Below are 115,343 nucleotides of genomic sequence, written 5' to 3'. Positions count from 1 at the left end.
GCACCACGGTAAACCCCTTCTCGGTGCAGGCCGTGGCCGATGCGCTGCGGGGCGTAGATATTCCGGTGTTCATTAAGAACCCCGTGCACCCCGACCTGGAGCTGTGGATGGGCGCCGTGGAGCGTCTGGCCAAGGTAGGCAACCAGAAAATCGGGCTGATTCACCGGGGCTTCGCCAGCTACGGCAACACCGAGTACCGCAACGCTCCCATGTGGCACCTGCCCATTGAGATGAAGCGCCGCCTGCCCGACCTCCCCATCATCTGCGACCCGAGCCACATCTGCGGCAACCGCACCGGCCTGGCCAGCGTGGCCCAGAAAAGCATCGACCTGGATTTCGACGGGCTGATGCTGGAGTCGCACATTGACCCCGACAATGCCTGGAGCGACGCCAAGCAGCAGGTAACGCCCCAGCGTCTCGCCGAGCTACTCGATGGCCTGATCTGGCGCCACGAAACCACCGACCAGCAAGAATTCCTCAACAAGCTCAGCCAGTTGCGCGCTCAAATCAACCAGCTTGATGATGAGATTCTGCATCTATTGGGCCGCCGCATGCAGGTAGCCGAGAGCATCGGGCAGTACAAGAAGGACAACGACATCACCATTCTGCAAACCAACCGCTGGAACGAGATTCTGGAGCGTGGCATTCAGCAGGGCAACCAGCTTGGCCTCACCCGCGACTTCATCCTGAAGTATTTCGACGCCGTGCACCTGGAGTCCATCAACCGCCAGAACCGCGTGATGAACCGCGAGAACCTGGAATAGTAGGGCGCGGGGTAACGGAGCTGATGAGGTAAAGCCAGAACGTCATGTCGAGCTAGTCGAGACATCTCGCGTGCTGACGTCACGATACTAACTCAACGATTCGAGTGAGATGTCTCGACTAGCTCGACATGACGTTCCGGTTTTGCTGCTTTCCAGACCTTACAGCACTTCATCCTGACAAACCCTTGACCCCATACGTCAAGGGTTTGTCGCGTTAGCGGGGGTAACACATTGACCGGGACGGATGGCTTGCTCAACTCGTTTAGCAGGCTTTCGGTCAGTTATTTCTACTATTAAGAAACGAACTGACCTCTGCTATGCCTACCCCCCTCCCCGCCCGCAAAGCTGGCCTGATGCTGGCTGCTACCCTTGCACTGGCAACTGGCTGCCAGCAGAAGCCTGATGCGGCATCCGCACCGGGTAATGCAGCTCCAGCCGCTACCCCTTCGGCGTATCTGAAACCGTTTGAATCGGGTATTCGCAGTGGCGGCGTGAAGATGATTCCCATCAAGACGCCCAAGGGAACCTTCAAGGTTTGGACAAAGCGGTTCGGGACGGGTAAAATCAAGGTCCTGCTGTTGCACGGCGGCCCGGCCATGACCCACGAGTACTTTGAGTGCTTCGAGAGCTTCTTCCCGCAGGAAGGCATCGAGTTCTATGAGTACGACCAACTCGGCTCCTACTACTCCGACCAGCCCACGGACGACGACCTGTGGTGCACCGAGCGGTTCGTGGACGAGGTGGAGCAGGTACGGCAGTCCTTGGGTATCGACAAGTTTTACGTGTTAGGCCACTCCTGGGGCGGCATTCTGGCTCTGGAGTACGCCCTCAAGCACCAGGACCATCTGGCCGGTCTCGTCATCTCGAACATGGTGGCCAGCATTCCGCGCTACGATGCCTACAACAAAACCCTACGGGCCCAGCTGCGCCCTACCCTGCTAGACTCCTTGGAGAAGTTCGAGGCCAAGAAAGACTACCATAACCCCACCTACGAAGGGCTGGTATTCAAGAACTACTATTCTAAGCACCTGCTGCGCCTGCCCGAGCTGCCCGACCCGGTGGCTCGCTCCTTTAAGCACGTCAACCAGCACGTGTACGAGCTGATGCAGGGCCCCAACGAGTTCAAAACCGCCGGCCGCCTGCTTACCTGGGACCGGTGGAACGACCTAGGCCAGATAACCGTGCCGACCCTCATGATTGGCGGGCAGTTTGATACCATGAACCCCAAGGACATGGAGGAAATGAGCTGCCGCGTACAGAAGGGTAACTACCTGCTCTGCCCCCAAGGTAGCCACATGAGCATGTGGGACGACCAGCAGACCTATTTCCGGGGCCTCATCCGCTTCCTAAAATCCGTGGACGATGGCTCGTTTAAAGCAGGCACCACGCTGTAGCTCACTCCTCTTCCCAGCCCGGAGGGTTTGAGCCGCTACATGGGGTAGACGAGTGACGTTCTTTTTAGTCAGGTGACGCGGACGTGTTCCAGCCGGGTACCTTTGGCGGCGGGCCGGAACACAGAACGAGGCTACTCGGGCTTGGTGGCGGCGGTAGCTTTCATACGGTCCTCAATTTGCCCCAGCAGGTAGGCTGCGTCCTGCTTGTGGGCGTCGTCGGGGAAGAGCTCCACGGCGCGGCGGGCGTGAAGCTGGGCTTTCTCAAACTGCTTGAGCTCCAGGTACACAAAGGCCAGGTTGAGGTGGGTAGTGGGCGCATCTTTTCGCAACTGAACAGAGCGCTCGAAGGGCGCAAGGCTTTCCTGAAACTGTCCTAGGCGCTGGTAAGAGTAGCCCAGGGCAAAGTACGAGAGGTAGTCGCCCTGGCCGTGGTCGTGGGCCAGCTGATAGTGCTTGATAGTGCGCTGAAACACCTCATCTTCTCCTAGTTCCTCCTCGGCGCAGTCGCACTGTTGCACCGCGAAATAGTAGTCGCCCAGGGCGCGGTCAAGCTTGTAGTTGTCGGGGTATTTTTCTTGAAGTTTCTCTAGCACCCGCCGCACCGGAAAGGAATAGTGCGGAGTATCTACGCCCAGTTGGCGCAGGCTGTCGGGCGAGAGGTCAAGCAGCTTCAGGTCGCGGAAGGCAAAGCGTTTCAACTCGTCGGTGGCCGTGTAATAGTTCAGGGCCAGCTCCGTTTTCTTCAGCGCCACAGCGGGGTCCTGATTCATCTGGTCCAGAAACTTAAGCAGCTTCCAGGCCGACTCATACTTGCGCTCCAGCACTAACTTATTGGCTCGGCGCAGGGCCGTAGCCTGGGCGGCAGCTTCGGTGGCGGCTGTAGTTTGGGCCCTCCCTACCTCAGGAGCCAGAAAGAACAGCAACAACAACAGGCAGGACAGACGCATAGGAGAGCAACGGTAAAATCGGCCCCAAAGATGCTGGAATTTGCGCAGTCGCAACCTCACGGCGCTGCCGGGGCATTTCTTTCTACAACGCTGATACCAATGGCCGTAGTACGAAGGACTAGTTATAGCGCTATGCAAAGCTTTCCCTACCCCCTTCCGGCTATGCGAAGCCTTTGTAGCCGCCCTGAAAAGTCTGATGTGGGCAAATTGTGGAGCGGCAGCCTGAAGGAAAAATGCGCAGGTTGCCGCCTGGCTCAGCAGAAGCAACCTCGGGGCTACGGCTGAGTATACTCCCCATTACTTTCTTCCTTTCTTGCGGCCATGCTCTTTTATACTGTGATGAAGCCCCTCGTGCAGGTGGCCCTGCGCGTGTTTTTCCGTCGCCTGGAGGTGCGCCACCCCGAGCGCCTGCGCATGCGCGGCCCTTTGCTCATCACCAGCAACCACCCCAATACCCTCATGGACCCGCTGGTGGCGGCCGTAAACCGCCGTCAGCCCATTGCTTTCCTGGCCAAGAGCACCTTTTTCAAGAACCCCATCTCGCGAGCTATTATGGAATCGGGCAACTCCATCCCGATTTATCGCCGCCAGGACCTGGATACCGGGGCCGAAACCCTGACGCCCGCTCAGCTGGAAGCTCAAAACGAAAAAGCCTTCGGGCGCTGCTACGACTACTTTGACAAGGGCGGCACCATCATGATTTTCCCCGAGGGCACCAGCGTATCGGAGCGGCGGCTGCGCCCCCTGAAAACCGGGGCGGCCCGTATTGCGCTGGGCGCCGAAGCCCGGCATGATTTCAAGCTGGGCCTGCACATTCTGCCCCTGGGCATCAATTACTTTGATCCGCAACGGTTCCGCTCCGATGTGTTCATGGACCTGGCAGAGCCCATTCGGGTAGCCGATTACGCCGCTCAGTACCAGCAAGACCCCGAAGCCGCCGCTGATGTGCTGACCGAGGAAATCCGCCGCCGCATGGAGTCGTGCCTGATTATTACTCGCACCGATGAGGAAGATGAGCTCATTACCCAGGTGGAGCGCACTTTCGGCCAGCACCTCATCCAGGACGACGAAGAAACCCTCTACGACAACTTCCAGCTCAGCCGCGTGCTGCTGAAGGCCGTGCGTTTTTTCGAGGAGCACGATGCCGGCCGCCTGCATGAACTGCAAACCAAGGTGCACGCCTACCACTTGGAGCTACAGCGCCTTCGCCTCACCGATGAGGCTCTGGAAACCCGACCCGGCGGCTCCAGCCGGGCCACGCGGGCCCTGGTGGCCGGGCTGCGGCTGGTGCTGGGTGCTCCGTTTTACCTCTACGGTGTCATCAATAATTACGTGCCCTACATCATTCCGTCCATGATTGCCCGCCGGGCTACCAAGGATGTGGAGTTTGTAGCGCCCATTATGCTGGTAACGGGCATGCTCACGTTCACGCTGGCGTATGCAGGACAAACCGCGCTGGTGTATCATTTCACCCAAAGCTGGATTTGGGCGCTGCTGTACTTGCTTAGCCTACCCCTTTCCGGCTTCTATGCCCTCAGCTACTGGGGCAACCTGGCAAGCCGCATACGCCGGTTGCGGGCTCTGCACTTATTCCGGCGACAGCGGCCCGTTGTGGAAGGCCTGCTCCGCCAGCGCACCGAACTGATTCGCTTGCTGCGCGAAGCCCGGGAAACCTATCTGGCCGCGCGGTAAGTAAAGTAGCAGGCTTAGTGCCCCAGTTACCCACAAGCGGGTTTTCCTACCCCCTAAAACGCAACAAGCCCCTACCTCCGCGCCGGAAGCAAGGGCTTGTCTGGTATGCAAAGGGGGGGTAAGGCTGAAGCAGGGGGTAGTACTGGCTTACTCGGCTAGATATCCAGCTTCAGTCCTAGGCTCAGAGTCAGAATATCGACGGGGGATAAGCCCTTCAGGTTCTGAACATAGCTAATGACATACAAATCATTGGAGCCCAACTCATAATAAGCCGACAGATTGCGCGAGCGGCCTTTGGCCGTGGCCGGCAGAGCATAACTCAGGCGGCTTCCCAGCAAGGGCCCTACCCGTGTATCCGTCGAGAACCAGTAGTAGCCGCGGTAATATTGGTTGGGTTCTTCGTCGTTGAGGGTGCCGTGGGTGTAGCTGAAGTAGCCCCCAACCATCAGAGGTTTCAGAGCCCACTTTTGGCTTTTGCCCAGGGGTAGGGTCCAGGGTGAGTACAGCAGCTTGGCCGAGTAAATAGACAGCCGGGAGCCTGCGTACTTGCGGGGCACATAGCCAATAAGAATATCCAGATCAAGGCGGTCTTTGAGGGAGTACCCAAAGCCCGCCGATACCATGCCCAAGCCGCCGCCCGTTTGGGCTACTACGTGGCGAGGCCGGTACCAGGGCAGGGGCTCGGCAGGCGCAGCCTGCACAGGAGCCGGGCTCAGGCCCGATGAGGGGGTAGCGCCCGTGGTGTCGGGTAGGGTAGTGAGGCCGTTGGGGCCCGCGAAGGCGGCCAGCGGAGCAGCCGCCAGGGCGGCCAGGAGTAGTCGCTGTACCATTAGAACTGTACTTTTTTCAACCGAAACTGTTTGTCGCCCCACACGGTCACAATCACGTACTGGCGCTTCTCGAAGCCGTAGGAATTGATGTAGGTGACGCCGTCATTAAAGGGCTCCCCGATGCTGAAATCGTGGCGGTGGCCGTTCATCTCGAAGGCCAGGCGCGGGTCGTTGCGCAGGGCCGTTACGTACGCGTCGCGTACGGCGGGGTCAAAGTCCTCATCCTGGGGCGGTACGTGCGAGATGATGACGTGCCGGCGCGTGGAGGTATCCTTCAGCTCCTGGTTTACCCAGGGCATGTTCGGAATCTTGCCATCGAAGTTGTACTCCCGCCCGTTGGTATCGGTCATGATAAACTTCGTGTCGCCGTAGGCAAACGAGTAGTTCAGGGGCCCGAAAATGGCCTCGTAGGCTTTGCGCCCGTTGCCCACCGAGTCGTGGTTGCCGATAACGGTGACGTAGGGGATTTTCAGCTTGCGCAGATGGTCATCCACCCAGCGCATCTCGCGGCCAAAACCGAAGTCGGAAATGTCGCCGGCAATAATCAGAAACTGCACGCCAGCCTGCTGGTTTACGCTTTTCACCAGGTCCTCGGCTTCATCGTAGAAGCGCTGAGAATCACCGGTAAATACAAAGCGCAGGGTATCGCCAGCAGGCAGCGGGTTCTGATTTAGGCGGGCCAGGTTTTTAGCCGTCAGGTCCTGCTGACGATCGGGCGCGCGGTGGTCGTTGGGGCTAAACTCCAGCATCTCGCAGCCACCAAACAAGAGAGCAGCCGCAACAGGAAGAAGAGTACGTGAGGGGAGGGTTCGGAAAAATGAGCGCATATGCCTCGGCACAAGAACAACAATAGGTAAACTACCCGGCGGGATAGTTCCGGCGCTATATACCAGTGAAGCCTACGGTTTGTTGAGCTTGAGGGGTCATTCTCAGACACACTGAGGAGGCTTTTATCAGAAGCGTTTCCTGGGCAAAGCGGCCTTTTTAGCCTTTTGCAGCCAAAAATCAGCTCCCTACCCGGCCCTCAGAAAGTCTCAGTTTCCATTAAAATTCTTCTTTCTAAGCTCCTACCCCGCTTCTTACTCATCGAGGTACTGGTGCACGAACTTGATGGCCATGCTGCCCTCGCCTACTGCCGAGGCAACCCGGGCCATGGCTCCCGCCCGACTATCACCGGCGGCAAACACGCCGGGTACACAGGTTTCGAGCAGGTAGGGCTCCCGGCGCGGGTGCTTCCAAGAGGTGGCGTAGCGCGGGTCCGTCACCAGGTCGCGGCCGGTCAGCACAAAGCCTTTCGCGTCGCACACAATGGTGTTGCACACCCATTCGGTACTGGGCTTGGCTCCAATGAACACAAAGAGGGCCCGGGCTGGCCGCCGCTCCAATTGCCCCTGGCGGTTAAGGATTACTTCCTCCAGGTGGTCATCACCGTACACTTCGGCTACCTCCGTGAAAGGCAGTAACTCAATGTTGGGCGTCTGGCCAATCTGCTCAATGAGGTAAGCCGACATGGACGCAGCCAGATTAGCGCCCCGAATGACGATGTACACCCGGTGGGCATAGGTAGCCAGGTACATAGCCGCCTGTCCGGCCGAGTTGCCCCCACCTACAATGTATACGTCCTGCTCCTGGCAGGTGCGGGCCTCGGTGCGCGCGGCCCCGTAGTATACCCCTGCCCCACTCAGGCGGTCCATACCCGGTGCGGCCAGCGTGCGGTAGCTAACGCCGGTAGTGAGCACCACGGCCCGCGTCTGCACTTTGCCACCATCGCTCAGGGTGAGCACTTTGTAGCCGTCCTGCACGCACATATCTACTACCTCCTGCGGAGCCAATAACTCGGCGCCTAGGCGCACGGCTTGGGTCCAGGCGCGGTGGGCCAGTTCACTACCGCTAAGCCCCGTCGGGAAGCCCAGGTAGTTTTCGATGCGGGAGCTAGTGCCGGCCTGCCCACCGGGGGCCTGGCGCTCTATCACCAGCGTTTTTAGTCCTTCCGAAGCGCCGTACACCGCAGCGGCCAGGCCGGCCGGGCCGGCGCCAATAACCACTACATCGTACAGCTCCTGAGAGGCTTGCACTACCAGACCAATGCGGGTGGCAACTTCCGTAGCCGTGGGGTTAGGCAAGGCCGTGCCGTTTTCCAATACTACCACTGGCAGGTCGCTGGCGGTTAAGCCTTTCTGAGCCAGCAAGGCCTGCGCCTCCGAATCAGTTTCGAAATCAAGCCACTGGTAGCCGATGAGGTAGCCTGCCAGAAAATCTTTGAGGTCGTGGGAGCGAGGCGACCATTGAAACCCGATCAGGCGCACCCCCCGGAAAGGCGGCTTGTACGTCATTTCCCAGGCCCGCAACAGATCATGCAGGGTAGGGTACAGCAGTTGCTGGGGCGGGTCCCAGGGCTTCATGAGGTAATGGTCGAGGCGGGCCGAGTTGATGGCCCGGATAGCGGCTTCCGTATCGGCGTAGGCCGTCAGGAGCACGCGCTTGGCATCGGGATAGAGTTGGCGGGCCTGCGTGAGGACCTCCACGCCTTCCAGATCGGGCATGCGCTGGTCGGCCAGAATTAAGGCCAGAGGCTCCTCCCGCTCCTTCAGCTCCTGAATGGTGGCCAGCGCCTCCCGGCCCGAGCTGGCCCGCAGTACCCGGTAGTCGCGCCGAAACTCCTGACGCAGGTCCCGGTCGATGGCGCTCAGTACCTGAGGATCATCATCAACGCAAAGTAAAACAGGCTTTTTCATAGGAAGGAGGGGAGGCTGGTCAATATATCTGCTGCCGGGTGGAGTAGCAGTACAAAGGAATACTGAAATGCGTTATCGGGCAGCAATGGGGGTTTCTCAATTTCGGCTTAGTTGCGCCCTATCACTGGCAGCCACACGCCAAATTCCGTGCGCCCGGGCACTGACTGAACCTCTAGCCGCCCCCCGTGCTGCTCGATAATCCGCAGGGCTATGTCGAGGCCCAGGCCGGTGCCTTCGCCCGCTGGTTTGGTGGTGTAAAAAGGCTCCATGATGTGGGGCAGCACCTCGGGCGGAATGCCAGGACCGTTATCAATGATGAATACGCGCACAAAGTCGCCTTCCTGCCGGGTGCGCACGGTTATTTCGCCACCGGGGGGTAGGGCGTCGATGGCATTGTCGAGCAGATTGGTCCAGACTTGGTTGAGGCTGCTGACCTGTCCGCTCACGGGCGGCAGGGCGGGCGCATAGTCCCGGACAACGGTAACCTTTTCCTCGCGCAGGCAATAGCTCATAATATTGAGCGTGCTCTCCAGGCCGTCATGCACATCCAGGGGCGCAAAGTTGCTCCCACGGTCCATGTGACTGTAGGTCTTTACGTTGGCAACGAGGGTAGTAATACGCGAGCCTGCTTCCTGCACATCCAGCACCAGCCGACGGGTAGTGAGCTGCCCTTCCAGCCAGCTGAGAGCCGCCGGGCGGGCCGGCTCCGGCAAGTCGGCTACTACGGGCTCTAGTTGGCTCAGGGTCAGGCCCGCATCAAGCAGGCCGCCGGCTAGTTGGTAGCCATCCGAAACGCCCTGGGTTTCCAGCCAATCCGCCAGCTCATCCTCTGCATCGGCCCGCGCCAGTGCCGACTGGGTGGGCGGGGTAGGAGCCACCGAGCCGGTTGCCAACTCTGCCAGCGCCTGCAGGGTTTCGGGGCTGGGGCAGTGGCGCACGAACTCCAGTAGCAGGGCGGGCTTGGCTTGTAGTAAAGTGGCCAGGTTTTCGGCAGCTCGCATGATGGCGGCGGCCGGGTTGTTTAGCTCATGTGCCAGGCCAGCCGAGAGCTTGCCCAGGGCCCGCAGTTTGTCGTCGCGCTCCTGGCTACGCGCTTCCAGCCGGGCCCGGTCGCTCATCAGCCCTACTAAGCGTTGCACCAGCTCCGGGCTTACCTGCTCCAGCTCCGGAAACAGGTTGCGGTGAAGCATAAAGGCCTCGGTTTCGCCCAGGGCTACCCCCTCACGCGAAATGATACGCAGCCGGGAGTAGGGCAGCACGCCCGTGACCTGCCCTACTTCTACCCGGAAGCCCGGCTCCCGCTGCCCGTTGCGCTGCCCATAGAACTGAATGCCCCCACGCAGCAGCGCCATCATGTACTCGGCTTCGTCGCCGGTTTGTACGACGGTTTCACCGGGGGCAAAAATGCGCCGTGCGCCGCGGTTGGCCAGCCATTGCAGGGTAGACGTGGGCAAATCGGCGAACATAGCTATCTGGGCTAGTTCATCGGGCAAAATGGGCGCAGTAGTTGTCATGGTTTCCTCAAAAAGGTGCTCCTACTAGCATCAGGAGGTTCGCGTTTTGATGAGCTAGATAGCACGACGCTCTGATACTATGATAAGGTAGGAGGTTATCTTTTCACTTTAAGGCCTAAACAGCGAAGCCACCTCAACCGCCTCCTGAATGGAGACGATAGGTGGCTTCGCTGTTTAGGCCTTAAAGTGCCGCGTACTTACTGGCGCACTACTTTCGTGGAGAAGCGCTGTTGCCCTTGCACTACTTGCACCCAGTACACACCGCGGGGCCAACGGACTGCCTGGGGCACCCGCAGAGTTGTAATGCCGGACGTCAAGACTACATCCTCAGCTAGTTGCGTTTGGCCGGCCGCATTCACAACCACTAGGTGCGCCGGGCCAGCTAGCGTGCCGCGCAGCTCCAGGGTAAGCACATCCGTCACGGGGTTGGGCTCGGCTACCAGGGTAGCACTTACGCTGCTTACCGCTACCGGCTGCACCGGCGAGTACTGCACTTTACCATTTTGGTCAACCTGACGCAGCCGGTAGTACACCGTAGCAGTAGCGTACCGCATCAGGTTTACATCGGTGTAGCGGTACTCGCGGCGCTGGCTGGACGTGCCCGCACCGGCTATCTCACTTACCGCCGTGAATGTGTGCGCATCGGGGCTGGCTTCTACCACGAAGTAGGCGTTGTTCAGTTCCGTAGCTGTAGCCCACGTAAGCACGGCCTGCAGACCAGCCTCCCGAGCGGTAAATGAGAGGAGTTGTACAGGCAGGGGCGTTACTATGAGGGCATCCCGGTAGTCTGTCAGGCCGTTCGCATTGTAATCCGGAATACCGGAAACGTCGGCGTAGGCTTTGCCTAAAGAGGAAGGGTCCAGCAAGTCAACCAACCCATCAAGATCTGTGTCGTGGAAGAAGGTGCTGGTAGGATCCAGGAAGTTCGGGATGCCATTGGCATTGCTGTCATTAAGCCACTCTGGAGCTCCACTGTTCTTGGGGTCGGTATTGGGGTAGAAACTAGTGTTGCCACCAGCAGCAACGAAGGCAGCGGCCCGAGCCCGGAAATCGTCTACTGACACGCCATTGCTGTTGTCATCGAAGGCTTCTTTCCAGTCAGCGGCCGCGTCCCCATCAGAGTTGGGGTCAAGGAAGTCAGGCGTTCCATCTTTGTCGGTGTCGGGTAGGGTAGTAAAGCCCGAGGTATTCTGTGGGCGGCCGCTGCCATCTACGCTGGAAGTGTAGTTGCCATTAGCGGCGCTGTAAATGGCCCGGAAGCCCGTACTCATCTGCCCATCAGTACCTTCTACTACGTCCGGGATTCCGTCGTTATCAGAGTCCAGATCAAACTGATTAATGATACCATCACCATCCGTATCGAGCCGGGCTACTACCCCTTTGGCATTGAGCGGACCGTAATCAGCATCCTCGTAGTTTAACACCCCATCATTGTCGTCGTCGTTGTTTGCCCGGGCATCACCCGATTCGATAGCATCCGCAATACCATCGTTATCATCGTCTGCATCCTGGTCATCCACTAAGCCATCGTTGTCGTGGTCGTACTGCAGGGAAATGCTGCACACCTCCTGCTGGGCCGTTGCACCACCAGTAGAAGCTGTGAAGCCCCAGTACACCAATGGGTTGTTCCCGAATACGGTACGCACCAAATTTTCCGTATAGGTAACTCGTAATGCATTGTCATAATACACCTGCATGGTTTGTGTACTAGCATTCCAGACAATACGAGCTTGGTGGTAGGCACCATCTTCAATATTGACAGGGCTGCCGACACTATTCACTTTAGCGGCAATAGCCTGGGCTGTACCACCCGCTGGGGTGGTAAAAATTAGGGGTTTACCAATTTCGCCATTCTTAGTTATAGCAATGTGGTCGGCTTCAATGTCGCCGATGTTACCTGCATTGTTGTAAATATCAAACTCCACTGCAATGGATGGCGCAATAGCCGCCATACCCATGTTCTGAGCACCTCCTCCTATTACACTGGTACCACTGGGGTTGCGTTGCAAGGCAAACATCATCCCGTCGCCACCACCGTCATTATTCCCATGATAGGTCTGGAACTGGATGGTAAATGACTTGGCCAAGCTCAGTTGCTGTAGTCGCCACACCGAGCCTGTCTTATTGCCCGCGTTAGGTACTACAATAAAGTTATCCTTGGCGGAGCAACCTGTACCCACCGTAGCATCTCCGTTGAGCTGGTAAAGGTTTGTTTGGGCTTGCGCCGTAGTGGCCTGAAACAAGCCCATCCCCGCTACAAGGGCACTACCCCATAAGAAGCGACGAACAGATAAGCTACCCGGAGTAGTAACTTCCGTAGCAGAGGCACAAGGGGTATTATGCCCAAAATAAGACAAAGGAAACATTGCAATGAGGTGTGAAGTAGCTAGAGCAGTACTGTTGCCAAGCACAACAGTAGTTACAAAGGTACCCACCTAACCTATGTAGCAACACGCAAATCAAAAAAGCACAATTAAGCGCTGCTACTTAATGCATTAAGACTGATGATGAACTACCATCATTTTTCATATCCCTATAACTTTTGTAAGCAGTTAATGAAAGCCTTTGGCTATATATGAAGGGGTAAATGCTTATAAGCACCTTTTTACCTGAGTAGGAGCCTAGTTATATATTCTTCATATGACATACTGCTCTATGCTATTATCCCAATATAATACAAACATGATATTTATTTCCACATTTGAGACTAATCATCTTATGCTTGTTGCTCAATAACTGGCTTAGGAGCATCCTCTTGGAACAGAAAACAGGTTCCAAAGCCAGCCAAAAAGGTGTTTCTTGCCAAACTTTTTGGCTTCACGCTGCATTATTTAGTTTTACCCTGGTCCTCACATATCCGGCATGGCCAAAGTTAAAACCCTGTTTTTCTGCCAGAACTGCGGCGCCCAATCGGCTAAATGGATTGGCCGCTGCCCTAGTTGCGGCGAGTGGAATACTTACGTTGAAGAAGTAATTGAGAAGGCTGACAACAACCCGGCGGCCAATGCCTGGAAAGCGTCAACCTCGGTGGGCTCCGCCACCAACAAAGCGGCCAAGCCTAAACCCCTGGGCGACATTATCTATGAGGAAGAGTCGCGCCTGAATACCCACGACGCAGAGCTGAACCGCGTGCTGGGCGGCGGACTGGTGCCAGGTTCCCTGGTGCTTATTGGGGGCGAACCGGGCATTGGCAAAAGCACCCTGATGCTCCAGATTGCCATGCAGTTGCGCAACCTGCGCATCCTTTACGTTTCGGGTGAGGAAAGCGAGCAGCAAATCAAGATGCGGGCCGAGCGCCTGGGACAGCAGCACCAAGGCCTTTACATCCTCACTGAAACCAATACCCAGAACATCTTCCGCCAGATTGACCAGCTGCAGCCCAATGTAGTAGTAGTCGATTCTATCCAGACTCTGCACAGCACCATCGTGGAGGCCGGGCCAGGCTCCGTCAGCCAAGTGCGCGAGTGCACCACGGAGTTGCTCAAGTACGCCAAAGATACCGGCGTGCCGGTGCTGCTCATTGGCCACATCACCAAAGACGGCTCTATTGCTGGTCCTAAAATCCTGGAGCACATGGTAGATACCGTGCTGCAGTTTGAGGGCGACCGGCACCTGACCTACCGCATTCTGCGCACCATTAAAAACCGCTTTGGCTCTACCTCGGAGCTAGGTATTTACGAGATGCAGGGCGCGGGCCTGCGGCAAGTAAGCAACCCCTCCGAAATTCTGCTGAGTCAGCGCACAGAGCAGCTTAGTGGCATTGCTATTGGGGCCACCCTTGAGGGCAACCGCCCTTTGCTGGTAGAAGTACAAGCCCTGGTAACGCCTGCTACCTACGGCACCCCCCAACGCTCCTCCACAGGTTTCGACAGCAAACGCCTGCAAATGCTGCTGGCCGTTTTGGAAAAGCGCAGCGGCCTGCGTTTAGGGCAACACGATGTGTTTCTGAACATTGCCGGAGGCCTGCGCCTCGAAGACCCGGCATTGGACTTAGCCGTGTGCGCGGCAGTAGTAAGTTCGCTAAATGACGTGCCGATTCGCAACGAAATTTGCTTGGCTGCGGAGGTAGGCTTGAGCGGCGAAATCAGGGCCGTAAGCCGCCTAGATCAGCGCTTGAGCGAATCAGAGAAATTGGGCTTCGCCGAAATGTACATTTCGCAGTTCAATGCTAAGGGGCTAGATCTGGCCCGGTACGGCATCCGGGTGCACCCCGCTGGCCGCTTGGATGAAGTTCTGACAGGCCTGTTTGGATAGATTAAGCTCTAGGCCTGAAAGCAATGTTGCTAACCCCCTCGAAATGAAGCCCAGCCAGGGAAGTTACAAAAAGGTATCAACCCTGGCTGGGCTCCTTTTTTAGTACAAAACTTTGGCGTCGAAGCCTGGGTTACGAAAAAAGTCACTTGGTGGATTGGACTTTCTCAACCTTTCCGCCGTATCTTCGGTACATAAATTGACTTTTACCGCGAAACATCTGACGCCGAACATTTCCGGACGGCTAAGTGTTGGTCGGTTTCAATTGCCTACCCCGACGTAGCCTCCTCCGATGGCCTATAGATCTACCTTCGCCACCACCCTGCTTTGGGCTGGGTTACTGGTTGCCCCGCTGCTAAGCCGGGCCCAAGGCACCGTGGTTCTGACCGGTAAGGTCAGCGGCCGCACGTCCGATACCGTGGCCGTATCGGTGCGAGAAAATCCGCTCGACGTCAAAGAGCAGATAACCTACGCCCGCCTCGACGATAAGGGAGAGTTTCGCTTGGCCCTGACGGTGAATGGCCCTACCCGTGCCGACCTTGTATATGGCGACGACGTAGCCGACTTGTTTCTGGAGCCGGGCAACCAACTCGACGTTCGTTTTAAGGGCTCGGACCTGGCCAGCTCGGTACGCTACAAAGGCAAGGGCGCGGAAGCCAACACGTTCATGTCGGAGATGGACGAGAAGTTTGTGGAGAACGATGGTTTTCAGGTTCTTCCCGATAACATCATGCTCTACGAGCCCGGCTTTATCTCTTTCCTGGACTACCGCCGCAAGGAAGAGCAGAAGTTCATGGACAACGGCATGGAGGGCATGAGCCAGGCGTTCAAGGAATACATCAAGGCCGAAATCGCCTACAGCTACGCCAACGACCGGCTCACCTTCCCGGATCTGCGCGAGCAGGTAGTAGCTACGGAAAGCCGCCTAAAGGTGTCGCCTACCTACTACGACTTCCTTAATGATAAAGAGCTGATCAACAACCCGGCAGCAGTCCGGAGCGAGATGTACCAGGAGTTTCTGCTCAACTACGTGCACTACCTGGCTACCAGTAGCGGCAAGCTCCGCACCGACCCCGATTTCTACCAGGTATGCTACGACCTGGCAAAAAAGCAGCTCAACGGCCCGGTAAAGCCCATTATCATGGGCCGGGTAATGAAAGAGTCGTTCCGCTTTGGCCACGTAAAGCAATCGGCCGCTATGCTGGAAGACTTCCGCTCCGTAGATGCTAAAAACCAGTATTACCCCCTACTACGCCAGGACTTCGATACCCATAAGGCTTTTGCCATTGGAGCGCCAGCACCCGATTTCAATCTGGTTTCAGCTAAGGGCGACACAGTGAATCTGAAGCAGTTTGCCGGCAAGCTGGTGTATCTGAACTTCTGGCGCACTACTAGCGGCCTGGCCCTGCGCGACCTGCCGTACGCGGCGGAACTGGCCAAGAAGTTTGAAGGCAAGAACATTGTGTTCCTGAACGTGGCTCTTGACGAAAACGAGGGAGCCTGGAAACAACTGGTTATCAGCAAGAAGTTACCAGGGGTTCACGTTCGTACGTCCGGCGGCCTGCGTTCAGCCATTGCCCGTGCTTACGCCGTGCAAGATGTGCCTAGCTATTTCCTATTAGCAGAGGATGGCACCTTCCTCAATACTAAGCCGAAGCGCTTAAGCAGTCGCGCCGCTGTAGATGAAATTAAGGAGTCATTCGGCAAGGCCAACACGTACAGCAGCACTCTGCCATCCGGTAAATAACTCCGGCTGATTCCGATTTCAGTAAAAGCGCCGCCCGAACAGCTTCGGGCGGCGCTTTTATTTGGCTATAATTATAATGGCGAGGTAGGTAATTATGCCGTACGGAAGCCTGAAGCCTGTTTGATGGAGCGTTCGTTGCCGGTGGCGGGGTCGGCGTAGCTATGCTCCCCGACCTCTATCGACACCCGCTTGCCTAACAGCTGCTTGGTGTCCAAGTCCTTGCCGGCCTCGGGCTGGATGCCCACTGCTGTGTAGAGTGAAAGAAGAATGGGCATGGCATTAGGTGAGGTGTAGAAGCGCTGGGTTATAAAGCCTTCCTCATTTTCCATGCGCGCCGCAAAGAAGGGCACATTTTGATGCTCACTGGTTCCCTCTTGGATATCGGTGATTTCAACCGTATGACGTCCGTCGGGCAAAAAGCCTTTTTCCTGGCCTGCTTCAACTGGTATTTTCATGGCGAGTAGCAAAGTGATGATATTCCTTTAACGTAGGCCAATATTTTTAGGTTATCAACTAATTATATTAGCCTAAGCAATTGTTCGGCCACAGCTGGCTGATGCTTAATCAAAGGCGCATACTCTATGTAGTCAGCGAGTTGCTGTATGATGTAGTCGACAAAAAGAAGCCAGAGAATATCCTGCTGGGTCAAAGGGTAGACCTAAAACGACAACGTAGTAAAGGCCCTAGCTTCCTACTTATTTTCTCTATCCGCAGCCAGTTTCAGGCGTTCGTTGTTCTGACTCTGCTTATGGCTCCACCGTAGCGCCGTACTTTTACTTCTGCATGGCCTCCTTACTCACTGACGGACTTAACTTTTTCTCGAAAGCTACCCCCGGCCGCCTCTGGAATGGGGCGCAGGTAGTGGGCGGGTATGTACTGAGCAAGCTGACGGGTAAGGCCCGGCACTGGGGGTTACCTGTGGCTCTGAGCTTCGAGCCCACGACCAGCTGCAACCTGCGCTGCCCCGAGTGTCCCAGTGGCCTGCGCTCCTTCACGCGCCCTACCGGGATGCTCCCCGATGAGCTGTTCCGCAAAACCATCGACGAGGTAGCTTCGCGGCTTTGGTACCTGATTTTCTATTTCCAGGGGGAGCCCTACCTCCATCCTAACTTCCTGGACCTAGTAAAATATGCGGCTGACAAGGGCATTTATACCGCCACCAGCACCAACGCCCACTATCTCAACGACAAGAACGCCCGCCGCACCGTGGAGAGCGGGCTGGACCGCCTGATTATTTCCTTGGACGGCACTACCCAGGATGTGTACCAGCAGTACCGAGTAGGCGGCAAGCTCGACAAGGTGTTAGAGGGCACGCGCAACCTGATTAAGTGGCGCCGGGAGTTGAAGTCGCAAACACCGCGGGTGGTGTTTCAGTTTCTGGTAGTGCGCCCCAACGAGCATCAGATTGAAGATGCCAAGCGCTTGGCCAAGGAATTGGGGGTAGATGACGTGTGGTTTAAAACCGCCCAGATCTACGACTACCACAACGGCTCCCCCCTCATCCCGACCATCGACTACTACTCGCGCTACGAGAACAACACGGATGGTACCTGGAGCATCAAGAATAAGTTGGTGAACCACTGCTGGAAGATGTGGCACTCCTGCGTCATCACCTGGGACGGGCTGGTAGTGCCCTGCTGCTTCGATAAAGACGCCGAATACCGCCTTGGCGACCTGAAAACCCAGACCTTCCGCCAGCTCTGGCACGGCACCAAGTATCAACGATTCCGCTCCTCCCTGCTCAAAGGACGCGACCAGATTGAGATGTGCCGCAACTGCACCGAAGGCACCAAGGTGTGGGGGTAAAAGGCGGGTATGAGGGTACGAGTGTAGATGGAATTACTGCCTGCGTCTATCAAGACCGTCATGTCGAGCTGGTCGAGACATCTCGCGAGCTGATGCTGTGGTAGTAATCAGACGTCAGCACGCGAGATGTCTCGGCCAGCTCAGAATGACGGTCCTTTCTTGCTACGCGCACTCCCAGGTTGGATGCAGAAGCCTATCTTGCTGACAGCTTTTGCTCTTCTACCCTATTGTTATGTTCTCGGCTGCTCGTATTGCTACTATTCGAAAAAGTAAAGGCCTTTCGCAGGAAGTGCTGGCGGAACAATCGGGGGTGAGCTTGCGCACGATTCAGCGGGTAGAGCAGGGCGAAACCATGCCCCGTGGCTACACCCTGCAGGCCTTGGCCACTGCCCTCAATGTGCCACTCGACTCCTTCCGAGCCGAAGAGGTAGCGGCGCCCGAGCCTGCCGCAGTGCCGGTGCCCGTAATCCCTCCAGACGTGCCGGCCCCTACCCCCTCCTTGCGCTCCGACCCCGACTTTCTGCAACTCCTCAACCTGAGTGCGCTGAGTTTTCTGGTGCTGCCCCTGCTGAATATTCTGGTGCCGTGGTGGCTGTGGAAAACCCGGCGGCACACAATTGCGCACGCCGCAGAGGTAGGGCGGCGAGTGCTGGGCTTTCAGGTGTTGTGGCAGGTAGGAAGCTCGCTCGCCTTCCTGGTGGTGGTGATGGTGCAGCTCCTACTGGCGGGCAACCACCGCGCCCTAATGCCCGGTATGTACCTCGTGGTGCTGGTGCTCACCTATGCTCTCAACGTGCTAGTAATTGGGTACAATGCCTGGCAGCTACGACAAGGCCGTCTGAACGTGTATCCTATTCATCTTTAACGCGCCATCCGACAAACATCTGGCTTTCAGCTAACTATAAAACATGGCGGCAAAATGACGCAGTAATGACGCACGAGGCAGAGGGGTGAGTGCCCCACTTTTGGTGACATCAACCACCACGCCTCGCGTCCCATGAAACCGCTCTTCAAAATTCTGCTCGGAGTACTGACTCTACTTGTTGTTAGTGGCATCGGCGGCTACTTCTACATGAAGCAGAAGTTTATGCCAGCCCCCAGTCAGCTTGCCGTTGCGGGTCTACCTGCTACCTGCCGCTTTACCTGGCTGGCCGACTCGACGACGAAGCCTACTACGCCGCACGCCGCCCTGCTGCTGCCCGTACGCCTGCCCGGCTGCCCCCGCACCTGCTTCTTCCAGTTTGATACCGGGGCGCCTACTTCCCTGATGTACGGCAAGTCGTTGGCTGCGCTGCGCGGTAGCTACCCCAGCCTGTCCCAGAGTCTGCCCGCCCAGACCGATACGTTGCGCAACTTTCAGTTTGGATTAGGAACCGGCCAGGTAACTGCCCGCAGCATACGGGTGCTCGACTATGGCAGAGCGATGCTGCCCGCCGACACTACCCAGCCCTTCATCATCGGGACGCTAGGGACGGATGTGTTGGAAGGCCGGGTGCTGGTGCTCGACTATGCCCAGCAGCGCTTTACCCTGGAGGCTACCGTACCGGACAACCTCAGCCGCCAGGCCGCCTTCGTGCCCTTGCAATTCACTGGCCGCCGGGTGATGCTCAACGCTACCGTGCAAGATGAGCCGCGCCAGCTGCTCTTCGACTCGGGCAGCAGCGCCTTTTCCCTGCTCACTAGCCAAGATACTTGGCAGACCATGATCCAGCCCAGCGCCACCGTCCAGCACGCTGCCGTCAACTCCATGGGCCGAACGCTACATGCTTACACGGCCCCTACCCCCACGGCCATGCAGCTTGGCAGCGTGGCAGTACCCTTCCGGACAGTGACCTACATTGAAGGTACCAGCCTAAAGGAGAGCTTGCTGATGCGCTTTTCGGGTATGGGCGGCATGCTCGGCAACGAGCCCTTCGCACAGCGCACTATCATCCTGGATACCAAAGACGGCCGCTTCGGGCTGGTAATGTAATAGGGGGTGAACCCTCCCGTATCGTAGCTGTCATTCCGAGCAGCGCGAGGAACCTGGGTCAGACCACAATGGTCAACTCAGATTTCTCGCGCTGCTCGGAATGACTGTTTTGCCCGCAATCTACTCGCCCCACGGATACAGGTCAGGTGGGGTGTGCTCGTCCTGGTGGGTAGGCAGCGGATGCAGGGCCTTGGTTTGGTCGATGAATAGGAACGCATCGTAGCGGTCGGGGATAATGGAGGGCACGTAGTTGCCGAACCGCTCGAACTCGGGCCGGTACACCACCCCAATGGCCCGGTGGCCGATGGGCTGGCGCAGGGCATCGTGGCCGCGCAGCTCCCCGGAGAACAGCAAAGCATTTTCGCCCTGGAGCTGCTCGTGCAACAGATTTTCCCAGGAGCCGCGGGTGCCTTCGGGCACCGTCATCTTCTCGGGGGTAGCGCCCCACTTCTTGCCCGCAATAACGGAGCCCTGGTAGGAGCCGAAGCCCACGGCAAACACGTTTTCGCGGCCATACACCTCGCGGGCCAGCTGGCCCACGTTCACCATGTCGTCACGGCGCATATCGGTGTAGCGGGCGTCGCCGATGTGGGTGTTGTGCTCCCAAATGATGGCCTTGCTATCGGAGCCGTGCAGGTCCAGAAGGCGAGTAAGGGTTTCCATCATGTGCGTGTCGCGCACGTTCCAGGAGGCCGAGCCGCCCTGTATCATGGCCCGGTAGTAGCGCTCCGCATTCACGGCTACCAGGGCGTTTTGCTCGGCATTGAATTTCTGCTCCCGGTCAAGCAAGCCGTCGGTTTGCTGGCTGGCTACCTGCTTGCGCAGGGCCCGCAGCATCTCGGTTACCTCATCCTCGCAATCTTCCGAGACGTAGGCCACGGCGTGGGCGTACTCCTGGGGGTCGTCGCCGTAGGGCTCAAAGCACTGGAAAGCCCGGTGGGCGGCCTGCACGGCCCCGTCGCCCTGCTTTTCCACGTAGTGCATAATCTCCTGCAACGACTCCCAGAGGCTGTACACGTCCAGCCCATAGAAGCCTACCCGTTGCTCGCGCGGCAACTGCCGGTTGTGCTGGTGCAGCCACTCCACCAGGGCCGCAATTTCCCAGTTGCCCCACATCCAGGTAGGCCAACGGTTGAAGGTGCTCAGCAGCTTGGCCGCAGTGCCGTAGGTCGGCTCATCCTGCTTGATGGCGGCGTTTACCTCAAAGCAATCGGGCCAGTCGCCTTCCACAGCAATGAAGTTGAAGCCTTTCTCCTGAATGAGCCGCTTGGAAAGAGCCGCGCGCCAGGTGTAGTACTCGGAGGTGCCGTGGGAGGCCTCGCCCAGCAGTACCACACGGGCGTCGCCGATGGCTTCGATGAGCGGGTCCAGGTCGCGGCTGGAGCGGAGGGGGTGGGTAGGCAGCGGGGTTTTCATAGCGTTGAGGTTGGGGAGGGCAGAAATGGCAGAGTGCGCCGCAACTCTCGCTGGGGCGCACTCTGGGAAAGGAACGGGTAGGGCGGATGAGCTTACTTAAACTTCTTGCTCAGGTTCTTGCCCAGGTCTTCTACCTGCTTCAGGAACTCAATCGAGTCCGATTCGCCGTAGGTACCGTAGGCCGAAGAAATGGTACCGCGCACGCCGTCGGCGGTTTCCAGAGCGTAGAGGATAGACATATCATCGGGGTTGCTATCGCCCTCGAAGCGGTAGAAGTCTACGATGGTTACATCCTCGGGGCCATAGGTTTTCTTCTCGTCGCTCATGGCATACAGGCGGCCATTCTGCACGCTGAAATCAGCCTTGAAGCCTTCTTCGTTGAGCTTTCTTTCTACGTTAATCAGCGAGCGTTCTTCTTCTTTGTCTTGCATGGTGAGGGGCAGTTTAGAGGGTTGGGAGAGATTCCGGGGGTAGGCAACGCCATCAACGGAAAGCCCCCGCACCGGCTATACGTAGCCAGTGCGGGGGCAGGTTATATCCCGTAGCAAGAATATTGCGCAGCTAGCGCCCGGTGCCTTCGCGGGTCGCGGCCAGTTCGATGGTGCGCTGCAGCCGGTCTACATCAATCACGGAGCAGGCACCGCCGCACCCCTTGGCGCAGCCCGACTGATCTTTGGAAAGGAAGGCCCGCCAGAAAATGCGCCCCACGTAGAAGGCAGCTCCGGCAAAGAGCAAGGCGATGATGAGGTACTGTATCCACATGATGGTCACAAAACTACGCCGCGCCGGGAAAAGTTTGCGGTTGGGTCATTCGTGCTGTTTTACGCTTGTCATCCTGAGCAGCGCGAAGGACCTCTACCGCTTTGTTAAGGTAGTAATCCAACAAAGCAGTAGAGGTCCTTCGCGCTGCTCAGGATGACAAATGGATCTTTACTTCCATGTTTCCCGAATGGTGGCCTGCATTTCCTCGTGCACGAGGCCATTGCTGGCTACTACCTGGCGGCCGAACAGCGGGTCGCCCTCTTCCAGGAAGGCGGTGACGCGGCCCCCGGCTTCGCGCACCAGCAGAATGCCGGCGGCAACGTCGTAGGAATTGAGGTTGAATTCGAAGAAGCCCTCGAAGCGGCCAGCAGCTACGTAGGCCAGATCAGCAGCAGCGGAGCCTACCCGGCGCACGCCGTGGGAGCGTTGGATGAAGGCACTCAGCAACTGCAGGTACTCCGTGAGCTGGGTGAAATCGGTGTAAGGGAAGCCGGTGGCAATCAGGGAGCTATTCAACTCAGGCACGTCGGAAACGTGGATGGGCACCTCGTTGCAGAAGGCCCCAGCGCCTTTGGCGGCCCGGAAGCATTCGTCGCGAACTACCTCGTACACTACCCCGGCTACCAGCTCCTGGTGGTGGATAAGGCCCACGCTCACGCAGTACACCGGCAGGCCGTGCACAAAGTTGGTGGTGCCATCTAAGGGGTCGATAATCCAGTTGTATTCTTCAGCGCGGTTGGCGCCCTCGGTTCCTTCTTCCGTGATGAAGCCGGCCTCGGGCAACAGCTCGCGCAGCCCGGCTACCAGCAGCTTCTCGGTTTCCTTATCCACGTACGATACCAGGTCGTGCACGCCCTTGGTTTCGATGTGGCTCCGGTCGAAGGTGGCCGCCTCCTGGCGAATAAACTGGCCCGCGTGGCGCGTTACGGCCGCGAGCTGAAAGCTGAGTTGGTTGTAATCCATAAGGTCAAATCGTCCCTGTTGGTAGGGAAGGTCGTGCTGCAAAGATGGACAGTTACATTAAGACAGCCGCCTGAACGGCAGCCACTGTCCATCAACTAATTTTTCGAGGCAACTCCACTGCGGATTGCCTTCGGAACGGCCTTGTACGCGAACCGGCGCAATCCAGTCATGCTGACAGCCCGGTAATGGATCAACAATAGGCTGCCAATCAGTTACCGGCACTCCGTATTCTTCCAGGGCAGCTTCTTCCGCATCCGCCACGGTTTGAAACCAATGGTCCCACGCGCAGCCAGCATCAGCTACTGTATTGTAGCCGAACAGGTAAACGCCCTGTTCCTCTTCGTAAATCATCAACCGCACTACTTCGGCTACTGGCTGCTGCAGAAGGGCGACCTTTCTCATCTTAAGCAGCGGCTACCCGGCGGCTCTGCAAGGCCCGCACTATAGTCAGCAAGAGCAGGAGCACGGCCAGCACCTGGCAGGCAGGGCCGATTAGCTCACCGTAGCGGACGTAAAAGGTTTGCTCCGTATTCAGGTGCACGGTAGCGCGGCTGGCCGCCTGCACCCACCAGCCGGTGCGCTGGGTGATTTCGCCTTTCTGGTTGATGAAGGCCGAAATACCAGTGTTGGCGGAGCGGGCAATGTCGCGGCGGGTTTCAATGGCGCGCAGGGTAGCGTACTGCAGGTGCTGGTTGTGGCCCGGCGAGTCGGACCACCAGCCGTCGTTGGTGATGATGCCGATGAGGGAAGCGCCGTTCTTCACGTAGTCGCCCACGAAGTCGCCATACACCGATTCGTAGCAGATAACCGGGGCCACGCTCAGGCCGGGGGTAGCGGTGCGGTACACCGTGCGCTCGGGCTGGGAGCCCAGGCCGCCGGCCGTGCCGCCCAGGTCAATTACGAAGGCCGACAGCCACGGCGGTACGCCCTCTACCCCCGGTACCAGCCTCGACTTATGATAGAACTCGGCGCGGCCGGTGGCGCTACCCAGGTGCAGAGCAGCGTTGAAGATATCGTAGTAGCCCAGGTCTTCGCGGAAGCGGGCGGTAGGGCTAGCATTGCTTTTATCGGAACCGTACTGCTCCACCGTCGTCAGGCCCGTAATCAGCTCTACCCCCGGGTGCTGGCCCAACCACTGGCGTAGGCGCTGGATTTTGGGGTAGGTGTCGATGTTCGACTCGAAGTAGGTTTCGTCGAGGGAGGTTTCGGGCCAGAGGACGAGCTTGGTCTGAGGGGTCAGGTTCTGCTCGGTGAGAGTGAGCATGCGCTGCAGCTGCAAGTCATGGGAAATGAAATTGGCGCCGCCCTCGAACTTCTCATTGAACGGGTCCACGTTGGGCTGAATCACCAGCACCTCGGCCGTAGGGCCTTTCTCCTGGTACCGGCTCCCGATGATTTTCGACAGCCCAATAGGTAGCAGCACGGCCAATAGCGGCAGCACCAGCAAGCGTTGCACCTGTACCCTTGACAATGGCTGGGCACCCGGCACCTTGGACGACCGATACTTCGTGATGGAGAAGAATACCAGCAGGTTCACCAGCCATATCCAGACGGAGCCGCCCAGGAAGCCGGTGTACTCGTACCATTGCACCCACTGGTTGGCCTGCGCGAAGCCATTGCCGAGGGTCAGCCAGGGCCAGGTCAGGAACCAGTGCAGGTGCACTTGCTCGAAGGCAATCCAGTAGATAGGGAGGGACAGGTAGCCCAGCTTTGGTCCGAAGCGCTTCTTGGTGTGGTAGAACGCCGTGAGGGGCAGGCTCATCAGCAGCGCATTGCAGACCACGGCCGTAATGCCGCCGCCCAAGGTGCTGTAGCTCACCCAGTAGGTAGTGAACAAGTTCCAGAGCACGAGCAGCAGGTAGCTGTAGCGCCACACCTTCCAGCCGCTGGCGCCATGCGTGGTAAGTTGTTGCTCCATCAGGAGGTAGGGAACCCAGCCTACCAGCAGTAGCAAGGCCAGTACAGCCGGGTGCACCGGCCAGCCTAGCCACAAGAGCACCGCGCTCAGCACGGCCAGCAAAGCCGGTTGCCAAGCCGCGAGCTTATCAGAAGCGGCCACCGGCGCGGCGGCAGCAGCAGAAGTAGTTTGTGTCAGCACTATTGTTCGTCGTCAGTATAACGGTCTTCCTTGGTGCGCTCTTCCTTGTGGCCCTGCACCACCAGCACAATTTCGCCCTTGATGGCCGAGCGGGCCGCGAAGTTGGCCGCCAGCTCCGCAAGGGGGGCCGTCACGGTTTCCTCGAACAGCTTAGTCAGCTCCCGGCTCACGGAGGCCATGCGCTCGGGGCCCAGCACTTCTGCGAGCTGCTCCAGGGTCTTCACAATCCGGTGCGGCGACTCGTAGAAAATTATGGTGCGGGTTTCCGCGGCTAGCTCCTTGAGGCGGGTTTGGCGGCCTTTCTTCACCGGCAGGAAGCCCTCGAAGGTAAACCGCTCCGCCCCAAACCCCGATTTCAGCAGGGCCGGCACGAAGGCGGTGGCGCCGGGCAGGCACTCCACCTTCAGCCCCCGGGCCAGGCACTCCCGCACCAACAAAAAGCCAGGGTCGGAAATTCCGGGCGTGCCGGCGTCTGATACCAGGGCCATTGTCTCGCCCTTCTCCAGGCGCTCCAGCAAGCGCTGCACTTGCTGGTGCTCATTATGGAGGTGGTAGCTGAGCATGGGCTTCTTGATATTCAGGTGCTGCAGCAGCCGGCCGCTGGTGCGGGTGTCTTCGGCCAGCACCGTATCTACCTCGCCCAGCACCCGAATGGCCCGCAGGGTAATATCCTCCAGGTTACCGATGGGCGTGGGTACCAGATACAAAAGCGTAGGGGCGGGGGTAGCAGTGGTCATAGAAAGCAAAGGTAGCTGGCTTTAGCCGGCTGGATTTTCGAAAGCATCATACTGCTTCACATTGATCGTACAGTTTGTCATGGTATTGTCATCCTGAGGGAAGCGAAGGACCTCTACCGAGGGTAACTAATTTGCTACCCCAACGAAGCGGGAGAGGTCCTTCGCGCTGCTCAGGATGACAAGAGGGGGTAGGCTTTTCAGCAACGGCTACCTGTCCCTACCCCTCCTGCGCCACGCCACCGTACTCGGCGGCCAGTTGGTCGATGGCGGCGGCTAGGCTCCGGTCTTTCTCGGTTACCGTGTTGCCGGCGTCGTGGGTGCGCAGCCGGAAGCTGACCACGTTGTACTCGTTGCTCCACCACGGATGGTGCTCTTGGTATTCAGCTTCCTCAGCTACGTCGCTCATGAAGCTGAAGGCCATCTTGAAATCTTTGAAGCGGAAGGTGCGGGTCAGGGCGTTGTCTTGTTCAGTCCACATAGGGTTGCGGGGTTGGAAGGGGGTAGCGCAAGGTAGGCTTCACTCGTCGGAAACTGACACAGGCCGCCCCTTAACTACCGCCCAACGAGTACCAAGCAGTCAACAGCTACCCCGGCTCTACCTTTGTGCTTTCGGTGGTGCCCGACGAAGCAGCCTGCAAAAACATTTTCCTGTCGAGCTAATCTTCTCGGGCCGTTCGTGGTTTAAAAGCCCAACTACTTCAAAATCCCAGTTTTTCTTTCTGTGATGACGCCGACCACCCCATGGTCGGATGGCATTTCCTACCCCTGCATGAGCAAGCAACGCTACTTTTTTCTGATTCTAATCCTAGGCACGCTGTCGGCACTGGGGCCTTTTTCCATTGACATGTACTTGCCGGGCTTTCCGGCCATTGCCCAGGACCTGCACACCACGCCTGCCAAAGTAGCCCTGTCCTTATCGAGCTTTTTTGTGGGCGTGTCGGCCGGGCAGTTGCTCTATGGGCCGTTGCTGGACCGCTTCGGGCGCAAGAAGCCGCTGTACGTGGGCTTGCTGCTCTACGTGGTGGCCTCCGTGGGCTGCTACCTCTGCCATTCTATTGATGCCCTTGTGGCCCTGCGCTTCCTGCAGGCCATCGGGAGCTGTGCGGCTACGGTGGCGGCCGTGGCGATGGTGCGCGACCTGTTTCCGGTGCAGGATGCGCCCAAAGTATTCTCCTTGCTCACGCTGGTTATTAGCGTTTCGCCCATGCTGGCACCTACCATTGGCAGCTACATGATATCGGCTTACGGCTGGCAGTCGGTGTTTCTGGTGCTGTTTCTGATGGGAGGCCTCATGCTGCTAGCCAGCATCTTCTGGCTGCCCGAAAGCTACCAGCCCGACCCTACCTACTCACTGCACCCCAAACCCATCCTCACCACCTTCTGGTCGGTGCTGCGGGAGCCGCAGTTCTTCACCTACGCCCTCACCGGCGCCATGACGTTCGGGGGGCTACTAGCCTACGTGTCGGGCTCGCCGCTGGTATTCATGGACATCTTCGGGGTCAGTGAGAAAACCTACGGCTGGATTTTCGCCCTACTCTCAGTAGGCTTTATTGGCTCCAGCCAGGTGAATAGCTGGGTGCTGCGCTACTACCGCAGCGAGCAAATTGTGCTGGTAGCCATGGCCTGCCAATCGGTTATTGGGCTGGTATTTCTGCTCGGTACCTGGTTGGGCTGGTTCGGGGTGGTAGGCACCGTAGTGATGCTGTTTCTGTTCCTGTGCTGCCTGGGTTACGCCAACCCCAACGCGTCGGCATTGTCCATTGCCCCTTTTTCGAAAAACGCGGGTAGCGCCGCAGCCCTCATGGGTGCCACCCAAATGGGTGTGGGCGCACTGGCTTCCTTCGGGGTCAGCATGTTCAATACCCGCACGGCCGTACCCATGGTGGCCATTATGGCCTCCACCGCCCTGCTGGCTCTGCTGATTCAGGTAATCGGCCGTCAGATCATTGGGCAGCCGGTAGCGGCATCTGAGGATGCTGGCGTGCTGGTGCACTAGTAGGTATTAAAGGTTACCTCAACAGGCCGTCATGTAGAGCGGAGTCGAAACATCTCGCCCGAATCGTTGCAGCACTAATCCAACGTCAGCACGCGAGATGTCTCGACAAGCTCGACAGGACGGTTTTCATAAAGTCTGGTATACTCTAACAACAAAAAGCCCCACCGTTGCGCAAAGCAATGGTGGGGCTTTTTCATTTACTGCGCTTCTACATTTTTCAACGCAGAAGCCTACCGGCACCTAGTACCGGTACTTGTGCTTTTTCTCGTTGTCGCGGGTCAGGATGAGGATGCTACCGATGGTAACAGCCGCAATGGTTGCCATTTTTGCGACGAAGGCCGTGCGGTTGTGCTTCCACTCGGCAGCGTAGCCTTTCTCAGCGAAGATGTTGGGTACTTTGCCCTGGCCTAGGTCTTCAATAATACCTTCTACCACATTCACGCGGTCGGCAAGTAGCAGGGGCAGCCAGTGGCCGTAGTGCGACTCGCTGTACTTGAAGGCAAAGCGCCGGATCATGCCGCTCAGCCCCACGGGCGGCGACGACTCACCAAACACGGCTGATACATTGGGCCGCTCAATGGACTTCAGCACTTCCACGTCCACGGGCTGCAGAGAAGCCGGGCGGTGCTTGCTATCAGGATCCTGCGACACGTTCAGGCGAGGCTCCCGCATGGGATAAGTTGGGTCATTGTCAGGGTTCGCATCAATTCCCCAACCGGGTAGCTTCTGCGGGTCTCTCAGAGTATTTTCCATGGTCAGGCGAGGTTAGATGTTGGCGGAAGGGAAAACCAGCAGCGGCTTGATGCAGTTGTCGAGCTTGGCCGAGAACAGGCGGTAGCCATCGGCTACTTCTTCCAGCGGAATCCGGTGCGTAATCAGCGCCTTCGGGTTAATCACGCCATTTTGCACGTGCTCAATCAGGCGCGGTAGCAGGCGCTTCACCGAAGCCTGATTGCCTCTGATGGTCAAGCCTTTGTTCAGCACATTGCCCATCGGAATCAGGTTGTCGGTGGGGCCATACACGCCCACTACCGATACTACCCCACCCTTCTTCACTGAGTTAATGGCCCAGTGCATGGCCGTAGCCGAGCCAGCTTGCAGCAGCAGCTTGCGGCCCGTAATGGTTTGCATGGCATTGCCGGCGGCTTCAGCCCCTACGGCGTCAATCACGCAGTCGGCCCCCATGAAGTCGGTTTGCTTCTTGATGAACACCACCGGGTCGTCCATGTCCTTCTCGAAGTTGTAAGCTTCGCAGTTGGCGTAGTTGCGGGCAAACTCCAGGCGGTAGTCTTCTTTATCGATGATGATAACGCGGCCGGCGCCGAACAGCCAGCAGCAGCGGGCAGCCATAATGCCTACGGGGCCAGCGCCAAACACCACTACTGTGTCACCCTTCTGAATACCAGCCATTTCGGCGGCCTGGTAGCCCGTGGGCACTACGTCGGTAAGCAGCACGGCATCGTCGGGGTCCATGCCTTCGGGGATGACCGTGGGACCCACGTTGGCGTAGGGCACGCGGGCGTACTCTGCCTGACCGCCGTTGTAGCCACCGGCCGTGTGCGAGTAGCCGAAAATACCACCCACAGCGCTAGCCTGGGTATTCGATTCGTGGCAATTGCCGAACATGCCCTGCTTACAGAAGTGGCATTCGCCACAGGCCACGTTGAAGGGCACCAGCACATGGTCGCCTACCTTAACTTTGGTTACCTCAGGTCCCACTTCCTCCACAATTCCGCAGAACTCGTGCCCGAAGGTCATGCCAACGCGGGTATCCGGAACGTTGCCATTGTACAAGTGAAGGTCGGAGCCGCAGATACACGAGCGGGTAACCCGGACAATGGCATCCTGAGGATGCTTGATTTCCGGCATGGGTTTCTGGGTGGCACGGACCCTTTTCGGGCCCCGATATTCCATTGCTAGCATAAGAATCCTGCGTTAAGGTTCTGGGTGGGACGGTTGCAGACACTACGGCGGTTCTGGCTGGTGGGCAGAGCGCCTGACCGCATAGCCGGAGTAGTGGCCCCCTGTTGTACTGCCCGCTAGGGGCAAGGTTGCGGTAGCCCGCTAGGAGCCCCCGAAACCCGTATTTATACGCTAAATCCCTCGGCACAAATACGTAGCAACCAATTGCCTGACATGCCAAAACTATATTTCACCCAACTCAAGTACAGTTATCGATGTCAGTAGGGGTAGGCAGCTAGCGGCTGTTCCGCAGTTGTTGCTTTCCGCACTTGCACGGACTTGCTGGGTAAACCCAAACCTGCAAACCGCAGTACAATACCCTGTACTCTCTGCCAACCTGATACCACTAATTCCCATGGCAATTGACCCTAAGAACCGACCGATTCGCGTCATCAACGACGATACTACCGACGAAGAACTAGCCGCAGGACACATCATCCCCGGTGCCGACCCACCCAAGAACGAAGAGGCCCGTGGCGGCTTCGGCGACCGAATGGGCGGGCCCCAGGGCTACGGCACCGACAGCAGCGGCGGTATTACGGCCGTTTCGGTGAATGAAAATGCCGACGACAACCAGCGCATCGGGCAGGAAACCTTCCTTAGCAACGAAGAAGGCCGCCAGGACCTCCCAAACCAGGATATGCCCGATGACCGGGACCCAGACCTGCAGCCGCGCCGCCCCGTGGATGAGCTAGACGCCGACGATGACCGCCCCGGCCGCGACGAAATGCGTAACCCCAACTCGCGCGTGGGCATGGGCCAAATGGAACAGCGCCAGCCAAACAACGACGAGCTGGCCCGCCAAGGCACCAACGCCGACCTCACCGACCCCAACGCCTCCGATTCTGCCATTGTGCAGTAACTCATAGGCCCGGGCCCCGCCCGGCTTTCGCTCTGACTACCCTATCTCTCTGAAAACAAGCTTGATTTCTGAACGCCATGCCGTACAAAAGCAATAACACCAACCAGCAGTCCAAGGAAAACCACGGGAGCCCTACCCAAACGGAGCAGCCCAAAGGCGCCGGCAACTTGCCGGTAAACGACCGGGACGACCAGACGGAAGACCGCCTGGAGCAGGAAGCGCAGGATGCGCCCCAGCGCCACCCCAACCGCAACCTCGAAAAGCAGGATATCGGCAAACCGCCGTATGCATAAGCCGGGCCCTGCCCTGCAAGGAAAGCACCTGCCCTGGGCAGGTGCTTTTTCTTTGCCTACCCCTTCTTTCCACTCTGACGCTTGCTGCCCATGGCCCGCTACGTTACCACCGATTTACACGGCTGCCTGCTTTCCTTCAGGCATTTAGTTGAAGAAAAGCTGAAGCTCAAGCCTCAGGATGAATTGTACGTACTGGGCGACTACGTGAACAAAGGTCCCGACAGCCGAGGCACTCTGGACTACCTTATGCAACTACCCCAGAGTGGTTACCAGGTAGTATGCCTGCGCGGCAACCACGACCAGGATTTACTAAACGCTGCTCAAGGCGAAGTAACCCTGACCTGGGGCTCCGTGGATGACTACAAACTTACGCTAGGCAGTTTCGGGATTGAGCGTCCCGAGGATATTCCGGAGCGCTACCTCCACTGGATTAATGATTTGCCCTACCAGTTTGACATTCCGGGCTTCATGCTGGTACACGCCGGTTACGATTTCCGTCAGCCACCCGAGCAGATGCGGCAGCAGTGGCACACTATGCTCAATATCAAAGAGTTTGTATTTGACGCTTCCCGTACGGGCGGCCGCCGGGTAGTGCACGGCCACGTCCCTACTCCTACTACCGAGGTAGAAGCCCAGGTAAAAGCACAGAAAGGCGCTATCGGGTTAGATACCGGCTGCGTGTACCGCCACAACCCGGAACTGCGCCACTTGGCTGCTTTGGACCTAGATACCAATAAGCTCTACCTCCAACCCAACATCGAACCCGATTACCCCATTGGCATGAGGCGGTAGGCCGTGAATAAGTAAGCAAGTGAATGAGCGGAGTAGCTGTTTAAGTGACCCTAGCAGCTGTTCCGCTCATTTTACGTTTTATTCCTGTGGCAGCACGTTGGCGCGCAATAATTGGCGGGCCTCATCCTGGTAAGGGTTGCGAGGGTCGTTGGCAACGGCGCGCAGGGTATTGCGGGCGGCTGTTATCTGCTGGTTGCGCCAGTAGGCCATACCCAAATGGTAGCGTGCCCGCCCAGCCAAGGGCGAAGCCGACTGCATGGCAACCCGCCGCAAAAAAGGCTGCGCCGCCCGAATTTGCTCGGGCTCCTCCTGGCTTAGCAGCATAATACCGCTGTAGTACAGCGAAGTATCTTGGCCCAGGTTGCTGGAGGGTACCCGGCGCAGGTTGTGCAGGGCCTGCACGTAGTGCCCGTCGCGGTACTGGCGCATGGCTTCGGCCAGCAAGGGACGGCGACTTTCGTTCACGACATCATCGGGCAGGCCAACCTCAGGCACGTAGTAGCGGGCCCAGGCAGCTTCCAGGGTAGGAGCTGTGGGGCGCATAATCAGCCACAATGCTAACAACGCGGCAGCCACTACAATAGCTACCACGCCCCACTGCTGCTGAGTTTTGCGCTGACGCCGCCGAATACGGGTAAGGGCCTCCTGGCGCTGATCGAGGCGACGGTCGAGGGCCAGCAGGCGCTGGTGCAGGGTTTCGTGGCCGGCTACCCAGCGCAGGTCGGCGGTGAGTTGCTCGTAAGCCTGGTAGGCCTGGTAAAGGGCAGCATCCTGCTCAAGGCGAACTTCAAAGGCCGTTTGCTCGGCGGTAGTCATCTGGCCATCGGCGAAGCGTTCCAGCTCTTCCAGGTAAGGTCGCAGGTCGAAAGCGGGCGGCGTCATGGCAGCAGAGAATAACCGGGGAGAAAATGCACGGCCGTAAAGCCGGTGCGCGAGCTAGAAAACTGAACAGGTAATTAGGGGCTAAGCTACGCAGAAGCCGGCGGCCGGTTGCTTACCGCGTGCCTGCCTCACTGCGCATTCGGAGCTCATAGAGCTTGCGCAGGCAGGTAGCCTTCTGCATACGAGCCACATTGGCGTTGGCAAAACCCATTTTGCCGGCTACTTTCTCGAAATTATATCCCCGAAAGTAGAAGTACATCAGCATTTTTTGACAATCGAGGCCGAGTTGCCGGAATAGCCGCAGCAGTTGCTGGCGGCGGCCGGCTTCGTCCTTGGGCAATATTTCGGTAGTGGAGGCGGAGCGCAGCTGCTCATCGGCAAGTCCGTACACGTAGGCGCGCACATCGGGCGGTAGCTTGGTCAAGCGCCCGTCAGCTACCTGGTCGTAGAAATCGACCAGCACGGTGCGCAGCAACTCATGCGCTACGGCAGGCACTAACTGGTGCTGCCGCCGGGCCCAACGGGCAAACAGGTCGCGGTTCTGCTCATAGAAGGCAATCAGGTACGACTGATTACCGATGCGCAGACTGGTCAGGACTTCGGCGAGCTGTTGGGGCGAGTTCATGGCAGCAAGTAACAAGGAAGTGGCCACATGGCGCAATCAATACGGCAAAAACGCACGGGCAGCCTAATTTCTACCCCGCATCCGCCGCCCCGCAGCTCGCTTCATTGAGCTGGGCCAAGTTGTTACCAGAACCTAACCTACTGACCTGCTCGCAGAAACGGGCCAGGCCTGCGCCTTTATACCTTCTTGCTATTCTTGCCGGGTCGCGTATCAAAACTACCGCCTACCCTCCACCACAACCGGAAGCCCGATGATGGGCTACCGGCAACCAGTCGTGGTATCTCGCAATAGGCAAACTTCTCCCCACGTCAGCTCGCCGGCCACGTAGCGGTCATACAGGGCACGCACCCTGGCACTAATGCGGGTGTATAAGCTGGGGTTTGCGGCCTGCAACTGCCGCAGAATATAGGCCCGCTGCTGAGGTGTTTGCGCACTAGGGCCGTATTTTGAATTGTATGCCATGACGAGCAGGGTTGAATTCAACACAAATTTCTACCTCTTGCCGCCACCTAGAAACACACAGAATACTGATTTGAGCAGGAGAGAATCCCTCATTTTTTAGCGCTAAAAACCCGTACTCCTGCTTTGGCTAAGAGTAGGAACTAGCCTGAAACGAAACAGAACTCCCCCACTGCGTGAGAGAGTTCTGTAGCGGGCAAAAGAGAAGCTCTTTTGCTGGCGCAGAAGAAGAAAGGCTAGCTGTTAGCCCCTACCTGCCCTGAACGGCCACGGCTGGCTTGGCCCCCCTTACGGCCAGCAGCGCGTGCTTCTTCTGAGGTAAACCGGTGGCCACGCCCGCTCTCGTGCGAGGCCTTTCCGCCTTCGCTGGCGATGCGGCGCTGGGTAGCAGGGTCCATAGCGGCAAAACCACGAGGACGTTTTACAACGGGTGCTTCCGACGATTTTGTTGAGCGAGTAGTAGCCATGGTGATGAAGTAAAAATGAGTAGTGAAAATCTGTTTAGCCCGCTTACGCTCAACAACCCCGATGGATGTAGCTTCATCCTACAAATAAGGGTTTTCAACGAGCAAATACTGAATTCTACCCGGCAACTCTTCCGTATTAATCTCATCAATAAGTATAAATAGTGATGCACTGTGCGGCTTACTAGCGCACCAGAATTCCCTACCCCGTCAAGCCGGCGCAAACCCTCTAGAAGCCCTCTGTTGTGCTTACCGCTCGGCCTTACCGAAAACAAGAAAGCAGGCCGCCGTATGGGCAGCCTGCTTTCTGTCTGGTTCCGCTAGCTTACTTCGCGAAGCGGTGAGTAATGGTCTGGTGGTCTTTGGTATTAACAATGAGCAGGTACATGCCCGCCGGCAGGCTGCCTACCTCCGCCGTGCCCCGGTCGAAGGCACCTTTCACGATGGTGCGACCTTGCAGATCCAGTACGCGGTAGCTGCTGCCAGCTAGGCTCAGGTTGCCGGCATTCACGTGCAGGCGGTCGGTTACGGGGTTGGGGTAGAGCTGCGTACCAAGGGTAGCTGCTTCGGGCGAGGTAGTGGCCAAAGCCGTACGCGCCGCAGTAGAGGCTTTGCTGATTCGTACCCAGTTGATGTTCCAGCCGCCCGTCTGGGCATAGATTCCGAAGTTGTAGGTGCCGGCGTTGATGGTTACGGTCCGGGAAACGGTGGTCCAGGTCTGCCAGCTGCCCGTGCCCGGAATCGTGCTGTTACCCAGCTGAACAGCGCCGGCATTTAGGTCCGAGGAAATAGTGCCGCCGCCAGCTCCGCTGGCTACCCGGTACTCAATGGTGTAGGTGCCCGAGGTGGGGAAGTTGATGCCATTCCACACGAGGTAGTCGCCAGCATCTACGAAGCCCATGTTCTGGCCGCCTTCCGAGCAGGTTTCCACCGTCATGCCGTTGTTCACGTTGGCAGCCTCGGCCTGCAACGTTACACTGAACGAAGGCGAGGTGGTCGTAACAGTGCGCACCCGCAGCGAGGTGGCCTTATCGTTCCAGTTGCCGGTGCCGAGCGGGTTGTTTACCAGGCAGGTATTGCCGGCGCTGCCCACCGTGAGGGCGGCGCCGCTGTAGTTGTCGTTTTCGTAGAGTACTACCTCGTAGCCGCTGTTCACTTTCAGCGAGGAGACGTCGTTGTCGAGGATACCCCGGGCCTGCAGTGCCGCTAGGGTGTAGTCGCCGGCGGGCAGGTTTACGGCCGTGCCCGTGTAGTTGCAGTCCTTATAGAAGGTTGCCACGCCCGTAGCGGGGGGCGGGGTAGTACCCAGGCCCGCAAAGCCGCCGAAGGTAGCTACCACTTTCGTGGGCTGGGGCGTGTGCAGCGACGAGGACTGGTCGTTTACATCGTCGTAAGCAAAACCATAGTTCAGGTTGTCCACGCTGATGCCACCCTGGTGCCAGAAGCGGGCGTAGTAGTTAGCCGGGGCAGTGAGATAGTACTGGCTGGCATTATACCAGTTCTGCTGACCGGGATTGGGGGTAGTGGTGTTCACAACGTGGCGGTTGATGGCCGCGCACAGCTGTGATTGTATCACTAGGTCCAGGTCACCGTCGACTACGCGCTGATCTAGCACGCCCTTGCCTTCCAGCACTTCCTGGGTGGTAGGCTTGCGCGAGATGATGCCCGTGCGGCCCACAAAGCCGCCCGACTGGCCCACTACCTTTAACTGCCCATTGGTGATGCGTCCCTTAAATACGCCCGCGTCGCCGGCGTTGAAGATCAGGTCCTCGTTCACATACTTGCTCCAGATGGCATCAATGTAGGAGCCAAAGTAGTTGGCCTGGGCCCCACCCGCCTGGAAAGCCGGCGACTTACCGGGGCAGGTAATGGTGCCGGCCGAGGTGTTCAGCAGGCTTTGGAAGGCCGTGGGCGCGAAGCTCTGGTAGGCGGCCAGAATGTCGGCATGGCTTTTCAGTTCGCCGGCGCGCTTGTAGTAGCCGTTGCCCCACAGCTCCAGGCCCATGGGGTAGTGGTAAGAATCAACGCGGGTATGGTTACCGAAGAAGCCGTACTGATTGTTCGTCAGCTCGATAAACTCGTACCGGATGCCTTTGTTCGGGTCGTTGGGGTTCTGAAAGTCCGGGGCGGCGTAGCCGGAGGGTGCCCCCGACGCGCCGAAGAAGTACAGGTACAGTTGCTGGCCCTGCGCGATAAACACCCGGCAGCCTGCAATGTAAGGCAGCGTGAAGGTTTTGTTCGGGATGTTGCTCAGCCGCGTAAAGCAAGCCGCGTACTTGGAGTTCTGGCCTGGCCCCGTGTTGCCGTTGTACGTTGGCCCCGTAACGGTATTGTAGACGGAAGACATGGGCAACACCTGGCTGTTGGCGGCGTTGATCCAGAGGTGGTTACCGGCCTCATCTTTACCCACAATAGCCACATACAGGTCCGAATCGGGGTAGGGCGAGTTGTTGGCAATGGTGAACGGGATGCTGCCCTGGGCCCACCCCGAGAGGGGTAGCAGCACGCTTAGCAGCAGAGTAAACAGTGAAAACAGCGTAAGCTTTTTCATAGATGAAATGGTTGTGGTGGGAATTGGACAGAGCACACCGCTTCGGCTTCCCTGGCAGGGGTAGGCGCGAAGTCGGTGTGTAAGAGCAGAACAGGAGCGGCAGAACAGCCTGGCCATCAAGCCAAGCTAAAGAGGCACAGCCCCGCCATCAGAGGCGGCGGGCAGCCATAGGACATAGCCAATGTAAATGACTTTTAACCAGTAGAAAAAGCCTGAATTTCTATTTGGTAAGCTTCATAAACGCCTGTGGCGCATGGCCCCTATCTGCTAGTGCACACTGCTGCCAAGGGCCCCGCAGGGTTTGCGCAGATTGAGGGGGTAGGCGCTGCCACTTAAGGCACACGCTTCTAACCGGCTACCGCACCACTACACACCCAAATTTTGTAAGTCAGCCCAGGACTTTTCTTCTCCTCCTCCTTCTTCCTTACCTCATCACTTCCTCCCCCTTCCCCTCATCCCCTTTTACCCTTACCTTTGACGGTATGGAAACGCAAGCCACCACCCTCGCCCAAGACACGGCCATCTTTGATCTGATTCAGAAAGAACAAGAGCGGCAAACTCACGGTATTGAACTCATTGCCTCCGAGAACTACGTTTCGGAGCAGGTGATGCGGGCCCAGGGCTCCATCCTCACCAACAAGTACGCCGAGGGCCTTCCCGGCAAGCGCTACTATGGTGGCTGCGAAATTGTGGATCAGATTGAGCAGCTGGCCATTGACCGCGCCAAAGCCCTATTCGGGGTAGAGTGGGTAAACGTGCAGCCGCACTCCGGTGCCCAGGCCAATGCCGCTGTTATGCTGGCCGTACTCAACCCCGGCGACAAAATCCTGGGGTTCGACCTGAGCCACGGTGGTCACCTGACGCACGGCTCGCCGGTGAACTTCTCGGGCAAGCTTTACAAGCCTTCATTCTACGGCGTGGAGCAGGAAACTGGCCTCATCGACTGGGAGAAAGTAAAAGAAACCGCCCGTCGTGAGCAGCCGAAGCTCATCATCTGCGGAGCCTCGGCCTACTCCCGCGACTGGAACTACCAGGCCCTGCGTGAAGCTGCCGACGAGGTAGGCGCCCTGCTGCTGGCCGATATTTCGCACCCTTCCGGCCTCATTGCCAAAGGCTTGCTAAATAACCCCTTCGACCACTGCCACATTGTAACGACCACTACCCACAAAACCCTGCGCGGCCCTCGCGGTGGCCTGATTATGCTGGGTAAAGATTTCGAAAACCCCTTCGGCCTGAAAACTCCAAAAGGCGAAATCCGGCTGATGAGCAGCCTGCTCGACAGCGCTGTGTTCCCTGGTACCCAAGGCGGCCCGCTGGAGCACGTTATCGGGGCCAAGGCTGTGGCTTTCGGCGAAGCTTTGAGCGACGCTTACACCGACTACACTCAACAGGTTGTCCGGAATGCTCAGGCACTGGCCAATGGCTTTGTGGAGCGCGGCTACCAGATTATTTCGGGCGGCACCGATAACCATCTGATGCTGATTGACCTGCGCAGCAAGGGCCTGACCGGTAAGCTGGCCGAAAACACCCTCATCAAGGCCGACATCACCATTAACAAGAACATGGTGCCCTTCGATGACAAGTCGCCTTTCATTACCAGCGGCATGCGTATCGGCTCGGCAGCCGTTACTACCCGCGGCCTAAAGGAAACCGACATGGCTCGTATCGTTGATTTCATTGACGAGGTGCTGACCCACAACGCCGATGATGCCCGCATTGCCCGGGTGCGCGGCGAAATCAATGAGTGGATGCAGCAGTATCCGCTCTTCGCTTAACGGTGAAATGGTGAAATAGTGAGTTGATGGGTTCGGTTTGATTTCCCGAGCCGAACCCATCTTCTTCCCCTGTTTTTTCGTTTGTTTCTTGCCGCTTCTTGCAGGCCGGTTGGTTTACTCACCATTTCGCCACTTCACTATTTCCCCATTTCACTCAGTGGATCCTACTCAACCTGCGCTGGGCGACCAGCAGGAAATGTCTTTTATCGACCACCTGGAAGCCTTGCGCTGGCATATTATCCGGGCGGCTATTGCGGTGGTGGTCTTTGCCTTGGTGGCCTTCTTCTCCAAGGATTTTCTGTTTCACGACCTGATTCTGGGCCCTTCGCGCGCTGACTTCTGGACCTACCGGATGTTTTGCCGGGCCGGAGAGTGGCTGCATGCGCCTAGCCTGTGCATCGATAAGATTGGCTTCGTGATTCAGAACCGCGAGATGAGCGGGCAGCTCACCATGCACATCAGCACCTCTTTTATTGTGGGGCTGGTACTGGGCTTTCCTTATCTGTTCTGGGAGCTGTGGCGCTTTATTAAGCCGGGCCTCTACCCCCACGAGCGGCAGAATTCCCAGGGAGCGGTATTTTTCGTGTCGGTGCTGTTTGCCATTGGGCTATTGTTTGGCTATTACATCGCAGCGCCCATGAGCATTCAGTTCTTGGCTAATTATGTAGTAGACCCAACTATCGAAAACCAGATGGATATGCAGAGCTACATTAGTACGCTCACTACCATGTCTCTTTCCTGTGCTTTCGTGTTTGAGCTGCCCATGATTGTGTTCTTCCTGGCTAAAGCCGGACTGATCACGCCCGAAATTATGCGGGTGTATCGTAAGCACGCCATCGTGGTTATTCTGGTTATTGCGGCGGTAATTACCCCGCCGGATGTGTCGGCCCAGATCATTGTAACCATTCCCATCATTTTGCTCTACGAGTTGAGCATCAACATTGCTCGGGTGGTCACACGCAACCGGACGGCCTCTCTCAATGCCCGCCTCGCTGAAAACCAGGGGGTAGCGTAGACATGGGTTCCTGATCAGAAAATGTGCTGATGTGCTTTTAGAAAGCTACATCAGCACATTTTCTGTTTTCTGGCCTTCTCTTCTGCTCGCCGCCCACTACTGAACCTGATTCTTTCATTCTTCTTACTTACCATCCTATGAAACTTGCCATCGGCTCCGACCACGCTGGCTTCGAGCAGAAACAAATGCTGCTACAGTGGCTGCGCGACAACGGCCACGAGGTGCAGGACTTCGGCACCCACTCCCTTGACTCCGTTGACTACCCCGACTATGTACACCCACTGGCCTCGGCCGTGGAGGGCGGCGAGTTTGAGCGGGGCATTCTGCTCTGCGGTTCGGCCAATGGTGTGTGCATCACGGCCAACAAGCACCAGGGCATCCGGGCCGGCTTGGCCTGGGAGCCGGAGGTAGCCAACCTGATTCGTCAGCACAATAACGCCAACGTGGTCTGCATCCCGGCCCGCTTCGTGGACGAAGAAACTGCTCGCGCCATCACCAGTCAGTTTCTCAACACTGCCTTCGAAGGCGGCCGCCACCAAACCCGCGTTGATAAAATCAAGCTGTGAGGTAGTGCGGTAATCAGTACGCCAAGGCCGACTGACGGCAGACGTGCTACCCCCTTGTAAAGCCCAAAGGCCGCAAGTGCGAGCATATCGCACTTGCGGCCTTTGGGCTTTATTCAACGGCGGGCCGTTCACTTATTCACCGTTGCAGCCGGTACACGCCGGGGGTGTTGGTGAGTTGGTAGCGGCCAAAGATGCCGGGTACCTTATACTGCAGTTCGGGCATAAGGCGGGCTTGATCAATCAGGTATTGGGGCGGCGCGGTTTGAAAGTTGCGGGCCAGGCGGAACACGGCATCGTACTGTTGCAGGTGCCCGAAGTCGGCCTGGGCCAGGCGCCAGTCGAGGTAGGGGGTTGCGAGGCGGTTGTGCAGGTAGGGGCGCTGGTCGGGTCCCAATACCAGTAGGCGCTGTCCTTGCAGGAAGGCATAACGCGGGTTAGGCTCCACGGCGTAATTGCTTTCAGCCGGAATCTGCACCACTCGCTCCAGGTGCAGTGCGGCCCGGTAGCGTACTCCCACTACGGCCCCAATAACCAGCAGCAGAAACACTTCGGGTATCCAGGCGCGTTGCGCTTTCTGCCACAGAAATAGGCTAAAGTAGGTGAGAGGGGGTAGCAGCAGCACCAGCGTACCGGTAGCCATACCCCTGCCCGCGGCGGCAATGCCAACGGCTACCAATACCCAAATCAGCATCAGTTGCTGAAACTTCACCTGGAATACTAACCCCAGGGAAGTAGTAAAGCTGCGCCCGATGCCCAGCAGCAACAGCACTCCCGGCAGAATCAGTAACCGCAGCAGCACCCACAGCGGCAGACCATCGGTCTCATTGACAATGCCTTGCAGGGTAGGCGTAAGGTGGAACTGCGCAAAGCCTGGCAGCGACTCCGTGTACAGAAAAAAGGTAATGGCTACCGAGTACGGGAACAAGAAGCCGCATACCAACAGCAGAAAGCTCCGGAACGAGTTGGCCGCAAATACAATAACCGCAAACAGCCCTACCAGCAGGAACAACCCCAGCGGCAGATAACACAAGGCCCCTACCCCTATCAGAAACCCCGCCCGAAACAGGCGGCGGTTATCGTAGCCCTCGCGGGAGGTAGGCAGCAGGGAGCTAAGTGCGGCAATCAGGAACGTGTGCCCTAAGAGCAGCGGGGAGAGCGTATCCAGGTCGGTGGTAAGGCTACCGACCAGCAAGTAGGTGAGTGCGCCCACGTAGCCTCGCTCGGGGTGTACATCAGCCCGGTTGAGCACAAAGTTGAAGCGCAGGGCCTGAAACGCCAGCAAAGCCAGCGCCAGTATCCGGTAGATCCACACCGGGCGGCTTCCTACCACATCGAGCAGCCCAAACAAAGCCGCCGACAGCGGGGCGGTACTATCATATAGGTCGCGGTAGAGCAGGGCACCCTCGTGGAGGCGTTCACCCACTAACAGGGCCCGCAGCTCTACGGGAGTCAGGGCAATACCCAGCCACAGCAGCGGCAGCCGCAGTGCCAGCAGCAACAGCAGCAGCGCGAACAGGCGGGTAGGCAGAGAGCTTTTAAAGAATTGCAGCAAGAGGTAACCAGTAGAAAAGAACCAGCAAACGAAGTCAGGAAGTTGTAAAAGTACAGCATCCGGGGGCCCGCTGCTAGGAAGCCGGCAATTGGGTCCGGATGTTCTACCCCCTCCTGGCTACCGAAGGGGTAGGCGACGGTTGCTGGCGGGCCTGTTCCGGTTGCTGGAGGCTGATCGGAGCTATCTGTGAGTTCTTTTCTGAACTCTTCTGACCTCACCCCCAATTACCTACTTACTTAATCCCCTCAACCGGTATCTTTGCGGATTCTTATGGAAAGTAAACGACAGCAAAAAGTAGCCAGCCTGCTCCAGCAGGAGTTGGCCGCCGTATTCCAGCGCGACCTGCCCCACCTGTTCCCGAGCCTGCCGCCGGGCATCAGTTTGGTGCGCGTATCGCCCGATCTAGGCGTGGCCCGCGTGTACCTGAGCCTGCTTATGGCCCAGAGCAACACCGCCGGTGAGCAGCAACTCGCCCTGGTGCAGGACAACATCAAGGCCATCCGGCAGGCTTTAGCCAAGCGTGTGCGCCAGCAACTGCGCATTGTGCCGGATCTGGTTTTCTTTCTTGATGACTCGGCCGCCTACGCCGCCCACATGGATAAAGTGTTCGGCGACCTGCACATTCCGCCGGCCCCAACCGAAGGTCCGGAAACCGGCTCTGATGCTGAAGGTGCTGCCCCCAAACGCCCTAAACTCTTCGCCGACGAAGACGAATAATGAGAGGGTGAGATGGTGAAATAGTGAGTTTTCCTGCTGACTACTACGCCATCGGAACAGCCAACTCACCATTTCACCATTTCACTATCTCATCACTTGTACTACGACCCGATTAAGAAGTCGCTCGGCGAAGTTTTTAACCGCACGCCCCTGCTGCGCCGCCTCTTCTACCACCTGCTCGATTTGCTGCTGCTCCGCACTTGGCACGTACACCGCGAGCTACGCCAGTGGGCCAAGGGCCGCACCGATGAGGCTATCAATATTCTCGATGCCGGATCAGGCTACGGGCAGTACACCTACTGGATGAGCGGGCTAAGCCGCAAGTGGCAGATTCTGGCCGTAGATGTGAAGGACGAGCAGGTGGCAGACTCCAACCGGTTTTTCCGTCAGATCGGGCGCACCAATGCCCAGTTTGCGGTGCAGGATTTGGTGCTCTACCAACAGCCCAACTCCTTTGATTTGGCCTTGTCGGTGGATGTGATGGAGCACATTCTGGAAGATGTAGAGGTGTTCCGCAACATCCACGCCTCCCTCAAGGATGGCGGCATGCTGCTCATCTCTACCCCCTCTGACCAGGGTGGTTCCGATGTACACGCCGATGGCGAAACCTCCTTTATTGAGGAGCACGTCCGCGACGGCTATAACATCCATGAAATTCAGCAGAAGCTACGTACCGCAGGTTTTGAGCGCATTGAGGCCCGCTACAGCTACGGCGAGCCAGGCCAAATTTCCTGGCGCCTGAGCATGAAGTATCCCATTCTGATGCTGGGCCACTCAAAGTGGTTTTTTGTGCTGCTACCCTTTTACTACTTAGTTACGTTCCCGTTCTGCCTCATTCTGAACTGGTTCGATGCCAATACCAAACACGAATCAGGCACGGGCCTGATTGTGAAGGCCTGGAAATAGACCTTTTTCGTCCGGCGGCGTATCTTGGCTCCTGAACCGTATAGTTGCCTCGTACCTCTACTTATCCACCCGTTTCGCCACTCCGCGCCCCGCACGTGAACGTATCCCTGCTCATTGCCCGGCGTTATTTTCTCTCGAAGAAGAAGCGCAACATCATCAGCATCATCTCGAATATCTCCATGGTTGGCGTGGCGATAGGTACGATGGCGCTGATCATTGTGCTGTCCGTGTTTAACGGGCTGGAAGAAGTGGCGCGCAGCCTCTACGGCAAATCGGACCCCGATTTGGTGATTACTGCCGTGGAAGGCAAATCCTTTGAGGTATCCCCCCCCTTGGTTAAGCGTATTCAGGGCTTGCAAGGGGTAGGCCTAGTAACGGAGGTAATTGAGGACAACGCCCTGCTCCAGTACCGCGACCGGCAGATGGTCGTGAAAATGAAAGGCGTATCTGACAACTACTACCGCCAGAGCGACATTGACTCGGCCATTGTGGAAGGCAGCTCCCAGCTACACCGCGACGGTATGGATTATGCCCTGTTGGGAGCCGGCGTGCAGCATGAGCTTAGCATTGCCCTGGATAACCGCTTCTCGCCGATGCGCCTGCTTTATCCACGCAACACGGGTAGGAAAACCCTTTCCATGAACCCGGAAACGGCTTTCAACGAGCAGAACATCCTAGCCGGCGGCGTTTTCCTGATTGAACAGCACGTTGATGACAGCTACATCTATGTGCCCCTGGATTTTGCCCGTACCCTACTGAACTACGGAAACCGGCGCACTGCCCTGGAGGTGAAGGTGAAAGACGATGCAAAGATCGGTCGGGTCAAAGAAGCTCTGAAGGAACAGTTAGGCAGCAAGTTCAACGTACTGGACTCCGATGAGCAACACCTGAGCCTGCTCAAGGCTATTAAGGTGGAGAAGATGTTTGTGTTCATCACCTTCGCTTTTATCCTGCTGATTGCAAGCATCAACATTTTCTTCTCCTTGTCGATGCTGGTGATTGACAAGCATAAGGACATTGCCGTGCTGATGGCAATGGGCGCTAGCTCGCGTACCATTCGCAACATCTTCTTGCTGGAGGGCGCCATTGTGGCTCAGGTTGGGGCCTTCACTGGCCTAGTACTGGGGGTAGGGATTTGCTGGGCCCAGCAGACGTTCCACTTAGTAGGTATGGGCATGGCTACCAGCGTGGTAGACTCTTACCCTGTAAAGATGCAGTTCTCGGATATTGCTCTTACCGGGGTAGCAATCATCTTCATTACCATTGCCGTTTCTATTCGCCCGGCCCTGAATGCGGCTAGCCTTAACCTACGCGACAACCTGTAGGGAATAGTACTTGTCTCAGCATGGGATTTGGCTAAGCAACACATTTGCAACATTTTATTTTTCCGTCGTTCCCATTATTACAGGCCGCGCTGTGTCTCAGTGCGGCTTTTTTGCGTTGTATGAACTCTAGAATGTATCATTTTGAGAAGGCAACACCATTACCTTCGTAGACTCAAAAGGCCCTTTAAGCACTGCGTTCCGCTATGTTAATCTTTATAATGTAATTATTCATGGATTTATTTTTACTTTTTAGTAAAAAAATAAGTATTTAGCATTTGTTACTACTTTCAACGCTGCATTATCTTCGTCGACTATGAAGGTTTCCACTTCACAGCCCTTTCAAATAGTTTATTCACTACTCGAACACGAGTACCTGGGATACCTATTTGAATCGTATGTGGTGCAGCGGAATCAGCGGGGCCAGCTTACCCTCCAGCACCAAACTGTATCAGCCAAAAACGCGCCTGAGTTTGCCGATGGTCTAGATGAAACCGACTTTGAGCTGATTGCCCTGACCGACCAGATTCAGCAGGATGTCGTTATCAAGGAGTTCTGGTCGAAGAAGACCACTCCAGCTGATTTTTTCCTGAAGATTTACGACGCCGATAAGGGCGACAAAGGCTTGCAGGAAGCTATTTGCACCTACGTGCAGGACCGCATGGGTCAGATTTTGGAGCGTCTGCAGGGTAAGCAGGTGTTCATTATGGGCAAGGACGGGGAACCTACCTGGCGCGAAATTGGGGTGGCACCGGAGCGGGCTTCAGTGCTGTTTCACTTCCGCCGCAATGAGGACAGCACCCACTACTTCCCTACCATCCAGTATCAAGGTCAGAAGCTCGATTTCCAGTATAAGAACGCCGTGATTGTATGCGAGCAGCCGGCCTGGCTGCTGCTGGGCGACGTGCTCCACAACTTCCACAACGATGTGGACGGCAAGAAGCTGAAGCCCTTCCTGAACAAGAAGTTCATCGTAATTCCGCGCCAGGTAGAAGACAGCTATTTCCAGCGCTTTGTGGCTCCGTTGGTTGAGTCGTTTGATGTACACGCCCGCGGGTTCGACATCCGCTCGGAGCGGTACGTAGCTCGCCCTCAGCTTACGTTTTCTGATGCACCGGGCGCTACCGTAGTGGCGGCCCGCCCTGCTACCCCCAGCCGCCGGGGCAATGCCTCGGCCGCTCAGACTACCGCTACAGCTGAGGCGGTAGCTTCGGAGCACATTCACTTCGACCTTAGCTTCCGCTACGGCGACCATACCGTGCACACGGCCCATAACAAGCGGGTGTGCGTGAAGCTGGAAAAGCAGGAAGACAACTACATCTTTCACCGCCTGATTCGCAACCTCGACCGGGAGCAGGAAATTATTGCCGAGCTGCGCGACCGGGCCCTGGAAGTGCGCAACGGCCGCGCCGTGCTGGAAAAAGCCACCGCCTTCCGCTGGCTGCATCACCATGCCGACGAGCTAGCCCGCATGGGCTTTACAGTGCAGCAGGGAGTTACCTCAGGCAAGGATTACTTTATCGGGTCCGTGACGGTGCAGGTGGGCATCACGGAATCCAATGACTGGTTTGACGTGCACGGCATGGTGCACTTCGGCGAGTTTGCGGTGCCGTTTATCAAGCTGCGCCCTTATATTCTAAACAAGCGCCACGAGTTCCGGCTGCCCAACGGGCAGATTGCCATTATTCCGGAGGAGTGGTTTACGCAGTACCTTGAGCTGTTTGCTTTCTCTGAGGAGCACAACCAGACGCTCACTCTGCGCAAGCACCACATGGCCCTAGTTTCGGACCTGCAGAATGGCAACCTGGCAACCGTAGTAATGTCGCGGAAGCTGGAGAAGCTGCGGGAGTTTGAAGCGGTGGAAGACCGCCCCCTACCCCCTTCGTTCCGCGGAGAGCTGCGCCCCTATCAGAAAGCGGGTTACAATTGGCTTCACTTCGTGCAGGAATACCAGTTTGGGGGCTGCCTGGCCGATGATATGGGCCTGGGCAAAACCGTACAGACGCTGGCCATGCTGCTGCAGCGCAAGGAAAGTGGAGCCGCGAAAGGTGCCGCTTCTTTGCTGGTGATGCCGACCTCCCTGGTTTATAACTGGATGACGGAGGCCTTCAAGTTCACGCCTACCCTGCGCCTGCTCATCTATACGGGCACCTACCGCGACAAAAACGTGGAGCAGTTCGCCGATTACGATGTAGTGCTAACCTCTTACGGTATTGTGCGCCTGGACGCCGACCTGCTTAAGACCTACAAGTTCGACTACGTGATTCTGGACGAGTCGCAGGCTATTAAGAACCCCAGCTCCACTACCTCCCAGGCGGTGCGGGGTCTGCACTCCCGCCACCGCCTAATTCTGACGGGTACGCCGGTAGAGAACAGCACCATGGACTTATGGTCGCAGATGTCGTTCATCAACCCCGGCTTGCTGGGCACGCAGGCCTTCTTTCGTAAGGAGTTTCTGAAGCCCATTGAAAAGGGCAAGGACGAGGCTAAAACGCGTCGTCTGCATGCCCTCATCAAGCCCTTCATTCTGCGCCGCCACAAGGCCCAGGTAGCCCGCGAGCTGCCCGAGAAGATTGAGAACCTGAGCTACTGCCCCATGACGGAGGAGCAGCAGCAGTGCTACGAGGAAACCAAGAGCTTCTACCGTAACAAGATTTTGCAGAGCATAGAAGAGCACGGCACAGCCAGCACCCAGTTTATGCTGCTGCAGGGCCTGACCAAGCTCCGCCAGATTGCCAACCACCCCCGTATGGCCGACGAGGAGTACGCCCACGAATCGGGCAAGCTGCGGGAGGTAGTGCGCATGATTAAGAGCGTTGTATCGGAAGGCCACAAGGTTTTAGTTTTCAGTCAGTTTGTAAGGCACCTGGATATTGTTCGTGCTTCCTTGGATGAGCGCCAGATTGAGTACGCCTACCTTGATGGCAACACCCGCGACCGGCACAAAGAGGTGGCCCGTTTCCAGGAAACCGACGACCTGCGCGTATTCCTCATCTCGCTGAAGGCTGGGGGGGTAGGCCTTAACCTTACCGCCGCCGACTACGTGTTCATTCTTGACCCTTGGTGGAACCCCGCCGTGGAGGCGCAGGCCGTGGACCGCGCCCACCGCATCGGGCAGCAGCGCACAGTGTTTACCTACAAGTTCATCACCCAGAACACGGTAGAAGAGAAGATTCTGGCCCTACAGAACAAGAAAATCCAGCTGGTAACCGACCTGATTACCACCGACGAGGCCATAATCAAGAGCCTGACCAAGGAAGATATAGAGGAGTTGCTGGGGTAGGAAACCTATCAGCAAAGACAATAAAGCATGAAGGCCGGCCCTGTATGGGCCGGCCTTCATGCTTTAGCTATATGGTATAAATTTATGTTTTATTATTAACATGCTTATATATAATCTAATCAGGTTGTATCTTACTTCTATCTGCATAGAACTCATACTCAAAAAGCTATGATGAAAATCCCTACCCCTTGGCTGCGGGCTAGCGCGCTGGTGCTGGGCCTAGCACTACCTGGTGCCCTACACGCTCAAACCTGGCAATGGGCCTCGGCGCACGCAACGGGCAGCACCGGCTCGTCGGTGATCTATGCGGCGGCCGTAGATGCAACCGGCAATACTGTAGTGGCCGGCCAATTCTCGGGAACTAGCACCTTTGGCAGCACTACTCTGACCAGCGCTGGCGGCACTGATGTGTTTGTGGGCCGGCTTAGTCCAACGGGCGCCTGGCTGCAGGCTGCCCGTGCCGGTGGGCCCGCCGATGACGTGGCGCAGGCCGTAGCCGTTGATGCCGCCGGGAACATTGTAGCAGCGGGGTTATTTCGGGGTGGTACAGCGGCTTTTGGCACCACTACCCTCACCAACGCCAACAGTACTTCCTCCGATGGGTTTGTGGCACGCCTCAGCAGCGCCGGCACCTGGACCCAGGCCGTGCGCATGGGCGGCTCTGATAACGACGGCGCCATGGGGTTAGCCTTGGATGGCAGTGGTACGACGATAGTGGCGGGTAACTTTTCCAGCAACACGGCAACCTTCGGGGCTACCACCCTCACCAACGCCAACACCGACCGCAGCAACGACGTGTTTGTGGCCCGCCTGGGGGCCGATGGCACTTGGGGCCAAGCCATTCGGGGAGGAGGCTCCGGCGACGACTTTGTGCAGGCTATTGTATTGGATGCCACTGGCAATGCCCTTATTGCCGGGCACTTTGCGCGGGCTACTGTTACGTTCGGCACTATTGTGCTCAACAACGCCAACCCCAGCCAGTACAGCAGCGACATTTACGTGGCCCGATTGAGCAGCGCCGGCACTTGGACCCAGGCTTTGCAGGCTGGCGGCCCCGGCAACGACTACGCCAAGGGAGCAGGCATTGACGCCAGCGGCAACGCTTACGTGGCCGGCAACTTCGCCAGCCCAACCCTCAACTTCGGCACTACGGTCCTCACCAATGCCGATGCTAGCGGCAACACCTCTGATATTTTCGTGGCCCGCCTAAGCAGTGCCAATGCCTGGACTATGGCGGCCCGGGCCGGCGGCAGCAGCAACGACTACGCCAATGCTCTGGCTGTGGATGGTAGCGGCAAGGCCAGTGTGGGTGGTTTATTTCAGGGCCTGACGTCTACCTTCGGTGCTATTGCCCTGACCAACGCTGACCCTACCGGCGCCAAGTTCGACATTTTGGTGGCCCGCCTGAGCAGCGCTGGCTCCTGGGACCTGGCATTACGGGCCGGCGGCGTGGGCGACGATTATACCAACGCCTTGGCCTTGGATGCCAGCGGTAACGCGGCCGTGGGCGGCAACCTAAACAGTTCGCCCGCCACTTTCGGCGACATCAGCCTCAATAGTTCTGGCTCGGCCTTCATTGCCAAGCTGATGGGACTGACCACCAAGACTACCGCAGCCCGCCTATCGGCTGCCATGCAGTTGGTACCTAACCCTGCCCAAGACCAGGTGAAACTTAGCTGGCCTACAGCTAATAGCCAATCCCTACCCCTGATTCTGATTGACAACTTGGGCCGTGAAGTGAAGCAGCAGGCCCTACCGGCTCAGGCCACCCGCGCCACCTTGAGCCTGCGAGGACTGGCCTCCGGGGTGTACGTGGTTCGGGTTGGCGAAACGGCGCAGCGGCTGGTAGTTGAATAACATCTATCTACACCTTGTGTACTACCCCGCTGCGGCTGAGCTGCAGCGGGGTAGTGCTTTTATCGGTAGCCGGAGGCTGCAAGCACAACAGGCAACGCCTTGAGTAAACAAAGCAGCCGCTGAGCTGGTATGAGAGCCATGCACCTTTACCTTCGTACCCGCGTGGCGGCATCTCCCCGGCAGGTTTGGCAAGGCTTCACACGCGAGCTGTTCCTAGCCCTGGCCCCGCCCGTACCGCCATTCCGGCTGCTGCGCTTTGATGGGTGCCACCGCGGCGACGAGGTGCATATTGAGTTGGGAGCGGGCCCCATGCGCTACCCCTGGACCTCCCTTATTACCGACCATGGCACTTTGCCCGATGGCACGTACTACTTTGTAGATGAAGGCCAGCGCCTGCCGCCTCCACTGCGCTTCTGGCGCCATCGGCACCTGATGCAGCCTGCCCCTGGCGGCGGTACCTTCATTGTAGAAGATCTGGAATACCGCACCGGTCTGCGCCCGCTGGATGCCCTGCTTTACCCCCTGATGTGGGCCCAGTTTGCCTGGCGCCGCCCCATTTACCGCCGCTGGTTTGGGACTTTGGGCCAGGAGAAAGGGTAGGACGCTACTCCCCAGCCTAAGGCCCAAGGCAGCGCGGAGGTGGCTGTTCCCGTATAGGTCGCAGCAAGCCGTGTATCTTGCCGTTCCTCGTAGCTCTTGCCCATGCCTGCAGTCTTACTTCCTGGCCGCCGCCCGCGGCTTCTCCTTCACTTGTGGCTGGCTTCCCTGGTGCTGCTGGCAGCTAGTTGCCGCAGCAGCCAGACAGCGTATCGGTTTCGGCCCGGCGCCACGACTGTCGCTTCCAGAGCTGTACCAGCTGATTCCAGCGTTACTCCTAGTCAGGCTACGGCCTCCTTACCGGTTACCGCTCTGCACCAGGCCACCATTAGGCCACCGCGCCGGGCTCCAGTGGCTTCGCGGCCACTACAGCGACAGATGCGCCAGGCCATAGCTCAAGTGGCGGCAAAGGCCCCAAAACAGTCTTTTTCTGGGCGGTCTTCCGAGCAGGCAGTTAAGCACGTAGCGAAACCCCGGCGCGCGGCAGAGGCTGGGCTGGGAACCACGGTGCTGGGTGTGCTGGGCTTGGTTGTGCTGCCAATTGCTTTGCTGGGTCTGCTTATCTGGGGCGGACCCGTATGGGCTATCCTGGGTGGGTTGGCAGCGCTGGCCGTCCTGATTGCCTACCTCGACCCGTTCGCGTAAGCGCCATCAACTGAGACCCCAGCGGTTTAGAACTTGCCAAGGGGTAGGGGCCGCTTAGTGGTTTTGCCCTCAGGGCTCTGGCTGTTTCAGTTAAAGCAGGTTATCCTCGGCAGGTTAGGTACCTTTGTAGTCCATTTCCTGATCCTGCTGCTTATGAACTCCGCTACCGTCACGCTTAAACCTGGTAAAGACCAATCTCTCCGCCGCCTGCACCCCTGGGTATTTTCCGGGGCTATTGGGCGCATGCAGGGCGAGGTGGTGGAAGGCGAAGTAGTGGCCGTACAAGCTGCCAATGGCGAGCTACTGGGGGTAGGGCACTACGCGCCAGGCTCCATTGCCGTGCGGATGCTCGCCTTCGGCCCCGATGCCCAACTACCCGATGCGGCGTTTTGGGAAGAGAAAATCCGGAATGCCTACCAGCTCCGCCAAGGTCTGGGGCTCACGGGCCAGGGTAACACCAATGTGTACCGCTTGGCCCACGCGGAGGGCGATGGGCTGCCCGGACTTATTATTGACGTGTACGGAGATGTGGCGGTGGTGCAGGCTCACAGCGCGGGCATGTACAAGGCGCGCCCCCTCATTGCGCAGGCCCTACAAACGGTAATTCCGAACCTGCGCGCCATCTACGACAAAAGCTCCGAAACCGTGCCCGCTAAGGCTGCGCCCGGCGCTCAGAACGGCTACTTGTTCGGGGAAAGCGCTGGCGCTGAGCACATCGTACAGGAAAACGGCCATCCTTTTGCCGTTGATTGGGAAACGGGTCAGAAAACCGGCTTCTTCATTGATCAGCGCGACAACCGTAGTCTGCTGGCTCGCTATGCGCCCGGCCGCCGCGTGCTCAACACGTTCTGCTACACAGGAGGCTTCAGCTCTTATGCCTTGCAGGCCGGCGCCGAGCTGGTGCATTCCGTCGATTCGAGCAAGAAAGCTATTGAGCTAACCAACCGCAATGCCGAGCTGACCGGACTACAGGACCGCCACGAGGCCTACGCTCAGGATGTGTTCACCTTCCTGAAGGACCGCCACAACCAGTACGACCTGATTGTGCTAGACCCGCCGGCCTTCGCCAAACACCTCTCGGCCCGGCACAACGCCCTGATGGGTTACAAGCGCCTAAATGCGGCCGGCATCCGGCAGATTGCGCCCGGTGGGCTATTGTTTACCTTCAGCTGCTCGCAGGTAGTGAGCATGGAGCTGTTTGAGGGAGCCGTGCTGGCCGCTGCCATCGAGGCCGGCCGCCCGGCTCGCATCCTACACCGCCTCACCCAACCCGCCGACCACCCAGTAAGCCTCTTTCACCCCGAAGGCGAGTACCTGAAAGGGCTGGTGCTGGCCGTGGAATAGCTGCATTTTCCTACCCCCAGCAACGCCTAAAGCCCGCCGGGCCCGCGCACAACACCACGGTGTAGCGCAGGCCCGGCGGGCTTGTTTAGCGGGTGCCAGGAAAACCAAAGGCCGGCCCGCACCCCTAACATGGCGGACCGGCCCCGGTACTACCCCCTAGTTCCTTGAAAACCGTGGGGTAGTAAGGCTGGGATACAAGAGCACTGTTGTGCAATGATTGGGGAGAAGCGGCGCCCAGAAAACCACAACTAAGCGCTGCCCTCACCCTGCCAGCGGGAGTATGCTCCCAAGAGCCGTCATCTTACCTGGTTTGTTTCCCACCCCCAGAGGCCGACGACGGCGCTGGCTTATGTCTTACTTATACTGATAGTACCGCACGTAATCCACCTGCATCTGCTGGGGAAAAGTCGCTGATCCGTCTGGATTCCCATCAAAATGTCCGCCTACCGCTACGTTCAGAATCAGAAAAAACCCATTGTTGAAAGGATAAGGGCTGGCGCTAGTACTGTTATTGTAAGTGTAATAAGGCTGCGGATTACCATCGAGGTAGAAGCGGGTCATGTTCTCGCTGCGCACGACACTATAGATGTGAAAGTCTGTTGATAAGTCAACCGGGAGCACCTTGGTATCTCCCTCGTATCCATGTGCTCCAGTACTGGTAGCGTAGTGCATGGTAGAAATAAGCTCTTTGGGCTTACTACCACGCAATTCCATGATGTCAATTTCACCGCATTTCGGCCAGTTGTTCTGATCGATATCAGCCCCTAGCATCCAAATGGCTGGCCACACACCTTTGCCTTTAGGAATTTTGGCGCGCACATCAATACGGCCAAACTGAAATGTTTTCTTCCCTTTGGTGATAAGACGGGCCGAAGTGTAAGCATTGCTGCCCGACTGCTCCTTGCGGGCCTGAATCACCAAATTGCCACCGCTGACATAGGCATTGCTAGTGGAGTTGGTGTAGTTCTGCAGCTCTTGGTTGCCCCAACCACCTCCGCCCTGCTCATACACCCAATTAGATTCATCCAGGAAAAAGCCATCAAACTCGTCACTCCACACCTTTTCAGTGTACTGGTCGTAGTCGCGTGCTTCCTGGTTTACTACTGGGGTAGGAGCTGGAATATTCTTGGTTTTGGTTTCGGTACAGGAAGACAAGGCCCAAACCAGCAATACGCTAGCAACAAGCTTATCATTCTGCCTCCCCCAATAGCGTGTATTTCTCATACCCTACAAATACTTACAAAAAAAAGAGGTGCTGCTGCCGACAGCAACACCTCTAACTGATATGAAGGCCAATCAGGCCGAGTTGTGCCAGTTTAGGGTTTAGCTACCAGCTTCATTTGGAATACAGTGCCATTGGGTTTGCCTGCACGCAGCACTAGGGTTTTTTCAGTGATATCAATTACACGATACGTAAGGTCTGGTGCATCGGTAACCCCTATGAAAGTACCGGCTTTCTTGAACTCAATCATTGCATATCCATCGCCTACGGCCGGGCCGAAGGTATAGTCAGATGTGCCTGAGCGAGGAGCTCCACAGGCAGCCGGTACGGCAGGGGTAGTGGCTGTGGCAGGGGTAGCGGCTACGTAGGTTTCTGTTTTTGCCTCGTAAGTATATACGTCGGTGCTTGAGAAAGTAAACTCATCATCGGCTTGGCAGGCGGGTAAGTCTCCTGCTTTACCACCGGCGTAGTACTCAGTTGGTTTGGCTTCTGTTCCTACCGTAATAGTAGCATCGGAGGCATTATCCAATATCCAGGTTTTGGAGCCGGTGCCGGTTAGGAGCTGCTTCACGAAGGTCACATTCTGTGGTAATGCTATGTCTTGTGGGGCAGACGTACTGAATCCACCGCGGTAAGAGGTAAGCAACCGGGCCTGAACAGTTCCACTTTTCTTATAAACGTGCGTTACTGTCTTGCCAGTGGCGGTGGTACCATCACCAAATTCCCACTGGTAGAGAAAAGCATCAGGGCCGGTGCTAGTGAAGGTCACTTCCGTGGTGAGACCAACTGACTTGGGGGCGCTGAACGTGAAGGTAGGTTGGGTTACAGCACCCTCAAGTTCATAGTCGTCGTCCTTGTCGCAGGAGGTGAACAGTAGTGGGGCAGCCAGCAAGGCTAGGGCTGCCAGGCGGGTAAATTTATGGTACATGGAAATTAGCGAGAGAAGGAGTGAAGGCCACCCAACTCAGCAGTGCTACCCCTGGTTACAGCCAGAAAGGATAGCACTGCTGGTAGGAAGAGGCGTTATGATTTAGTAGCCAGGATTCTGAGTCAGGCCCGTGTTCACATCAAGCTCCGATTGCGGAATGGGCAGCACCACATTGAAGGGTTTGATGCCTTTCGCTTTCAACTGTGGAGAGGTGAGCAGCTCACCAGTGCGCTTCATGTCAAACCACCGGTCCATCTCGAAAGCCAGCTCGTACTTCCGCTCACGCCACACGGCTTGCTTGAAGGCATCGGCGCTCAGGCCCGAAAGATCCTTGGCACTAGCTGTATTGATGGGCAGGCCAAAAGCCCGGCGGCGCACTTTGTTAATGGCCTCGTAACCCTCGGTAGTAGTGCCTACTGCCTCAGCTAGAATTAGGTACACCTCGGCCAGACGAATAATCGGAATGTTTAGCTCCGAGTCCCAGATGTTGGTGTTGGTTTTCCCCACAAACCACTTCTTCACGCCGTAGCCGTTAGGCGAGCCGGGCAGGGAGTTGGGTTGCTTGCGGCCATCGGGGTAGGCATCGCCGGGCATCCAGATGGTCGCGTCGCGGCGTAGGTCGCCGGCTTCATAGCCAGCCACAAAATCCGCCTCTGGAATGTTGAAGCCGTAGCCACCCTGAGGCACTGCATTTTGGCCGCGCGGTCCGAAGAACTCGTTGCCACTGAAGCCGGGCCCATCTTGGGTCCACTGATTGCGGCCCGAAATGAACTGAGCTTCAAACAACGACTCCTTGCCATTCTCGTTGGCTACCTTGAAGTTATCGGCGTAGTTATCCCACAGGGTCTTGCCGCTGTTGTTAATAACAGCGCGGGCCTGGGTAGCCGCCTCGGCCAGCTTACCCTCCGTGAGGTATACTTTAGCCAGCAGTGCCGTAGCCGACCACTTGGTGGCCCGCCCGATGTCGTCGCCAGTGTAAGAAGCCGGCAGTTTGCTCATAGCTTCGGTCAGGTCTTTCTCAATTTGAGCGTACACCTGAGCCACGGGAGTCCGCGGGATGTTTACCTCGGCCAGAGTAGTAGGTGGAGTAGTGAGCAAGGGTACATCGCCGTAAGCGCGCACTAGGTCGAAGTAGTACTTGGCCCGAAGGAATTGTGCCTCACCAATGCAACGGTCCTGAATTGCCTTATCAATGCTCATGGTTGGCACCTTCTGAAGCACGATGTTGGCCCGCCCGATACCTACGTAGCAGCTACCCCATAAGCGCGTAGCTATAGGATTGGTGCTGGGTATGTTGTAAAAATCGAGCTGCTGGAACTCAATACCGTCGCCGCCGCCGCCGCCACCGGTAGTGGAAATATCAGCGCCAATATCACCAAACCAAAGAGAGGAGTTATACTGGCCGGCCGAAATTAGCTCGCCGTATACAGCATTGGTGGCTTGAATAGCGTCAGTAGCGGTTTTATAGAAGTTAACGTCCGTCACTTGGTCGGTTGGCGTCTCCTCCAAGAATTTTTCGCCGCACCCGCTGAGCAGGCCCAGGGTTAGGAGCCAGGCGCCGCAGGTGGTTCTATACTTATGTAGGGGTAGCATTTGCTGAAATGTTTGGGGGTGGGAATTAGAAACCAATGTTCAGGCCCGCCAGGAACACGCGCGGCTGCGGGTAAACTCCCAGGTCAACGCCACGGGAGCCTACTTCGGGGTCGTAGCCGGAGTAATTAGTCCAAGTTGCCAGGTTCTGAGCACTCACGTAGAAGCGCAGTTGCTTGGCAGTAATGCGGCTTAATACACTCTGGGGTAGTGTATAACCCAGTGTGAGGGTTTTAATACGCAGGTAGGAGCCGTCCTCGAGGAAATAGCTCGAAACCCGCAGGTTCTGGTTAGGGTCGGCATTGTCGCCGCCCACGGCGCGGGGCACGTCGTTGCTAGTGCCGGGGCCAGTCCAGCGACCCAGCACACGAGTACTGCCGCTGCTGTTACCGTACAGGGGACTCTCCAGAATATAGCGGTTCTGGTTATAGATGTCGTTACCCTGTGAGCCCTGCAGGAACACGTTCAGGTCGAAGCCCTTCCAGGTCAGGGTGTTGTTCAGGCCGTAAGTGAAGTCGGGGTTAGGATTACCAATGAAGGTCCGGTCCTCGGCATTAATGACACCATCATTGTTCAGGTCCTTGAAGCGAATATCGCCAGGAGCTGTTCCGCCCGTTTGGGTAGCGTGGTTTTGTACATCTTCCGGCGTCTGGAACAGGCCATCGGCTACGTAACCGAAGAAGGAACCAAAAGGCTGCCCCTCATCATAGCGTACAATCACGCCGCTCAGAGCGCTCAGTCCGTTGTAAGGCTGTCCTACCCCCAACGACTCCAACTTGGTCTTGAACGCCGACAGATTCAGGGTCGTCGTCCAGTTGAGGCCGCTGCCTGTACCCCGCACGTTGTGCGAGGTAAATGAGAAGTCGATGCCGCGGTTGTAAGCCGAAGCCGCGTTGCGGTTCACCGTTTCGTAGGTACCCGACACCAGTGATACCGGCACCGGCGCAATCAGGTTAGGCGAGTTACGATTATACAGGTCAATGGTAGCCTCGAAGCGGTTATCCAGGAAGCCCAGGTCAATACCAATGTTGGTTTGGTTGTTGGTTTCCCAGCGCAGATCGGGGTTAGCCTGACGGGTAGGCGCTGCACCCGTCTGCAGGGCTCCACCACCGGCCCCGAATGGATATCGGATACCGGAGTTGATGGCGTAGAGGTAGGCGAAACGGCCCGCGTTGTTGGGGTTACCTACTTTGCCATAGCCCGCACGCAGCTTCAGGTTGCTGATAACACGGTTGCCTTTCAGGAAGTCTTCTTCCGAGATACGCCAGCCTGCCGATATACCGGGGAAGAAGCCAAATTTGTCGCCGGGAGGGAAGCTGCTAGAGCCATCGTAGCGCGCAATGGCTTGGAACAGGTACTTGCCCCCAAACTCATAATTAACACGTCCGAAGTAGCTGGCTAGGCGAGAAGGTGGGTTGATGGTGCCCGCGTTTGAAATCTGGGTGTTGATCGGGCCAGAGTTGATTACCTCCAGATCATTCCGCAAGTAGCCTGTACGGTAGGCTTCTACGTTGCTATAGTTGAACTGCTGGGCCGACTGCCCCAACAGTACCGTTACCTGATGCTTGTCAGCAAACAGCCGATCAAAGGTAAGCGTGTTCTCAATCAGGTAGCTTGGCGCATATGAGGCCGTAGCTGTAGCACCGGCCGTAGCCTGGGTGTAGCGTGTGGTATAGGTCTGTCCCCCTACCTGCAATTCCGGCACACCAGGTCGGAAGCCGTTGTAATTGTCGAATATGAGGTCAGCTCCTACGTTGGTACGGAAGCGCAACCCTTTCACCGGCTCCAACTCCGCGAAGAGGGTAGTGAGCATGCGGTTCCGGGTAAACTTCTGTCGGCTGATAGTGGCCGCGGCCAGCGGGTTCTCCTCAATGAAGTTATCCTGAGCGCCACGGGGCTCATAGTAGTAACCATCGGGACGATACACCGGAATAATAGCCGGCACCCGCAGCGTATGCTGGATGGTACCGTATTCGTTGTTCCGAGCCCCATCGTTGCCCCCGCCGGAGTTGATCTGTCGGTCGTTAAGGTGAGTGAGCGAGATATTATTGCCCAGCTTCAAAATCTTGTTCACCTGTACGTCGCCGTTGGCCCGTAAGGTAAAGCGCTCAAACTTAGAGCCCACAATGGTACCATCCTGCTGGAAGTAGGTACCCGACACGGCGTAGCGTGCTTTTTCGCTACCCCCCGTCGCAGACAGCGAGTAGTTCTGGATAGCTGCCCGACGGAACACTTCGTCCTGCCAGTCGGTGCCTTCACCTAGCGCTTGGGGGTTACGTAGGCGGTCTACCACAATGGGAGCTCCACCGGCCAAGCGGTTTTCGTTGTTGATAACTGCGTACTCCTCAGCATTAAGCAAGTCCAGCTTGCGCCATACCTGCTGCAGGCCTCGGTACACATCCAAGTTAATGCTAGAGGTACCCGCCTTACCGCGCTTAGTCGTGATAATGACTACCCCGTTGGCTGCCCGTACCCCGTAAATAGCCGTAGCCGATGCATCCTTCAGGATGTCAATGGTTTCGATGTCGTTCGGGCTAATGGCGTTCAGTTGGCTTTCTCCACCCTCGGGCAGCGGGAAGCCGTCCACTACGTACAGCGGGTTGTTGTTACCGGCCGACGTTATACCGCGGATACGAATAGAGGTACCAGCTGCACCACCGGGAGCACCGCCGTTAGAAGTAACCGTAACACCGGCGGCCCGACCTTGCAAGGCCTGGGTAGCATCAGCCACCGGCTGGGTTGCAATGTCGCGCGCCGATACCGACGAAACGGCCCCTGTCACGCTGCCACGCTCCTGGGTACCATAGCCTACTACTACTACCTCGCTCAGGGCACGGGTATCTTCTGAGAGGCTAATGGTCAAAGAGCTTGATGCACCGGTAATGGGCACTTCTTTGCGGGTAAAGCCCACATAGCTCACCACCAGGGTTGAGTTTTCGGGGGCGTTCAGCGAGAAGCGGCCATCGGCATCGGTAGTGGTACCTAGGGTAGTACCCTTCACAATAATCGTTACCCCCGGCAGTGGCTCACCGTTGGTCTGGGTAACGCGGCCCGACACCGGCACATCGGCCAGGGGGCTAGGGGTAGCAGCGGGCCGGGGTAGCCCATCGGCCGCGGAGGGGGCTGCTGCCAGCGTAGGGAGGGCGGGGAGGCCGCAAGCTGCCAGCCACATTGCCCGGCGCAGCAGCGCCTGAGTGTAGAGGTGTTGGTTCATTGACATGTGGGAATTGTGGGAAGAAAAGGTAGAGGGCTTACCATGCAGCAGGCTCTGGAACAACGCGACTACCTGTGGAATAACGAGGGGAAGAAAGGGTGGAGACCCGGAGCCGATACAGATGCGAGCGGCTAGGTTAGTGGAAACATATAAGGCCCATATAAGGCCTTGGGGTTACCAGTGGCTGGGGGGGACTCTTCCCTTGACCAGAGGCTAGTGGGGCAAGGCAGTAAGCGAAGACTTACTAAGGTAGGTTCAATTGCTGAGGACCAGGTAAGCAAGGATAAGTTGGCGGCACATTACAGAAAGGAGATGCCTGATGAGGATAAGGAAGCAAACAGAAGAGCGGAGAATGCCCAAATATATCCGACCGTGTTTCGGAAAAGCAATAGGAAAACTGCCCTCAAACGCCTTACAAAGGCATTTTTAACTTACTACACACCTTATACTATACACTTACTACACACGCCTTACAGGGGTATTTATGGCTTAACACTATGCTACTGCCCTTTCCTGGTCTGGTCGCTAACACGTAAAAAACAATTAAAAAAAAGCCTGTTAAATCAACTTTTTTCACAATTCCACTGCAGTGAGTATTCACTTACATACCCAACAGCGGTTCCTACTTCAGTCTGTGAAGAGTAGCCTTGGCCAGCCTACCTTTTGCTTCTAGCCTTAAACATGCAGGTGCTTCAAAGCTTCGGGCTCCTATTCTGAGTAAGGCGTAGCTACCTGCCGTGGTGCTGGCCGCCGACACTGATAGGCTGATGCCTCAGCGGGAGAGGAGGCTTTTTCCTAGCTCGTACATTATCCTACTTAAGCCCGTACTGTAGCCTCCTCTGACGTATCAGCTTCTTCCACTTCCACACCCAGTGAGTCTAGCAGTATATGAGTCCAGCCCTCGTTCTCGTCGAAGTCGGGAGCTTGGCGGCGGCGGCGCATGGCTTCCAGTACTTTCTGGCTGAAGCTCCAACAAGTGCCCTGGCGCAGGTCGAGCACTCGCGAGAGTTCCTGAGAAGAGTAGTTGCCTTTGTGCGTATAAATCAGAAACACCGCATAAAATGCTTTGATTATCTGAAATTTACACTTTTGCAGCAGAGTATAAGCAGTGGCTGACTCCACGTAGCGGCACTTAGTACAGCGGCGGGAGTGCGGTTCCCGACCGTCGCAGTACTTTTCGTGGCCACACTTACGGCACTGGTAACCGTCGGCCCACTTGAGGCTGGCCAGATACACCAAGCAGGCGTCCTTATCGGGATAGATCTGGCTGAACTCGCCGAAATTTACCTCTTTCGACAGTACCCGGGCTGTTTTGGCTTCCTGTAGGTCGCGCTGCAGGTCCATATTCAGCTTTTCAATAGCTGCTGACTGCAGAGCTAGCAAGCCGTTGGCTTGGAGCAGTTCCCGGTTTTGAGCCGCAATGGTGTCGCTTTGCTGGCGTAGCTCATCGGTGCGCTGGGCCACCAAGCTTTCCAGCTCAGAGTTAAGTTGGTCTTTGAGTTCCTGGTTGCGCTGCAGCTGCTCTACCAGTTGCTCCTGCACCTGGTGCTTTTTGCGCAGCTGTTTTACCAACTTGCCCTGGGCCCGAATGGTAGCATCCTTAATGCCCTTGATTTTTTCGCCTAAGGCGTAGGACAGCACTACCACCTCTACCACAAAGGCCACGTTCATGCTATACACCGTGGCTGTGGTAGTGAACGTGTTGATGCCTAGCTTCCGCAAAATCAGGAAGCCCACGCTGATGGCCACCATAACGTGGGCTAGCAGGAAGAAGCGTGCCGTCCGCTGCCCACGCCGCCACACCCGGTAGGCCGCATAATAAATCATGCAGTAGGGCAGCAGGTAAAACCAGAGGCCCCACCCCGAGTTCAGCCAAACGGCATCAATCAGTAGCCCTACCATGCTCAGCGGTACCACGGCCCGAATCCAACGGTCGATGGAAGGCTGATGCTGGCTGATATCCAGGAACTGGCGGGCGTAGTAGCTAAAGGTGAGCAGTAGCAGAATAGGTGAGCCAGCTACAATCAGCTGGTTCAGTGCCGGATAATCAGGCCACAAGTACTGGAACCCCAACCCATCCTCTGACAGAAACACCAGGCTGCAGCTGAGTACATACAGCACGTAGCGCAGGTAGGTTTGCTCGCCGATGAACAGGTAGAGGCACAGGTTGTACACTACCATAATCAGCAGCACTCCATAGAAACCGCCCAACAGCCCATACTCCGTTTGGAAGTGTACCGCCACGGTTTGTTCCGTGCGCAGGCGGCTCAGAAAGGTCGTCTTGGAGTTGGAGGTCAGGCGCAGGTAGTAGGTTTGGGCCTGGTTTGGGGGTAGGGGGAGGCGGAATAGGAAGTTCTTGTAGGGAAACTTCCGGGTTGCCAGCGGCAGGTCGGAGCCAGTGAGGGTAGGCGCCGAACCGTCGGGCGGGTAAAACTCCACACTGTTCAAGTGGGAATCGAACATCTCCAGGTACCAGTGCTGACTCAGGGAGCCTCGCGCCTGCACCACCAGGCGCAGCCAGTAGGCCGAACCGGGGTGGTCCATGGTGGTGGGCAGGGTGTTGCCCGGCTGGAACCGGGCGGCGTGCGCCGGAGCCTGCACGTCGGCTAGGGTAAGCCGGCCGGAGGGGTCTTCCAGCACGCTGTAGCGGTCTGGATCAACAAACAGCTCCTCCAGGCCAGCATGCACCCGCAGAGTATCAGCGGGGCGCGCCCAGGCCGGGGAACTGACCAAAAGGAGGCACAGGAGCAGGGGGGTGCTCAGCGTCAGGAAAGAAAACCAGATAGCCCGACGCGGTGGGAGGTGGGAATTCACGAGCTTCATGGTGCCCTTAAGGTACGAAACGCGGCGGTGTTTGCCTACTGTCCGCCGGCGCCACTACCCCCCGCAGCCGCATCAAAGCGCAGCCAACCCAGTTGATTTACGGGTTGCTCCACCAGTACACGCAGCACATGCTGCCCGGCCGGAAGGGTAGGAGTAGTTAGGGTAATAGTGGCCCAATCAGAGCCAGGCGCCACGTTAGCCGTGCCTAATGGCAGCTCGCCGAGACGCAGGGTTACCCGGCCGGGGGCAGTACCAGGCTGTAGGCGCAGGGCCGCGGTATAGGTACCTGGCGTTTTCACGGTTACGGTGTAGGCCAACCACTCACCAGTAGCTAACTGGCTCACAGCATACCCGTTGGGAGCATCGGTGCAAGCTGTAATATCGACCCCGTCGTTGCGGTAGGCACCGCCGTGGTTGGTGGGTTTTAGCTCGCGGTAGTCGGTACGGGCGGCATAATCATCGTGATAGGCTACGCCATTACGGCCCAGGTCGTAGTCGGTGGCCGCAATGGTGCCCGGAATGGTAAGCTGCGCGAAGGGAGCTTGCACAGCCGGCTGGGTAAGGGCCGCCAGCACGTCGCGGTTCACCTGGCAGTTAGCGAATTGTACGTTGCGCAGCAGAGTGGCACGGCCCTCGGGGGTCAGAATGCTGCCGTAGGGCTTCACCCGTAGCAGTCCGGCGCCCGAGTCCACGCGCTTTATGTTCCAGTGGCACCAGCCAATGTTGCGGGCATTCAGGGCCTGCACGGCGGCGGCAAACCACTCGTTGGAGTTTTCACCGGTTTCGCCTACCCACACCGGCACCTGCCACTGGTCGCGGAAGGCGGCCAGATTCCGGATCAGGTTGATTTGATTAGGGTTAGGGTCAGCAACCTCCGCCACGTTGGTGCACCAGTAGCGGTGGGCGTTGTACACGAGGTTACTTTTATTCTTGATGGCCAGCTTATCGGGGGTGAGGTTAGTGTACTCGTTGCCGTAGCCGTTGCCTTCTAATACTAATAAGTGTTGGTCGCCTTGGGCACGCACCGCGTTAATCAGGCGGGCATACAGCGCGCTTATCTCCTGATTATCGGACGATAATCCGTTGGCTGCATTAACGTTGTGGGGCTCATTGATGAGGTCGTACATACCAATGCGGGCATCGCGCTTATAGCGGGCGGCCAGTTTTTCCCAGAGGCGTACGGTTATATCCTGGTAAATCAGGCGGCCCTTGGCATCCCGGTGTTTCCACAGGTCCAGGGGCAGGAAGTTGTCGTTGATGTTCCGGTCGGTGCCTTGACCGCCGGGAGCAGCGTGCAAGTCCAGAATCACGTACATCTTATTGGTGGCGCACCATTGTACTACCTCGTCAATAAAGCGGAACCCATCCAGCTGTTTATCCTTCACAAACAACTGGTTATCATCGTACCAGCGACTTAACTGCTCCACATAAGCATTTAGCTTCTGCGGGTTCTGCGGGTCGCGGATTACGGCTGTGCGGGCCCGGCGCTGCTCGGTGGTCAGGAATAAATCGTAGTGAAAGGGTAGGCGCACGGAGTTGAAACCCTGCTTGCCCAGAAAGTCGATGTCGGCTTTGGTAATGAAGTTTCGGCGATACTGCCGATAGAAGTCCTCCATTTCCGCTTCCGGCATGGTGCGGAGTAGGCCCTGCTGAATACGGCGCTGAGAGTTAAGCGTATCCGTTTGCAGAATGTAGCTTTCCTGTAGTAGCCAACCTCCTACATTGTAGCCGCGTAGCACCACTTCGCGGCCACGGGCATCCACTATTTTGGGGCCATCGGCTCGCAACGCAGTTAGGGCTTGTGCAACAACTGGTCGGCTGCTCAGACCCAGGCTTAGCATCAGGGACAGTAGCCCCAGGCAGCGGCCCCAAGGCAGCGTAAATCGGGTATTCATGTGCGTAAAGTATTGGAGGGAACAGAAGCCGATAAATGAGAAAAACAGGACGGAGAAACTCCGTCCCTTTTCCGTTTTTCTCACTCAATCGTTTGCTTATCAAGCCACACCGCAGGAGCTCAGCTCAGGACTAGCAGGTGGGCAGGCCTTCAGGGGCTACCTTTTACCCATCTGCGCTGCTCCGGCGGCAAGCGCGGGGGTTAATCTACCACGCAGTGGGTAGGGCGTTATCAGGCGGGCTGGCGTTTGGGCAGCAGGGGCCAAACTATTCGCGGCCGGCAGCTGCTGGCCAGGGGTTAGGGCCGGAGTAGGGGGTAGCAGGCCGCGTAGGTCATCAAATATATTAGTACCTAGCCATGAAAAACAAGGTCAAAAACTTTGTTTAGATGCGTCAAAACTCGTTTTACAGGTAGCACACATCCTTGGCTATACGCTTACCACACACGCAAAAAACCGCTCGCCGGGCTTGTAACAGTAAGCTTCGGGCGGCCATGCACGGCTAGGCAACAATGAAAAAATAAACTCGCGCCGGAAATATTTTTGGTCTATACCCTGGGGTGCTGCCGAGGGGCACGGCGCTAAACATTTCCCTGCCGTACCTTGTGTTGAAACGCGGGCCGTTTTGCTCCTGCGCCTGCTGTGTCTGGCCCGCTCCATTTGTTTTCTGCGTTGCGCACGCGCCCTGCTGCTTTTTATCTGTGTCACGTTCCAACTCTGTAGCTCCCAAACAAACCGTAGCCATTATTGGAGCGGGCATCGGCGGTATTGCCACAGCGGTCCGGCTGGCCGCCCACGGGCACCGCGTTACGGTATTTGAGACACAGGAGTCGTTTGGAGGCAAAATGCACCAGTTGGAGCTGCCCGGCGGTTATCGCTTCGATGGAGGACCTTCGCTTTTTACCCTACCTCACCTGGTAGATGAGCTGTTTCGCCTGGCCGGCCGCGAGCCGCAGGACTACTTCCGCTACCAGCGCCTCGACCCTATTACGCAGTATTTCTTTGCCGATGGTACGCGCCTGACCGCCTGGGCCGACGAGTCACGGTTTGCCCAGGAGGTGGAGGAAAAGCTGAATGTACCGGCCGCCGAGGTATTGCGGTTTCTGCAGCGGAGCCGCCGTGCCTACGAAGGCACGGCCGGCACGTTTCTGCAAAAGTCTTTGCACAAGGCCGGCACTTACCTCAGCCCCGAAGTACTGAAAGCTCTGGCTGCTTTACCCCAGTTGGGCCTCACCAGCACCATGCACGAGCGCCACGCCGCCGCATTTCAGGACCCACGCCTGGTGCAGCTCTTCGATAGGTTTGCGACTTACAACGGCTCCGACCCTTACCAAGCACCCGCCACCCTCAGCCTGATACCGCACCTGGAGCACGGCTTGGGCGCTTACTACCCCGAGGGCGGCATCTTTGCTATTGCCCAAAGCCTGGTGCAGCTGGCCGAGGAGCTGGGTGTGCAGTTTCGCTACCAAGAGCCCGTGCTGGAAATCCTGACGGCCGACGGGCGCGTGACAGGTGTAAGGACCGAGCAGGAGGTGTACGACGTAGGCCTAGTGGTGAGCAATATGGATGTGGTGCCTACCTACCGGCGGCTACTACCTCGTCAGCAGGCTCCGGAGCGCACCCTGGGTCAGCCCCGCTCATCCTCAGCCCTTATTTTTTACTGGGGCATCGGGCGGCGCTTCCCTGAGCTGGGCGTGCACAACATATTTTTTTCACAGGACTACCGACGCGAATTCGAGGCCATTTTTCAGGAGAAAACCATTGCCGACGACCCTACGGTGTACGTCAACATCACCTCGGGCCACACCCCCACCGATGCCCCGCCCGACCACGAAAACTGGTTTGTGATGGTGAACGTACCTCATGACCAGGGGCAAAACTGGCCGGAGTTGGTACAGCGCACCCGCCAGGCGGTGCTGCGCCGCGTCAGTCAGGCGCTGGGCGTAGAGGTGGGCAGCCTGATCCGGGCGGAGCACGTTTGGGACCCGCCGGGCATCGAAGCCCGAACTTCTTCCTTCGGCGGCGCCTTGTATGGTAGCTCCAGCAACAATGCCTTGGCGGCTTTCCTGCGCCACCCCAACTTCTCGGGGCAGTTGGATGGCCTGTATTTTTGCGGGGGCTCGGTACATCCTGGTGGTGGCATTCCGCTGTGTTTGCTTTCCGCCCGTATAGTTTCTGACTTGATTACGAAAGAGAAATAGGAACGACCAGCACGCTTTTCCGTCCCGCTCGGCCCCTCTGCCTACCCCTTTGCTTTTCTACCATGACTGATATCACGCAACAACTTCCCACGCCTACCCTCGTCAGCGCCGATGCGTACCGGCGGCGCCTGCGCTGGGCCCAGGGTGTGTTGCTGCTCTTCCACGTAACCGGCTTCCTGGGGCTGGGCTTCTCTGATGACCCCAGCTTCTACCTGCAGTTCGTGCCCCTAAACCTGCTGCTCACCATGGGCCTGCTGTTGGCCTTTCAGCCCCGACGCACCTCGGCGTTCTGGACGTTCTGCGTGATAACCATGCTGGTGGGGTTCTTCGTGGAGGTAGTGGGCGTGCGGACCGGCCTACTATTCGGGCAGTACACCTACGGCGAAACCCTGGGCTTTAAGTGGCTGAATACCCCCCTCATGATTGGCGTCAACTGGCTGATGCTGACGTACTCGGCGGGCATCCTGGCCCGCTACCTTCCCATCCCTAATTTTCTGCGGGCTATTGTAGCTTCCCTACTGCTGGTTGGCTTGGATATCTGCCTGGAGCCTGTGGCAGTGCGCTACGACTTCTGGGAGTGGCAGTACAATGTCATCCCGATGCTCAACTTCAAAGGCTGGTTTCTGGTCAGCCTGATTCTGCAGGTATACTTCAATCAGGTTGATTTCGTGAAGCGCAACCCGCTGGTACCCTTTGTTTTTCTGCTGCAGGTGTTGTTTTTCTTTGGCCTTGGCATGATGCTCTGAGCCGCGCCATCCGGCATAATCCCTACCTGCTTACTAAACAGCAAGCCCCTACCTTCTCATCTGAAAGTAGGGGCTTGCTGTTAATAATTAAGAGCAGCCAGGCCGGAGCCTACCGTTCTAAATCAACCTTAGCTGATGGATACGCGCACTTTGGCGGTATACTCGCGCAGAGCAGTTTTGAAGTCGGAGCCGTGGTCCTTCATATGGTTGAGGATGAAGATAGCGGCAAACACATGAGTCAGCTGTTCACCTTCGTCTTCGCCTTCTACCTCGAAAGCAGACGTTTGCTCTTCCAATAGGGCCTCCTCGGCAGCTACCAGGCTCTCCAGCGTCTGCGTTTCTACCAGGCGCTTGATAACGGGCATTTTCATGGGGCAGCGCGCTTAGTTGAGGCGAGAAATCAGGCTGGCTACGGCTTCTTCCTTGCTGGCAGCCACGGTTTCTACCAGCTCGCCGTTGCGGAACACGGCAAAGAACGGCAGGTTAGTCACGCTGGCCAGCTTGCGAGCTTCGGGGCTGGTTTCGGCGTTTACATCCAGGAAGGCAATGCCCTCGTGGGCCTCCGAGAGGCGCTTGAACTTGGGCGAAAACAGGCGGCAGTTACCGCACCAGTCGGCGTAGTATTTCACCACTACTTTCTCGTTCTCCTGCAGTAGTTGTTGGAAATCAGCGTCGGTGGCTTTCGTTACGGGCATTATCTGAAGTGTTGGTTGATAAAACGCAATCAGCAGATAAGAATGATTCTTATCTGCCGACAAAGGTAAAGCCGGAAACGGATAAAAAAGTTTATCTCCTTATAAGATTAGAGTCTGCACGCAGCTGGGAGCAGCAACCAGAGGCTGGGCCGGAACTCTCAGCCGCTGGCTTCGTTACCTGATTGTTTCTGATTCGTATTATTTGCTGCCCTACTTCATGCAGTCTATTGTGTTCTTTGGCGATTCGCTTACGGCCGGCTACCAGCTCCGGGCTAGCGAATCGTTTCCTGCTCGCATCCAGGAGAAACTCGACGCGCTTCAGCTTTCCTATAAAACGCACAACTACGGCGTCAGTGGCGAAACCACCGCTGGAGGCCGCCAGCGCATTAGCTCGGTGCTAAGCCGCTTCGAAAAAATCGATGTATTTGTGCTGGAGCTGGGTGCTAACGACGGATTGCGCGGCATTCCCGTCCGCGAAACCACCCAAAACCTGCAGTTCATCCTCGATGAGGTACGGCGCGCCCATCCCGAAGCCCGCGTGGTGCTGGTGGGCCTGGAGTTTCCTTTCGACTTGGGTCCGCTGGCTACCCTCGGTGGCGGCCGCATGGGCCACTACGCCCAGGAGTTCAAGGCCCTGTTCCGCCTCCTGGCCGAAAAGAACGAGGTGGATTTCGTGCCCTTCCTGCTCCACGGCGTTATTGGTCAGCGCCACCTCAACCTCCCCGACGGCGTGCACCCCAACGCCGAGGGTCAGAAAATTCTGGCTAACAATGTGTGGGCGGTGTTGGAGAAAGTGCTTCGGTGAATGAGTGCTTGAGTGAATAAGTAAGTGATGGTCTCGTGTCACTCGCCATTTTAACTTCATGACGTGCTACCCCTTAAAACGTGACAAGCCCTTACCTCCTTGTTGAAAGTAAGGGCTTGTTCTGTTAAGAGCAGCTAGGGCAAAGAAGAGAAAGCATGGCTTTAGCTACCGCTTCGCCATGACAACTCACTTATTTACTACTTCACCTTATACATCCGCTCGTAATACTCAGTGGCCATGCGGTGCGACTCGAACTCCGGCTCTACTTCGCGCATGCCGGTTTTTACCAGTTCCAGGAATTTTTCGGGCTGACCGTAGTAGAGTGGGATGATTTCGTTTTCCAGCACATTGAGCACGTTGGTAGCCTCGATGTTGTCCTTCACGTCGTCGGGCTGGTTGATGTCAGTGTGCTCAATGATAAAGCCGTTTTCGCCGTGACGCACAAACTCCGGAATCCAGCCGTCGGCAATGCTCAGGGAGGCAGAGGCGTTCATGGCGGCCGTCATGCCGCTGGTTCCGGAGGCCTCGCGGGGGTAGCGCGGGGTGTTCAGCCAGATGTCGGAACCCTTTTTCAGCGCTGCCGATAAGCCCAACTCGTAGCCGGTCAGCACAGCACAGTTTTTCAGGTTCTTGGTCTTCTCAATGATGCTATTGAATAACCCAATAGCACCAAAGTCCTTGGGGTAAGGCTTACCGGCCCAAATCACCTGCACCGGGCGCTCAGTGTTGTTGACAATAGCCAGGAACCGCTCGAAATGGCGCAAAATGAGGTCGGCGCGCTTGTAGCCAGCAAAGCGGCGGGCCCATACTACGGTCAGTACCTTAGGGTCGAGGAGGGTACCAGTCTGGTCGGCCACAATGTCGAACAGCTGCTTTTTCAATTCCCGCTTACGAGCCTTCAGGGCCGTGTCGTCGCCGGCTTCCAGGGCAGCATGCAGCTGCTTGTCGCGCCAGTAGGTACCGTTCTGGGAGTTGGTAATGGCAATAATCGGACTGATGCCCTGATAACCTCCCCACATGTCGTTGGCTACCTCGCCGTGCACCTTGGAAACACCGTTGCTGATGCGCGAAAAACGTAGGGCCGTGAGGGTGTAATTCAGGCTTTCGTTTTCCACCAGCCCTAGGCGGTGCACTTCCTCCAGGGGTACATTGCCGAAGAACGACATCTTGTGCAGCAGCTTCACAGGGTGTTCCTCGTTGCCGGCCAGCTCGGGCGTATGGGTCGTGAAAACCAGTCGTCTCTTTACCTCATCGAGGTTGCGGCCGTGCTTGTCGTAGAGGTAGAACGCCAGGGGTAGCCCATGGCCTTCGTTGAGGTGGTATACCTCGGTTTGGCGACCCAGCACATCCAGCAGCTTGCCGCCGCCTACCCCCAGCAGAATGCTCTGGGCCACGCGAGCGGCCGTGTCGGCATCGTAAAGGTGGTGGGAGATGGTGCGCGAGAGGTAGTCGTTTTCCGGAATATCAGTGGTCAGGAAGAACATGGGGGCCGTCCCGAACGTGTCAGGGGCTAGGTACAGGGCCTTTACCAGCACCTGCGCATTGTGGATTTCGATGGGGAAGGTGAGGCCGGTATCCTGCAGGAAGCTGTAGTGCTTGAGGCGGAAATCGGCGCGCATGCTCTGGTCTTCGTTGCGGCCCTGATCGTAGTAACCGAACGACCACAGGATGCTGATACCTACCAGGTTCTGCTTCAGCTCATACACGGAGCGCATGTGCGAGCCGGCCAGAAAGCCCAGGCCTCCGGAGTACGTTTTCAGCGCTTGGTCCAGCGCAAATTCCATGGAAAAATAAGCGGCCGGTGTGCTGAACTCGGGCGCAGGGGTGTACATCTGAAAGTCAAATGCCATAAAGCAAGAAAGGCTGAATGAAAGAACGGGCGGTCTGTCCGCCTATGCGAATCAGGATACGGATTCGGGCTCAAAAAAAGCGGAAAAGCGCGGACTGTTCTGACCCGACGGGCTTGGAAAGGCCAAAATGCAAATCAGCCACCAGTAATAAGCAAAAAAGCATCATGTAAGAGCAAAGCAGCAAGGTTGGCGGGGCCGCAAGGGGTAGGGAAAGGCGCGGGACGGACAGCACACAAAGCGTAAGGATAACCCTTTCACTATCTGATGCTTTGATAATAATTCCATAATATCAAGCTGGCTGACCATGGCCTACCCCAGCGGTAGCTTTGTAAGGCGGTACTCCGTTCTTTTCCACTTTCACAACCAAAACCCTTCTATGCGCTACCCTCTGCGCTGGCTGGCAGCCTCCGTGCTGAGCCTTTCCGTTCTGTCCTGCGCCCAGCAGGAAAACCTTCCGGCTCCCGCTGTTGCCGTTTCAACCAAGGCCGATGTCAGCAGCCCCGGCTTTCCGGAAGGCTTTGATACCGGCACCAAATCCGCTTACACCACTGGCTCCGTTACGCTTGGCTCCGGCTCCTGGACCCTGAACGACGCCCTGCTGGGTAACACCACCGCCGACGCTAAAACCGGTGCCCAATCGGTGCGGATGCGGAACGTGGGCTCCCTCACCACCAACTTCGACCTCACGACGGGGGCAGGAGTAGTAACCGTACAGCACGCCCTTTACGGCTCCGACGCCAGCTCGCAGTGGGAGCTGTGGGTAAGCCAGAACAGCGGCAGCTTCACGAAAGTGGGCAGCACCGTTACGACTAGCAGCACGACCCTGAGCACAGCTTCGTTCACGGTGAACCTGAGCGGCAACGTGCGCCTGCAAATCCGCAAAACCTCGGGCGGCACCAACCGCATCAACCTCGATAACGTCACGGTGGAACAGTACGGCAGCTCCGATGGAGGCGGCGGCACTACCCCGCCTCCGGCAACCGGTGCTAAGAAGTTTCTGTTCGATGGCTCGCACGGGGAGCTGGCCGGCAACGCCGACTGGGTGCTGGATGTGAACAGCGGTGTGGCCTCGCGCTACCCCTCGCCGGCTCAGAGCGGCATCACCAGCACTACCCCCGAAACCTACTGGACCGGCGCCATTTCGGCCTGGGGGGTAGCACTGGTCAAGCTGGGCCACACGGTGGAACAGCTGCCGGCCGGCACTAGCATCACCTACGGCAATAGCAGCAACCCCCAAGACCTGAGCAACTACAGCGTGTTCGTGGTGGATGAGCCCAACACGGTGTTCACGGCCACCGAGAAAACGGCTATCCTGCAGTTCGTGCAGAACGGCGGCGGCTTGTTCATGATTTCGGACCACACCATTTCCGACCGCAACAACGACGGCTGGGACTCGCCGGAAATCTGGAACGATTTGATGCAGAACAACTCCGTGAAGGCCAACCCCTTCGGCTTCTCGGTGAACATGGACAACATTGTGGAGAACAGCACCAATGCGCTGGCTTCTACCACCAACCCCATCATGAACGGCTCGCAGGGCAAGGTGTCGCAGTTGTCCTTTCACAACGGGGCTACCATGACCCTTTCTCCCACGGCCAATAGCACCGTGCAGGGGCTGGTGTGGCGCACCTCGGCCACCCAGGGCAACAGCTTGGCCATGGCCGCCAGCAGCACCTTCGGCGCGGGTCGCGTGGTAATTATCGGCGACTCCTCGCCAGCTGACGATGGTACCGGCTCGCCGGGCAACACCGTGTATGATGGCTGGAACGAGAACGTAAGCCACGCCCGGCTGCACCTGAACGCCTCCCTCTGGCTGGCGAAGCTGCAGTAGAAAGAACTCGTAGCCCTACCCCCCTCACTACTTCTGAAGCCCCGTTGCTGACCCGTGTTGGCGACGGGGCTTTTTGCGTTCTGGTTACCCGGGCTTTTTTGCAGTCAATGCAACCTCATTGGCTGGCGCAAACCAACCCACGAGTATAACCTATCAATACAGCACTTAAAATCCGTCAATACGTCACCATTCAGCCGCGCTTAGGTAGTAGCGTGCAGATTGTGGGGTGCGTACCTTGCCACCTACGTTTCCTCATCCCACTCGCGTATGATTTCTGCCCGTTTTCTGCCCTTCTTGGCCGGTACTCTGCTAGCTACTACAGCTCCAGCGCTGGCCCATACAACTGCTGCTACCATTGCTACCCCGGCTCTGGCCGCCAAACCCGCCGGTATTCAGCGCATCGATCCTACCTTCTGGTGGGTGGGCATGAAGAACCCCAAGCTGCAACTGCTGGTGCACGGCCCCGGCATTGCCAACAGCACGGCTACCTTGAAGGCCTACGAAGGCGTGACGCTGGATGGGGTACAGAAGCTGGAGAGCCCCAACTACCTGCTGCTCAACCTTACCATTAGCCCCGCGGCCAAGCCCGGTAAGCTGCAGCTGGAATTCAAGGGCGACAAGAAAACGACCTATAGCTACGAATTGCGCCAGCGCACTACCCCCGGTGATAAGCAGAAGGTGCAGGGCCTGACCCAGCAGGATTTCATCTATTTCCTGATGCCGGACCGCTTCTCGAACGGCGACCCGAAAAACGATTATATCAAAGGCATGCGCGCCCCCCAGGTGGCCCGCGACTCGATGTACTCCCGCCACGGCGGCGACCTGAAGGGCATCGAAAACCACTTCGACTACCTCAAGAGCCTGGGGGCTACGGCCATCTGGCTAACGCCGGTGGTGGAAAACGACATGCCCAAGGCCAGCTACCACGGCTATGCCCTCACCGACTACTACAACACCGACCGCCGCTACGGCACCCTGGAGGAATATAAGCAGTTTGTGGACCGCGCCCACCAGAACGGCCTGAAAGTGGTGCACGACGTGGTGCTCAACCACATGGGTAGCAAAAACTACCTGTTCCTAGATCAGCCTGCCAAGGACTGGTTTAACCAGTGGCCCTCGTTCACGCGCAGTAACTACAACTCCTCGGCCCTCAACGACCCCTATGGCTCGGACCTGGACCGTCGGCTCTACAACAAAGGCTGGTTCGACACCACCATGCCCGATGTGAACCAGAGCAACCCGCTGGTGGCTACCTACCTGATTCAGAACTTCCTGTGGTGGGTGGAGTACACTGGCCTCGACGCTTACCGCATTGATACCTATCCCTACTCTGACCCCAAGTTCCTGATGCAGTGGGGCCAGGCCCTGAACGAGGAGTTTCCGAACCTGTTCAAGTTTGGCGAGGCCTGGGTGGGTAGCACGGCCCAGCAGGCCTTCTTCGCCCGCAACATCTTCCAGCCCGTCGATGGGTTCAAGTCCAACCTGGAGTCGGTGTTTGACTTTCAGTCGCAGGGCGCCATTCACGACGCACTGCGCGGCGACCAGCCCAACATGAACCGCCTGTACGAAGCCCTGCAGGGCGACTGGATGTATGAGGACGCGACCCGCAACGTGACCTTCCTCGACAACCACGACATGAGCCGCTTCTACTCCGTGATAGGGGAGGACTTTGCCAAGTACAAGCTGGGCGTGGCCTGGCTGCTGACGACGCGCGGCATTCCGCAGCTCTACTACGGCACCGAGGTGCTGATGAAGAACTTCTCGAACCCCGATGGCAAGGTGCGCGAAGATTTCCCCGGCGGCTTTGCCGGTGATAAGCAGAACTACTTCACGGCGGCCGGACGCACTGGCCAGGCCGGCGAGGCCTTCACTTACCTCAGCACCCTGGCCAACTACCGCAAAACGCACCCGGTAGTAGCCACCGGTAAGCTCATGCAGTTCATTCCGCAGGACGGCGTGTACACCTACTTCCGCTACAACGACCAGGGCCAAGCCGTAATGGTGATGCTGAACGGCAACAAGGAAGAGAAGACCGTGGATGGTGCCCGATTTGCAGAGCGCACCAGCGGATTTAGCTCGGGCACTGAGGTAGCAACTGGCGCTACGCTTTCTGACTTGAAAACCTTCAAGATTCCGGGGCGTACGGCCTGGGTTGTGGAGCTGAAAAAATAAGAATCCCGGAGGGCGGCGGAACCACTGCCGCCCTTCGCTACTTATTACGCTACCACCCGGTACTATTTTCAGCTTAAATCTGATAATTCCATGACCGACTTAACCGACAAAGTAGCCATTGTAACGGGTGCCAGCCGCGGCATTGGGAAAGCCACGGCCCTGCTACTGGCCATGCAAGGTGCCAAAGTGGTAGCCGTAGCCCGCACCGCCGAGGAGTTGGAGGAGCTCAACCTGAAAACCCAGGGCTTAGCTATTCCCGCCGACGTAGCCGACGAGGCCGATGCGGAGTTCATTGTGGCCGAAACGCTCAGCCGCTTCGGCCGCCTCGACATTCTGGTGTGCAATGCGGGGGTAGGCTCTTTTAACCTGCTCGAGAATTTTGAATCGGCGGAATGGGACCGGATTTTCGACGTGAACGTGAAGGGCACCTTTCTGTTGTGCAAGGCCATTGTGCCCCATCTGAAGGCCCAGGGTCACGGCCACATTGTGGGCATTGCCTCCGACGTAGCCCGGCGCACCTTTGAGCACGGCACTGTGTACGGCGCCAGCAAATACGCCCAGGATGCGCTGCTGGGCTCTTTGCGCAAAGAAGTGCGGCCATTTGGGGTAAAGGTCAGCACCATATACCCTGGCATGGTGGATACCTACTTCAACGAATCGAAGCCGGGCAGCACGGAAGCCGAGAAAACGCATCTTAAACCCTCCGATGTAGCTCAGGCTGTGCGCTACGTGCTGGAGGCCCCCGCTCACGTAGTGGTAGATGAACTGATGCTCCACCCGCTTACTCAGGAGTGGTAATAGTTCGGTTGCGTGTGGTGAGTTGCCAGTCCTTTGTCCGGAGATAGTAGATTACATTTTGTTTATTTTTCATTAGTTCCGGAAGACCTGCTCTGGCAACTCACAACGGGTAACTGACACCTATGAAGCACTTGCTACTTCCAGCGGCGGCCCTTTCCCTGGGTCTGGCGTCGTTTTCATCCTCTCTTCTGACTTCGCAACCTTCCGCGCCTGTGGCAGAAACTGTTTTTTCCTCAGATCCCAACACCACCGACGAGCAGCCCCAGGACCATAAGCTGGTGATTTACCAGATGATGACCCGCTTGTTCGGTAATAAAACGGCCGTGAACAAGCCCTACGGTACGCTCCAGGAGAATGGGGTAGGGAAGTTCAACGACATTACGACCACAGCTCTGCAGGCTATCCGGAAAATGGGAGCCTCGCACGTATGGTACACCGGGGTACTGGAGCACGCCACCATGACGGACTACACCAAGCACGGCATTGCCCTCGACGATGCTGATGTAGTGAAAGGCCGCGCCGGCTCGCCCTACGCCGTGAAGGACTACTACGATGTGGACCCTGACTTGGCTGTGAACGTGAAGAGCCGGATGCAGGAGTTTGAGGCCCTGGTAAAGCGCACCCACGACAACGACCTGAAAGTCATTATCGACTTCATTCCCAACCACGTAGCCCGCACTTATAAATCGGATGCGCGGCCGGCGGGGGTAGTGGACTTGGGGGAGAAGGACGACAAGAGCAAGGCTTTCACCCCCAACAACAACTTCTACTACCTGCCCGGCAAGTCGTTTGTGGTGCCGGCGGGCTACAACCCATTGGGGCCGCTATCCGGCCCGCGTGAGGACAAGAAGTTTCAGGAAGTGCCTGCCAAGGCTACCGGCAACGACGTGTTTTCGGAGGCGCCTAAGGTGGACGACTGGTTTGAGACCATCAAGCTCAATTACGGCGTCGATTATCAGAACGGGCGCGCCAAGCACTTTGAGCCGGTGCCGGACACCTGGCTGAAAATGCGCGACATCCTAATCTTCTGGACTAAGAAGAACGTGGACGGCTTCCGCTGCGACATGGCCGAGATGGTGCCGGTGGAGTTCTGGGCCTGGGTTATTCCGGAGCTGAAGAAGGTGAAGCCTGACCTCATCTTCATCGGCGAAGCCTACGACGCCAAAACCTACAAGATGTACATCGAGCAGGGCCACTTCGACTACCTCTACGACAAGGTGGGCCTCTACGACGGGCTGCGCCGCCTGATGCGCGGCGAGGGCACTACGGAGGATATTACCAAAGTATGGAGCCAGGAAAGCCGCGGCTTCTCGGGCCACATGCTACGCTTCCTGGAAAACCACGACGAGCAGCGAATTACCTCCAAGGACTTTGCCGGCAACCCCCGCGCCGCCATTCCGGCCATGACGGTTTCCGCTACCCTTGGCACCGGTCCCGTGATGCTCTACTTCGGGCAGGACGTAGGCGAACCGGCCCACGGCTCCGAAGGCTTCTCGGGGGAGGACGGGCGCACTACCATCTTCGATTACTGGGGCGTGCCGGAACACCAGAAGTGGATGAACGGCGGCAAGTTTGACGGCGGCAAGCTCAGTGAAGAACAAAAGCAGCTGCAAGCGTTTTACTCCCGTTTGCTCAACCTCAGCAGCCAGAGCGAGGCTATTCGTCGGGGCCGTTTCTACGAACTGCAGGACGCCAACAACCTGGGCGCCCAGTACAACCAGCGCCAGCTCTACACTTACCTGCGCTTCACCGATAAGCAGCGGCTGCTCATTGTGGCCAACTTCAGCCCCGACAAAACTTATAAGCCTACCATCCGCATTCCGAAGGAAGTTATGCAGCTTATGGGTCTGAACCCTAATCAGTTTCATACCTACACGGAACTACTCAGCCAGGCTCCGGCCGTGGAAACCCTCAACCTCACGCTGGCTCCGCAAAGCGCTTATATCTTCGAAATCAAACCGAAAGAGTAATGAGATGAACCGTGATAGGTGAAAAAGTGACGAAGCGGAAACGGCAGCCAAGCAATAATGCCCTATTGCCTTCCGCTTTTACTGCTCACCTGTTACCGCTTACTATTCACCTCTCACTTCCTCACCCGACCTCCCTACCCCCTAACTTCCCACCAACCCATGGCAATTAGTGCAGCGGCTGCTCCCGCGAGTACCCGCGAAAAACCCCGCCTGAGCTTCTGGCAAATCTGGAACATGAGCTTTGGCTTTCTGGGTATCCAGTTTGGCTTTGAGCTGCAGAACTCCAACGTTAGCCGCATCTTCGAAACCCTGGGTGCCAACAAGGATGACATTCCGATTCTGTGGATTGCGGCCCCGGTAACTGGCCTGCTGGTTCAGCCCATCATCGGCTACCTCTCCGACCGCACCTGGAGCCCGCGCTTCGGGCGGCGCCGGCCGTTCTTCCTGATTGGCGCCATTCTGGCCTCGCTGGCCCTGCTGGTGATGCCTAATTCTTCGGCCCTGTGGATGGCGGGCGGCATGCTCTGGATTATGGACGCCAGCATTAACATCTCCATGGAGCCCTTCCGCGCCTTCGTGGGCGATAAGCTGCCCTCGGAGCAGCGAACCTCAGGCTTTGCCATGCAGAGCTTTTTTATCGGGGTAGGCTCGGTGGTGGCGGCCCTGCTGCCCTGGGTGTTTACCAATTGGCTGGGCATGAGCAATACGGCGCCGGCCGGCGAAATTCCACCCTCCGTGAAGTGGGCATTCTATGTGGGTGCGGCGGCCTTCCTCAGCTCAGTTATTTACACGGTGGTAACCAGCACTGAAACGCCGCCCGAGGACATGGAGGCCTTCCGGGCCGAAAACGCCAAGGTGGGCATGTGGGACGGGCTGCGCGAATCGTTTGCCGGCATTTTCCACATGCCGGCCGCCATGCGTCAGCTGGCCGTAGTGCAGTTCTTCACCTGGTTTGCGCTGTTCTCGATGTGGATTTACGCCACCAACGCCGTAACCAGCAACATCTACAACATGCGCGTGGATGCGCCCCTGTATCAGAAGCTGAAGGGGCAGATAACCGGCGCTCCGGCTGCCAATGCCAATACCAAGGAGCTGGATGGTCTCAAGCGCGACGTAGCGGAAATCGACAAGTTTCAGGCCGACAAAACCGACAAGGTAATTAGCCTGAACATGGCTAGCTACGCCGTGGATAAAGCCCAACTGACGGAGCAGGAAAAGGCCACCGCCCAGCGCGTGCAGCAGCAGTACAACGATGGCGCCGACTGGCTGAGTTTGTGTTCCTCGGTGCGCAACGGGGTAGCAGCCGTCTTCGCCTTTATCATTCCGCTGATTGCGGCCCGCACCAGCCGCCGCCGTACCCACATGCTCTGCCTGCTGCTCGGCGGCATAGGCTTAGTGTCGTTGAAGTTTATCACCAACCCCGACTACATCATCGTGTCGATGAGCCTGGTGGGCATTGCCTGGGCCAGCATCCTCTCCATGCCCTACGCTATTCTGGCGGGCTCTTTGCCTGCCAACCGCATGGGCTACTACATGGGTGTGTTTAACTTCTTCATCGTTATTCCGCAGATTGTGGCCGCCACCATCCTGGGCTTTTTCACCGTGAACGTGTTCCAGGGCAACACCCTGAATACGCTGGTGTTGGGAGGGGCCAGCATGGTTCTGGCCGGACTGCTCACCCTGCGCGTCCGCGACGACGACGATACCCACGTAGCCGCCGTTATGGAAAACCCCGGCTACGATACTCCGGTACTCACCAATCCGCAAGCATAACCCTACCCCCTTTAAAGACGCAAACCCTGGCCGCCTGTGCAGCCAGGGTTTGCGTCTTTAAAGGGGGTAGCCAACGGCTGTAGTGCCTTAGCAAAACCGTGGCTGGCAGCGTGCCGGGTTTATGAAATCAGCGGCACTAAAAACCGGCTCCGTATTTCTACGCAACTACTTACCCATAAAATCAGCATTTAACCGGCAACAGGAAGCGGGTGGTTCCTCGTATTTCTTAGTCGCGCCACGCTATTGCTTTCCTTATCTAAACACCGTGGCTTGCTTTGATAGATCAGCAGCATATGGTGTTTCCAGCAGTATTCTTTGGCCTGTTTTTCGGCGTTTTCTTGTTGGTGATTATTCTGCTGGTGGTGTCGCGACGGCCCTTGCACCCCAGTAGCGCCCGGCCCCGCGTGAGCATTCTGATTGCCGCGCGCAACGAGGAAGCCACCATCATCCGTTGTCTGACGGCCCTAACCAAGCTCAACTACCCCGCCGAACAGTTGGAAATCCTCATCGGCGACGATGCCTCCACCGACAACACCGCCGCGCTAGTAGAGGAGTTTATCCAAGACAAACCCCAGTTCCGGCTCCTGAGCATCCGACAGCGCCTGGGCACGGCCCGCGGCAAAAGCAATGCTCTGGCTCACCTGTGCCGCGCTGCTACCACCGAGTATCTGCTGTTTACGGACGCCGACATGGCCCTCCACCCCGATTGGGTCCAGACCATGCTGGCCGCTGCCCCCGAGGGGGTAGGAATCGTGACGGGCATCACCACGGCCGAGGGCAACCTGTTTGGCCGCCTTCAGGGCCTCGACTGGTTGTTTGGCCTAAGCCTGATTCGGATGCTGACCGACTTGGGCCTGCCTATTACGGCCGTGGGTAACAACATGCTGGTAACCCGCAAGGCCTATGAGTCGATTGGGGGCTACGAGGCGCTGGCTTTTAGCATTACAGAGGACTTGCAGCTGTTTGAGAAGGTAGTGGGGCAGGGTTGGGGCTACCGCAACATCATCACCCCCAGTGCCCTGGGTATTTCAGTGGCCCAGCCCACAATCCAGTGCCTGCTGCAGCAGCGCAAGCGCTGGATGAAGGGCGCCGTGCGGCTACCCTGGCAACTGAGCCTGCTGTTCAGCTCTTATAGTATTTTTTACACTGTGCTGGGCTGGCCCGGTTTGCTGCCGCTGGAAACCATTGGGCTCTTGTATGCGGCCAAAGTAGCCTGCCAAACGCTCTGCCTGCTCATTACCCTACGCCAAGCCGGGCACCGCGAAAACCTGGCCGTGCTGCTGGTGTACGATGTGTATCTGCTGTTTATGTCGTTGGCGGTGCTGGCCTATACGTGGTGGCCGTCGGGTATTCAGTGGAAGGAGCGCCGTTACCGCTGGGCCGAGGGGTAGGAAACTACCGGCCGGTTCGGAGCCACTCGTAGGCGGGCATTTCCTCTGTGAACACCCGAATAGCCAACCCGGTCTTGATGTTGCCAAGCTCACGCAGGCGTTCCTCCAGTATTTCGCTGTAGTAGGGGGTAGTAAAATAGGCTAGTCGGCGCTCGGCGTGGGGGAGGGACTTTTGAAATTCGGCGCCAAAATCTTCCAGAATCCACTGCAAGCTGGCTAAATCGGCCAGGCCACGGCTGCGCAAATCAATCAGCCAGTGGCTGGCCTGCTCCTCCCGGGCTAGGTCCAGCGCAGCTAGGTAGCCCGTCCGGTGCTCGGCTGCCGTTGCCGGCCTCGACCACCGCATAAACAAAACGTGCAAATCGGGTCGGTAGGAAATGCGCAGGTAGTCAGATTCAAAAGCGGGCATCTGCAGAGTAAAGTAGCAAGGAAAGCAGTAAGCTCCACCGTAGCGCTTTTGTTTTGCAAAAGCCGCTGTTAGCAGGAAGATTTTTGCCGGAAGAAATTCCGGCAAAGGTAGTTTGGAACTTAGCTAGCCAGGGTGAGGACAGTACGGCCTGTAGCCCGGCCAGGTTGATGCAGCCGCCGCGCATTGCATTTGTCTTTCGGCGCGTAACTTCCCGCTGTATTCCTCCACTCTAGTTTATACCGAATGACTCGCAACCACTTGTTGCTACTGGGCTTGGGAGCCTCGCTGGCATTTCAGCCCGCTCAGGCCCAGCAAAAACCAGCTACTAAGCCCGCTACTGTTACCAAAGCGGCCGCCCCTACCGCCGGCGGCGCCCGCCTGGTAGAGAAAGTAACCCGCAAGGGCTCAGAGCTGGTAATTCCGTACGAAAAGTACGTGTTGCCCAACGGCCTTACCCTGATTATCACCGAAGACCACTCTGATCCGCTGGTGCACGTAGACGTGACCTACCACGTAGGCTCGGCCCGGGAACAGATTGGCAAGTCGGGCTTCGCGCACTTCTTTGAGCACATGATGTTCCAGGGCTCCGACAACGTAGCCGACGAACAGCATTTCAAGACCGTAACGGCTGCCGGCGGTACTCTCAACGGCACTACTAACCGCGACCGGACCAACTATTTCGAAACCGTACCCAGCAACCAGCTGGAAACGGCTTTGTGGCTGGAGGCTGACCGCATGGGGTTCTTGCTGGATGCCGTAACGCAGCAGAAGTTTGAGGTACAGCGCTCCACTGTGAAAAACGAGCGGGGCCAGAACTACGACAACCGCCCCTACGGCCTGGCCTCGGAGAACGTGGCCCGCACCCTTTACCCCTACGGCCACCCCTATAGCTGGCTGACCATCGGCTACCTCGAAGACCTGGACCGCTCCGACGTAAACGACCTCAAGAACTTCTTCCTGCGCTGGTATGGCCCCAACAATGCTACCCTTACTGTGGGCGGCGATGTGAAGCCCCAGGAAGTAGTGCGCTTGGCCGAGAAGTACTTCGGCCCTATCAGCAAGGGCCCCGCCGTGGCTGCCCAGAAGCTGGCTGCCCCCAAGCTGGCCCAGGACCGCTACGTGAGCTACCAGGACAACGTGCGCCTACCTATGCTGCAGATGGTATTCCCGACGGTGCCTAATGGCCACCCCGATGAGTACGCCCTCGATGCACTGGCCGAAATAATTGGGCAGGGTAAAAACTCTTTGCTCTACAAAAACCTCACAAAAACCCAGCAGGCTGCCCAGGCGCAGGCCTATAACATCACCTCAGAGCTGTCGGGTGAGTTTACGCTGGTAACCCTGCCTTTCCCCGGCAAAAGCCTCGACAGCCTGGAAGTAAGAGTGCGTAAGTCGCTGACGGAGTTTGAGCGTACAGGCGCCACGGCCGAACAGGTAACCCGCTTTAAAGCCAGCACCGAAGCACAACTGATAAACAGCCTAGCCAGTGTAAACGGCAAAGTAAGCCAGCTGGCCGCCAACCAGACGTTCTTCGGTAACCCCAACCGCCTGCCCGAGGAGCTGAAGCGCCTGCGCGCCGTAACGCCTGCCGAGGTAAACCGCGTGTACAACCAGTACATCAAAGGCAAGCACGCCGTGATTCTGAGCGTGGTGCCCAAGAATGGCAGCGTGAAACCCGCTAAGGCCGATAACTACACCGTATCGAAGGAAGGCTACCAAGCTCCTGACTACGGCTACAATGGCCTGACGTACGTGAAAGCCAAGGATACCTTCGACCGGAGCAAGCAGCCCCAAGCCGGCACCAACCCGGTGGTGCAGGTGCCGCAGGTATGGCAGGCTTCCCTGGACAATGGCCTGCGCCTGATGGGCTCGCGCAACACTGAAATTCCGACGGTAACCATGCTCCTCACCATCCGGGGTGGCCACCGCCTGGAGCAGAACACGCCCAACAAGGCCGGTATTGCTTCGCTTACGGCCAGCCTCATGAACGAAGGCACCCAGAAGTACACCGGCGAGCAGTTTAGCTCCGAGTTGGACAAGCTGGGCAGCACCATTCGGGTTTCGGCCGGCGACGACAACACCACCGTGTACGTGCAGAGCCTGACCAAGAACCTGCCCGCCACCATGAAGCTGCTGGAAGAGCGCCTGCTGCGCCCGCGCTTCGATGAGGCTGATTTCGCTCGTCTCAAGAAGCAGACCCTGGAAGGCATTGCCAACCAGAATACTCAGCCGGTAGTTATTGCCAACAAAACCTTCGATCGGTTGGTGTATGGCTCTACCAACATTATGGGCGTGCCCAGCAGCGGTACCACAGCCACGGTAACCAGCCTCACGCTCGACGACGTGAAGCAGTTCTATCAGCAGAACTACGCGCCCAACGTAAGCTACCTGGTAGCCGTAGGCGACGCCGACCAGACGACCCTCACCAATCAGTTAGGCTTCCTGAAAGGCTGGCAGAAGAAGGAGGTTGCGTTGCCGGTTGGGGGTAACGCAACCCAGCCCGACAAAACCCGCATCTACTTCGTGAACAAGGACGGGGCCGCTCAGTCGGAAATTCGGGTGGGCTACCTGACCCCGCTCACCTACGATGCAACCGGCGACTATTACCGCGCCTACCTCTCTAACTACATCTTGGGTGGGGCCTTCAACTCCCGCATCAACCTAAACCTGCGCGAGGACAAGGGCTACACCTACGGCGCCCGCTCGGGCTTCCAGGCCACGCGCTACGTAGGGCCTTACACAGCCAGTGCCGGCGTGCGCGCTGATGCCACGGCAGCTTCGGTGAAGGAGTTCATGAAGGAAATTCAGAACTACCGCAATGGCATTACCGATGAGGAGCTGCAGTTCTTGCAGTCGTCGGTGGGCCAGAACGATGCCTTGCGCTACGAAACCGGCCAGCAGAAAGCCGCTTTCCTCTCGCGTTTGCTAGAGTACGACCTGAGCACTGACTACGTGAAGCAGCAGAGCGACATCCTGAAAGCCCTGAAGAAGGAAGACGTGCAGGCTATTTCGCAGAAATACCTGCCCGCCGACCAGATGTACATTGTGGTAGTTGGCGACCGGGCCAAAGCCTTCCCCGGCATCACGGAGCTGGGCTATGAAATTGTGGAGCTGGACGCTGAAGGCAACCGTGTAGCCGCTGCTACTCCGGCTCCTGCCCCCGCAGCCTCCGTTACGCCCCCGGCCGAGAATGAGAAGATGAAAATCAAGACCAAAGACGCCAACGGCAAAAAGGAAAAGCGCAAAGCCAAGAAGGATAAAGAGGAAGCCAAGTAAGCTCACGGTTTTCCTACCCCATGTAAAAGCCTGAACCCAGTGGGTTCAGGCTTTTTTTGTTGCCCAGCCTAGTACCCTGGCGGCAGGCTCAGCCCCAATCTGCTGACTAAGTCTGCCGCCACGGTACTTGCGGAACCTCTTGCCCGGCTTCGCGTGTAGCCTACATGCAGCCGCCGGGCCGAAATACGTATCTTTCCCGAGCCCGTATTAGGCGGCAAACCTATGGTAGTGGAGAAAGACCCCGCAACGACTCGGGCCCTGGACGATGTACTGGCCCGCCTCGACGCATTTAAGCGCAAATTTTACCTGAGTCTGCTGGTTCGTGGAGCCTTGGTGGCTGGCGGCCTGCTGCTCAGTTTATTCCTTGTTTTCAACCTGCTTGAGTACTTTCTGTACTTGCCCACCTGGGTGCGGGCCGGGCTGCTGTTCGGGTTTGTGGCCGGCATGCTCTACGCCTTCGGGCGCTGGATCTGGCAGCCCCTAGCTGCCCTGACCAACCTGCGCCGGATGCTGAGCGATGAGCAGGCGGCCCGCAGGGTAGGGGAGCTATTCCCGGATGTGCAGGACAAGCTCCTGAACGCGCTGCAGCTACGCGGCCAGGCCCAGGAAAACGCCTTGCTGGCCGCCAGCCTGGAGCAGCGCGCCGGGCAGCTACGGGGCGTGGAGTTCAGCCAGGGCATTAATATTCAGGATCAGACCAAGCCGCTGTGGAAGTACGTGGCCATTCCGGGAGCCGTGGTGGTGTTGCTACTGCTTATTTATCCTAGCCTGTTCGTGCAGGGCACCGAGCGAATTCTGAACTACAACCAGAAGTACAGCCCGCCCGCTCCCTTCCGCTTTGTAGTAGAAAATAAGAATCTTACCGCTTTCAAAGGGGAAGACTTTACCCTGAACGTGGCGGTAGAAGGCGAGGCCCTGCCTAACGAAATCAGCATTGTGTACGGCGGCCGGGAGCGGCACCTGGTACGCGAAAACGGCAACCGCTTCCGCTACGACTTCCGGCAGCTGCGCGAGAATGTAGAATTCCAGCTGGCCGCCGCCGGCTTTACCTCCCCGGAGTACGACCTAACGGTGAAAGCCCGGCCTAACCTGCGCGACTTTGCCGTGCGGGTTTCCTACCCCGCCTACCTCGGCAAACCCGCCGAAACCATTCGCAACTCCGGCAACCTTACCGTGCCCGAGGGCTCGGACCTGCGCTGGGAGTTCAGCACCGAAGCTACCGACCAGCTACAGTTGAAGTTCCGTAACCCCGACGAGGTAGTGAGTGCCCAGGCCGATGATGAGCAGTTTCTGCTTTCCCGCCGGGCCATGCGCAGCCAACAATACTCCGTGCACCTGCGCAACGCCAATAGCCCCAACCGGGACCCCATCGAATACCAAATCACCGTCATTCCAGACCAGGTGCCCGACGTGACACTAGAAGCCTTTCAGGATACTACCTCGTTGCACTACCTCGCGCTGGGCGGCAACGTGCGGGATGATTACGGCCTTTCGCGCCTGCAACTGTACTACCGCGTGCTGAGCAAAGGCCGGCCGAACCGTCAGGAAGGCGGAGCCAATGCCGCCTACCAAACCCGCGCCCTACCCCTGGGCCGCGGTCCAAGCCAGAGCTACGCTTACCAGTGGGATGTGCGCCCCCTGAACATGCGCCCCGGCGACCGGCTGGAGTATTTCGTGCAGGTATGGGACAACGACGGCGTGCACGGGCCCAAGTCGGCGCGAAGCCGCACTGCCGAGTTCCGCCTGCCTTCGCGCACCGAGCTACGCCAGCAGCTGGCTTCTCAGAGCCAAGCCGTGCAAAGCCAGCTGAGCCAGGCCGCCCAGCAAAGCAAGAAAATGGAGCGCGAGCTAGCTAAAGCCGAGGACAAGCTGAAAGTGAAGCGCGACCTGAACTTCCAGGACCGCAAGCAACTGCGCGACATGCTCGACCAGAAGCAGCAGATGGACCAGGCCCTGGATGAGCTGAAGCGCCAGTTTGAGCAGTTGCAGGAGCAGCAAAACCAGCTGGATCCGCAGAAGAATGAGGAGCTGGCCCAGAAAGCTGAGGAGCTGAAAAAGCTGATGGAAACCCTGCTCGACCCCGAGACCAAGAAGCTCTACGAGGAGTTGCAGAAGCTGCTGGAACAACAACAAGACCAAAACCAGCCCGAGATGCAGCGCCTGATGCAGCAGCTCGAAAACAAGGAGAATACCCTGCAGAAAGAGCTGGAGCGGGCCCTGGAAATGTTTAAGCAACTGCAATTTGAGCAGAAGCAGGACCAAGCCCTGGAAAAGCTCCAGCAGCTGGCCCAAGAGCAGCAGAAGCTGGCCGACGAAACTCAGAAGAACGACAAGAACAACCCCGATAATAACCTCAGCAAAGACCAGCAGCAGCAAAAGCAGCAGGACCTGAAGCAGCAGCAAGCCGAGCAGCAACAAAAGTTTGAGGAGCTGAAGCAGGACCTCAAAGACATGAAGGAGCTGGACCAGCAGCTCGGCGGCGAAAACCAGGCCGACGAGATGAAGCAGGACCAGCAGCAGGTAGACGAGCAGCAGCAGGACAGCCAAGAGCAGCTGGGCAAAAATCAGAACCAGAAAGCCAGCCAGAGCCAGAAGCAGGCCGCCCAGAAAATGCAGCAAATGGCTCAGAAGATGCAGCAGCAGATGAACGAGGAGGAACAGGACCAGCAGCAGGAAAACATCGACGACCTGCGCGACATCCTCGAAAACCTGCTCAAGCTCTCCTTCGACCAGGAAAACCTGATGAAGCAGTTCCGCACCGTAGACCAATCGGACCCGCGCTTTGTGCAGCTCGGCCAGACCCAGCGCAAGCTCAAGGACGATGCCCGGGTGGTGCAGGACTCGCTGTATGCCTTGGCCAAGCGCGTGTTCCAGATCAAATCGTTCGTGACGCGGGAGGTAGGCGAAATGAATGGCCGCATGGACGAAAGCCTCGACCAGATTCGGCAGCGCAACGTGGGTAGGGCTACTAACTCCCAGCAGCTGGCCATGACCAGCATGAACAACTTGGCGCTTATGCTAAACGATGCGCTCCAGCAAATGCAGGAACAGCAGCGCCAAAGCCAGAGCCAGCAACAACAGGGTGGCGGTAAGCCGGGCCGCAAAAAGAAGAAAGGCAGCTCGGCCGGCGAAGGCCAACTCGGCCGCATGCAACAGCAGCTCAATCAGCAGATTCAGCAGCTCCAGCAGAGCGGTAAGCAAGGCCGGGCCCTCTCCGAAGAGCTGGCTAAACTAGCTGGGCAGCAGCAAATGCTCCGGCAGGCTATGCAGGAGCTGGAGCGCATGCAGCAGAAAGGCGGCGGTAAACCCGGAAACAATAAAGACGGGAAAGGCCAGGACGGCGCTGGGGGCCTCGGCGACGTCAAAAAAATGATGGAACAAACCGAAACCGACCTCGTAAACAAGCGGCTGACGGAGCAGACTATCATGCGCCAGCGCCAAATCCTGACTCGTTTGCTGGAAGCCGAGAAGTCGGCCCGGGAGCGGGACCAGGACGATAAGCGCGAAGCGCAGACGGCTCAGAACCGCCCGCCTGTGTTTCCGCCGGCGTTTCAGCAGTACAAACGCCAGCAAAACCGGCAGACGGAGCTGCTTCGCACCGTACCGCCGGCCCTCACGCCTTACTATCAGCGGGAGGTAAGTGAATATTTTCAAAAAATGAAGTAGCGTTCAGCTACTTTTACCGCCCCAACGCCGCCTTCCCTTTCTCTTTTCTATGAAGCAGGTTAAAATTCAGATTCCTTCGCTCGTCGAGAACATCCGCGTGGTGGAAAGCTTTATCGACAACTCGAAGGATACGTTTCACATCGAAGACGATATCTACGGCAACATTATGGTGGCCGTCACGGAGGCGGTAAACAATGCCATCCGGCACGGTAATAAGTTCGATAAGGATAAAAACGTCTTCCTGTCCTTGTTCGTGGATCAGGACCGGGTGAAGTTTGAAATCGAGGATGAAGGCACCGGTTTCGACTACACCAACCTGATTGACCCCACGGCCCCCGAAAACCTCGAAAACCCCGGCGGCCGCGGCATCTTCCTGATCCGCCACCTGGCCGATGAGGTAGAGTTTACCAAGGATGGCCGCAACGTGCAGCTTACCTTCATGCTACCCGCCCCTTCGGCCTCCGAAGCCGGCTCGGCTGTGAATGGTGCTGAAACCGCTACCCACTAGTTTTTGCCCGCAATGAGCGACCTGCCCACCGAGTACGACGACCAGGAGCACGATGACTTCGGCCACGACGAAGGCCCAGGTATTGAGTTTCTGGTAGAGGATGTTGATTTCGAGCTGGCCGACGCCCAGGACCTGACCTCCTGGATTGAGCGCGTAGCGGAGGTGCACGAGCATGAAATTGTGCAGCTCACCTACATCTTCTGCTCCGATGAATACCTACACAAGGTAAACATGGAGTACCTGGAGCACGACACCTACACCGACGTCATCACCTTCGATAACGCCGATGACGCCGACATCATTGAAGGCGACATCTTTATTTCGGTGGAGCGCGTGCGCGAAAACGCCCAGATTCACGGTGTCACGTTCCGCGACGAGCTGCACCGCGTAATGATTCACGGCGTGCTACACCTGCTCGGCTACGCCGACAAGGATCTGCTCAGCCAGACGGCCATGCGCAAAAAAGAAGACGATTGCCTTCTGTTGCGTACCTTCTAAGAGGTAGGACATCTGACCAAACAAAACGCCCGCTCCATACGCGGGCGTTTTTGTGTCCTCCTAGTCCGACGCCGAAATGCCCGCTCGGTTAACGTTGCTGACATTCGCGGCCGTGAAGGGGGTAGGGGATGGTGCTGTAAACGACATGGCCGGCGCGGCCAGTAAAGTAAAGAATGGTCATTCCGAGCTGGTCTTATTAGGCGGGAAATACTACCTATCCACGTACCCTAGTATATTTCCGTAATGGCTGCTACCCCTCCTTATATTCCCATCATCCGGGGCGATGCGCTGGACTTTTATTTAAGCCAGGGCTACTACCGGATGCACCAGGATCTGTTTACCTGCCGTTTCCTACCCCTCGACGACAACCTATACACCGTGCACTGGCTGCGGCTGGTCCTTAGCCAGGTGCAGTATGGTCCGGAACAACGGCGCCTGCTGCGCTACAATGAGCGGTTTTCCACGGTTATTCTTCCCTTCCGGCTCACGGAGGAATATGAAGAGTTGTACGCCCTGTACCGCAGCTCCATTACCTTCGACGCGCCCGAAACGGTAGAAGCGTTTCTCATGGCCGGCGCCACGCACAGCATATTTACTACCGATGCTATTGAGGTGCGCGATGGAGGCCAACTGATTGCTGTGGGCATTTTTGATAGTGGGGCCCGTAGCATTGCCGGTATCATGAATTTCTACCACCCCGCTTACCGCAAGCACAGCTTAGGTAAGTATCTGATGCTACTTAAAATCAACCAGGCCCTGCACCTGCGCAAAGCCTATTACTACCCCGGCTACTTGGTGCACCGCTACCCCAAGTTCGATTACAAGCTGTTTCCCTGTCTGGCTGCCACGGAAGTGTTTGATGCTGCCACAGGCCAATGGCTGCCGTTTTCGTGGGAGGCGGTGGCTGCTCAATCAGCTGAATTGCTGGCCGATTGGCCTACTGACTATTTGAATAATGACTTGACCGAATAAGTTGGGTAGCTGTGCTTGGTAAAGATTTCCGCTATGGGCCATCTGCCAGCCACTACCCCATCGTTGCGCACAAAACAGAAGCGGAGTGCGTATCTTTGCACACGTTTTGAGCGTGTTGCGTGCTGCTTTCTGAATCTGATTGCCTGAACAAGCGCCCGCCCAAACGCGGGCGTTTTCTGTCTGCAGTAACCCGAAAGCTTCGGCTTGGGGCTTGTTGAACGACTGAGGACGCTTCTTGTGTTACCCCGAACGAATCGGTCAGCCACCGCTGACTTCCAGTTCATCGATGCGCGACGCATACTAGTCGCGCTACAGCTTATCCCGCCATGCAGCAAGAAGAGTACGACGTTATTGTAGTAGGAGCCGGCCACGCTGGCTGTGAGGCCGCCGCGGCCGCCGCCAACATGGGCTCTAAAGTCCTGCTCGTAACGATGAACATGAACACCATCGCGCAGATGTCGTGCAACCCGGCCATGGGCGGGGTGGCCAAGGGCCAGATTGTGCGCGAGGTGGACGCGCTAGGCGGACAGTCGGGTATCATCACCGACAAAACCATGATTCAGTTCCGGATGCTGAACCGCTCGAAAGGCCCCGCTATGTGGAGCCCGCGGGCCCAGAGTGACCGGATGCGCTTTGCTGAAGAGTGGCGCCTGACCCTGGAGCAAACCCTGAACGTGGATTTCTGGCAGGAAGCCGTAATGGGCATCCTAGTGGAGAATGACACAGTAGTAGGGGTTAAGACCCAGCTCGGCATTGAGTTTCGCGGCAAGGCCGTGGTGCTCACCAATGGTACCTTCCTCAACGGCCTCATCCACATTGGAGAGAAGCAGTTTGGGGGCGGGCGCGCCGCTGAAAGCCGCAGCACCGGCATTACGGAGCAGCTGAAGGAGCTAGGCTTTGAGGCCGGCCGCATGAAAACCGGCACTCCGCCCCGCGTAGACGGCCGCAGCCTAGACTACTCCAAAATGGAGGAGCAGCCGGGCGACGAAGTGCCCAGCAAATTCTCCTACCTCGATACGCCGGCCCTGGTAAAGCAGCGCCCCTGCTACATTACCTACACCAACCCCGAGGTTCACGAAATCCTGAAGGAAGGCTTTGAAAAGTCTCCCATGTTCCAGGGCCGCATTAAGGGTCTGGGGCCACGCTATTGCCCTTCGGTGGAGGATAAAATCAACCGTTTCGCCGACAAGGACCGTCACCAGATTTTTGTGGAGCCCGAAGGCTGGAGCACCGTGGAGGTGTACGTGAACGGCTTTAGCAGCTCCCTGCCCGAAGACGTGCAGTACCGCGCCCTGCGCAAAATTGCCGGCTTCGAGAATGCCAAGATGTTCCGCCCGGGCTACGCTATTGAGTACGACTTCTTCCCGCCCACCCAGCTGCAGCTGACTCTGGAAACCAAGCGCATCAGCAACCTCTACTTCGCGGGCCAAATCAATGGCACCACGGGCTATGAGGAAGCAGCTTGCCAGGGCCTGATGGCCGGCATCAATGCCCACAACAAAGTGCACGGCAAGGAGCCCTTCATCCTGAAGCGGAGCGAAGCCTACATTGGCGTACTCATTGATGACCTGGTGAACAAAGGCACCGACGAGCCCTACCGTATGTTCACGAGCCGGGCCGAGCACCGCCTGCTGCTACGCCAGGATAACGCCGATCTGCGCTTGACTCCGCTGGGCTACGCCTTGGGCTTGGCCTCGGAGGAACGCATGGAGCTGGTGCGCGAGAAGGAACGCCAGACCCAGGAAGTAGTAAAGCTGCTGCAAAACCACGGCATCGAGCCCCAGGAAATAAACGACTGGCTGCAGGAAATCGGCTCGGCTATCATCCATGAGAAAACCCGCGCCGTGAATCTGCTGCGCCGTCCTAACGTGGATCTGCCGGCCCTGGCCCGGGTGCTGCCCGGCCTCACGCTGGCCCTAACGCCCTACGGTCCGGAAGCCCTGGAACAGGCAGAAATTCTGGTGAAGTACGAGTCCTACCTCGTGAAAGAGCACCAACAGGCTGCGCGCGTGCAGGAGTTGGAAAACTTCCAGATCAAAGGCCGCCTCGACTACAAAGCTATGCCGGCCCTCTCGCACGAGGCCCGCGAGAAGCTACTCAAGATTCAGCCCGAAACACTGGGTCAGGCTTCGCGCATCAGCGGCGTTTCCCCCGCCGACGTATCGGTGCTGATGGTGTACTTAGGCAGGTAGCCTCTGGTTTGCGGCCACAGCCGTCCGACCAAATTTCCCCCATCATTGTGATGCCACGGATTCCTACTTGAATTCGTGGCATCTTTGGTTTTGTACCTTCGTGTTGCAGCCGGATGCCCTGCCGGAAGTTTGGCTGCAATCAGCGTAATCAAATTAATCAGCGCAAATCTGTGATTTACGAGCGTTTGGAGAAGTGCCCGGTCTGCGGGAAAACAGAATTTCGCAACAAGCTGGTAGTAGAAGATAAGTCGGTGAGTAAGGAAAGCTTTGCCATTCAGCAATGCGAGGCCTGCTCGTTTCAGTTCACCAACCCGCGCCCCGATGCCGCTCACATTGGTCGCTATTATGAGTCCGACGAGTACGTGTCGCACAATAGTGGGGCAGGGGGGGTTATCAACCAAGCCTATAAAGTGGCGCGGTTTTTTACCATGCGTCGCAAAGTAGCGCTGGTGAATAATCTGGCTACCCGCAAAGGTCGCCTCTTCGACTACGGCTGCGGCACTGGTCACTTTCTGGCGGCTGCTAAGGGCAACGGCTGGCGGGTAGCTGGCTGGGAGCCCAATGAGCGAGCCCGACAGGAAGCGACCCAGCGCGTAGGCCCGGCCCTGGAACTGGAAGCTGACCTCACGAAGCTACCCTCCGAAACCTTCGATGTCATCACCCTCTGGCACGTACTGGAACACGTTCACGAACTGAACGATACCCTGCACCAGCTCATTCGGCTGTTGAAGTCAGATGGGGTGCTGATTATTGCTGTGCCCAACGCCGATAGTCTCGATGCCCAGCATTACCGCCAGGACTGGGCTGCTTATGATGTGCCGCGCCATCTGTACCATTTCACCCCCAAAACCATGACCCAGCTGCTCAAAAAGCACAAAATGCAGGTGAAGGAGGTGTTGCCTATGCCCCTAGATGCCTATTACGTGAGCATGCTTAGCGAAAAGCACCGCGCCGAGCGGGGCGGCGGCATGCTTACCGTACTGAAAGCCGGCTACCAATCAAACCGCTACGCTGCCAGCCACGAGGGCCAGTACTCCAGCCTGATTTACGTAGCACATAAACGCTAGCCGGTGGGGTAGGGGAGAGGCTACCTGTTTCTTCTACAGAGCATTATCATTCCGGGTTGGGCGAAGAATCTGGGGTAGCCTTTGCTGAGGCACCTGGATTTTCCGCCTGGCCCGGAATGACAGTTTTTAGCCGTTCCAGCGTTCAGCCTTGTACCTTCGACGCACGAATCAGACTTCCGGCAGCGGTACTACCCCTGGCCTGGCGTCAGACCGAACTTCGTGCTATTGCCTACCCTCGCAACAACCGCGAATCCTTTTCTATGCCTTTATCTTCCCGAGCTAGTGTGCTCTTTCTTTTACTGGGTGCCGCAGGGCTCAACGGCTGCGCGGCTATCAGCTCACCCGAAGGCGGGGCGCGCGACACCATTCCGCCCAAACTGGTACGCACTCTGCCAGCCAACGGTGCCCGCAACGTAAGTGGCCAGTCGGTGCGGCTGGAGTTTTCGGAGCAGGTGCAGATCAAGGACCTGCAAAAAAATCTGATTGTAGCGCCCCTTCTCGATGAGAAAAACACCTACAAGGTGCGCGAAGACCGCACGGCCATTACTATCACCTTCGATAAGCCTTTTGCGCCTAACACCACCTACTCTTTCAACTTCGGCAACTCCATCAGCGACATTACAGAGAGCAACCCGGCGCCTAAGGCCATGGTCAGTTTTAGCACCGGCGCTCAGCTCGACTCCGGCTCCGTCCGGGGGGTAGTAACAGATTTGCTCAGTGATGCCCCCACGGAAAATGTGTCGGTGGTTTTGTATCCGGAAACCGATACGGCCAACGTCCGCCGGGGCCGGCCTTACTACCTGGCCCGCACTGATAAGCAAGGGCGCTTCGAGCTGAACTACCTGAAGGAAGGCCGCTACCAGGCCTACGCTCTGCTCGATAAAAATCAGAGCAACCGCTACGAGGAAGGCGAGCGAATCGGCTACCTCTCGGAGCTGCTGACGGTAGGCCCAACCACCGATAGCCTCCGTTTCCGCCTAACTCGCCCCGACACGCGCCGGCCCCTTATCACCACCCAAAAGCCCAACCCCACCGACTTCCGGATTTCTTACAATGAAGGGGTAGAGCAAATCAGTCTGGCACCGCTGGGAACAGCCCCTGCCGCGGTAGCCCTGGCCCGCGCGGTGCAGTTAACCGATAAGGGCCGGACGGCAGTACTCTACCGCGTGCCGGAGCTAACGGAGGGCCGCTACCTGCTCACGGCCATTGACAGCGTCGGGAACAGCGGCCGCGACACCGTGAATGTGCGCTTCCAGGGCAACGAGGCCGCTCGCAAAGGTCCCGGATATGTAGTGGACGGCAACCCGCGCGAGGTGTACCGGCAGGGGCAGGTAAAGTTTGTGTTTAAGGAGCCCATTCAGTTAGCTGCCAACAAACCCATCGGGGTGCTAGCCGAGGACTCGGTGAAGCGGCGGCCACTACGCTTACCCCAGGACGGCACGCTCAGTCCCGACCGGCTAACGCTGGCCCTCACACTGAATACCAACGCCCGCAAGAACGTGAGCATACTGCTTGACAGCACCGCCATCAGCAGTATTACCGGGCAGCGCCTGGGCCTGAAGCCCCTGCGTCTCCGCGTAACAGAGCAAAACACCACTGGCTCGCTCAGCGGCCCCCTACAAACTAAGTACACGCGCTACTGGGTACAGCTGCTGGATGCCAACGGGCAAGTGCAAGCTACCCTCGACAGCCCCCGGGGCACCTACCGCTTCGATTTCCTGGCGCCGGGCACTTACCGCATCCGGGTGCTGATTGATGCCGACAAGGACGGCCGGTGGCGCAGTAGCGACCCGCAACTGCGCGTACAGCCCGAGCCTGTTTTCCTTTTCCCGAAAGCCCTAGAAATCCGCTCCAACTTCGATAACGTCGAAACCCTGAGCTTCTAACTTAGTCCGCCAGCCTACCCCTACAGCAACGCCCAATTCCTTAGCTGGAGTTGGGCGTTGCTGTAGGGGTAGGCGGCCGCCACATCGGGCTGAGTTTTCTGACGGCCAATGATAGGATCAACTCCGGAGCCGGGTAGCAGGTAATAGCCTAAGCAAAATCCTACTCACTGCTATATAGAAAAGCACTCATCAAGATATCCACATCCTGAATCTGCCCCTACTAGTAAGCAGGGGCTTTTTTGGGTGTATGCGCTTGAGAAATCCACAGAGTTTTCCACCGAAATAAGGACAAGTGGCATAACCTGTGGATAATAATGGGGAAACATGAGGATAACTCGTGGAGAACTTGCGGAAAAGTTTTTTTGGTGGTTTGCTCCTACTGGCAGCCTCTCTCTTGTGTACAATCCTTGTGGACAAGGGTGGATAACTATCCCCCGAAAATACTACTATCCACACCACTATGTGGATGTGAATTGTGGATTTGTGTATAAGGCCTGTGGATTGTTAAAAACACATCCAACTTATTATTTATCAGAGTCTTACTATCCACATACCCTGTTGATAGACGGTGCATAACTCTGTTCTTGTACACATGTTATCCCCGCTGTGTATAACTCTGTTTTCTTATCCACTTATACACAGCCCTAACGACAGGAGACAAAAGAGAATTTATTTAAAAAAGAATTTTAAAAGTTATTAACCCTGTGGAAAAGCCAGCCGGGCCTTCCTCATGGTTTGAAGAATAGGTGGGGGTAGGAAATCAGTTGTTCTGTCAGAGGATCGGCACACAGGAGGTGGAAAAAGCAAAGTGCCGTAAACTGCTGACGGAAGTTGCGCGAAACGCTAAGGTTTGCTCAGCTATGAGGAGAGTAGGGACATCATTCCGATTCTTGTAGCGAGGTGACGTCTTCACGGAGCAGGTGACGCTTATTGTCCACATCCCATCAGCCGTAATTATCCCCACTTTAGGCCTGGGTTAGTGGATAACCACCAAGCAGAGTAGAATTTCGATATGCCGCCTATCAAATTCGAAGGTCTATGTTAATAATCAACAGGTTATCCACAATACAATGGCCGTTTATCCACGATTATGAGGTGGAACTAGGATAAATACGCAGCCTCCTCGCCTCAAGCGGCGTATAGAGGAGCCCATAGTTGTTTTAGTTCCTACCCATGCCGTTCGATTACACCCTCGACTTTCGGACTGTTGATTTCCGCCAGCACCCCGAGTTGTACCGAGTAGGCAAGGGGGAGCAGGGTGTACTACTGGTGCAGCCCTATAAAGCCGAGATTCTGCCTCACTGGCGCTTCCGGACCCCGGAGGTGGCACGGGAGTCCTCGGAGCACATCTATCGTCTCTTTGAGGCCTATTTGCAGCAACATGATTTTGTAGGCGCCGACATGGCCCGCAAGTTCCTGCAGATGGGCTTCACGCGGGCCCGACGCTACGCCAACCACAAAGGCGGAAAAAAGTACGACGGCCCGGTGCCAGACGACAAGAAGGGGCAAAGTGGCGCCCACGGCCGCGACGAGCTGCCCCGCACCCCCGAGGACCCGGTAAAGGCTGAAGCCGCCGCCATCTTTAAGCGCAAGTGGGACCAAGCTAAAGAACACCCTGAGTACTTGCGGCAGCGAACCGAATTTGAGGCGCGCTACGGCAAATGAGAACTGCGACCTACCTTTACTTTCCCTGAATTTAACTCCTCACCCCAGACGTAATGGCTATGCAGACACCAGCCCAATCCTCCAGCACCGACGAAAACGAAATTACCCTAGGCATCGGCATGGGGCCGCTTAAGTTTGGCGCTTCCATGGATGAAGTTCGCGCCCTAATGGGGGAGCCCGAAGAAATTGAAGAGTCGGAAGACGACGACGAGTTTGAGCACCAGGCTTGGAACTACCTCGAAGAAGGCTACTCGCTCTACTTCGACCGGGAAGACGACTACCGCCTGAGCTGCATCGAAACCGACCATCCCGGCATCCGCCTCTACGGCGAAGCCATCCATGGCAAGAGCCCCGAAGAAATTCAGGACCTGATGAAGCGCCATGGCCATGAGCAAAGCGAGGTAGAGAAAATGGACACCGGTGAGATGCGCCTGTCCTATGAAAAGGAAATGATTGACATGTATTTCGATGAAGGCGAGCTGCAGTTTGTCAACTTCGGGGTGTTTATCAACGACGACTTAGAGGTGCAGTGGCCCGCCTAAGCCAGAGTTATCCACAAAAGCACGAGTTTTTCCTGTGGATAAGTTGATAAGATGCTCATAGCCGGGAGTTTTCAACAACTCTTCTCACTTTGAGAGCTAAAATGGCTAGCAAGTGAATGGCCTGAGCAATAGGCTAAAAACAAAAAAGCTGCTCCGAATTTCGGAGCAGCTTTTTTGTTTTATTCCAAGAATAACTTAGGAAGGCATAATAGCCCGGAACAGCAGGAACAACCCACCCGAAAGGGCCATGGTAACTGGTAAGGTCAGTACCCAGGCCAGCGCAATGTTGCGCACCATCTGAGGGTTCAAGTTCTTAATACCACGGTTGGCTACCATAGAACCAGCAATAGCCGATGACAAAACGTGGGTAGTAGAAGCCGGCAAACCTAGCTGCGTGTTAGCGCCAATCATGGCAGCTGCTACCAACTCCGACGATGCACCCTGGGCGTAGGTTAAGTGTTCTTTGCCAATTCGTTCCCCAATGGTTTTCACGATGCGCTGCCAACCAATCATGGTGCCCAGACCCAAGGATACTGATACGGCTACTAGCACCTGCCAGGGGGCATAATCAGTGAAGCCTTTCATGTTGGCCAGGCCCACCGTAAGGGTTTCCCGGTCAGCAGTGCTCAGGCTCACTTTGTCGCTGCCCAGTACGGTTTTGGCTTGGTTGTTCAGCAGCAGAATGGCTTTGCGAATCTCGAAGCGGGCGTTTTGCGGCAGTTGAGCTACCTCGGTTTTACCCACGAAGATGCTGTCAAGAGAGTTGGTTTGCTGCTTGATGTTCGCAACCGCCTCCCGGTCTTTGGAACTCAGTTCCATCACGTTTACCTTCTGCATTACCTGCTCCACCTTCACCAGCGAGTCGCGCATATCCAAGGGGTTCTTGCCGTGGTCGAGGGCGAAGTAGGTTGGTACAATGCCAATCAGGATCAGCATAATCAGTCCCACACCTTTCTGCCCGTCGTTGGAGCCGTGGAAGTAGCTTACCAGGGTGCAGGTGGCAATCAGGATCAGACGAATCCAGAGGGGTGGGGGCTTGCGCTTGTGGGGCTCTTTAAAGATGGCCTTGTTCTTCACGAAGCGCTTAAGCAGGAACATCATGATGATGGTCAGCGAGAAGCCGAACAGCGGACCGGTCAGCAGCGCTACACCTGTTTCGCCGGCCTTGCTCCAGTTCACAGCCGCATTATTGGAGCCAGGCAGAAAGCTGAAGGCAATGCCTACCCCCAGGATGGACCCAATCAGGGCGTGCGATGAGGACGAGGGCAAACCGTAGTACCACGTACCCACGTTCCAGATAATGGCTCCCATAATCAGGGCGCCTACCATGGCAATGCCATGATATACGTTCTGGTCTACGAGGCTTTCCACAGGCAGCAGGTACACAATGCCCATGGCCACAGCGATGCCACCGGTGAGTACCCCAATAAAATTCCAGAACGCCGACCAAATAACGGCCACCCAGGGGCGAAGGGTGTTGGTGTAAATAACCGTCGCCACGGCATTGGCCGTGTCGTGGAAGCCGTTGACAAATTCAAACGCGCAAGCTGCTACCAAACAGGCAATCAGCAGCAACAGCACATGAGGCTCTAAGCCAAACATAAAGGGGGGATTGGTGAAGATTCAGTTTCGGTAACCAAAGGTAGGACCGCCCAAAGGGGGCGCAAGATTATGAAATTGTTACCGGACCTGCTGACAAGTCGGGCTATTGAGCCGCTAAACGCAGGGAAGTTCTGCGGGGTTAGGCCGCAGGTCCTGAGCATCAATAAATTGTTGAGTAGCAGTTTGACAAGGGGATTTATGATTGCGCAGGTAGGTAGCAAGCTAAAGCTTTGGCTACTTTTGCTCTTACTTTAGAACTGAGAGCTTAGAGGTGAGAAGCAAAACCTGATTCAGACGCAACGTCTGAACAACTGGTATGCATCTACGCTCTAGGCTCTATCTTCTACCTACTACCCTCTCCATGAGCAACGAGCAGAAACCCGCCGCCACGGCCGAAAGCACCCTGGCCGATATCGTGTCGCACGCCAAGGAATACGGCTTCGTATTCCCTTCCTCAGAAATTTACGACGGCCTGGCCGCCGTGTATGACTACGGCCCCAATGGCGTGGAGCTCAAAAACAACCTGAAGCAGCTTTGGTGGAAGGCCATGACCCAGCTCAACCAGAATGTGGTAGGCATTGATGCGGCCATCTTTATGCACCCGCTCACCTGGAAAGCCTCCGGCCACGTCGATGGTTTTTCGGACCCCATGATTGATAACCTCGACAGCAAGAAGCGCTACCGCGCCGACGTGCTGCTCGAAGACAAGGCCGCTGAGTACGAGAAGAACGGCGAAATAGCCCGCGCCGAAACCCTGCTAGCCGAAATGGGCCGCCTGCTCACGGCCGAAGATCTGGCCGGCGTCAAGCAGCTCATCCTCGACGAGCAGATTATCTGCCCCGTTAGCAAAACCGGCAACTGGACTGATGTGCGCCAGTTCAACCTGATGTTCTCGACGCAGGTAGGCGCCGTGGCTGATGACTCCAGCAAGATTTACCTACGGCCCGAGACGGCTCAGGGCATCTTTGTCAACTTCCTGAACGTGCAGAAGTCGGCACGCCAGAAGGTGCCGTTTGGCATTGCTCAGATCGGCAAGGCCTTCCGCAACGAGATTGTAGCCCGCCAGTTCATCTTCCGGATGCGGGAGTTCGAACAGATGGAAATGCAATTCTTCGTGCGCCCTGGCACCGAAGGTGAGTGGTACCAGACCTGGAAGGAAACGCGCCGCCGCTGGCACGAGGCCCTGGGCCTGCCCGCCGACAAGCTGCGCTTCCACGACCACGATAAGTTGGCTCACTACGCCAAAGCTGCCGTCGACATCGAGTATGAATTCCCCTTCGGCTTTAAAGAAATCGAGGGTATTCACTCCCGCTCCGACTTCGACCTGACCCAGCACCAAAACCTGAGCCGGAAAAAGCAGCAGTACTTCGATAACGACATCAACCCTGAGACCGGCAAGCCCTACGGCAACTACGTGCCCTACGTAGTGGAAACCTCGGTGGGCGCCGACCGTCTGTTCCTGGCTACCCTCTGCCAAGCCTACCAGGAAGAAACCATTACGGAAGGCGAAGGCGAGAAGCAACAAACCAAAACCCGCAAGCTGCTGCGTCTGCACCCGGCCGTAGCGCCCATCAAAGCCGCCATCTTCCCGCTGGTTAAGAAAGACGGCCTACCCGACAAAGCCAACGAAATCTACAACTCCCTGCGCCACGACTTCCGGTTGGTGGTAGAGGAGAAGGATTCCATCGGGACGCGCTACACCCGCCAAGACCTCATTGGTACGCCCTTCTGCATTGCCGTTGACCACCAGACCCTGGAAGATAACACCGTAACGGTCCGTCACCGCGACTCTCGCGAGCAAACCCGCATGCCCATCTCGGAGCTTCGCAGCTACATTGGTGAGGCTGTTAGCCTTTCGCGCATTTTCGAAAAGCTGTAAGCGAATTATACACTGAAAACAGAAAGGCCGCCGGAGCAATCCGGCGGCCTTTCTGTTGGTGGCTAAAGCTGAACTTGCTACCCCTAGTTTTCGCTCAGCCAAGCGGTAGCGTCGCGGCGGGAAGTAAAGTAATTGAACTCGACTTGGGCCGGGGTTGGAGGGTAGGAAGCCAGGGAGCTGCCAATCTGGTAGCGGTACTGGCCCTCTGATACCACCGCGGCAATAAACAAAGGGCGCGACAACTGTTCAGGAAGTATGGTGGCAAGAGGATGCAGCAGTTCGGCTTCCTCGGTCAGGGAAACATTGCGCTTCAGGTCCAGGAGCAGCTTGCCTACGTTTTGCGCTAGCATGGCTTCCAGCGCTTTTTGGTAAGCCTGCCCAAACGATACGCCGGAGCAAGTAGCAGTGAAGTTAAGATGCAGGGTGTCAGAAGACGGATGGTAGGTGATGGACACATCCGAAGAATTAGGTAGGGTCATTGCCAAGGGAAAATAACAAGCAATACGGGGTATAATCCAAATAATTGATACCGCAACGTGCTGATGTTACGGTGTTTACGTAATAACTATCATGAAATGTTCCCTATATTCAGAACAAAAAATGAAATAACCAACTAACAGGCTCAGGCTGAGCCGTAACGTGTGGCGCGGGTTAATACCGGAGCGGCACCAGATAGCTGCCAGGGGTTACGTACCTTTGCTGCATTTTAGCAGCCTATGTGGAGAAACCTCGCCCTGTTCGTTATTAAGAACCGCCGCCTGCTGATCGGGCTGCTGGCCGTTATCACGGTGTTTATGGCCTGGGAAGCCCGCAAGGTGCAGATGACCTACGATTTTGCCCAGGTCGTGTCGCCCGACGACCCCGACATGGTATACTTCCAGGAGTTCAAGCGCAAGTTTGGCGAGGATGGCAACGTGTTGGTGCTGGGCATGCAGGATAGCTCGGTGTATGAGTTGAAGAACTTCAACGAGCTGCGCAGGCTAACGGATACACTCAGCAAGGTAGAAGGGGTAAATGGGGTGCTGGGTGTTACGCGCCTACCCCGCCTGGTAAAGGATACCGCTACCCAAACCTTCCGGGCCGAGCCTATTTTCCGCAACTTCCCCCGCACCCAACCCGAGCTCGACTCGCTGATGCGGGTAGTAAACTCTCAGGAGTTCTATAAAGGCCAGCTGATTTCGCCTACCACTGGGGCTACGCTGCTGGCCCTCACCATGGACCCCAAGTACTTGAACTCCAGCCGGCGCGAGGCCGTGATGCAGGAGATTCTGAGCCACGCTGAGCGGTTTCAGCAGAAGACCAGCATCAAGATGCACTACGCCGGCCTGCCCTACGTGCGGGCCACCATGACCTCTAAGGTAGCGGGCGAGATGAAGTTCTTCGTGGCCCTCACCATCGTGATGATGGCCGCGACCCTGTTTATGTTCTTCCGGACGTGGTCGGCGGTGGTGTTCCCACTGCTGATTGTGTTGATTGTGGTAACGTGGTGCATTGGCAGCATGGTGCTGCTGGGCTACAAAATCAACCTGCTCACGGGCCTGATACCGAGCATTATCATCGTTATCGGCATCCCGAACTGCACCTACTTGCTTTCTCGCTACCACTACGATTACCGTAAATCCGGCAACCAAGTGCTGGCTATGGCGCGGGTGGTGCGCAAAATCGGGCTGGTGACACTGATGAATAATACCACCACAGCCATTGGCTTTGTGGTGTTCTGCTTCACCAACATTGCCATTCTCTACCAGTTTGGGTTAGTGGCTACCCTCAATATTTTCGTGGCGTTTGCGGTGTCATTCATCCTGATGCCCATCATCTTCACCATTCTGCCGCCGCCTACCCCCAAACAACTCGAGCACCTCGAAGCCAAGCCCCTAACCAAGCTGCTGGAGTTCTTCGACTACCTGGTGCTGGAGCGTCGGCGCACGGTGTACCTCACAGCTCTGGCCTTACTGGTGCTAGCCTCGTTCGGGGTTACCAAGGTGAAATCAGTTAGCTATATGGTCGATGATCTGCCCAAAGACTCGTCCGTAAACTCTGACCTGAAGTTTTTTGAGCAGCACTTCAACGGCGTAATGCCGCTGGAACTGGTAGTAGATACGGGCCGGCCCAAAGGTCTCCTGAAACTCAAGAACTTGGAGCGCATCGACCGGCTGGAAAACTTCCTGCGCACCCAGCCCGTGCTGACTACCCCCGTGAGCGTGGTTACCTTCCTGAAAGCCTCTACCCAGGCCTTCTACAACGGCAACCCCGAGTTCTACCGCCTACCCGATAACTCCGAGAAAAACTATGTGTTCAGCTACTTGGCTCGCTCACAGTCCACGGAGGGCAGTGAGGGCCAGCTGACCAGCAAGTTGCTGCGCTCCTTCACCGACAAGGATATGCAGGAGGCTCGCATCTCGCTGAAAATTGCCGACGTAGGTTCGCACAACCTCGATACGCTTATCAACAACCGTATCAAACCCGAAATCGACCGGATTTTCAAAGGCACGGACATAAAGGTGAAGCTGACCGGTACCACCACCATCTTCACTAAAGGCAACGAATACCTGATTGGGACACTTAAAACCAGCCTTTGGCACGCGTTCCTGCTGGTAGGCGTGGTGGTTCTGATTCTGTTCCGCAGCATTCGGGCGGTGTTCTTTACCCTGCTGCCCAACTTCTTCACGCTGCTACTCACGGGCGGAATTATGGGCTACTTCGGCATTCCGCTCAAACCCAGCACGGCCCTGATTTTCAGCATTGCCCTGGGTATTGATGGCGACAACTCTATTCACTTGCTGGCAAAGTTCCGGCAGGAAATGGCCGCCAACGGACGCCGGGTGAAGGCCGCCATTACCACTACCTTGTCGGAGGCGGGCACCAGCATGATTTACACCAGTATTGTGCTTTTTCTGGGCTTTTCGGTGTTCGCCTTCTCGGAGTTTGGCGGCACCAAGGCCCTGGGTCTGTTGATGTCGGCCAGCCTGCTGATTACCAACTTCTCCAACCTGATTCTGCTGCCCTGTCTGCTCGTTACCTTTGAGCACGGCAAGGACGAGGACGTTATCGACCAGTCTGGTATCCGTCATTACGACGACAACTACCACGAGGAAGATGATGACCTAGAGCTGAATCTGAATAAAATTCAGGTGCAGCCGAAATTGAACGGTTAAATACTTAGGAAACAGCTGCCATCCTGAGCGAAGCGAAGAACCCTACCACGTTGCAACGATGGTTGTTCCCGCGTAATGAAATTCTTCGCTCCTCTCAGGATGACAACCGATTTTGCATAGCTCCCCTAGATCATATGAACTACCCCGAATACAAGCAGCCGCTCAACTATGGCCAGGTTGGTACCGATATCCTGGCGTGGTGGAAGCAGAACGGCATCTTCGAGAAAAGCGTGAGCACCCGCGAAGGGCAGCCCACCTTCGTGTTTTATGAAGGCCCGCCTTCGGCCAACGGCGCCCCCGGCATTCACCATGTAATGGCCCGGACGGTAAAGGACATCTTCTGCCGCTACCAGACCTTGCTAGGCAAGCAGGTAAGCCGGAAAGGCGGCTGGGATACCCACGGCCTGCCTATTGAGCTGCAGGTAGAGAAGGAGCTAGGTATCACCAAGGAAGATATCGGCAAGAAAATCAGCATCGAGGAATACAACCAGCGCTGCCGCGAAACCGTGATGCGCTTCAAAGCCCAGTGGGACGACCTCACCGAGAAAATGGGCTATTGGGTTGACCTCGACGACCCCTATATCACCTTCGAGCCTGAGTACATCGAGAGCTGCTGGGCCCTGCTCAAAAAGCTCTACGACAAGGGTCTGCTCTACAAAGGCTACACTATTCAGCCTTATTCGCCGGCCGCCGGCACTGGTCTGTCTTCGCACGAGCTGAACCAGCCCGGCACCTACCGCGACGTGAAGGATACGACCATCGTGGCTCAGTTCAAGGTAAAGCAGGACGAGAAATCAGAGGCCTTGTTTGCCGGAGCTGGTGAGGTACCAACCTACATCCTGGCCTGGACCACCACGCCCTGGACCTTGCCCGCTAACACTGGCCTAGCCGTTGGGAAAAACATTTCCTACGTGCTGGTAAGCACCTTCAACCCGTACACCTACGCGCCCATTCGGGTGGTGCTGGCGGAGGCGTTGGTGAACCGCTATTTCTCGGAGAAAGGCAAGGACGCTTCGTTTGAAGACTTCAAACCTGGCGATAAAGTGCTGCCCTGGCGCATCGAAAATACCTTCAAAGGCTCCGAGCTCGTAGGCATCAACTATGAGCGGCTTTTCGGCCAGGATAAAGGCTTCCCGGCATTTGAAGGGGAGGAGCGAGCCTTCCGCGTAATTCCCGGCGACTTCGTGACCACTGAAGACGGTACCGGCATTGTGCACATTTCGCCCACGTTCGGCGCTGATGACTTCCGGGCTGCCCAACTGGCCGACATCCCGGCGCTGATTGTGATGGATGCCGAGGGTAAGCCTACCCCTGTTGTGGACCGCACTGGCCGCTACGTGCCCCAGATGGGCGAATTCGGTGGCCGTTGGGTGAAAAACTACGATGGCCACGACCAGAGTGGAGCTGACTACAAGACCCTCGATGAAAGCATTGCCATCCGCATGAAAGGCGACGGCACAGCCTTCAAAGTGGAGAAGTACGAGCACACCTACCCGCACTGCTGGCGTACCGATAAGCCCGTGTTGTATTACCCCTTGGACTCTTGGTTTATCAAGACCACGGCGGTAAAAGACCGGCTCATTGAGCTCAACAAAACCATCAACTGGCAGCCCGAAAGCACCGGGACCGGTCGCTTCGGCAACTGGCTGGAAAACCTGGTAGACTGGAACCTGAGCCGCTCGCGCTACTGGGGTACGCCCCTGCCCATCTGGCGCACCCAGGATGGCTCGGAGGAAATCTGCATCGGCAGCATTGCCGAGCTGAGTGCCGAAATTGACAAGGCTGTAGCGGCTGAGGTGATGACGCACAACCCCATCAAGAGCGGGGAAATGACCGATTTGCACCGTCCCTATGTAGATGACGTGTTCCTCGTGTCACCCTCCGGCCAGCCCATGTACCGCGAGACGGACCTCATCGACGTGTGGTTTGACAGCGGCGCCATGCCCTACGCCCAGTGGCACTACCCCCTGGAAAACAAGGCACAGTTCGAGAAGAACTTCCCGGCTGATTTTATTGCCGAGGGCGTAGACCAGACCCGTGGTTGGTTTTTCACCCTGCACGCTTTGGCTGTAATGCTAGAGGACTCAGTGGCCTACAAGAACGTTATGGCCAACGGCTTGGTGCTGGACAAAAACGGCAACAAGATGAGCAAGCGCCTCGGCAATGCCATCGATCCGTTTGCGACCATCAACCAGTTCGGCCCCGACGCTACGCGTTGGTACATGATTGCCAACGCCCAGCCCTGGGACAACCTCAAATTCGACCTGGCCGGCATCACGGAAGTGCAACGCCGCTTCTTCGGCACGCTGTTCAATACCTACTCGTTCTACGCCCTCTACGCTAACCTCGATGGCTTCCAGGCTCGTGAGTTCGACCGGGTGCCCTACGCCGAGCTGACCGAGCTGGACCGCTGGATCTTGAGCAAGCTGCAGTCTTTGATTCAGGAAGTGCGCGGCTACTATGATGGCTACGACCCCACCAAGGCCGCCCGCGCCATCCAGGACTTCGTGACCGATCAGCTCTCCAACTGGCACGTGCGCCTCTCACGCCGCCGTTTCTGGAAGGGCGAGCTGACCGCTGATAAGCGTGCCGCCTATGAAACCCTGCAGGAATGCCTGGTGGTAGTGGCTCAGCTCATGGCTCCTATTGCGCCTTTCTTCGCGGAATGGCTCTACAAGAACATGACCGACGGTATGCGCGAGGAGGCAGTAGCCAAAAACACCCCACTAGCCCCCGAGTCTATCCACCTCACGCTGCTCGTAGAAGCCGATGAAACCCGCATCGACAAGGCCCTGGAGGAGCGCATGGATCTGGCTCAGCGGATTTCTTCGCTCACCCACTCCCTGCGGAAGAAGTCGGTGCTAAAGGTGCGTCAGCCCCTGCAGCGCATCCTGGTGCCGGTGTTCAACGAGACTACTCGTGAGCAAGTGGGCAAGGTGGAAGACCTGATCTGCGCCGAGGTAAATGTGAAGCACGTGGAGTTCCTCGACGATACCAGCGGCGTGCTGGTGAAGTCGGTGAAGCCGAACTTCAAGCGCCTGGGCCAGCAGTACGGTGCCAAGCTGAAAGCCGTGGGCGCCCGCATCCAGCAGATGACGCCGGAGGAAATCAGCACCCTCGAAAAAACCGGCCAACTAGCCGTGGAAATCGACGGCGAGGCCTACACCCTGGCCCCCGATGATGTGGAAATCCGCACCCAGGACCTGCCCGGCTGGCTGGTAGCCACCGACGGCCCCCTCACTGTGGCCCTCGACGTGACCCTCACCGATGAGCTGCGCCAAGAAGGTGTAGCCCGCGAGCTGGTGAACCGTCTCCAGAACCTGCGCAAAGACAGCGGCCTGGAGGTCCAGGACAAGATTCAGGTAACGCTGGGCCACCAGCCCGAGCTGGAAGCCGCCGTCCAGTCGTTCGGCAGCTATATCCGCGAGGAAGTGCAAGCCCTGGCCCTGAACTTCGCCCCCGACCTGACCGGCGGTTCGGTGCTGGAATTTGACGAGTACACGGTGCCGGTGCAGCTGGAAGTAGCCAACGGCTAGTGGCCTAGGCCAGTATCCAAAGACCAAAAAGGCCGCGAAACATGCGTTTCGCGGCCTTTTTTACAAGACTACCTATCGCCGCGAGAGGCTGGTTACTTAATTCGCGCTTTCGTCACATCGTCTCCCTTTTTCTTAGACACCAGTTCCATGTCATATTTATTGTTAGGCAGCAGGCTGCTATTCAACTGACGATTGTAAGGTATAGTGGGCATAGAGCGTTGCTGTTGGAAGCGTATGCGGAGTTGCATAGGCACCCAGAAAGACTATAGTTAAGTCCATGAAATGGGTACTGAGCGGCGAATTGTTGTTGATTTCCTTTGAAATATATGGTAGGAGGATATCAGAATAAACGTCTTTTGCTTATCTCTATCAACTCAGCATTTTACGGTTTGCAGTTACTAACTCGGTTCCTACTTCTCTTTCAAGGCCTGCTCATCAAAGTCACCCGGAAAGTGTACGCCGCGGGTCGTCCGTAAAAACGTTTGTTTCCAGTAAGTTTGCCTTTTCGCGAGCTTTTGGCACAACGCCGCACAAATTCTTGAAAAACGGGTTTGTATCGGCACAAAAGCAACCTCAGAACATATACCAACGACGCGGATGCTACAGTGGGACGCCACATAGCGGAGTCAAAAATTCTGCGTCACTTTGTGCTTATGAAGTACTGGAAATACTACCTCGTGGCCTTACTGGTCATTGTTGTTGATCAGCTCTCGAAGTGGGCCGTACACCGCTATATGCCCATGGGAATGCCCGGCGAAATTCCTGTGTTTGGCGACTGGTTTAAGCTACACTACACGCTAAACCCAGGCATGGCCTTTGGGGTAGAGCTGCCGCCGCCGTACGGCAAAGTGCTGCTCACCCTGTTCCGCCTAGTAGCCGTTACGGGCATCAGCTACTACATTTACCGTCTCTGGAAACAACACGCACCTAATGGCCTGATCATCTGCATCGCCATGATTTTAGGCGGGGCCATTGGCAACCTTGTAGACTCCATTTTCTACGGCGTCATTTACAACAATGCCCCATTCGATGCGCCTACCCCTTGGTTGCACGGGCAAGTCATTGACATGCTGTATGTGGACATTTACGAAGGCATTCTGCCCAGCTCCTGGCCGCTGGTAGGAGGCTCGCATATTTCCCTCTGGCCGATCTTCAATATTGCCGACTCGGCCATTTTTGTGGGGGTAGCCCTAATCCTGATTTTCCAGAACCGCTTCTATGGGCAGCACCTAGAGCAAGCCCACCCAGTAGCCGCCGACGACCCCGCGGCCGCCCAAGCCCGCCGCGACGCGGAGGCTTCGGAAGTGGCTTAGGATACGTCGTTGCCTAGGAAGTAAAAAGACCCGCTGGATTATTCCAGCGGGTCTTTTTTTGCAGTCGGCCCTTGGGTATAACTTCCGGGCGTACTTCGGACGTAGCTCCGCTTCCCCTTCAAGCGTTAGGTTTCTATGATTATCAAACAGAAAAGAATTTACCGAGCCGATTTACAGACTCATCCTGATGTACTTTATCTATTTGGCGACAACGAAGAGCGCCGCGGCTTAGGCGGACAGGCTATTGAGATGCGCGGCGAACCGAATGCTATAGGAATTCGAACTAAACGACGCCCGCGCTTGCAAGCCGCAGACTTCTGGTCGGATGAAACGCTAACGGAAAATTGCCGAATGATTGACGAAGATCTTGCTCCTGTACGGCATCATTTAGCTGCTGGAGGAACTATCGTGTTGCCGGAAGATGGGTTAGGTACCGGGTTAGCTCAGCTTCAGCAACGAGCACCCCAAACGTTTGCCTACCTACAGCACGCCCTGGAAAGCTTAGAACACCCTTACCAAACCTGATGTACCAACGGCTTGATGCGCTGCTCATAGACGCTGCGTACGGCCTGCATTTGTTCAGCGGTAAGGGCGGGCAGCTCAGCGGCCTGAAGGTTTGATTCAAGCTGGCTGGGCTTAGAAGCGCCCGGAATTACGCAGCTTACCTCATCAAACATAAGTACCCAGCGTAAAGCCACAGGAGCCAGGTTGGGCTGGTCGGGGAATATCTTTTTCAGCTCCTCCACGGCGGCTAGGCCGGTTTCATAATCCACGCCCGAGAAGGTCTCGCCTTTGTCGAAAGCTTCACCGTTGCGGTTAAACTGGCGGTGGTCGTCGGGCGAGAAGGTGGTTTCGCGCGAGAATTTGCCCGTGAGCAGGCCGCTTGCCAGGGGTACGCGCACAATCAGTCCCACGTCGTGGCGCTTGGCCTCCTGAAACAACAACTCAGTTGGGCGCTGCCGAAACATGTTGAAGATTAGCTGGATGGTGGTCACGTTGGAAAACGTAAGGGCCTTAAGTCCTTCTTCTACCTTCTCCACGCTCACGCCCAGGTTCAAGATTTTACCTTCATCCTTCAGCCGGTCAAACAGCTCGAAAATTTCGGGGCGGTAGTACACCTCCGTGGGCGGGCAGTGCAGCTGAATCAGATCGAGGGTTTCGAGCTGCATGTTGCGCAGGCTAGCTTCCACGAACTTGCGGAGCGCTTCGGGCTGGTAGGCTTCATTAACGTGAGGCTGCAGTTGGCGGCCGCACTTGGTGGCCACGTACACCCGCTCGGAGCGGCTGCGTACTAATCGGCCCACTGCCTTTTCACTTTCTCCGTCGCCGTACACATCGGCCGTGTCAATGAAGTTGATGCCACTGTCAACAGCAGCGTTCAGGATAGAATCGGCGGTTTCATGGCTGAATGGGTCACCCCATTTGCCTCCCACCTGCCAAGTGCCAAGGCTGATTTCAGAAACATTGAAGCCGGTTTTGCCAAGTTTGCGGTAGTGCATGGGGGTAAGGAAGTAGGTTAAACGGTTTTGTTAGGGGTAGGGGGTAGGGGGCCACTGTGAGCAGAGCGAGGAATCTGAAGTAACCGACAACGGTTCTTTAGCAGCTAACCATATTCTGCGCTCCGCTCATAATGACAGTATCCGTGTACGCCAAATGACCGCCGCAAGCTACTGCCGGCCTGCCTATCTTTACTTTTTTCCGCCTCGCTTTCCGTCGCCGTGTCTCAGCCCATTCTGTCCGTCCGCAACCTGACCATCGATTTTGCCAGCCACCGCGGCAACACGCGGGCCGTGGCGGATATCTCCTTCGACCTGCGGCGGGGTGAAACGCTGGCAATTGTAGGCGAGTCGGGCTCGGGAAAATCCGTGACGTCGCTGGCCTTGATGGGGCTGATTCCGTTACCGCCCGGCCAAATTACCTCCGGCGAGGCGCGGTTTCAATCGGAAGCGCTAGGGGAGGTAGATCTGCTCCAGCTCACCGACGAGCAGCTGCAGCGCGTCCGGGGCAACGACATCAGCATGATTTTTCAAGAGCCCATGACATCCCTGAACCCCGTGTACACGTGCGGCAGCCAGGTAGTGGAAGCTCTGCGCCTGCACACTACGCTCACTGAGAAAGAAGCGGCGGCCCGTACCGTGGAGCTGTTCACAATGGCCCAGCTCCCGCGCCCCGAAAAAATCTTTAGCAGCTACCCCCACGAAATTAGCGGAGGCCAGAAGCAGCGCGTGATGATTGCCATGGCTATGGCCTGCAACCCTGCCATTCTTATTGCCGACGAGCCTACTACCGCCCTCGACGTAACGGTGCAAGCGCGCATGCTCCGCCTCATCGACGACCTGCGGCGCCAGCATAACACGGCTATTATCTTCATCACCCACGACCTAGGAGTAGTAGCCGAAATAGCCGACCATATCCTGGTGATGTACCGCGGCCGGGTAGTGGAGCAGGGCACCGTCCTGGATATTTTCACCAACCCTCAGCACCCATACACTAAGGGGCTGCTGGCTTGTCGGCCAAAACTTTCAGTAGGGCGAAAAAAATTACCTGTAGTAGCCGATTTCATGCGTGAAACGGCCGATGGGGGCTTTATTGCTACTGAAACTGGTGCTACGCAAGTAGTTGAGGGTGTTGCAGGTGAAAGAAATACTTTAACCTCTCAAAACGGCGTTGAAATCACCAAAACGTTCCCCGTGGAACATCCTGTTTCACGCCTTGTGGAACCACATTTCGGGCTGGAAACTGCCCCAGGCGCGGAATCAGGTCAGCCCTTGTTATTGGTTGCAGATCAGAAAGAAGGTAGTTTGCCTACAGAGCAGGTAGCAGAAGATGCTGTGTCTGGTTCTTCTGAAAAAGCTGGAGTAAGGCAGTCTTTGCCACGTACCGGTTCGGTTCCGTTGCTGCAGGTAGAGAACCTCAACGTACACTTCCCCATTCGTAAGGGCTTCTTTAACCGGACCAAGGAATTTGTGCGGGCCGTGGATGGAGTGAGCTTCGATATTTACCCCGGCGAAACGGTGGGGCTGGTGGGGGAGTCGGGCTGCGGCAAAACCACGCTGGGCCGGACGTTGCTCCGGTTGGTAGAGCCCACCTCGGGTAGCATCCTGTTCGAGGGGGTTGACTTGGCCACGTTGCCGGCTGACCAGTTGCGCCGCAAGCGCCGCGAATTTCAGATGGTGTTCCAGGACCCTTACGCCGCCCTCAATCCTATGATGACCGTGGGCGAAGCCATTCGGGAGCCCATGCAGGTGCACGGGGTAGGCGGCACCAAGCAGCAACAGAAGGACAAAGTGCTGGAGCTACTTCGCACCGTAGGTCTGCGCGATGAGCACTACCTGCGCTACCCCCACGAATTCAGCGGAGGCCAGCGCCAGCGCATCTGCATTGCCCGTGCCCTGGCCTTGCAGCCCAAGTGCATCATCTGCGACGAATCCGTGTCAGCCCTCGATGTATCAGTGCAGGCTCAGGTGCTCAACCTGCTCAATGACCTGAAGCGTGAGTTCGGCATCACCTACCTTTTCATCACCCACGACCTGTCAGTGGCCCGCTTCATGAGCGACCGGCTGCTGGTGATGCGTCAGGGAAAAATTGTGGAAAGCGGCCCGGCGGCCGAGCTCTACGCCAACCCCCAGCACGAGTATACCCGGCAGTTGCTGGCTGCCATTCCAAAAGACGAGCCCGCCGACATTCGGGCCGCCGTGGCAAGTAGGGCGTAGGAGGGAAGTGTGCATCTTTAAGCATGCACCTTCTCTACCCCTCCCTGCCCTACGAACCTCGAACAATTGACCCTCTCTGGGAGCCTGAGTATAGCTGGGCCGCGGCAGCTGGCTTTGCCGTTGGGCTGTTCGATATAGAAACCATTCGGGTCTGGACCCAAGCTCCGGGCGCCCCAGCTTTGTATCGGGGCTGGATGCTGGCGGAGTCAGAGTATAAGCTACTGGAGCAGGTATCACCATTGCTGGTTAGCCGCGGGGCTTATCTATCATCACACTTGGCTTCCGGCTGGTACGAGGCCATTCAGGAATTCACTTTTGCCAGCACGTTTCAACCTGCTGGCAGCCCGCCCGACTTCTCTGCAGGCCAGCGCTATTTTGTGAAGGGACTCGTGAAATCGTTCGGCCCCGACTCGGAGGTAGCTTCGGCGATGGAGTGTCAGGAGCTGCTGCGTAAACACGGGGTACCGAGCGACGAGTTGCTGTTCGTGCGGCAGTACATCAAGCTTCAGCCCGCCTCCGAACGTCGTTATTTCGTGGTAGCTGGTACCGCGTATGGCGCCGAAGGAACCTCGCTGCCTAATCAGTTACAGCCGGCACTTTTTCAGCTCCGCTCACGTTTGTTCTGTAGTTTGGATGTAGCCTTTACCGCAGCTGGATATCCAATCATTGTGGAGGTAGGCGACGGACAAGTGTCCGACCTTAAGGAATGGGACGTAGCCGGTTTTGGCCGTACGGTGCTGAGTGCCCTGGCCGACGCAACCCAAGCGTAACCTCCTTTTTCGACTAGAAATAGTTATTTCCCGATATATTCCGTATCATCTTTCTGAAGCCCGGCTCCGGGCTGGATTACTTTACCTGAGAAACCGCGTAGTACTACTAGTTTCTCCCTCATTCAACCCCGCCGCCTGCGAAAAAGACAACCACTGGCGGCCCCTTTTCTACATGAAAGAAAAAGACGAATCCGCCGCCCCCCGCGCCCCTCGCGCGAAGGCAGCCCGTGGCACTAATGCCGCCGCGGCCCCCATTTCCAAAGACCTTGTGTTTCGCATCTTCCGCGACAACCCAGGCAAAGTCTTCTCCTACCGCCAGCTTTCCCGTCGCCTTGGTGTGACGACCAAGGAGCAGCGCGAAGACGTTTTCGAACACTTGAAAAGCCTCAAGAAAACGGGCCTGCTTACCCTGCTCCAGAACGACGATTACCGCCTGACGGATGCCGCCGCTGCCCAGGCCGTCACCGAACCTGCTGGGGGTCGCAAAACGCGCCGCAATGAGCGGGAGCCCTTCGCAGGCATGAACCGTGGTGGTGGCCGGCCGGTAGAAACAGAGTTTGGTCAGGACCCTGTGGTGCACCGTCGGCGGGAAGCGGGCTTCGACTTCCCTAATGCCGATGACCCGACCACGCCCCGCCGGGGCCGGCACGAGCAGAGCGGTGGCGAAACTATTACGGGCACCGTAGCACTGGCTACCGATAAGTACGCCTTCGTCATCTCGGAGGAAAGCGAGCAGGACGTGCGCGTCTTTACCGACCGGCTGAAGTTTGCCATGCACGGCGACACAGTGCGCCTGCGCCTGCGCGGCTCCCGCGACGGTCGCCCCGTCGGCGACGTGGTAGAGGTAGTGAACCGGGTGCGTCCGGAGTTGGTAGGGCGCCTGCACATGCAGGGCGGCATCGGCTTTGTGAAGCCCGACAACCGCAAGGTCTACTTCGATGTGTTTGTGCCTTACGAGAAGCTGAACGGTGCCAACCACGGCGAGAAAGTACTGGTGCGCATCAACGAGTTTCCGGAGAATGATGCCGGCCATTTGCCCGTGGGTGAAGTGGTGCGCAGCTTCGGGAAAGCCGGCGAAAACGAGGCCGAAATCAACGCCATCATGGCCGAGTTCGGGCTGCCGTTTGAGTTCCCCGCTGAGGTAGAGGAGGAGTCGGAAAGCATTCCGATGGAGATTCCGCAAAGCGAGATTGAGCGTCGCCGCGACTTCCGCAACATCACCACCTTCACCATCGACCCCGCCGACGCCAAGGACTTCGATGATGCTCTTTCTATCCAGCAGCTCGAAAACGGGCACTGGGAAATTGGGGTACACATTGCCGATGTAACGCACTATGTGCGCCCCGGCATGGCCCTGGAAAAAGAGGCCCGCTACCGTGCTACCTCCGTCTACCTCGTGGACCGCGTGATTCCCATGCTGCCCGAGCGCCTCAGCAACGGCCTCTGCTCCCTACGCCCTCACGAGGACAAGCTGACTTTCTCGGCCGTGTTTGAGCTTGATGAGAAGGGTAAGCTCTACAACTCCTGGTTTGGCAAAACCATCATCCACTCCGACCGCCGCTTTGCTTACGAAGAAGCTCAGGAGCGCATTGAATCCGGCGAAGGTGACTATGCCCAGGAAATCGTGCTGATGAACGACATCGCCAAGAAGCTCTGCGCGGCCCGCTTCAAGCAGGGCGCCATCAGCTTCGAAACCCAGGAGGTGAAGTTCAAGCTGGACGAGCAAGGCAAGCCGCTGTACGTGTATGTGAAGGAGCGCAAGGATGCCCACAAGATGATTGAGGAGTTCATGCTACTGGCTAACCGCAAGGTGGCCGAGTTCGTGTTCAAGCTCAAGAATCGGAAGCCCCGCTTCACGATGGTGTACCGCGTGCACGACGCTCCCGACGAGGAGCGCCTGCAGAACTTCGCCCTCTTCGCCCAGAAGTTTGGCCACCAGCTCGACCTCTCGAACCCGAAGAAGCTGAGCTCGGAGCTAAACGATTTGAGCAGTGAGGTAGTGGGTCGGCCGGAGCAAAACGTCATCCAGACGCTAGCCATCCGGACCATGGCCAAGGCTACCTACACCACCGATCCGCGCGGGCACTTCGGCCTCGCCTTCGACCACTATTCGCACTTCACCTCGCCCATCCGTCGCTACCCCGATATGATGGCCCACCGTCTGCTGGAACACTACCTGGAGGGCGGCAAGAACGTGGAGGTAGAGCCTATTGAGGAAGAGTGCAAGCACTCCTCGGAGCGCGAAAAGCTGGCCGCCAATGCCGAGCGCGCCAGCATCAAATACAAGCAGGTGGAGTTCCTGCAGGACCGCATCGGCGACACGTTCACGGGCGTGGTGTCGGGCCTGACAGAGTGGGGGCTCTACGTAGAAATCGAGGAGAACAAGTGCGAAGGCATGGTGCGCGTAGCCGACATTCCCGGCGACTTCTTCGAACTGGATAAGGACAACTACCGCCTGGTAGGGCAGCGCAGCAAGCGCATCATCCAGTTCGGCGATGAGATGCAGGTAGTGGTAAAATCGGCCAACCTGCTGGACCGCACCATCGACTTCGAGCTGGTGGACAACCGTCCCGACTCGGTGAAAAACCGGGAGCGGGAGGAGCGCGACGCCCACCGCGAAAGCCGCCGCGGTTACCGCCCCGAGCGGAGCGGCGGGGGTAGCAAAAGCGGCAAAGGTGGCCGCCCCGGAGGCGAGAGCAA

The 115,343-nt window shown here is 57.2% G+C and carries 87 protein-coding genes (2 of these 87 cut by a window edge); 51 read left to right on the top strand and 36 right to left on the bottom strand.

Features of this window, described 5'->3' with window-relative positions:
* Together DNI29_RS00705 and DNI29_RS00700 are read left to right on the top strand one after the other, a co-directional pair.
* A protein-coding gene (locus DNI29_RS00705) for a chorismate mutase (RefSeq protein ID WP_110976151.1) crosses the window boundary here: on the top strand, window positions 1–764 show its 3' portion. It extends 343 nt beyond the left edge of the window; the window shows 764 of its 1,107 coding nt (coding positions 344–1,107); its start codon lies beyond the left edge, outside the window; it ends in the stop codon at window positions 762–764.
* A 317-nt stretch (window positions 765–1,081) separates the two neighbouring features.
* Window positions 1,082–2,158 carry a proline iminopeptidase-family hydrolase gene (locus DNI29_RS00700; RefSeq protein ID WP_238387967.1) on the top strand — a complete coding sequence of 359 codons (1,077 nt, stop codon included), beginning with the start codon at window positions 1,082–1,084 and terminating at the stop codon, window positions 2,156–2,158.
* Between the two features lie 131 nt (window positions 2,159–2,289).
* Here the strand turns inward: DNI29_RS00700 and DNI29_RS00695 are convergent, their stop codons facing one another.
* A complete protein-coding gene (locus DNI29_RS00695; RefSeq protein WP_110976150.1) occupies window positions 2,290–3,105 on the bottom strand; it encodes a tetratricopeptide repeat protein in 816 nt (271 codons plus the stop codon).
* 321 nt (window positions 3,106–3,426) lie between these two features.
* On the opposite strand from DNI29_RS00695, the gene DNI29_RS00690 reads away from it, so the two are divergent.
* Window positions 3,427–4,797 carry a lysophospholipid acyltransferase family protein gene (locus tag DNI29_RS00690; RefSeq protein ID WP_110976149.1) on the top strand — a complete coding sequence of 457 codons (1,371 nt, stop codon included), beginning with the start codon at window positions 3,427–3,429 and terminating at the stop codon, window positions 4,795–4,797.
* A gap of 155 nt (window positions 4,798–4,952) precedes the next feature.
* On the opposite strand, the gene DNI29_RS00685 is transcribed toward DNI29_RS00690, so the two are convergent.
* From DNI29_RS00685 to DNI29_RS00665, 5 genes are all read right to left on the bottom strand, one after another.
* Window positions 4,953–5,627: a hypothetical protein gene (locus tag DNI29_RS00685; protein ID WP_110976148.1), complete on the bottom strand. Its 675-nt coding sequence runs from the start codon at window positions 5,625–5,627 to the stop codon at window positions 4,953–4,955.
* A complete protein-coding gene (locus DNI29_RS00680) occupies window positions 5,627–6,454 on the bottom strand; it encodes a metallophosphoesterase family protein (RefSeq protein ID WP_110976147.1) in 828 nt (275 codons plus the stop codon). The genes DNI29_RS00685 and DNI29_RS00680 overlap by 1 nt, the downstream gene beginning before the upstream one ends.
* Before the next feature lie 252 nt (window positions 6,455–6,706).
* Window positions 6,707–8,362 carry an NAD(P)/FAD-dependent oxidoreductase gene (locus DNI29_RS00675; RefSeq protein ID WP_110976146.1) on the bottom strand — a complete coding sequence of 552 codons (1,656 nt, stop codon included), beginning with the start codon at window positions 8,360–8,362 and terminating at the stop codon, window positions 6,707–6,709.
* Between the two features lie 107 nt (window positions 8,363–8,469).
* Window positions 8,470–9,876, bottom strand: coding sequence for a sensor histidine kinase (locus DNI29_RS00670; protein ID WP_110976145.1), 1,407 nt, complete (start codon window positions 9,874–9,876; stop codon window positions 8,470–8,472).
* A 197-nt stretch (window positions 9,877–10,073) separates the two neighbouring features.
* On the bottom strand, window positions 10,074–12,242 hold the full coding sequence (locus tag DNI29_RS00665) for an L-type lectin-domain containing protein (protein ID WP_110976144.1): 2,169 nt from the start codon (window positions 12,240–12,242) through the stop codon (window positions 10,074–10,076).
* Window positions 12,243–12,738: 496 nt separating this feature from the next.
* Here DNI29_RS00665 and radA point away from each other — a divergent pair, with 496 nt between their 5' ends.
* On the top strand, window positions 12,739–14,130 hold the full coding sequence (radA, locus tag DNI29_RS00660) for a DNA repair protein RadA (RefSeq protein ID WP_110976143.1): 1,392 nt from the start codon (window positions 12,739–12,741) through the stop codon (window positions 14,128–14,130).
* Between the two features lie 289 nt (window positions 14,131–14,419).
* A complete protein-coding gene (locus DNI29_RS00655; protein ID WP_110976142.1) occupies window positions 14,420–15,874 on the top strand; it encodes a TlpA family protein disulfide reductase in 1,455 nt (484 codons plus the stop codon).
* 92 nt (window positions 15,875–15,966) lie between these two features.
* On the opposite strand, the gene DNI29_RS00650 is transcribed toward DNI29_RS00655, so the two are convergent.
* Window positions 15,967–16,329 (bottom strand): hypothetical protein, encoded by a 363-nt coding sequence (locus tag DNI29_RS00650; RefSeq protein ID WP_110976141.1) that lies wholly within the window; start codon window positions 16,327–16,329, stop codon window positions 15,967–15,969.
* Window positions 16,330–16,657: 328 nt separating this feature from the next.
* Here DNI29_RS00650 and DNI29_RS00645 point away from each other — a divergent pair, with 328 nt between their 5' ends.
* From DNI29_RS00645 to DNI29_RS00635, 3 genes are all read left to right on the top strand, one after another.
* Window positions 16,658–17,680, top strand: coding sequence for an SPASM domain-containing protein (locus DNI29_RS00645; protein ID WP_110976140.1), 1,023 nt, complete (start codon window positions 16,658–16,660; stop codon window positions 17,678–17,680).
* 232 nt (window positions 17,681–17,912) lie between these two features.
* A complete protein-coding gene (locus DNI29_RS00640) occupies window positions 17,913–18,545 on the top strand; it encodes a helix-turn-helix domain-containing protein (RefSeq protein ID WP_110976139.1) in 633 nt (210 codons plus the stop codon).
* A 132-nt stretch (window positions 18,546–18,677) separates the two neighbouring features.
* Entirely contained in the window at window positions 18,678–19,652 is a 975-nt protein-coding gene (locus tag DNI29_RS00635; protein ID WP_110976138.1) for a hypothetical protein, read from the top strand.
* Between the two features lie 120 nt (window positions 19,653–19,772).
* Here the strand turns inward: DNI29_RS00635 and DNI29_RS00630 are convergent, their stop codons facing one another.
* The 8 genes from DNI29_RS00630 to DNI29_RS00595 form a co-directional block, all read right to left on the bottom strand.
* Window positions 19,773–21,068: an erythromycin esterase family protein gene (locus DNI29_RS00630; protein ID WP_110976137.1), complete on the bottom strand. Its 1,296-nt coding sequence runs from the start codon at window positions 21,066–21,068 to the stop codon at window positions 19,773–19,775.
* A 92-nt stretch (window positions 21,069–21,160) separates the two neighbouring features.
* Window positions 21,161–21,499, bottom strand: a complete 339-nt coding sequence (locus DNI29_RS00625) for a hypothetical protein (RefSeq protein WP_110976136.1) — start codon at window positions 21,497–21,499, stop codon at window positions 21,161–21,163.
* Between the two features lie 130 nt (window positions 21,500–21,629).
* Window positions 21,630–21,830, bottom strand: coding sequence for a hypothetical protein (locus DNI29_RS24700; RefSeq protein ID WP_202910350.1), 201 nt, complete (start codon window positions 21,828–21,830; stop codon window positions 21,630–21,632).
* 168 nt (window positions 21,831–21,998) lie between these two features.
* A complete protein-coding gene (locus tag DNI29_RS00615) occupies window positions 21,999–22,793 on the bottom strand; it encodes an inositol monophosphatase family protein (protein WP_110976135.1) in 795 nt (264 codons plus the stop codon).
* A 57-nt stretch (window positions 22,794–22,850) separates the two neighbouring features.
* Window positions 22,851–23,195 (bottom strand): hypothetical protein, encoded by a 345-nt coding sequence (locus DNI29_RS00610; RefSeq protein WP_110976134.1) that lies wholly within the window; start codon window positions 23,193–23,195, stop codon window positions 22,851–22,853.
* 1 nt (window position 23,196) lies between these two features.
* On the bottom strand, window positions 23,197–24,891 hold the full coding sequence (gene lnt, locus DNI29_RS00605; RefSeq protein WP_238387966.1) for an apolipoprotein N-acyltransferase: 1,695 nt from the start codon (window positions 24,889–24,891) through the stop codon (window positions 23,197–23,199).
* A complete protein-coding gene (rsmI, locus tag DNI29_RS00600) occupies window positions 24,891–25,628 on the bottom strand; it encodes a 16S rRNA (cytidine(1402)-2'-O)-methyltransferase (protein ID WP_110976133.1) in 738 nt (245 codons plus the stop codon). Before rsmI ends, lnt begins: the two co-directional genes overlap by 1 nt.
* Before the next feature lie 217 nt (window positions 25,629–25,845).
* The gene (locus tag DNI29_RS00595; protein WP_110976132.1) at window positions 25,846–26,106 is read right to left on the bottom strand and encodes a 4a-hydroxytetrahydrobiopterin dehydratase; all 261 of its coding nucleotides are present in this window, start codon (window positions 26,104–26,106) and stop codon (window positions 25,846–25,848) included.
* A gap of 246 nt (window positions 26,107–26,352) precedes the next feature.
* Here DNI29_RS00595 and DNI29_RS00590 point away from each other — a divergent pair, with 246 nt between their 5' ends.
* On the top strand, window positions 26,353–27,624 hold the full coding sequence (locus tag DNI29_RS00590; protein ID WP_317048741.1) for a multidrug effflux MFS transporter: 1,272 nt from the start codon (window positions 26,353–26,355) through the stop codon (window positions 27,622–27,624).
* 240 nt (window positions 27,625–27,864) lie between these two features.
* On the opposite strand, the gene DNI29_RS00585 is transcribed toward DNI29_RS00590, so the two are convergent.
* Both DNI29_RS00585 and DNI29_RS00580 read right to left on the bottom strand, forming a co-directional pair.
* Window positions 27,865–28,377, bottom strand: coding sequence for a hypothetical protein (locus tag DNI29_RS00585; protein ID WP_110976131.1), 513 nt, complete (start codon window positions 28,375–28,377; stop codon window positions 27,865–27,867).
* A gap of 12 nt (window positions 28,378–28,389) precedes the next feature.
* On the bottom strand, window positions 28,390–29,547 hold the full coding sequence (locus DNI29_RS00580; RefSeq protein ID WP_110976130.1) for a zinc-dependent alcohol dehydrogenase: 1,158 nt from the start codon (window positions 29,545–29,547) through the stop codon (window positions 28,390–28,392).
* 394 nt (window positions 29,548–29,941) lie between these two features.
* On the opposite strand from DNI29_RS00580, the gene DNI29_RS00575 reads away from it, so the two are divergent.
* The 3 genes from DNI29_RS00575 (at window position 29,942) to DNI29_RS00565 (ending at window position 31,533) form a co-directional block, all read left to right on the top strand.
* A complete protein-coding gene (locus DNI29_RS00575; RefSeq protein WP_110976129.1) occupies window positions 29,942–30,448 on the top strand; it encodes a hypothetical protein in 507 nt (168 codons plus the stop codon).
* A 77-nt stretch (window positions 30,449–30,525) separates the two neighbouring features.
* The gene (locus DNI29_RS00570; protein ID WP_110976128.1) at window positions 30,526–30,741 is read left to right on the top strand and encodes a hypothetical protein; all 216 of its coding nucleotides are present in this window, start codon (window positions 30,526–30,528) and stop codon (window positions 30,739–30,741) included.
* A 90-nt stretch (window positions 30,742–30,831) separates the two neighbouring features.
* The gene (locus DNI29_RS00565; RefSeq protein ID WP_123823016.1) at window positions 30,832–31,533 is read left to right on the top strand and encodes a metallophosphoesterase family protein; all 702 of its coding nucleotides are present in this window, start codon (window positions 30,832–30,834) and stop codon (window positions 31,531–31,533) included.
* 78 nt (window positions 31,534–31,611) lie between these two features.
* On the opposite strand, the gene DNI29_RS00560 is transcribed toward DNI29_RS00565, so the two are convergent.
* The 5 genes from DNI29_RS00560 to DNI29_RS00545 form a co-directional block, all read right to left on the bottom strand.
* On the bottom strand, window positions 31,612–32,415 hold the full coding sequence (locus DNI29_RS00560) for a tetratricopeptide repeat protein (protein ID WP_110976126.1): 804 nt from the start codon (window positions 32,413–32,415) through the stop codon (window positions 31,612–31,614).
* 112 nt (window positions 32,416–32,527) lie between these two features.
* The gene (locus DNI29_RS00555; RefSeq protein ID WP_110976125.1) at window positions 32,528–33,040 is read right to left on the bottom strand and encodes a hypothetical protein; all 513 of its coding nucleotides are present in this window, start codon (window positions 33,038–33,040) and stop codon (window positions 32,528–32,530) included.
* Between the two features lie 258 nt (window positions 33,041–33,298).
* Window positions 33,299–33,502, bottom strand: coding sequence for a hypothetical protein (locus DNI29_RS24010; protein WP_123823015.1), 204 nt, complete (start codon window positions 33,500–33,502; stop codon window positions 33,299–33,301).
* Window positions 33,503–33,735: 233 nt separating this feature from the next.
* Window positions 33,736–33,966, bottom strand: coding sequence for a KGG domain-containing protein (locus DNI29_RS00550; RefSeq protein WP_110976124.1), 231 nt, complete (start codon window positions 33,964–33,966; stop codon window positions 33,736–33,738).
* A 322-nt stretch (window positions 33,967–34,288) separates the two neighbouring features.
* Window positions 34,289–36,514 carry a beta-1,3-glucanase family protein gene (locus DNI29_RS00545; RefSeq protein ID WP_110976123.1) on the bottom strand — a complete coding sequence of 742 codons (2,226 nt, stop codon included), beginning with the start codon at window positions 36,512–36,514 and terminating at the stop codon, window positions 34,289–34,291.
* Between the two features lie 482 nt (window positions 36,515–36,996).
* On the opposite strand from DNI29_RS00545, the gene glyA reads away from it, so the two are divergent.
* From glyA to rpiB, 3 genes are all read left to right on the top strand, one after another.
* Window positions 36,997–38,289, top strand: a complete 1,293-nt coding sequence (gene glyA / locus DNI29_RS00540) for a serine hydroxymethyltransferase (RefSeq protein WP_110976122.1) — start codon at window positions 36,997–36,999, stop codon at window positions 38,287–38,289.
* Window positions 38,290–38,446: 157 nt separating this feature from the next.
* Window positions 38,447–39,304, top strand: coding sequence for a twin-arginine translocase subunit TatC (gene tatC, locus DNI29_RS00535; RefSeq protein ID WP_317048740.1), 858 nt, complete (start codon window positions 38,447–38,449; stop codon window positions 39,302–39,304).
* Window positions 39,305–39,441: 137 nt separating this feature from the next.
* Window positions 39,442–39,870: a ribose 5-phosphate isomerase B gene (gene rpiB / locus DNI29_RS00530; RefSeq protein WP_110976120.1), complete on the top strand. Its 429-nt coding sequence runs from the start codon at window positions 39,442–39,444 to the stop codon at window positions 39,868–39,870.
* 136 nt (window positions 39,871–40,006) lie between these two features.
* Here the strand turns inward: rpiB and DNI29_RS00525 are convergent, their stop codons facing one another.
* Window positions 40,007–41,422, bottom strand: a complete 1,416-nt coding sequence (locus DNI29_RS00525; RefSeq protein ID WP_110976119.1) for a hypothetical protein — start codon at window positions 41,420–41,422, stop codon at window positions 40,007–40,009.
* Between the two features lie 270 nt (window positions 41,423–41,692).
* Between DNI29_RS00525 and DNI29_RS00520 the strand changes: the two genes are divergently transcribed.
* The 8 genes from DNI29_RS00520 to DNI29_RS00485 all read left to right on the top strand — a co-directional run bounded on the left by DNI29_RS00520 (window position 41,693) and on the right by DNI29_RS00485 (window position 52,093).
* Window positions 41,693–42,139, top strand: coding sequence for a ribosome-binding factor A (locus tag DNI29_RS00520; RefSeq protein ID WP_110976118.1), 447 nt, complete (start codon window positions 41,693–41,695; stop codon window positions 42,137–42,139).
* A gap of 96 nt (window positions 42,140–42,235) precedes the next feature.
* Entirely contained in the window at window positions 42,236–43,045 is an 810-nt protein-coding gene (locus tag DNI29_RS00515; RefSeq protein WP_110976117.1) for a class I SAM-dependent methyltransferase, read from the top strand.
* Between the two features lie 95 nt (window positions 43,046–43,140).
* Complete coding sequence (locus DNI29_RS00510) at window positions 43,141–44,370, top strand: FtsX-like permease family protein (protein WP_110976116.1); 1,230 nt, start codon at window positions 43,141–43,143, stop codon at window positions 44,368–44,370.
* A gap of 313 nt (window positions 44,371–44,683) precedes the next feature.
* Window positions 44,684–47,650, top strand: a complete 2,967-nt coding sequence (locus tag DNI29_RS00505; protein ID WP_110976115.1) for a DEAD/DEAH box helicase — start codon at window positions 44,684–44,686, stop codon at window positions 47,648–47,650.
* 168 nt (window positions 47,651–47,818) lie between these two features.
* The gene (locus DNI29_RS00500) at window positions 47,819–49,507 is read left to right on the top strand and encodes a T9SS type A sorting domain-containing protein (protein ID WP_110976114.1); all 1,689 of its coding nucleotides are present in this window, start codon (window positions 47,819–47,821) and stop codon (window positions 49,505–49,507) included.
* Window positions 49,508–49,669: 162 nt separating this feature from the next.
* On the top strand, window positions 49,670–50,107 hold the full coding sequence (locus DNI29_RS00495; RefSeq protein ID WP_238387965.1) for an SRPBCC family protein: 438 nt from the start codon (window positions 49,670–49,672) through the stop codon (window positions 50,105–50,107).
* A 102-nt stretch (window positions 50,108–50,209) separates the two neighbouring features.
* Window positions 50,210–50,749: a hypothetical protein gene (locus DNI29_RS24005; protein ID WP_123823014.1), complete on the top strand. Its 540-nt coding sequence runs from the start codon at window positions 50,210–50,212 to the stop codon at window positions 50,747–50,749.
* A 153-nt stretch (window positions 50,750–50,902) separates the two neighbouring features.
* Window positions 50,903–52,093, top strand: coding sequence for a class I SAM-dependent rRNA methyltransferase (locus tag DNI29_RS00485; protein ID WP_110977245.1), 1,191 nt, complete (start codon window positions 50,903–50,905; stop codon window positions 52,091–52,093).
* Between the two features lie 354 nt (window positions 52,094–52,447).
* On the opposite strand, the gene DNI29_RS00480 is transcribed toward DNI29_RS00485, so the two are convergent.
* The 6 genes from DNI29_RS00480 to DNI29_RS00455 form a co-directional block, all read right to left on the bottom strand.
* Entirely contained in the window at window positions 52,448–53,248 is an 801-nt protein-coding gene (locus DNI29_RS00480; RefSeq protein WP_162303462.1) for a glycoside hydrolase family 16 protein, read from the bottom strand.
* A gap of 161 nt (window positions 53,249–53,409) precedes the next feature.
* Complete coding sequence (locus DNI29_RS00475) at window positions 53,410–54,243, bottom strand: PKD domain-containing protein (protein WP_110976110.1); 834 nt, start codon at window positions 54,241–54,243, stop codon at window positions 53,410–53,412.
* Window positions 54,244–54,345: 102 nt separating this feature from the next.
* Window positions 54,346–55,836, bottom strand: a complete 1,491-nt coding sequence (locus tag DNI29_RS00470; protein WP_110976109.1) for a RagB/SusD family nutrient uptake outer membrane protein — start codon at window positions 55,834–55,836, stop codon at window positions 54,346–54,348.
* Window positions 55,837–55,861: 25 nt separating this feature from the next.
* Entirely contained in the window at window positions 55,862–59,053 is a 3,192-nt protein-coding gene (locus tag DNI29_RS00465) for a SusC/RagA family TonB-linked outer membrane protein (RefSeq protein ID WP_123823013.1), read from the bottom strand.
* An 810-nt stretch (window positions 59,054–59,863) separates the two neighbouring features.
* Complete coding sequence (locus tag DNI29_RS00460; RefSeq protein ID WP_110976107.1) at window positions 59,864–61,870, bottom strand: 7TM diverse intracellular signaling domain-containing protein; 2,007 nt, start codon at window positions 61,868–61,870, stop codon at window positions 59,864–59,866.
* Between the two features lie 35 nt (window positions 61,871–61,905).
* Window positions 61,906–63,765, bottom strand: coding sequence for a cellulase family glycosylhydrolase (locus tag DNI29_RS00455; protein ID WP_110976106.1), 1,860 nt, complete (start codon window positions 63,763–63,765; stop codon window positions 61,906–61,908).
* A 698-nt stretch (window positions 63,766–64,463) separates the two neighbouring features.
* On the opposite strand from DNI29_RS00455, the gene crtD reads away from it, so the two are divergent.
* Both crtD and DNI29_RS00445 read left to right on the top strand, forming a co-directional pair.
* On the top strand, window positions 64,464–65,963 hold the full coding sequence (crtD, locus tag DNI29_RS00450; RefSeq protein ID WP_110976105.1) for a 1-hydroxycarotenoid 3,4-desaturase CrtD: 1,500 nt from the start codon (window positions 64,464–64,466) through the stop codon (window positions 65,961–65,963).
* A 62-nt stretch (window positions 65,964–66,025) separates the two neighbouring features.
* A complete protein-coding gene (locus DNI29_RS00445) occupies window positions 66,026–66,709 on the top strand; it encodes a carotenoid biosynthesis protein (protein WP_110976104.1) in 684 nt (227 codons plus the stop codon).
* 128 nt (window positions 66,710–66,837) lie between these two features.
* Here the strand turns inward: DNI29_RS00445 and DNI29_RS00440 are convergent, their stop codons facing one another.
* A complete protein-coding gene (locus DNI29_RS00440) occupies window positions 66,838–67,080 on the bottom strand; it encodes a DUF6952 family protein (protein WP_110976103.1) in 243 nt (80 codons plus the stop codon).
* Window positions 67,081–67,092: 12 nt separating this feature from the next.
* Window positions 67,093–67,404, bottom strand: a complete 312-nt coding sequence (locus tag DNI29_RS00435; protein WP_110976102.1) for a thioredoxin family protein — start codon at window positions 67,402–67,404, stop codon at window positions 67,093–67,095.
* A gap of 217 nt (window positions 67,405–67,621) precedes the next feature.
* Here DNI29_RS00435 and DNI29_RS00430 point away from each other — a divergent pair, with 217 nt between their 5' ends.
* On the top strand, window positions 67,622–68,209 hold the full coding sequence (locus DNI29_RS00430) for an arylesterase (protein WP_110977244.1): 588 nt from the start codon (window positions 67,622–67,624) through the stop codon (window positions 68,207–68,209).
* A gap of 197 nt (window positions 68,210–68,406) precedes the next feature.
* On the opposite strand, the gene glgP is transcribed toward DNI29_RS00430, so the two are convergent.
* Entirely contained in the window at window positions 68,407–70,059 is a 1,653-nt protein-coding gene (gene glgP, locus DNI29_RS00425) for an alpha-glucan family phosphorylase (RefSeq protein WP_110976101.1), read from the bottom strand.
* 376 nt (window positions 70,060–70,435) lie between these two features.
* Here glgP and DNI29_RS00420 point away from each other — a divergent pair, with 376 nt between their 5' ends.
* The 6 genes from DNI29_RS00420 to DNI29_RS00395 all read left to right on the top strand — a co-directional run bounded on the left by DNI29_RS00420 (window position 70,436) and on the right by DNI29_RS00395 (window position 79,994).
* A complete protein-coding gene (locus tag DNI29_RS00420; protein WP_110976100.1) occupies window positions 70,436–71,890 on the top strand; it encodes a hydrolase in 1,455 nt (484 codons plus the stop codon).
* A 267-nt stretch (window positions 71,891–72,157) separates the two neighbouring features.
* Window positions 72,158–74,062, top strand: coding sequence for a glycoside hydrolase family 13 protein (locus DNI29_RS00415; RefSeq protein WP_110976099.1), 1,905 nt, complete (start codon window positions 72,158–72,160; stop codon window positions 74,060–74,062).
* 90 nt (window positions 74,063–74,152) lie between these two features.
* Window positions 74,153–74,860: an SDR family oxidoreductase gene (locus DNI29_RS00410; protein WP_110976098.1), complete on the top strand. Its 708-nt coding sequence runs from the start codon at window positions 74,153–74,155 to the stop codon at window positions 74,858–74,860.
* Window positions 74,861–75,150: 290 nt separating this feature from the next.
* Window positions 75,151–76,830 (top strand): alpha-amylase family glycosyl hydrolase, encoded by a 1,680-nt coding sequence (locus DNI29_RS00405; RefSeq protein ID WP_238388026.1) that lies wholly within the window; start codon window positions 75,151–75,153, stop codon window positions 76,828–76,830.
* A gap of 159 nt (window positions 76,831–76,989) precedes the next feature.
* Window positions 76,990–78,603 (top strand): MFS transporter, encoded by a 1,614-nt coding sequence (locus tag DNI29_RS24795; RefSeq protein WP_110976096.1) that lies wholly within the window; start codon window positions 76,990–76,992, stop codon window positions 78,601–78,603.
* 293 nt (window positions 78,604–78,896) lie between these two features.
* Complete coding sequence (locus tag DNI29_RS00395) at window positions 78,897–79,994, top strand: glycosyltransferase (protein WP_110976095.1); 1,098 nt, start codon at window positions 78,897–78,899, stop codon at window positions 79,992–79,994.
* 4 nt (window positions 79,995–79,998) lie between these two features.
* Here the strand turns inward: DNI29_RS00395 and DNI29_RS00390 are convergent, their stop codons facing one another.
* On the bottom strand, window positions 79,999–80,403 hold the full coding sequence (locus DNI29_RS00390; protein ID WP_110976094.1) for a hypothetical protein: 405 nt from the start codon (window positions 80,401–80,403) through the stop codon (window positions 79,999–80,001).
* A 243-nt stretch (window positions 80,404–80,646) separates the two neighbouring features.
* Here DNI29_RS00390 and DNI29_RS00380 point away from each other — a divergent pair, with 243 nt between their 5' ends.
* The 11 genes from DNI29_RS00380 to DNI29_RS00335 all read left to right on the top strand — a co-directional run bounded on the left by DNI29_RS00380 (window position 80,647) and on the right by DNI29_RS00335 (window position 96,675).
* The gene (locus tag DNI29_RS00380; protein WP_110976092.1) at window positions 80,647–83,679 is read left to right on the top strand and encodes a M16 family metallopeptidase; all 3,033 of its coding nucleotides are present in this window, start codon (window positions 80,647–80,649) and stop codon (window positions 83,677–83,679) included.
* A 222-nt stretch (window positions 83,680–83,901) separates the two neighbouring features.
* Entirely contained in the window at window positions 83,902–87,345 is a 3,444-nt protein-coding gene (locus DNI29_RS00375; RefSeq protein WP_110976091.1) for a DUF4175 family protein, read from the top strand.
* A 49-nt stretch (window positions 87,346–87,394) separates the two neighbouring features.
* Window positions 87,395–87,853: an ATP-binding protein gene (locus DNI29_RS00370; RefSeq protein WP_110976090.1), complete on the top strand. Its 459-nt coding sequence runs from the start codon at window positions 87,395–87,397 to the stop codon at window positions 87,851–87,853.
* 12 nt (window positions 87,854–87,865) lie between these two features.
* Window positions 87,866–88,351, top strand: a complete 486-nt coding sequence (gene ybeY / locus DNI29_RS00365; protein ID WP_110976089.1) for an rRNA maturation RNase YbeY — start codon at window positions 87,866–87,868, stop codon at window positions 88,349–88,351.
* Between the two features lie 76 nt (window positions 88,352–88,427).
* Window positions 88,428–88,595 (top strand): hypothetical protein, encoded by a 168-nt coding sequence (locus DNI29_RS24375; protein ID WP_162303461.1) that lies wholly within the window; start codon window positions 88,428–88,430, stop codon window positions 88,593–88,595.
* Entirely contained in the window at window positions 88,595–89,323 is a 729-nt protein-coding gene (locus DNI29_RS00360; protein WP_238387964.1) for a GNAT family N-acetyltransferase, read from the top strand. Before DNI29_RS24375 ends, DNI29_RS00360 begins: the two co-directional genes overlap by 1 nt.
* 326 nt (window positions 89,324–89,649) lie before the next feature.
* Window positions 89,650–91,515 (top strand): tRNA uridine-5-carboxymethylaminomethyl(34) synthesis enzyme MnmG, encoded by a 1,866-nt coding sequence (mnmG, locus tag DNI29_RS00355; protein WP_110976088.1) that lies wholly within the window; start codon window positions 89,650–89,652, stop codon window positions 91,513–91,515.
* Window positions 91,516–91,685: 170 nt separating this feature from the next.
* On the top strand, window positions 91,686–92,582 hold the full coding sequence (locus DNI29_RS00350) for a class I SAM-dependent methyltransferase (RefSeq protein WP_110977242.1): 897 nt from the start codon (window positions 91,686–91,688) through the stop codon (window positions 92,580–92,582).
* Window positions 92,583–92,866: 284 nt separating this feature from the next.
* The gene (locus DNI29_RS00345) at window positions 92,867–94,468 is read left to right on the top strand and encodes an Ig-like domain-containing protein (RefSeq protein ID WP_162303460.1); all 1,602 of its coding nucleotides are present in this window, start codon (window positions 92,867–92,869) and stop codon (window positions 94,466–94,468) included.
* 1,173 nt (window positions 94,469–95,641) lie between these two features.
* The gene (locus DNI29_RS00340) at window positions 95,642–96,133 is read left to right on the top strand and encodes a DUF4385 domain-containing protein (RefSeq protein ID WP_110976086.1); all 492 of its coding nucleotides are present in this window, start codon (window positions 95,642–95,644) and stop codon (window positions 96,131–96,133) included.
* A gap of 59 nt (window positions 96,134–96,192) precedes the next feature.
* Window positions 96,193–96,675 (top strand): hypothetical protein, encoded by a 483-nt coding sequence (locus DNI29_RS00335; protein ID WP_110977241.1) that lies wholly within the window; start codon window positions 96,193–96,195, stop codon window positions 96,673–96,675.
* A gap of 195 nt (window positions 96,676–96,870) precedes the next feature.
* On the opposite strand, the gene DNI29_RS00330 is transcribed toward DNI29_RS00335, so the two are convergent.
* Entirely contained in the window at window positions 96,871–98,277 is a 1,407-nt protein-coding gene (locus tag DNI29_RS00330; protein WP_110976085.1) for an inorganic phosphate transporter, read from the bottom strand.
* Between the two features lie 361 nt (window positions 98,278–98,638).
* Here DNI29_RS00330 and DNI29_RS00320 point away from each other — a divergent pair, with 361 nt between their 5' ends.
* Window positions 98,639–100,156, top strand: coding sequence for a glycine--tRNA ligase (locus DNI29_RS00320; protein ID WP_110976083.1), 1,518 nt, complete (start codon window positions 98,639–98,641; stop codon window positions 100,154–100,156).
* 83 nt (window positions 100,157–100,239) lie between these two features.
* On the opposite strand, the gene DNI29_RS00315 is transcribed toward DNI29_RS00320, so the two are convergent.
* Window positions 100,240–100,635, bottom strand: coding sequence for a hypothetical protein (locus DNI29_RS00315; RefSeq protein WP_110976082.1), 396 nt, complete (start codon window positions 100,633–100,635; stop codon window positions 100,240–100,242).
* 237 nt (window positions 100,636–100,872) lie between these two features.
* On the opposite strand from DNI29_RS00315, the gene DNI29_RS00310 reads away from it, so the two are divergent.
* From DNI29_RS00310 to DNI29_RS00295, 4 genes are all read left to right on the top strand, one after another.
* Window positions 100,873–103,311: an efflux RND transporter permease subunit gene (locus DNI29_RS00310; protein WP_110976081.1), complete on the top strand. Its 2,439-nt coding sequence runs from the start codon at window positions 100,873–100,875 to the stop codon at window positions 103,309–103,311.
* Window positions 103,312–103,445: 134 nt separating this feature from the next.
* Window positions 103,446–106,847, top strand: a complete 3,402-nt coding sequence (ileS, locus tag DNI29_RS00305) for an isoleucine--tRNA ligase (RefSeq protein ID WP_110976080.1) — start codon at window positions 103,446–103,448, stop codon at window positions 106,845–106,847.
* A 653-nt stretch (window positions 106,848–107,500) separates the two neighbouring features.
* Window positions 107,501–108,160, top strand: a complete 660-nt coding sequence (locus DNI29_RS00300; protein WP_110976079.1) for a lipoprotein signal peptidase — start codon at window positions 107,501–107,503, stop codon at window positions 108,158–108,160.
* A gap of 135 nt (window positions 108,161–108,295) precedes the next feature.
* Window positions 108,296–108,685 carry a DUF7831 domain-containing protein gene (locus tag DNI29_RS00295; protein WP_110976078.1) on the top strand — a complete coding sequence of 130 codons (390 nt, stop codon included), beginning with the start codon at window positions 108,296–108,298 and terminating at the stop codon, window positions 108,683–108,685.
* On the opposite strand, the gene DNI29_RS00290 is transcribed toward DNI29_RS00295, so the two are convergent.
* Entirely contained in the window at window positions 108,673–109,659 is a 987-nt protein-coding gene (locus tag DNI29_RS00290; RefSeq protein ID WP_110976077.1) for an aldo/keto reductase, read from the bottom strand. The two genes, DNI29_RS00295 and DNI29_RS00290, sit on opposite strands and share 13 nt — an antisense overlap.
* Before the next feature lie 219 nt (window positions 109,660–109,878).
* Here DNI29_RS00290 and DNI29_RS00285 point away from each other — a divergent pair, with 219 nt between their 5' ends.
* The 3 genes from DNI29_RS00285 to rnr form a co-directional block, all read left to right on the top strand.
* Window positions 109,879–111,873, top strand: a complete 1,995-nt coding sequence (locus DNI29_RS00285; RefSeq protein WP_110976076.1) for an ABC transporter ATP-binding protein — start codon at window positions 109,879–109,881, stop codon at window positions 111,871–111,873.
* 23 nt (window positions 111,874–111,896) lie between these two features.
* Complete coding sequence (locus DNI29_RS00280; protein WP_110976075.1) at window positions 111,897–112,643, top strand: ATP-grasp domain-containing protein; 747 nt, start codon at window positions 111,897–111,899, stop codon at window positions 112,641–112,643.
* A gap of 172 nt (window positions 112,644–112,815) precedes the next feature.
* A protein-coding gene (gene rnr, locus DNI29_RS00275) for a ribonuclease R (protein WP_110976074.1) crosses the window boundary here: on the top strand, window positions 112,816–115,343 show its 5' portion. 13 nt of this gene lie beyond the right edge of the window; the window shows 2,528 of its 2,541 coding nt (coding positions 1–2,528); it begins with the start codon at window positions 112,816–112,818; the stop codon falls past the right edge of the window.

Source organism: Hymenobacter sediminis (assembly GCF_003231285.1).
Classification (GTDB): domain Bacteria; phylum Bacteroidota; class Bacteroidia; order Cytophagales; family Hymenobacteraceae; genus Hymenobacter; species Hymenobacter sediminis.
The sequence above is the reverse complement of the archived record's forward strand: the minus strand, read 5'-3'. Positions and strand labels throughout refer to the sequence as shown.

Bases quoted from the DNA above. Each gene is read 5' to 3' on its own strand.
- DNI29_RS00700 (WP_238387967.1), top strand. From the start codon at position 1,082: ATGCCTACCCCCCTCCCCGCCCGCAAAGCTGGCCTGATGCTGGCTGCT.
- DNI29_RS00695 (WP_110976150.1), bottom strand. From the start codon at position 3,105: ATGCGTCTGTCCTGCCTGTTGTTGTTGCTGTTCTTTCTGGCTCCTGAG.
- DNI29_RS00690 (WP_110976149.1), top strand. From the start codon at position 3,427: ATGCTCTTTTATACTGTGATGAAGCCCCTCGTGCAGGTGGCCCTGCGC.
- DNI29_RS00685 (WP_110976148.1), bottom strand. From the start codon at position 5,627: ATGGTACAGCGACTACTCCTGGCCGCCCTGGCGGCTGCTCCGCTGGCC.
- DNI29_RS00680 (WP_110976147.1), bottom strand. From the start codon at position 6,454: ATGCGCTCATTTTTCCGAACCCTCCCCTCACGTACTCTTCTTCCTGTT.
- DNI29_RS00675 (WP_110976146.1), bottom strand. From the start codon at position 8,362: ATGAAAAAGCCTGTTTTACTTTGCGTTGATGATGATCCTCAGGTACTG.
- DNI29_RS00670 (WP_110976145.1), bottom strand. From the start codon at position 9,876: ATGACAACTACTGCGCCCATTTTGCCCGATGAACTAGCCCAGATAGCT.
- DNI29_RS00665 (WP_110976144.1), bottom strand. From the start codon at position 12,242: ATGTTTCCTTTGTCTTATTTTGGGCATAATACCCCTTGTGCCTCTGCT.
- radA (WP_110976143.1), top strand. From the start codon at position 12,739: ATGGCCAAAGTTAAAACCCTGTTTTTCTGCCAGAACTGCGGCGCCCAA.
- DNI29_RS00655 (WP_110976142.1), top strand. From the start codon at position 14,420: ATGGCCTATAGATCTACCTTCGCCACCACCCTGCTTTGGGCTGGGTTA.
- DNI29_RS00650 (WP_110976141.1), bottom strand. From the start codon at position 16,329: ATGAAAATACCAGTTGAAGCAGGCCAGGAAAAAGGCTTTTTGCCCGAC.
- DNI29_RS00645 (WP_110976140.1), top strand. From the start codon at position 16,658: ATGGCCTCCTTACTCACTGACGGACTTAACTTTTTCTCGAAAGCTACC.
- DNI29_RS00640 (WP_110976139.1), top strand. From the start codon at position 17,913: ATGTTCTCGGCTGCTCGTATTGCTACTATTCGAAAAAGTAAAGGCCTT.
- DNI29_RS00635 (WP_110976138.1), top strand. From the start codon at position 18,678: ATGAAACCGCTCTTCAAAATTCTGCTCGGAGTACTGACTCTACTTGTT.
- DNI29_RS00630 (WP_110976137.1), bottom strand. From the start codon at position 21,068: ATGAAAACCCCGCTGCCTACCCACCCCCTCCGCTCCAGCCGCGACCTG.
- DNI29_RS00625 (WP_110976136.1), bottom strand. From the start codon at position 21,499: ATGCAAGACAAAGAAGAAGAACGCTCGCTGATTAACGTAGAAAGAAAG.
- DNI29_RS24700 (WP_202910350.1), bottom strand. From the start codon at position 21,830: ATGTGGATACAGTACCTCATCATCGCCTTGCTCTTTGCCGGAGCTGCC.
- DNI29_RS00615 (WP_110976135.1), bottom strand. From the start codon at position 22,793: ATGGATTACAACCAACTCAGCTTTCAGCTCGCGGCCGTAACGCGCCAC.
- DNI29_RS00610 (WP_110976134.1), bottom strand. From the start codon at position 23,195: ATGAGAAAGGTCGCCCTTCTGCAGCAGCCAGTAGCCGAAGTAGTGCGG.
- rsmI (WP_110976133.1), bottom strand. From the start codon at position 25,628: ATGACCACTGCTACCCCCGCCCCTACGCTTTTGTATCTGGTACCCACG.
- DNI29_RS00595 (WP_110976132.1), bottom strand. From the start codon at position 26,106: ATGTGGACTGAACAAGACAACGCCCTGACCCGCACCTTCCGCTTCAAA.
- DNI29_RS00590 (WP_317048741.1), top strand. From the start codon at position 26,353: ATGACGCCGACCACCCCATGGTCGGATGGCATTTCCTACCCCTGCATG.
- DNI29_RS00585 (WP_110976131.1), bottom strand. From the start codon at position 28,377: ATGGAAAATACTCTGAGAGACCCGCAGAAGCTACCCGGTTGGGGAATT.
- DNI29_RS00580 (WP_110976130.1), bottom strand. From the start codon at position 29,547: ATGCTAGCAATGGAATATCGGGGCCCGAAAAGGGTCCGTGCCACCCAG.
- DNI29_RS00575 (WP_110976129.1), top strand. From the start codon at position 29,942: ATGGCAATTGACCCTAAGAACCGACCGATTCGCGTCATCAACGACGAT.
- DNI29_RS00570 (WP_110976128.1), top strand. From the start codon at position 30,526: ATGCCGTACAAAAGCAATAACACCAACCAGCAGTCCAAGGAAAACCAC.
- DNI29_RS00565 (WP_123823016.1), top strand. From the start codon at position 30,832: ATGGCCCGCTACGTTACCACCGATTTACACGGCTGCCTGCTTTCCTTC.
- DNI29_RS00560 (WP_110976126.1), bottom strand. From the start codon at position 32,415: ATGACGCCGCCCGCTTTCGACCTGCGACCTTACCTGGAAGAGCTGGAA.
- DNI29_RS00555 (WP_110976125.1), bottom strand. From the start codon at position 33,040: ATGAACTCGCCCCAACAGCTCGCCGAAGTCCTGACCAGTCTGCGCATC.
- DNI29_RS24010 (WP_123823015.1), bottom strand. From the start codon at position 33,502: ATGGCATACAATTCAAAATACGGCCCTAGTGCGCAAACACCTCAGCAG.
- DNI29_RS00550 (WP_110976124.1), bottom strand. From the start codon at position 33,966: ATGGCTACTACTCGCTCAACAAAATCGTCGGAAGCACCCGTTGTAAAA.
- DNI29_RS00545 (WP_110976123.1), bottom strand. From the start codon at position 36,514: ATGAAAAAGCTTACGCTGTTTTCACTGTTTACTCTGCTGCTAAGCGTG.
- glyA (WP_110976122.1), top strand. From the start codon at position 36,997: ATGGAAACGCAAGCCACCACCCTCGCCCAAGACACGGCCATCTTTGAT.
- rpiB (WP_110976120.1), top strand. From the start codon at position 39,442: ATGAAACTTGCCATCGGCTCCGACCACGCTGGCTTCGAGCAGAAACAA.
- DNI29_RS00520 (WP_110976118.1), top strand. From the start codon at position 41,693: ATGGAAAGTAAACGACAGCAAAAAGTAGCCAGCCTGCTCCAGCAGGAG.
- DNI29_RS00505 (WP_110976115.1), top strand. From the start codon at position 44,684: ATGAAGGTTTCCACTTCACAGCCCTTTCAAATAGTTTATTCACTACTC.
- DNI29_RS00500 (WP_110976114.1), top strand. From the start codon at position 47,819: ATGATGAAAATCCCTACCCCTTGGCTGCGGGCTAGCGCGCTGGTGCTG.
- DNI29_RS24005 (WP_123823014.1), top strand. From the start codon at position 50,210: ATGCCTGCAGTCTTACTTCCTGGCCGCCGCCCGCGGCTTCTCCTTCAC.
- DNI29_RS00485 (WP_110977245.1), top strand. From the start codon at position 50,903: ATGAACTCCGCTACCGTCACGCTTAAACCTGGTAAAGACCAATCTCTC.
- DNI29_RS00475 (WP_110976110.1), bottom strand. From the start codon at position 54,243: ATGTACCATAAATTTACCCGCCTGGCAGCCCTAGCCTTGCTGGCTGCC.
- DNI29_RS00470 (WP_110976109.1), bottom strand. From the start codon at position 55,836: ATGCTACCCCTACATAAGTATAGAACCACCTGCGGCGCCTGGCTCCTA.
- DNI29_RS00465 (WP_123823013.1), bottom strand. From the start codon at position 59,053: ATGTCAATGAACCAACACCTCTACACTCAGGCGCTGCTGCGCCGGGCA.
- DNI29_RS00460 (WP_110976107.1), bottom strand. From the start codon at position 61,870: ATGAAGCTCGTGAATTCCCACCTCCCACCGCGTCGGGCTATCTGGTTT.
- DNI29_RS00455 (WP_110976106.1), bottom strand. From the start codon at position 63,765: ATGAATACCCGATTTACGCTGCCTTGGGGCCGCTGCCTGGGGCTACTG.
- DNI29_RS00445 (WP_110976104.1), top strand. From the start codon at position 66,026: ATGACTGATATCACGCAACAACTTCCCACGCCTACCCTCGTCAGCGCC.
- DNI29_RS00440 (WP_110976103.1), bottom strand. From the start codon at position 67,080: ATGAAAATGCCCGTTATCAAGCGCCTGGTAGAAACGCAGACGCTGGAG.
- DNI29_RS00435 (WP_110976102.1), bottom strand. From the start codon at position 67,404: ATGCCCGTAACGAAAGCCACCGACGCTGATTTCCAACAACTACTGCAG.
- DNI29_RS00430 (WP_110977244.1), top strand. From the start codon at position 67,622: ATGCAGTCTATTGTGTTCTTTGGCGATTCGCTTACGGCCGGCTACCAG.
- glgP (WP_110976101.1), bottom strand. From the start codon at position 70,059: ATGGCATTTGACTTTCAGATGTACACCCCTGCGCCCGAGTTCAGCACA.
- DNI29_RS00420 (WP_110976100.1), top strand. From the start codon at position 70,436: ATGCGCTACCCTCTGCGCTGGCTGGCAGCCTCCGTGCTGAGCCTTTCC.
- DNI29_RS00415 (WP_110976099.1), top strand. From the start codon at position 72,158: ATGATTTCTGCCCGTTTTCTGCCCTTCTTGGCCGGTACTCTGCTAGCT.
- DNI29_RS00410 (WP_110976098.1), top strand. From the start codon at position 74,153: ATGACCGACTTAACCGACAAAGTAGCCATTGTAACGGGTGCCAGCCGC.
- DNI29_RS00405 (WP_238388026.1), top strand. From the start codon at position 75,151: ATGATGACCCGCTTGTTCGGTAATAAAACGGCCGTGAACAAGCCCTAC.
- DNI29_RS24795 (WP_110976096.1), top strand. From the start codon at position 76,990: ATGGCAATTAGTGCAGCGGCTGCTCCCGCGAGTACCCGCGAAAAACCC.
- DNI29_RS00395 (WP_110976095.1), top strand. From the start codon at position 78,897: ATGGTGTTTCCAGCAGTATTCTTTGGCCTGTTTTTCGGCGTTTTCTTG.
- DNI29_RS00390 (WP_110976094.1), bottom strand. From the start codon at position 80,403: ATGCCCGCTTTTGAATCTGACTACCTGCGCATTTCCTACCGACCCGAT.
- DNI29_RS00380 (WP_110976092.1), top strand. From the start codon at position 80,647: ATGACTCGCAACCACTTGTTGCTACTGGGCTTGGGAGCCTCGCTGGCA.
- DNI29_RS00375 (WP_110976091.1), top strand. From the start codon at position 83,902: ATGGTAGTGGAGAAAGACCCCGCAACGACTCGGGCCCTGGACGATGTA.
- DNI29_RS00370 (WP_110976090.1), top strand. From the start codon at position 87,395: ATGAAGCAGGTTAAAATTCAGATTCCTTCGCTCGTCGAGAACATCCGC.
- ybeY (WP_110976089.1), top strand. From the start codon at position 87,866: ATGAGCGACCTGCCCACCGAGTACGACGACCAGGAGCACGATGACTTC.
- DNI29_RS24375 (WP_162303461.1), top strand. From the start codon at position 88,428: ATGCCCGCTCGGTTAACGTTGCTGACATTCGCGGCCGTGAAGGGGGTA.
- DNI29_RS00360 (WP_238387964.1), top strand. From the start codon at position 88,595: ATGGCTGCTACCCCTCCTTATATTCCCATCATCCGGGGCGATGCGCTG.
- mnmG (WP_110976088.1), top strand. From the start codon at position 89,650: ATGCAGCAAGAAGAGTACGACGTTATTGTAGTAGGAGCCGGCCACGCT.
- DNI29_RS00340 (WP_110976086.1), top strand. From the start codon at position 95,642: ATGCCGTTCGATTACACCCTCGACTTTCGGACTGTTGATTTCCGCCAG.
- DNI29_RS00335 (WP_110977241.1), top strand. From the start codon at position 96,193: ATGCAGACACCAGCCCAATCCTCCAGCACCGACGAAAACGAAATTACC.
- DNI29_RS00330 (WP_110976085.1), bottom strand. From the start codon at position 98,277: ATGTTTGGCTTAGAGCCTCATGTGCTGTTGCTGCTGATTGCCTGTTTG.
- DNI29_RS00320 (WP_110976083.1), top strand. From the start codon at position 98,639: ATGAGCAACGAGCAGAAACCCGCCGCCACGGCCGAAAGCACCCTGGCC.
- DNI29_RS00315 (WP_110976082.1), bottom strand. From the start codon at position 100,635: ATGACCCTACCTAATTCTTCGGATGTGTCCATCACCTACCATCCGTCT.
- DNI29_RS00310 (WP_110976081.1), top strand. From the start codon at position 100,873: ATGTGGAGAAACCTCGCCCTGTTCGTTATTAAGAACCGCCGCCTGCTG.
- ileS (WP_110976080.1), top strand. From the start codon at position 103,446: ATGAACTACCCCGAATACAAGCAGCCGCTCAACTATGGCCAGGTTGGT.
- DNI29_RS00300 (WP_110976079.1), top strand. From the start codon at position 107,501: ATGAAGTACTGGAAATACTACCTCGTGGCCTTACTGGTCATTGTTGTT.
- DNI29_RS00295 (WP_110976078.1), top strand. From the start codon at position 108,296: ATGATTATCAAACAGAAAAGAATTTACCGAGCCGATTTACAGACTCAT.
- DNI29_RS00290 (WP_110976077.1), bottom strand. From the start codon at position 109,659: ATGCACTACCGCAAACTTGGCAAAACCGGCTTCAATGTTTCTGAAATC.
- DNI29_RS00280 (WP_110976075.1), top strand. From the start codon at position 111,897: ATGCACCTTCTCTACCCCTCCCTGCCCTACGAACCTCGAACAATTGAC.